Origin of the sequence: Candidatus Weimeria sp. HCP3S3_B5, assembly GCF_052064335.1 — a bacterium.
In the GTDB taxonomy this organism is placed as follows: Bacteria; Bacillota; Clostridia; order Lachnospirales; family Lachnospiraceae; genus Weimeria.
On record NZ_JBQHVU010000003.1, the window covers coordinates 57,672 to 142,450 of the forward strand.

An 84,779-nucleotide genomic window follows, 5' to 3' on the forward strand; every position below is an offset into this window, starting at 1 on the left:
CAGAACGCAGACAATATTTAGGAGGAAAACATATCATGACAATGACAGATCCTATCGCAGATATGCTTACGAGAATCCGTAACGCCAACACTGCGAAACATGATACAGTAGATATCCCTGCTTCCAAGATCAAGGTCGCAATAGCTGACATCCTTGTAGATGAGGGATATATAGAGAAGTACGAGCTTGTAGACAACGGAACCTTCAAGGATATCCGTATTTCCATGAAGTATACAGGAAGCAAGAAGGATCGTATCATCACAGGTCTCAGAAGGATCAGTAAGCCTGGTCTTAGAATCTACGCTGGAAAGGATGACATCCCTCAGGTCCTCGGTGGACTCGGAATCGCTATCCTTTCAACAAATAAAGGAATCATCACCGACAAGCAGGCTCGTAAGGAGCAGGTTGGCGGAGAAGTATTAGCGTTCGTTTGGTAAGATTGAGTTTACGGTCAGAGGTTTTGGGAAAGAGGTAAATAATGATTTATCTATACCCTTTTCCCTCGCACCTCGCACCTCAATTACCTGATAACAAATCACTAACCCATTTATAGGAGGTACGGGCATGTCACGTATAGGAAGAATGCCAATCGCAATACCTGCAGGAGTTACTGTAGATGTTGCAGAAAATAATCATGTGACGGTAAAAGGTCCAAAGGGTACACTTGAGAAGACTCTTCCGCAGGAGATGACAATCAAGGTAGAGGACTCTTGCGTTACCGTTTCAAGACCAAATGATCTGAAAAAGATGAAGTCTCTTCACGGACTTACAAGAAGCCTTATCCAGAATATGGTACTTGGAGTTACTGAGGGCTTTGAGAAGAAGCTTGAGATCAACGGAGTTGGTTTCAGAGCAGAGAAGAAGGGTAAGAACCTTACACTTCATCTCGGATTTTCACATCCGGTAGAGATGACAGATCCTGAAGGGGTTGAGTCAGTTCTTGACGGAAACAATATTACGATCAAGGGTATCGATAAAGAAAAGGTCGGACAGTACGCAGCTGAAATCAGAGACAAGAAGAGACCTGAGCCATATAAGGGTAAGGGAATCAAGTACGCTGATGAGGTTATCCGTCGTAAGGTTGGAAAGACCGGTAAGAAATAACTAAGGAGGCAAGATCATGGTAAGCAAGAAATCAAGAGCATTAGTTCGTGAAACCAAGCACAGAAGACTTCGCCACACTCTTTCCGGTACAGCAGAAAGACCGCGTATGTCTGTGTTCCGCAGCAACAATCATATGTATGTACAGATCATCGATGATGAGGTGGGCAAGACCTTAGTATCAGCTTCCACACTTGACAAGGAAGTAAATGCTGATCTCAAGAAGACAAATGATGTATCAGCAGCTGAGAAGCTTGGTTCAGTGATCGGCAAGAGAGCCGTAGATGCCGGCATCAAGCAGGTAGTCTTCGACAGAGGCGGATATATTTACGCCGGCAAGGTAAAGGCTTTAGCTGACGCAGCCAGAGAAGCCGGACTGGATTTTTAAGGAGGAAGCATTAGATGAGACGTAATAATGATGAGCGCGCTGAAAATGAATTCGACGATAATGTAGTCTCAATCAAGCGAGTTACCAAGGTTGTAAAAGGCGGACGTAACATGCGTTTCACTGCTCTCGTGGTAGTAGGCGATCATAACGGACGTGTTGGTGCTGGCCTTGGAAAAGCAGCAGAGATTCCTGAAGCCATCAGAAAGGGTAAGGAAGCTGCTGAGAAGGCTATGGTAACTGTAGCTTTAGACGAGAATCACAGTATATCTCATGATATAATCGGAAAGCACACAGGTGCATCAATTCTCTTAAAGAAGGCTCCGGAAGGTACTGGAATTATCGCAGGTGGTCCGGCACGTAGTGTATGCGAGCTTGCAGGAATCACAAATATCCGTACCAAGTCACTTGGTTCTTCAAACAAGCAGAATGTTGTACTTGCAACAATAGATGCATTAAGAGAGCTTAAGTCCCCAGAAGAGGTTGCAAAGCTTCGCGGCAAGACTGTTGAGGAAGTTCTGGCATAAGTTAGGAGGATAAAATGGCAGATAAGGTAAAGGTAACACTCGTTAAATCCCCTATCGGAGCTGTACCAAAGAACAAGAAGGTTGTGGAGGCTCTTGGCCTTCATAAAGTAGGGCAGTCAAATGAGCTTCCTAATACTGCAGCCACTCTTGGCGCAGTTCGCAAGGTTGCTCATCTTGTAAAGGTAGAAAAAATCTAATATAGAATAAGGAGGTGCCAGAATGGATTTATCCAGCTTAAGACCAGCTGAAGGATCAAAGCAGAGCAATAACTTCAGAAAAGGACGCGGACACGGTTCAGGAAATGGCAAGACTGCCGGTAAGGGGCAGAAGGGTCAGAAGGCTCGTTCAGGCGGCGGTGTAAGACTCGGATTTGAAGGTGGACAGATGCCTTTATTCCGTCGTCTTCCAAAGCGCGGCTTTAAGAATATCAATACAAAGGAAATCGTAGCGATCAATGTTTCTGCTCTTGAAGACAAGTTCAATGACGGAGACGAGGTCACAGTAGAAAAGCTCCTTGAGAACGGCGTTATCAGCAAGGCAGCTGACGGAGTAAAGATCCTTGGCAATGGTGAGCTTACAAAGAAGCTTGATGTCAAGGTAAACGCATTTTCAAAGAGCGCTAAGGAAAAGATTGAAGCCTTAGGTGGAAAAGCAGAGGTGATCTGATGTTTCGCACTATTCGTAATGCATTCAAGATCAAGGAGATCAGAACGAGACTCTTCTTCACATTCCTGATGCTTATCGTTGTACGAATCGGATCACAGCTCCCGGTTCCGGGTGTAAGTGAGAATGCGTTCAACCAGCTGTTTGGAAATGTGGGAGATTCACTGAACTTCTTCAATGCGATCACAGGTGGATCATTCGAGCAGATGTCTGTGTTTGCTCTTAGCATCACGCCATACATTACGTCTTCCATTATTATTCAGCTACTGACGATTTCGTTCCCGAAGCTTGAGGAAATGCAGAGAGACGGTGAGGATGGAAGAAAGAAATTAAACCGTATAACCAGATATGTGACGATCGGCCTTTCAGTAATGGAGGCCGTTGCGCTGGCAGTTGGATTCGGACGCAGCGGATACCTGTCACACTTTACATTCTGGTATGTGCTGATGCTTGTAGTAGCACTGACAGCAGGAGCAACAGCACTTATGTGGATTGGTGAAGAAATCACGAGAAAGGGTGTCGGAAACGGTATCTCAATAGTACTTGTGATCAACATAGTATCAAGACTTCCTCAGGATGTGACAACTCTGTTCAATCAGTTCATAAAGGGACAGACGATTGCCAGAGGTATCCTTATCGGAGTGATAATTGCTGCAATAATAGTCGGTATCGTCGTACTTGTCGTTATCCTTCAGTGCGCAGAGAGACGAATTCCTGTACAGTATTCAAGAAAGCTTTCATCAAACGGCAGGGCTTCATTTTCTAACGCAAGCAGCTCGTACATTCCTCTTAAGGTAAATACAGGCGGAGTTATTCCTGTCATCTTTGCACAGTCTCTGATGCAGACACCAGTTATAATTGCTGCTCTTGCAGGAAAGTCAAACGGTAAGGGAGCCGGATATACGATCCTTAACATGCTTTCTGAGAGCCACTGGTTTACACCGTCCAACTGGTTCTATACTATCGGTGCTGCGGTATATGTCCTGCTACTTATAGCATTCGCATATTTCTACACCTCGATAACCTTTAATCCGCTTGAGATTGCGGACAATATGAAGAAAAGCGGCGGGTTCGTTCCAGGTATCAGACCAGGAAAGCCTACTAGCGACTATCTCCAGTCTGTACTCAATAGCGTGATATTCATTGGAGCTATCGGTCTTACAATAGTATCACTGCTTCCGATAATCCTTAATGGTCTCACAAATGCCAACGTATCATTCGGAGGCACATCGATCATCATCGTTGTGGGTGTAGTAGTCGAGACGCTCAAGCAGATCGAGGGTGCTATGATGGTTAGAAACTACAAGGGCTTCTTAAGTGACTAAGGATATAGGATATAGGGTATAGGGTATAGTAATTAACTAACCCCTAACCCCTATCCCCTAACCCCTAAAACAGGAGGATTATAAACTATGAAAATAATCATGCTTGGCGCTCCGGGTGCCGGAAAGGGAACTCAGGCTATTAAGATAGCTGAGAAATATGGCATCCCGCACATAAGCACGGGAGATATTTTCCGTGCAAATATCAAGAACGGGACAGAGCTTGGAAAGAAAGCAAAGGAGTTCATGGACAAGGGAGCACTTGTACCTGATGAACTGACCTGCGATCTCGTTGTTGACAGGATCCATCAGGATGACTGCAAAAACGGCTTTGTCCTCGATGGTTTTCCGCGTACAATACCTCAGGCCAAGGCTCTTGACGCAGCTCTGGATAAGGACGGAGAAAGCATCGATCATGCGATCGACATAGAGGTTCCTGACCAGAATATCGTTAAGAGAATGGGAGGCAGACGCGCCTGCCTTAACTGCGGTGCGACCTATCATATTATAAGTGCTCCTCCGAAGACAGAGGGGATCTGCGATAATTGCGGTGGAAAGCTTACGATAAGAGAAGATGACAAGCCACAGACAGTTCAGGAACGCCTTAGTGTTTATCATCAGAAGACTCAGCCGCTTATTGATTATTATAAAAAGGCAGGGATTCTCGACCAGGTTGATGGAACCCAGCCTCTTGACCAGGTCTTTTCAATGATTGAAGAGGTACTTGACTGATATGACACTGCTGATGGGACGCTCTCTGGCAGGTCACGACAAGGGGCAGCTATATGTGATAGTCCGTTCTGAAAAGGAATTCTCTTTTCTTGCAAATGGAGTTACAAAGACAATAGCAAGACCCAAAAAGAAGAAAAATATACATCTTCAGCTGATCAGAAAAATTCCTGCGGAAGTAGATGAAGTACTTGACGGAGAAAATGATCTGACTGATCTGCTGATCAAGAGAGTGATAAAGATATACGAAGGCCTGATTACAAAACAGGCTAAGGAGTAATGAATGTCAAAAGCAGATGTTATTGAAGTAGAAGGCAGAGTTATCGAGAAGCTTCCAAATGCTATGTTTTCTGTTGAGCTCGAGAATGGACATCAGATTCTTGCTCATATAAGCGGAAAGCTTCGCATGAATTATATCCGTATCCTTCCGGGGGACAAGGTGACGATAGAGATGAGTCCCTATGATCTGTCCAAGGGAAGGATAATCTGGAGAGACAAGTAATGGATGGCCCGGGGTTCAGGGTCTGGTGTGTAAATCAGATTTACACACTAACCCCTGCCCCTTAGGTTTAACCACTTTCTCTGACAAATTGTTCTAGTAAAAAAACATGAAACATATTGCATCTTTTCAAACGTCCGAGTATAATATTACACGGACGTTTTTTGCGCCCAAAAATCAGATGGTGTATTGTGAGCTGGTGATGGATGAATCATATACTCATACCCCACACCTCTAACCTACAAATCAAAGAAAGGAGTCGTTCATATGAAGGTCAGATCCTCAGTTAAGCCTATGTGCGAGAAGTGCAAGGTCATCAAGAGGAAGGGTAAGATCCGCATTATCTGCGAGAACCCTAAGCACAAACAGAGACAGGGCTGATGCGCCCCTGTCGCATTGTGATGTATTATATGGCGGCTGATAGATGAGAAGTGAGAGCACTTCTCATCAGTACATAAATACATTCAAATGGTTCCGCAATGCGGGACACAAGCATCGCTCCCATACATACCGGGGAGCTTGATCCTTCATATCATATACGGAAGGGTCGATGTCATTTGAAGGCTGACACACATTTCAGGCCGGGACACCGGAGCTGTCAGCTTTATATCATTAGAAACAGGCTCCGGAGATGTCCGGAGGGATTATACAGATAAGGAGTAAATACACATGGCTCGAATCGCAGGTGTAGATTTACCGAGAGAAAAGAGAATAGAGATCGGACTTACCTATATCTATGGTATTGGCAGAGTCACAGCTACGGATCTTCTTACTAAGGCAGGAGTTGATCCTGACATCAGAGTAAAGGACCTTACAGATGATGACGTGAAGAAGATTTCTGACGTTATCGACCAGGAGGGACTTCTTGTCGAAGGAGATCTTCGCCGTGATACAGCGCTTAATATCAAGCGTCTTCAGGAGATTGGCTGCTACAGAGGTATCCGTCACAGAAAGGGACTTCCTGTGAGAGGACAGAAGACAAAGACCAATGCGCGCACACGCAAGGGACCTAAGAGAACTGTAGCAAATAAGAAGAAGTAATGATAGAAAGGTAAATATAATGGCTAAAGCAGTAAAGAAGTCTCCAAAGAGACGTGAGAGAAAAAACGTTGAGCATGGCCAGGTACATATTCAGGCATCATTCAATAACACTATTGTTACAATAACAGATGCTCAGGGCAATGCATTAAGCTGGGCTTCAGCAGGTGGACTTGGCTTCAGAGGCTCAAGAAAGTCTACTCCATACGCGGCTCAGGTTGCAGCAGAGACTGCAGCAAAGGCAGCCCTTCCTCATGGCCTTAAGAATGTAGATGTGTTCGTAAAAGGACCAGGATCAGGCAGAGAAGCAGCTATCCGTGCTATCGCAGCATGTGGTATTGATGTGGTATCAATTCGTGACGTTACACCGGTTCCTCATAATGGATGCCGTCCACCAAAGCGCAGAAGAGTCTGATTGAAAGGAAGGTACAGTACAGATGGCAGTTAATAAGACACCAGTTCTGAAGAGATGCAGATCATTAGGATTAGAGCCGGAGAATCTTGGCGTTCATAAGAAGAGCAATCGTAAGCCTCTTCATCAGGGACGTAAGCCGACCGAGTACAAGCTGCAGCTTAGAGAGAAGCAGAAGGCAAAGTTTATCTACGGCGTACTTGAGAAGCCGTTCAGAAATTACTACGAGAAGGCAGCCAACATGAAGGGCATGACAGGTGATAACCTTATGCGTATGCTCGAGAGCCGTCTTGACAATGTCGTTTTTAGAATGGGACTTGCACGTACCCGTCGTGAGGCCCGTCAGGTGGTTGGCCATAAGTTCATCCTTGTAAATGGCAAGAAGGTAAATATCCCTTCATACCAGGTTAAGGCAGGAGATGTCATCTCTCTTCGCGAGGGTGCAGCTTCCATGCAGAGATTCAAGGATATCGCTGATGCTACAGGCGGGATCGCAGTTCCAGAATGGATCGATTTCGATGCTGATAAGAGCACAGGCACGATAAAGGAGCTTCCAAACAGGGATCAGATTGATGTTCCTGTAAACGAGATGCTTATCGTCGAGCTGTATTCTAAGTAATAAGGTCTAAGGGATCAGGGATCAGTCTTTAGGGGCGGGATCCCTGAACCCTAGGCCCAGTTACCTGACCCCTAAATAATACGGAGGAATAAAATTGTTCGAATTTGAAACACCTAATATCAGGGTTGAAGAGATCAGTGAAGACAATAAGTATGGCAGATTCGTTGCGGAGCCTCTTGAGCGTGGATATGGGATCACTCTTGGCAATTCATTAAGAAGGATTATGCTTTCATCCCTTCCTGGAACCGCATTCAGTCAGGTCAAGATCGATGATGTGCTCCATGAATTCTCAGTTCTACCTGGAGTCAAGGAGGATGTCACAGAGATCATCCTGAATATCAAGCAGATAGCGTTAAAGGCAGAGGAGCTTACAGATGAGCCTCGTATGGCTACACTTGAGTTTGAGGGCGAAGGAACAGTTCATGCATCGGATATCAATTTCGGAGACAATGATATCGAGGTTGTAAATCCTGATCTTGAGATAGCACATCTGAATGGAGGACCTGGGTGCAGACTTGGAATGACACTTACGGTTACCTCCGGAAGAGGATGGGTAAGCGCTGATAAGAATAAGAGAGATGATACTCCTATTGGTGTTATCGCAGTCGACTCCATCTATACTCCGATTGAGCGAGTGAATATGAAGGTGGAGAATACCCGTGTAGGACAGGTTACAGACTTTGATAAGCTTACTCTTGAGGTCTGGACAAACGGTACGATAAGACCGGATGATGCAGTATCTCTTGCAGCAAAGGTATTATCCGAGCATCTGGCTCTTTTCATCAATCTCTCAGAGAAAGGAAAAGAAGTCAGTGTAATGGGCGAGGATAAGACAACTGTAGGCCCTACAATAGGACCGGATATGCCGATAGAGGATCTTGAGCTTACAGTTCGTTCGTTCAATTGTCTTAAGAGAGCGAACATCTCCACTGTCAAGCAGCTTCAGGATATGACTCCGGATCAGCTTCAGAAGGTAAGGAATCTCGGACGCAAGTCTCTGGATGAGATTACAGCAAAGCTCAATGAGCTTCATCTGACTCTTCGTCAGTCTGAAGAAGTATAATAAATGGTGTCCTGCATAATTCCATAATGGCAGCGGGACGCTTCCCTTTCGTTACGGATCCCATAAGACCACAAGGGCAGGGATTTGCAAGCCACAGGAGGTTAGAAGATGGCAACAAGATATCGTAAATTAAGCAGAACCAGTTCACAGAGAAAGGCACTTCTCCGTAACCAGGTAACACAGCTTATCTGGCGCGGAAAGATCGTTACTACTGAGGCAAAGGCCAAGGAAGTAGCAAAGATCGCCGAGGGACTTATCGCTCTTGCAGTCAAGGAAAAGGATAACTTCGAAGAGGTTACAGTACAGGCTAAGGTTCCTAAGAAGGATGCCGAGGGCCACAGAGTAAAGACTGTTAAGGACGGAAAGAAGGTAACAGAGTACGTTACCGAGGAGAAGAAGATCAAGAAGGATAACCCTTCACGTCTTCATGCACGTCGTCAGATGCTTAAGGTTCTCTATGATGTAACTGAGAAGGGCGAGAAGAAGTCTCAGACAAAGAAGATTGACCTTGTCGCTAAGCTTTTCGATGAGTATGCTCCTAAGTATGCCGGAAAGAACGGCGGATATACACGTATCATCAAGATTGGACAGCGTAAGGGTGATGGCGCTCTTGAGGTTGTTCTGGAGCTTGTATAATAAATACAATAGATATATGATACAGATAGGCTGCAGGTGCTTGCACTTGCAGCCTATTATTCTAATATGGAGAAGCAGTTATGGATGAAAACATTCTTGAGCTCAGATCAGTTACTAAAAGCTATGTTCCTGGTATCAATGTGATCGAGGATATGAACCTGTCTATCAGAAAGGGAGAGCTTGTGACCTTTCTCGGACCATCAGGCTGTGGAAAGACCACAACGCTTCGAATGATAGGAGGCTTTGATCTGCCGGATTCAGGTGAGATCCTTCTGCATGGCCAGGATATAGGTCAGCTTCCCCCGGATAAGCGTCCGATAAATACAGTCTTCCAGAAGTACGCGCTTTTTCCATTTCTTAATATATATGATAATATAGCCTTCGGACTTAAGCAGAGGAGGATGGATAAGGAGCTGATCAGGCAGAAGGTCCGTCATGCCCTTTCTGTCGTAGATCTGGAGGGCTTTGAAAAAAGAAGTGTAGATTCATTATCAGGAGGCCAGCAGCAGAGAGTAGCAGTAGCAAGGGCTATAGTGAATGAGCCGGAGATCCTGCTCTTAGACGAACCTCTTTCAGCACTTGATCATAAGATGAGACTGGAGATGCAGGCGGAGATCCGTGATATGCATGATAATCTTGGTATGACCTTTATCTATGTGACACATGATCAGGAGGAGGCAATGAACCTTTCTGACCGTATAGTCGTAATGGCAAACGGAGTCATACAGCAGGAGGGTGCGCCAGAGGACATATATGACCGTCCGGCAAATATATTTGTCGCGGATTTCATAGGGACCAGTAACATCTTCGCGGGTGTAGTTACTGAGAAGAGAAGAGCCAGGTTTGCCGGATCGGTTTTCAAGACAGATACAGAATTACCGCCAGGAACCAGGGTCGAAGCAATGATCCGTCCGGAAAATGTATCTATCACAGGCCCGGATCAGGCAGCCCTTAAGGCTACGGTTACAAACGATATTTACAAGGGTGCCTATCATGAGATAACCGCTGAGTCAGGAAACTACGAGGTCTGCGCCCACTACAGGAAAAAGCTTATGCCTGGAAGCCAGATCGGTATAGATTTTCCTAGGGAATCGATACATCTTATGCCGCATGATATGGATATGAATGTATTCGAGGGAATAATGAATGATGACGGAAGCGTAGATTTCTCATATTTTTCTCTTGCTCCGTCTCAGGGAAGTCTTCCATATGCAAAACCCGGCATGAAGGTGGCAGTTTCCTTCGAGCCATCAGATGCAGACCTGAGTGACGACCAGGAGGCAGGCTTTGCAAGAGGTAATATAGATACTATCATTTATATAGGTGATCATTATACCTATATAGTAAGAGGAGACAATGATGAGGAATATTACGTGGATGATGACTGGCTCTGGAATATGGGTGACAGGGTTAGCATAGAGATCGATCCAATGAAATTCAGATGGAAGATAATAGAGTGAGGAAACAGTATGAGGTTTAAAAGAAGCTTTCTTTCAATACCATATGTGATCTTTCTTCTGATCTTTGTAATGGCGCCGCTGGCAGTGGTCCTGGTCTTTGCATTCACGAACGGAAGCGGGAGGCCGACGCTTTCGAATTTCATCGGCTTCTTTAGAAGCTCAAGGACTATAGCGACCCTGGTATATAGTCTTTTTGTGGCATTTATCACGACTCTCGTCTGCATGTTTATAGCCTATCCAACAGCGCTTGCACTGGCAGGAAGCGGCTTTAGGAGAAAGCATATCCTTCTTCTGTTGGCAGTAGTTCCTATGTGGATAAATTTCACCCTGCGTATCACAGCCTTAAAGGAGGTCCTCGATGCGATAGAGGGTAATCTTGCATTTTATCCATTTCTTAATACAATAATCGGACAGGTCTATGATTTCCTGCCCTTCATGATACTTCCGCTGTATAATGTGCTTGATGAGATAGATCCATCACTGCTCGAGGCTGGAAGGGATCTTGGGGCTGGTAAGGCCGGTCTTTTCTTTTCAGTCATGCTGCCGCTTTCAAAGCCTGGCATAATGAGCGGGATAACAATGGTCTTTCTGCCGGCAATGACAAACTATGTGGTACTTGATATGCTTTACAACTCGACCTTTATAATAGGAAGTCTTATCGGCAGCTACTTCAATGCCTATGACTGGCATAACGGGTCGATGATATCGGCAATTTTATTACTTCTGATCGCATTGTTCAGTGGGATCGAGAGGAAGGGAGAAGGACGATGAAGAAAATAAGCAGGATCCCTGCCATATGGCTTGCCATAGTATACTGCTTTCTATATCTGCCAATAGTGCTGCTTGCAGTATACAGCTTTACAGATGCGACTATGATAGGGAAAGCAGGACATTTTTCATTGAAAAACTATCGCACGCTTTTCCTTACACCTGATCTGAGGTCGATGATAGCGGGCACTCTTATACTAGCGCTTGTAGTAGGTGTCCTGTCTACAATACTTGGTACATTCGGGGCAATAGGAGCCTTTTACAGCAGGAGAAAAGGAAGAAGGGCGATAGAGCTGATGAATCAGGTGCCGGTCGTAAATGCAGATGTCGTAACCGGATTCTCAGTATGCATACTTCTGGTAGTGGTGCTCGGGGTAAGCAAGGATACATATATACCACTTGTGGCCGGTCAGATGGCGCTCTGCACACCGTTCGTATATCTGCAGGTAATGCCGGCACTGACCCAGATGGATCCGAATATGTATGAGGCTGCCCTGGATCTCTACTGCAGACCAGGAGATGCGATCATAAAGGTGGTTCTTCGCAAGCTGTCTCCTTCTATAGTGTCAGGTTTTTTTACCGCGGTAACTCTTTCTATGGATGATTATTTTGTCACCACCTATACGAAGCCGGCGGTGTTTGATACGATCTCGACATATACGGTAAATGCAACAAAAGGTGCCCGTACCCAGATCAAGACAGCTCTCTGGGCTTTGTCGGCACTGATATTTTTTATAGCAATAGCAGCAGTTGTTATCGCAAACATCAGGAATAAGGAGGAAGGCGAATGAAGAAACTGATCCTTATAACGACGGTCATTGCACTTTTACTGACGGGCTGTCAGGGGACAAAAAGCGCCACTCCTGTTTCGGATGATATCGTCACTCTAAGGATAGCGAACTGCGAGGAGTATATAGACGAGGGCGGATGGGACGCCGATGAGACGATAAAGCTTTCTGACGGGCAAAGGATTCGCGGAGTGGATTCCCTTATAAGCGACTATGAGAAATGGTATCGTGAGAAATATGGAAAACGGGTAAAGGTCTTGTATTCAACCTACGGCACAAATGAGGATCTTTACAATCAGATGACACTGGGAAATACATTTGATCTGGTTTGCCCCTCTGAATATATGATCATGAAGCTGATGAGGGAGAAACGTCTGGAGCCTTTGTCTCGGAATTTCTATAAAAGAAATGAGCTATACAATTACTATGTAAAGGGAATATCGCCATATCTGTATAAAAGAATGCATTCTCTGACTGAGGGAGGAAGACCACTTACAGATTATGCAGCCGGATATATGTGGGGGACTCTGGGTACTGTCTATGATCCGAAAAAGGTGGACAAGGCGGATGCCTCATCATTTGAGATCTATCTGGATCCGAAATATAAAAAGAGGATCACTATAAAGGATTCGGTAAGGGATACCTATTTCGCAGGGCTTGCAATAGATAAGGAAAAGGAGCTTGCCATGCCCTCACCTGATTACAGCAGGCTCCTAAATGATACCTCAGCCAGGACCGTTTCTATGGTAGAGGATATTATCACAGATATGCGGGAAAATGCATATTCAATGGAGACCGATACTGCCAAGCAGGATCTGGTGACAAGGAAGGTTGATGCATCACTGCAGTGGTCAGGAGACGGTGTATATTCGATCGACCAGGCTTGGGAGGCAGGGAGGAGACTCTGCTACGCTGTACCAGAGGAGGGCAGCAATCTGTGGTTTGACGGCTGGGTGATGCTAAAGGACGGTATCTCAGGAAGCAGTGACAGGAAGCAGGCTGCCGAGGCCTTCTTAAACTTTATATCAAGACCTGATTCTGTAGTCAGAAATATGTATTATATAGGGTATACCTCGGTGATAACAGGTGGAAGAGATGCGACGATCCTTGACTATATAAAATATATGTATGGCTCAGATAAGAAAAATGCTGTCGAATATGATATAAGTTATCTTTTTGATGATAAGAAAGGGTCACATATTATCAGGACAGATAAGGACCAGCTCGACAGACAGCTGTATGCTGCCTATCCGACAGAGGATGTGCTTGCCCGATGTGCAGTCATGAAATGCTTTTCGGATCCGGCAAACAGGAGAATTTCCAGGATGTGGACAAATGTAAGGTGCTACAGGTTCCCGTGGGAGAGCTGACCTCAAGGCTCCTTTCTTACCACCTCAAGCGAGACCGTGATATTCCTTTTCTCACCAAGGAAATCGATTGATAGGACAGCGGTGCGCTTGTGGCGGTTTATCCTTACAACCTGCCCCTCACGGCCCTTAAGAGGTCCATCTGTGACGCAGAGCTTATCACCCTTTATATATCCAAGGGATGCTTTGAGAACATGGTTTTCATCTGAGAGCTCAGTGATCAGCTGCTCGTCCTTTGAGGAAAGGGGTATGATATAATCATCGTCTCGAATAAGCTTAACATACCTGAAGATGGTTTTCCCAAGATTCGTTCTAAGTCTCTGGAAAAGCTCATCAGGATCATCGGAGCTGGCAAAGAGGTATCCCGGAAACATAGGGACAAGGACCTTCTGCCAGCTTCCGTTTATTTTCTTCATCCTTTCAGTGACAGGCATGAAGATATCCTCATGGTCTGTCAGTATCTTCTCGCTTATTATGGTTTTTAGCTTCTCTGTATATCGGGTATCGGTCTGTATGCAAAACATTTCTATATTATAACGTAAAAGTGTCATGTTTACAACGCGCTGCAGATGAAATATAATCTACCTATGAATAAAAATGATGTTTTTGAACTGGATATAACTGGCCTTGGTAAGGGCGGAGAGGGGATTGGTCATTTCAATGGAATGACCTTTTTTGTAAGTGGAGCTCTGCCTGGAGACAGGGTCTTAGCCCATGCCACCAAGCTGAAGAAGACCTATGGCTACGCAAGGGTTGAAAAGCTGATAAAGGGGTCTGCTGACAGAGTGGAGTCGCCATGCCCTGTTTCCGGACGGTGCGGAGGCTGCGCTCTGATGGAGCTTTCCTACAAGGCTCAGCTGGCTGTGAAGCAGACCATAGTCGAGGATGATCTGGTAAGGATAGGTGGCTTTGACAGAGCATTCATTGAAGGTATAAAGGAACCGATCATCGGAATGACAGACCCGCTTCACTACCGTAACAAGGCACTGATCCCGGTTGGAGAGCTTGAAGATGGCAGGATCGTCACAGGATTCTATGCCAGGCATTCTCACAGGATAGTGGAGGCTGATGTCAGAAAGGGCTGCCTTATTGGCTCACCGGATAACGGCGAGATATGCCATGCGATCAGATCCTGGATGTATGAGAATAAGGTCCACGCCTATGATGAGAGGTCAGAAAAGGGCCTGGTAAGGCATATACTGATCCGTCACGGGAAGAGCACAGGACAGGTAATGGTCTGTCTTATCATAAACGGAAGGAGGATTCCGGCTTCTGATAATCTGGTTAAGAGACTTCTGTCTGCCTGCCCTGATATCAAAAGTATCTGTATAAATATCAACAGGCAGAAGGGTAATACTGTGCTTGGAGAGCATAGTGAGTGCATCTGGGGAGAGCCAGCCATAACCGACCGGGTGGGAGGGATCTCGTTTGATATCTCTGCTAATTCCTTCTTTCAGGTAAATCCTGACCAGATGGAAAGGCTTTACACGAGGGCTCTTGACTATGCTTCTCTTGAGGGCTCTGAAAATGTATATGATCTCTACTGCGGGATCGGTACGATCTCCCTCTTTCTTGCAAGGTCGGCCGGATATGTAACAGGTGTCGAGGTAGTGCCTGATGCTATAAAGGATGCGGTAAGAAACGCCCGTCTGAACGGCTTTACCAATACCTCATTCTATACCGGCCGGACCGAGGACGTGCTTCCCAAGCTTATCTCTCAGGGCAGAAAGGCTGATGTGATCGTTTTAGATCCACCGAGAAAGGGTGCAGAGCCAGAGGTAATAGATACGATAAAAAAGAGCGCACCATCACGGATAGTCTACGTTTCCTGCGATCCCGCAACACTTGCCAGAGATCTCGCCCTCCTCTGCGAGGATGGCACCTACCAGCTGGTAAACTACACTCCGGTTGACCAGTTTCCGGAGAGTATGCACGTCGAGACGGTAGTATTGATGTCAAAGGTCAAAGAATAATAGCCGTGAAAGCCCAGTAATACTGCGGTTTTCGGGCAATTGGGAAAATTTGGCATCGGGCAAAGCGAACGCTTCTCGGTAACTTATCCAAAGGCAGATCGGGTCAAAAAGTGTGAGAGTTGAGTTGCCACGATAGATGTTACTATGTTGAGTTGCCGAGTTAGATGTTGGGGTAGTTGTGGCTGTGAGATAGATGTTACTTGTTGAGTGATGAGCGAAAAATTATTAAGGGAGGAGAGACTATAATTGACAGAAATTGAATATAGAAAACTACTCATTGATTCAGTGCGTGCCGGAGATTACCCTGAAAAAGATGGGCTGCTTGAATTGTTGAATATTTGCTCATTAAGGTTTGAAAAGACTAATGTTTTTACCAGAAACTTATGGAATCATTTCCAAGAGTATATTCATATTTGTATCGTTCCGGAGAAGATGATTGAGTTAAAGAAACACGCCGATTATCTTAAAAAAATGATATATGAGATCTATCCTCCAAACGATGATTATGAGCTGTGGGGAGTGGAGATTAAACCGGGAGCTATGCCTGACACTGAAGATATTAGTCAAGAAATACTATTTGAAAATATCAGGAATCAGATTATTGAGGAGATCCGTGCTGCAAAATATATGATCTGGATTTCTGTGGCTTGGTTTACAGATCCGGTTTTATATCAAGAATTACTCAAGAAAAAACAGCAAGGACTGGTTATAGAAATTGCTCTCGATGATTGTGATAGAAATCATAATGCGGAATTTTCATTAGAAGATGACTTCCCGGTTTACTGGATAACGGTTCAATCTTACTATCAGAATATTATGCATGAGAAATTCTGCGTGATAGACTTAGGTCAGTTTACAAGGAACTACACGCAGACCGTGAAACGGGCTGCTGACAACAAACGGCGCTATGCTCCCGGCTGGGTGCATAGCACCTGTTTGTTGCGGGGGTTTCCAAAGGGGGCAGCGCCCCATTTGGCACACGACTTTGCGGAGCAAAGTGTAGTGTGTTATACGCTCTGTCGGCGTTGCCCTGAAAATACCGTTGCCGCCGGGGAGGGCAAGGGCATTTGACGCGGCAGGAAAGCAGGGCTTTGTTTGGGGCTGGTAAGCCGGAAACAAAGGGCTGATTTCAGCAGCAGACAGGGCGTATTATGAAAGCCCCCGTCCCTCGTCCTCCGCCCCCGGCCTATGGGACAAAAAGTCCCAAAGCTCTGGACACCGTGACCAGATGTGTGGCCACACTCCGGGAAAAGTAGCAGGACGGCAGGAAACCGTCAAGGCTGAAATGAATGGGCTGACGCCCGGCCTTGACCGTTCCCCGCCGCCCCGCTGGATGGGTGGACAAGGTGGCCAATCCCTAAAAGTGTTTGGCCGCACTCGTTCATTTTGGGGCCTTTCTTCTCCCAAAATTGAAATGGGCGGGAAAGCCCTAAAATGGCTTTCCCGCCTTGATTACCCATTAGCAAAGACGGGCGAGACTGTCAACGGCGGCGCTGAAAGCGCCGTTCATCTTGACCGTTGACTGGCTCGCCTGGCTTTGCTACTGCCCGTAAGAGATGGAAAAACAAGATGGAAAACAAGGTTAAAAATGGTTGACAAGTCTATCGGATGTGTGTTATACTGTGCGACAGTTTGAGATTGGAAGGAGGCTTACGTGTGTTAATTTGTGTACGCTAATAAGCAATAAAAAGTAGAAGTACCTTTCCACATGATGGTGGGCTTTTTTTGCGTGCGTATGCAAAGGAACACGTAGGTTTGACACGAGCAGTCTTTGAACTGTATCGTGGTGTTTTTTCGTGCTTTGTTGTTATGCAGGCGTCTGCCCTCTCTGTGGGACAACGCCTGCTTTTTATTGCAGAAACAAAGGAACAATGCAATAAAAAAGGAGGTTCGCATTATGACCCAAAACAACAATTCATGGAGAAAAACTTATTTTACACTTCTTGCCGGACAAGCAATATCCTTTATTAGCAGCGGTATTTTGCAAATGGCCATTATCTTTTATTTGGTTGCGAAAACTAATTCTGCAATCATATTGACGGCGGCAACACTGATTGGATTTTTGCCGCAAGCCTGTTTAGGCCCGTTTGCAGGTGCTTTTGTTGACCGGCACAGCCGTAAAAGCGTAATGATTGGTGCGGATTTGATAATTGCCGCCGCTGGCGGTATTCTGGCGCTGGTGGCGTTTTACATGGAATTGCCCGTATGGTCTATTATGGTTGTCCTGTTAATCCGAAGTGCGGGAACTGCTTTTCATTCTCCAGCATTCAGCGCAGCAACACCTATGATTGTGCCAAAAGAGGAACTTACAAAATGCGCTGGTTACACGCAGACCATGCAAGCAGTAAGTGCGATTATCAGTCCAGCTGCCGCAGCGTTTTTATATGCTGTTTGGCCTCTTAATGCAATTATATTGTTAGATATTGTGGGTGCAATCCTTGCCTGTGTGACTGTTGCGATTTCGTCCATACCAACGCCTGAACTATGTCCAGAAACGAAAAGACAACAGTTTTTACAGGATATGAAAGAGGGGTATGTGGTATTAAAGCAAAACAGGGGCCTCTTTGCTCTGCTCTGGATTGGTGTAATTTATATGTTCTTTTATATGCCAATCAGTACGCTTTTTCCTCTCATCTGTATGTCATACTTCAAAGGAACACCGGCCCATGCCTCTGCCGCTGAAATTGCTTTTGCGGTTGGTATGCTGCTTGGCGGAGTCATTCTGAGCATTTGGGGCGGTTTTAAGAAACGGCGGTACACCATCGGTCTTTCCGTTCTCCTGATGGGCGTTAGCATTATGCTCTCCGGGCTTTTGCCGCCAGACGCATTTCTTGTCTTTGTTGTGTGCTGTACTGTTATGGGAATTTCCGCTCCATTTTACGGTGTGCAAAATGCGATTTTTCAAGAAACGGTCAAACCAGAATATCTGGGGAGAGTTTTTTCTCTACTGACAAGCGCCGCTTCCCTCGCCATGCCGTTTGGCCTTGTCATTTCCGGGCCTCTGGCGGAGCGGCTGGGAGTTGAGAAATGGTTTGTCATTTGCGGAATTGGCATTATCATCGTTGCGCTTGCCGTATTTTTACTACCCGGTTTGAGAGAGATTGACAATACGCAATAATCAACTGCACCTTTTTCTATTAAGGAAACGTAAAAGAAGTTATGGAAATAAGACTTAGAAGCAAACTTAAGAGTGTGTTGATAGTGCATTATCTTAAAATTTTGTATAATAGGAATTGAAGTTAAATTAGATGCTAAAAATTTGTAATTAAGAAGGAGGGATTCGTCATGTTGGTATTCCAAATGCGTAATGTAGATAAAACATCTACTGTTTTGAAACAGACTAAAAACAGTGATTACGCAGATAAATAAATACGTTAGATTAATTCCTACCAGTGACTAATCTTATGACTTTTTAAACAGATAACTAAAATTACAAACAAATCGTTTAACTTCTGTATTTGTTTATAGATGTAATCACTTCAGGAGAGATTACATGAACAAAAATATAAAATATTCTCAAAACTTTTTAACGAGTGAAAAAGTACTCAACCAAATAATAAAACAATTGAATTTAAAAGAAACCGATACCGTTTACGAAATTGGAACAGGTAAAGGGCATTTAACGACGAAACTGGCTAAAATAAGTAAACAGGTAACGTCTATTGAATTAGACAGTCATCTATTCAACTTATCGTCAGAAAAATTAAAACTGAATACTCGTGTCACTTTAATTCACCAAGATATTCTACAGTTTCAATTCCCTAACAAACAGAGGTATAAAATTGTTGGGAATATTCCTTACCATTTAAGCACACAAATTATTAAAAAAGTGGTTTTTGAAAGCCGTGCGTCTGACATCTATCTGATTGTTGAAGAAGGATTCTACAAGCGTACCTTGGATATTCACCGAACACTAGGGTTGCTCTTGCACACTCAAGTCTCGATTCAGCAATTGCTTAAGCTGCCAGCGGAATGCTTTCATCCTAAACCAAAAGTAAACAGTGTCTTAATAAAACTTACCCGCCATACCACAGATGTTCCAGATAAATATTGGAAGCTATATACGTACTTTGTTTCAAAATGGGTCAATCGAGAATATCGTCAACTGTTTACTAAAAATCAGTTTCATCAAGCAATGAAACACGCCAAAGTAAACAATTTAAGTACCATTACTTATGAGCAAGTATTGTCTATTTTTAATAGTTATCTATTATTTAACGGGAGGAAATAATTCTATGAGTCGCTTTTTTAAATTTGGAAAGTTACACGTTACTAAAGGGAATGGAGATAAATTATTAGATATACTACTGACAGCTTCCTAAAATTCAGCTTGAGCCGTTTGCAGATAAACGCCAAGTACGCTTGTTCCGTGTCGCTGTCCTGGCTGACGATTTCACCAGCAGTTTCCAGCATTTCTTTTAGCGGGTTATCCTCTGGGACGCTGAAAAAATCGTCCTTGTGTGTTTCCCGCAGAGCAAGGGCAATCCCGTTTATGTCCCGTTGTATCACATAGCGGCAAAACTCGTCCTCATCAATATGGGCGGTGATAAGCTGTCTTAACTGCGTATCACTCATGCCAGGATTATGCTTTTTTATAACAGTTGCGCTCATCGTGTCCACTATGGCGTTTGCACCCTGCGCCTGTTTCAGTGCCGTTCCGTTCACATAGATTTCAAGGTCAGCCATCAGCCGGGGGAAATCCGGGTGCGCCGCCAGCTCACACAGCAGGGTATTGTCTATCCTCCCGCTTTTCAGCAGGTCAATCATTTCATCACTCAAACGCAGGTCTGCAAGATCGGCGTTTGGGTGATTTTTCATTTCAGACAGCCCCAGCAGATAATCAGCGGTCACACCGTAAAACTTCGCCAGCCGGATAAGGGCATAGTGGCTGATGTCCTTGAAGTCTTCCGTTTCGTAACTGCCCAGCGCAGACTTGGAAAGCCCGGTCTGCTCCGCAAGCTGCCCCAGCGTCAAGCCACGCTCCACACGTAGGTCTTTTAATCGCTCTTGTATGGATAAAGACATATTCACCCTCCTTGCTAGCTCAACGAAAGAGAAGCCGTTATGCTATGTACTATGCTCATAGCATAACGGCATAGGCATTTACAGTTTTATTTTATATACATCAATACATGGGACTTTTAACTGGACGAAAGCTGCAAATTATAACAAAGAGCATATCAGTATTGATAAGAATCATTCAACAGCAACTGCTTTTGCAGATGAATTTATGAAATTAAAGAATAAAAAAGTTTGGAATTCATAAGAAATAGCTCCCCATCACTGGAAATCCAGTGGCGAGGAGCCTTTTTATGCTTCGATTTCGATTGCAAGCCCAGATTTGAATTCCACGGTGAAGTGGTCGTTGAAGACGGTAATCTTCTCGATGAGTTTTTTGACCAGAGCCTCATCAAACTCTGTTATGTCGGTTTCCTGCTCGGAGATGAAGTCCTGCAGCTCCTTGATCCGGTTCATGGTCTCTTCCCGGTGGTGGCTGTCAACTTCGGACTGTTCCCTCTGCTCCCGGAGGCGGAAAATCTCATCGGCGATGGCGTCGTAGTCCTGCTTGTTATTTGCCTTCTTGATAAGCTCTTTTTGCAGTTCTTCCAGCCGAGCTTGGATGCCATCCGGCGAGAGGGTGTCGGCGCTGACCACGGCCTTGGCGATATTGGCCTGCAACTGTTTCAGGAAGGTGCCGCGCTCTGTCAGAATCTGATTGATGGCATTGATCGTGACATCCTGCAGCAGGAGCTCGTTTACCGTCCGATTGGTGCAGTTTGTATCTGCGGAGCCCGGTTCCAATCGGCTGATGCAGCGCCAGACGATGGACTTGCAACCGTGGTTGTTCCAGTGGACACGCCGGTAAAGCTCGCCGCAGTCTCCGCAGAAAACCATCTGTGCAAAACAGTGATTGCATGAGAAGCTGCGTTTCTTGCCTGTCGGGCTGACATGCACCACACGCCTACGGACAAGCTCCGCCTGCACCTGCATGAAGATGTCTTTTGGAATGATCGCTTCGTGATCGCCTTCGACGTAGTATTGAGGGACGGTGCCGTTGTTCTTGATCCGTTTCTTTGTCAGAAAGTCGGTGGTGTAGGTTTTCTGTAGAAGGGCGTCACCCATATACTTCTCGTTCCGGAGAATTTTGTTGATGGTGCTGGTGTGCCATTTTTCTTTTCCTGCTCCGGTTAAAATGCCGTCAGCCATAAGACCGGCGGCAATCTTGTCCATGCTGGAGCCTTCGAGGTATTCCCGGTAGATGCGTTTTACGATTTCTGCCTGTTCCGGATCGATGACGAGGTTGCCGTTTTCATCCTTGGTGTATCCGAGGAAGCGGTTGTGGTTAACCTGAACCTTGCCCTGCTGGTAGCGGTATTGAAGGCCGAGCTTGATGTTCTCGCTCATGGATTGGCTTTCCTGCTGGGCAAGGCTCGCCATGATCGTAAGGAGCACCTCGCCTTTGGCATCCAGCGTGTTTATGGACTCCTTCTCAAAATAGACTGGAATGTTCTTGTCCTTGAGCTGCCGGATATATTGGAGGCAGTCGAGGGTGTTTCGGGCAAATCGGCTGATGGATTTGGTGATGATCATGTCGATGTTTCCGGCCATGCACTCCTCGATCATGCGGTTGAACTCGTCACGCTTTTTGGTGTTGGTACCGGAGATGCCATCGTCCGCAAATATGCCTGCCAGCTCCCAGTCAGGATTTTTCTGGATGTACTCCGTGTAGTGCGTGACCTGCGCCTCGTAGCTTGTTTCCTGTTCTTCAGAATCCGTACTGACGCGGCAGTAGGCTGCAACACGGAGCTTTTTCTGTTCAGATTGCTTTACTGTGTTCCCGACCTGCCTTTTGGCCGGGATGACCATAACATTTCCCATTAGATCGCCTCGCTCTCAATGAGGCTGTACAGGTATTCTGCCTGTAGCCTCGGATCTTCATATTCCTCATCCGCCTCTGCAAACCGAAAGTGTGTCGGAACCTCTATAGGCTTTGAACTTTTTAGAAGGTTTAGTCTACCAAGCTTACCGGCACGTTCCAGACGAATCGATTCTGCTTTGTCGAAGGTCTCCTGATCAATGATTGCCGGGTAGAAGTCATCGCCGAGGTAGTGCCTGTTTTGCATCAGACGCTTTGCCGAGCTGTGGTAGGTTTCGATGCCTGCCTCAATAGCAGCTTTTGACTGTGCCATTCCGGCGAGGTAATTCTCGTATAGCTTTCTGATTTTAGCGGCTTCATCTTCGTTAATCACAGCGCAGCCGTTTTCAATTCTGTATCCGTATGGTGTATGTCCCATGCCCTCACTTCCTTTCCCTGAGCGTAAGACCGCATTTCAGTTCAAACCGGATATCGTTTCTGGAATGAACGATGATGCGCTTTACATATCTGTCAAATAAGTCTTTGTCGAACTCCTGAAGCATGGCACTCTTTTCTGTGAAATGAATCAGTGCTGTGGTTTCGGTGACTTTGTTTACATCTCCGGAGACTTCATTCTTCAGGGCTTCAATCTCGTCCCGGAAGCTGTCCGCCTGAGAAAGCAGTTCGTTTGTTTCCTGACTGTAGAGCACCGGATCAATGATTCCCTGCGTCATGAGCATTGTAAGAGTCTCGCGCTTTTCGGTATTCTGTGTCAGAAGGGTTTGAATCTGTTGAATACGATGAAGAGAATCATCTGAAGATGATGTTTTCAACGATTCTAAGTAGGGCTTCAGGATTTGTCGGTGTGAAAAAATCAGCTTGTTCAACATCGTGGTGAATGCCTGCTTCAGCGCATCGTCTTTTACAAAAAGCATGTGGCACCTATCCTTGTCTTTGATATGGGTGTTGCAGCACCATGCGACATATTTGTGATCGGTGCAGCTATGAATCCGGCGCTTGAAGGTGTCGCCGCACTCACCGCAGATGATCTTGCCGGAGAAAGCGTATCGGTTTTGGTATTTATCGGTACCTTTTGTCACGCCTTTTTCGGAAGCCCGCTGACTTATAAAAATCCTTGCAGCCTCAAAATCCTCCCGACTGATGATCGGTTCGTGATGATCTGTGACCATGTATTGCGTCTGCTCGCCGTGGTTGCTGTGTCGGACAAATTGTGAATCAGAATAAGTTTTCTGGAAAAGGCAGTCGCCGACGTATTTTTCATTTGAAAGCATGCCTCGTATGGTTGTGGCCGTCCAGCGTCCGCCTCGCTTGGAAGAAACGCCGCGCCGGTTCAGGTCATCCGCGATGGCGTGGGTGCCTTTGCCGGAGAGTAGCGACGCGAAGATTTCTTTTACCACAGCCGCCTGCTCAGGGTTGATTACCATCTGTTCGCCGTCCCAATCATATCCGTAGGGTGGGTAGCTGCATTTGAAGGTTCCGTTTTCGAAGCGCTTCTGAATTGACCACTTGCTGTTTTCTGATATGGAAACAGATTCACTTTCGGCCATGCCGGAGAGGATTGCCAGAAAAAGCTCGCTCTCCATCGAACCGGTGTTGATGTTCTCCTTCTCGAAGAAGATCGGAATGTTCAGATCAAGCAGCTTTCTGACCAACTCTAAGCAGTCCGTTGTATTTCTGCTAAAGCGGCTGATAGACTTCGTAACAATGAAATCTATCTTACCGGCTTTGCAGTCACCGATGAGCCGCATGAGCTCTGGACGCTTATCTTTCTTGGTGCCGGTGATACCCTCGTCGTAGTAGAGGCCTGCGAACTCCCAGTCATCACGGGAAGTGATGTAGTTTTCGTAGTGAGTCTTCTGTGCCTCAAGGCTTTCAAGCTGTGCATCGGAATCTGTGGAGACGCGGCAGTAGGCGGCTACCCTGATCTTTTTGAGCTTGACCTTCGAGCTCGCTGTTTCCGCAATTTTCGTTACTTTTTTCAAGGGAAGTCCCTCCTTTCCGTACGTCTATACATCACTCTAAAGCGACTACATATCAAGGTATTATTGGCATTATTTCCGCGAACAAGGGAGAGAAAGTTTCCCGATTGATGGCGGTTAATTTGTTGAATTCAGCCACAGAAATCAGGCCGTCATCGAGCATCTTTTTAGTGATGTCCTGCGCCCGGCGATAGTCGAGATCGCCCTGAATCCGCTCATGTGTAAAATATCCAGATTGAACATTTGTGTTTTCGTTTGGCATAACATATCCACCTCCAGTTTCCACTGGAGATTGCAGGCTGTTTTGAGCGGAGGAAAATAAAAAAACCTGCGGGCATTCCGAAGAACACTCGCAGGCATGCAGATTGGGTATTCAGTTATTTCACTCTGATCTTCCAGCCGGTCAGGATCAGGTTTACGTTTTTGATGAGCGTTGGATTGAGTTTTTGAATCGCAGAAACACTGGTGTCATACTTTTGGGCGATGGAAGAGAGGGTATCGCCGCTTTTCACGGTATAGAAAACAGCAGATTCACTCTTTGCTTTCACCAGAGCGTTGACTTTGGCCTGCACGGCAGAATAGTCATATCTGGCAGCAGTGAGGCGGTTTTTGCGGTCGGTACCGTTTCCCCATTTGCCGTCCAGCACTTCCTTGGCGATCTCGTCCACGGTCTTTCCCGGAGCGACCGGATCAGGAGTGACGGAGCCGGTATTGTACTTCGGTACGCCATAGCCACGGATGTTCTTTCCATCAACCTGCAGAGAGCGTCTGCTGACAGAATCGCTCTTATTTCCTTCAATGATGGTGAGGGTCTTGCCTGAAACAGCCTCGACGATACCGACGTGATCCGGCCAGCCGGTGTTGTCTCCGGAACCAGAATCCTGCCAGTCATAGAAGATGACATCGCCGGGAGAAGGGAGATAGGCATCATTCTCCACCCACTCACCGAGTTTCTGGAAAAGGGTGACCATCTGGCCGCAGCCGCATTCGTTCGGAATGATATCGGTCAGGTCGCACTTGATGGCGAGGGCTGAGACAAAGGTAGCACACCATGCGTCCGTGTATTTCACGGCATATCCTCTGGCGAGGGGCTTGTGGCTGTTATAGACATCAATAATTTCTCTATGGCTGCCGTCGGATTCCTTCTTTCCAAGCCATGCTCTTGCTTGTGCGATGATCTGGTCACGCTGGGAGTTTGTCGCTGGAGCAGGGGTGTTGTCGTCAAAGGCATCCTTCGTATAGCCGTTGAAGCCGCCGCTCTTGATGATGGCGGGATAATCCACATAGCCATAGTCCAGATCTACGTTGCCGCTGATGCCATCGACAGAGCCTTTGGAAGAATACTGCCAGATGCCGTAGTTGCCCTTATAGGAACACTTGCTGGCATATTGTGCTACCCAGTGAGCGTAAGGCGTGAGCTTCGTGTCGTCCATGCGCTCTTTGAAGCCAGAAACAGCGGAGCCGTAAATGCCGACGAAGTATCCGGCGGATTCCATTGTCTCGCAGAAAGCAATGGTGGCCTCCGTGATACCGACCTTGGCAGAAGCAGGTTGTGCTTCATTATCCATGTAGACCGGGTATTCAAGCTGTTTTCCCTTCAGGATTTTCAGAAAGCGCTCTGCATCAGCTTTTCCGGCGGCAGCGGTCACGCAGTCCTTACCGACAAAATAATATGCGCCGATAGGAATACCGGCTGCTTTCGCACCTTTGTAATTTGCTTCCCACTTACTATCCGTATAAAAACCGGCATCGGAGCCGCCAGCTTTGATGATGGCAAACTCGATACCGGCCTTTTTGACCTTGTTCCAGTCAATGTTTCCCTGCCAATGGGATACGTCAATTCCTTTATTCATCATGCTTGTGTTCCTCCTCACTGTCGCGGTCGTGGAGCTGCTCTAAAACCGCTTTCAATTTCTCAGGGATAGGTAGTCCGAGATGAGCGGAGTTTTCTGTCAGAGACAGACCCTCATTGGACAAATAGAAAAAGATGATCGCCGTTCTGAGCACTCCCGGCTGGCCGAGCACCTGAACATCAACGACGTTTCCAATGCCGACAAGCACGAAGATGAGCACTTTGCGGCAGATGCCTTTGAAGCCCACTTCGCTGGACAGCTTCTTATCGACGATGGCGCACATAACACCAGTGATATAGTCGCAGACAGCAAAGATAATCAGGGCAATCAGCAGCCCGTCACATCCTCCAAGGAAGTAGCCCAGCCATCCTCCGACAGCGGCAAAAGCTAATTGAATAGAGTTCCAGAATTCTTTCATGTTGTGATTCCTCCTTTTTCTTGGCATGAAAAAAGCAGCTGCCGCCTTGGCGCTGCCTAATTCCGAGTTACAGGTTATAGTATTCTTTTGGCTTCCCGCCGCTACCGATGCGTGCGGAGTAGGAATACAAAGTGTTGAAAATGGTGTCCGTGTCATCATAGCGGTCAACCAGCTTATAGCACGAGACATACGGGTCAAAGTATCTCAGGTCTTCTGGCTCGATATATGCTGACTGCTGTTTCCCTTTTGACAGAAGCGCTGTGCAGCTTGAACAGACGTGTTCAGATTCCTTGGCGTAGTTTTCCGGTGTATCGCCTTTAAGGAACCAGTGCTCGTCATGCCATTTGCAGTCATGGTAGCAGGCGCTGTTTGCAATCATGGTGTACTGATAGCCGGTCGGAAGCTGTTGCAGAGCTTCCAGATGCCGGGCAAACCAGTGGAACAATACAATCCGGTCATACATGGAATAATCACCGGTTTGAAGCTCGGATAGGGTCAGCGCCCGCGTGATGGATAACGTAAGCCGCACTTCCGGATATTCCTGCTTGATCCTTGCCGCCAGCTTGTCATCATTCAGAATAAACTGGTGGATGCCAAGGGCGCGGTATTTTCGGATCATGGTGATGGTTGTCTTCTTCTGGGCGAGTATGCAGACAGGGATGCCGAGGGCGAGAAGGCTTTTGATGCGCTCGACATATTCCTCGTAGGTTTTCGGATAGTCGCTCCGGAAGGTAATGTCAAAGCGGGTATTATCGCAGTCATCCTTCCACGCAGCGGCATAGATGCAATCAATGTACGGAATCAGAGCAGGCCTCTGCAGGAGCTTTTCCGGATAGGCCGGATCAAGGTTATATGGGATTTCAAACTTTATCATGCTTCCTCCGTTTCTGTCAGCGTATAGGTGACTTTCATAGTTTTATCCGCCGTCTTGATAACGGGTGTGGAGAGATTGTTGATGGTGGCGAGGTACGGCGTATACAAATACAGCTCCTTACGGAAATGATATCCGTAGTAGCTGTAGAAAAATTCCTGATAGGCGTAGGTCTTATACATAGAGACCATACGATGTCCCCACTGCTCACCGTCCGTATAAGTGTCCTTATTTCTTACGTAGAGGGCAGGTCTGCCGTCGTAGTAGTACCAGCCATTGATGACAACTTCATCATCGATACAGAAGGTGTACTGCTGGTTATTGTTATAGCTGGCGTTTGCCACGACCTCTATGTTTGCCACATTCGTCGTATCGAGGCGATAGACGGTGCTTCCGATAGCAAACATCAGCCATTTGCCGCTCATGCCGATATTGGAAATGTCAGTAGTGTCGGAAGGCAGGATGATCCTTTGGGTCGTGCATCTGTCACCACTGATCTTATCCATATACCACTCAAAGCCGGTGCGGTCGTATACTTCAGAACCGTATCGCACGCCAGTGTAGGTGCGGATTTCTTTTCGGGCAATGCCGTACCAGTTGCCATCCGAAGCGTGGAAAAGATAATCCATTCGGTTTTCATCATTCCAGTAAGGAGCGTCGGTATCGTCTTTGCTCCCGCCTCCGGTGTAGTGCGTCCAATAAGGGTAGTGGTTCATTTCGATGTTTGTTTCCTCGATGGCCTCTGTCGCCATCTGAGTATAAGTTCTGACCATCAGGCGTGCGTGGATGTAGTCCTCCGGAACCTTTCTAAGATTCACAGAAGTGCTGTTGCGGACAGCAATCATCTCCAGTCGGTATCCATCAGCAATAAAAGTCCGATGGTTATGCCGATAGCTGTTATTATCAATCTCTCCGCTGATAGGGGTGTCGCCTTTCAGACGAACAAAATAGTTTGCACCATACTTGCAGCCGCGTCCGGCGAGAACATTTGTTAGGCAAATGCAGGAGATGGTGCCATTGGCCTGCGAAGTGGCAAAGTCCCATACATATTTGAAGCCGCCGTCCACAGCCTTGCTCTCTGTCAGGTTGCGGCTGCCGCGCTGGATATCCTCCGTATTGTTAGCATCATTTGAGGCATACCCGATCAGTGGATTATTGAGGGGAGCGTATATAACGGATGGATCTTCCTCAATCTCGTCCTGATAAAGAAGAATGCCGCCAGTGAGCCGCTGATATATAGGTAGAAGCCATGCTTCACCGCTCTGGCTGTCAAAGCTGGGACTGTTATACATCGCGCCTTGAATATTTGTGTTGAGAATATCAAAGATGGCTTCCGTTACAAGGTTTTCATCTTCATAGATTTCCTTTTTACCGGTATGGACATCTGTGAGCTCTATAATACTTTTTCCTTTGAGCATAGTTATTCCTCCGTGTTCAGATAGTCTGTGGTGATTGAACGTACATATCCGTTCTCGCCGCTAATCACAAAGCGGTACATCAGCTGGCCGGTGATGGCTTTCTCTGCCCATGCATTTGTAGAGATAGCTTCCAGTGCGGCTTTCGACATACCGGATGCTTCCTCCGATAACCTTGCCCACGAGGAGCCGGTATAAGTCCACCAGCTTTCTCCGGCATCAAAGGAAACGGCAAAGAGCGCTGAATCATCGCAGTCTACTGTGACCTTCTCAATGCCAATAATAGATGAATCGGACATGTCGATATTTTCCGAGTAGATTACCTGCGGTTTCGGCACGCCGGTATAACTCGCCGTGAAGGGCGGGAACCTGTTCTGGGAATTGTGCCAGTAGAGGATGGTCGGATCTACGAGCGTAAGAAGCAGGGCTCCGTCCGGGATATCCTGCACGCCGTAAGTTTCAAACACTTCTGCGGTCAGCTCGGTTTCACTGAGCTTTAAAAGGCTTCCTTCCTCTACGGTATAAAGGGCTCCTGTGGCGTCTGTTATCAGATAGCGTCGGTTGTATGGATCGAGAAGCACCGGAAGCTCATCTGAACGGACGAAGGCTGTCCCACTGTCATTCTGGTGCAAAAAAGTCACACATCCTCCTGCAACAGGCGTGAAGGAAATATTCCCGGTACCGGTTACAAGGGTGCACTCGCCAAGGTAGGAAGGGTTTGTGGGTATCGTTTCAAAATGAAGAACGATATCGCCGGTATCCAAAAGCAGCAGATCCCAGACCAGCTTTACATCAGCACTCGTCATGCTGTACTGTGAGTATCCCTCCCAGCGGACGCGCAAAAACCTATAGTAGTTGTAGATCGTCCCTTCCTCTCGACGGATTGTCCAGCTCATTGCGTCGCGCCGATGGACTTTTACCTGTTCTGCGTTTGCTCCAATCCCTATCCACGAGTTTCCATTTACATAGATATTCGCAGCGGTTACGGAGTTGTAGGTAAACCAGCTGATACCGGGAACGGTGTCCGTGCCACTGTCATTTCCGACGTTATTACGTATATAGGTCATATTATCCGTGCTTTGAAAAAGCTCTTGGATAGAAAAATAATCAGCCACTTTGCACCTCCAGTTCTGTTATCGTTTCAAATGCGGTAAGTCCAAGTGGATAAACCGCAAGTCTGCCTCGGTCGATTTCTGCGGCCTCGCCCTCGATGATTTCCGCATACTCGGTCTTCAGCTTCATACTGCCATTTTCATGAATAGTATAGGCGGTATCTGTGAGTACACGTGCAGGGAGGATTCTTCCATTAATGAATGGTTCCGTAACAAATGGATTGATGACAATGCTCGTCAGCGAATCAAAGTCTGCTGTTGAAATAGTCAGCGAGTCCATACGGCCACGGTTCAGGTTCCGCTCGGTACCGCCAGAAATCGTGTAAGACTTCCGGAGAGAAAACTGTGTATCATCTTCGACATATTCCTGCCTGTATGACATCTTCCGTTTATCGCTTACGTCCACGATGTCATGAACAATCGGAGCAAAGGTGCGCACGTTATCGGAAAGGGCATAAAGCGTCATGCCGGATAAGAGCACTGGCGACACAGCGTCGGAAGCTCCGGTCGGTTCCGGTGTATGGAGAATGGTCTCCACGGCTTCTTCAAAGGGAAGATGCTGAAGGCTGGAAAGCACAAGCGGAATATAGTCGTCACTGGCATCAATGCGGCCATTCCATCTGTCCTGAGCACCCAAGCCCTGACCTGTGATGGAAGCAATGATGTTCTGCGCATTTATCGTTGCGCTGCCGGGAGCGATAGTGATCCATACGGCAAAGGTGTGCAGTGTCTTTTCTGTCATATCCAGAAGCGGATAAAACAGGTTCAGGATATGAGCACCGGTGTGCCAAGTCTCCATCGGATGGAATTCCTCCACCTCATGGCCGTCAACAACATACCCGACTCTGATGACAGACTGGCCGTCCTCCTGCCATTCCACAGGAACGGTAACAGTGGTTTCAAGCTCTCTGTCACTGGTGACGGGATTATCGTTCTCATCCGTGGTCTCTTCGGGAAAAATAGTGGTTCCTGTGCCTTCGGCTGTAACAGAGCGATCCACTGGCTCTGCCGTCACATTTATAAGGACAGCAGCTTTAAACTCGCAGTCTGTTTCTTCTTGCGTGGCAAATTCCAGACTGACGATGAATACCGGTTCTTCGCCAAGAGTGTATGGCATGGCATTCATATAGGAGTAGGTCGCCATCTTTGTGCTCTCGACAGAATTGATAAGCCCGGTGATATCTTTATCATTTTTGCTTTTTGCTTCCGCGAGGCGAGGATTCTTACCGACGCATTTTAAGGAGCATTTTCCATTGATCTTTGTTGTGATGGAGGTGATCGCAGCCATCTGGGAGGCATCTGCCTGCCCGCCGGTAAAGGTGAGGACATCACCGGGTTCCAGCGCAGGATCGCCTATGGTCTCGGAATCAAACGGAACATACCGAATGACTGAGATTGCATTCAGGATATTGTTGAGAATGCGGCTTCTGGTCTCATCAAGTCCGAATTGCAAAAGAGGGTTTGTCTCAAGATTCATGGTGAGGCCGTCGTCGGGATCGAGAGAATAATATTCTGCGGTATTAGTACGCCGGTTTGTGGAGCTGATTGCCGTATAGCGTGTTACAAAATCAGAAAAGCTGCTGGAGTAGCGGTGGGTATTATTTATCGTGCAAACCGGGCTTTCTCCGTACTGAACCAGCTGCAGCTTTCCTTCACGGTTGATAAAGGCAAACGAGCAGAGCGCCTGCGCGAGATAATGCAGAAAGTCACGCCAAGTTTCGATATCATTATCCGGATATATGCCAAGGAGCTCAGAGCCATTTGGCAGGGCTTCGATTTCTTCTTGTGTATGAGCAAGCTCCACATGGCAAGTCGTACACATTGCGCTGAGAAAATCATAAGGATACCCGCTGGATTGCGCTTCGCTATAGGCCTTATCAAAATTTAGCATCGCGTCATAGGCTTTTATCTCAAGCGTTTTTATTTTTCGGTTTGCCTCAGCAACATAGAAGATGCCCATCGGGACGTCCTCAACGGTGTCATCAGAGAGGTTCATATGAAAGATGAGCTCCACCTCTGCATTTTCCAAGGAATATCGGTCAATATCGGAAAACAGAGAAATCCCAAGCTCTGCTGCATAAACGGAGCCGAGTTCTATCTCGGAGGAGCCTGAGCACTGTCTCGAAACGTAACCGGAGCCTTTTACAATATCCTTATTCTCGAAGGGATAGACCTTCCCGGATGTGGTAGTAATTGTTCCCGACCATGAAAAGGAGCGGGTGTTGTCCTGTATCGCTGTTTTATATGAATCAGATACGCTGTACATTGCGCCGCTCCTTTCCGTTAGTATTCATTCAAATCAAAGCTGACCTTCCACAAGCCTTTTTTACTGGTGTCATGTGCAAGGGAAGTCTTGAAACTGTCAATATACATTTCCCGTGTTTCACGAATCATCGTATCCGTATTAAAGAAAGCGACTGTGAGCTTCGGCTTTGCCCGCATGAGAGACAGCTTCTTAAGCCATGCAGGAGAAACCTGAAAGGACACGGAGATTTTCACCACGCCGGAGCGGACGATATCCCGCTGGGTGGTTCCGGCCTCCGTCTCTCCGGAGCTGTCTGCCTCTACATCAGAAAGGGACAGGTCATAGGAGGCTGGAAGCGGCATCTCTACGCCGTCAATATTCAAATAGTGTGAAAAAGCCATCATCTGCCTCCTGACCGGAGCGCCATTCGCTGCTGGGCTGTGACGATGGTCTCGTCAAGCAGCGTGCCTCCAAGATAAACCGGGATGGTGATATCGCCTCCGCCGCCGACTCCGGAAAGAGCAGTAACGATAGCCGAGGTCTGTCCGGCAACGGCATCCTGAATCATGCCGCGTAGGGAGTCGACACCGACAATGGCCTCCGCACCGGCTTCTCCTGCGCCAAGTAGCGTATTCCCGCTCATGCCGAAGATGGTCGGTGAGTCAAGGATCATGCCGTTGCCCATCGCCTTTTTGTACCATTCCACAGAGAAATGCGGGATGGACGGCGGGTTTAGAGAGAAGCTCCCGGAAATGGAGAAGTGCGGCAGCTTAATCTTTGGCAGCTCCCAGTGGAAGTTGAATACGTTCTTCAGCTTGTTCACGATGCCGGAGATAAAATTCCAGATCCCGTTGAACACATTAGAGACCGTATTCTTGATGCCGTTTAGGACATTCGATATCGTATTTTTTATGGCGTTGAAGGCTGTGGTGATACCATTTTTCACGGTATTTACCACAGTCGTGATGGTGGTCTTTATCCCGTTCCAGACCGTAGATACCACAGTTTTTAGGGCATTCATCACGGTAGTGACCGCTGTCTTTATGGCATTCCAAGCCGTGGTGATGAAAGTCTGGATTGCCGTGACGACTGTTGTGACCACGGTTTTTATTGCGTTCCATACCGTCGTGACCACTGTCTTTATCACATTCAGGACGGTCTCGATGATCGTCTTGTAGATATTGAAGTAGGTGGTGACGATGGTTTTTATCACATTGAACACGGTCTCAAACACAGTCTTTATGGCGTTCCAGATCGTTTCAAAGAAAGTCTTTATGGCATTAAAGACCGTCTGCACCGTGGTCGTGATCGCCGTCCATGCATTTGTGAGGAAGGTGCTGATGCCGTTCACAGCCGCCTCGAAGATTCCCTTGATGGTCTCCCAGACAGTGGAGAAGAAGCTCTTGATCGCCTCCCATGCCGTAACGACCGCCTGCTTGATGTTTTCCCACAGGTCGATCCAGAACTGCCTAAAGCCCTCGTTCGTATTCCAAAGATAGATGAAGGCTGCCACCAGCGCTGCAATCGCAGCGATGATTAGGACGATAGGATTGGCCAGCATGGTCGCGTTCAGTGCAGCCATCGCACCTTTTACCACGCCGATTGCAGCAGAAACCTGCGGGATGATCGTCATAATTGTACCGACCGCCGAGATGATCTTTCCGACCACCACCAGAATCGGGCCGATAGCTGCCGCCACAAGAGCGATCTTTACAATCGTCTGTTGCACTGGAGCCGGAATCTTGCTCCACATTTCAGCAAAACCTTTTAGTGCTGCGGAGATGTCCTTTAAGACAGGAGCAAGAACGGTAGCGAGGGTGTTTCCGATTTCTGCACCTGTCTCCTTCAGGGAGTTCATTGTCATCTTGAACTGGTCAATCGGATCGAGAGTCTCGTTGAAGGTGTTCTCGACACTTCCCTCAAAATCACCGAGGGAACCGGCAAGGTCATCAAGACTCAGCTTCCCGCTTTGGACAGCGTTATAGATGGCCGCGCCAGCCTTGCTTCCGAAAAGGTCATAGGCTGCTTGCAGCTTTTCTGTTTCAGAACCGTTTCCCTTCATGGTCTCGGAGAATCCGGCCAGCGCCTGATCCAGTGTCTTTCCGTCCTTCGTCGCATTTTTCATGGCGGTCTTAAGACCCATCATGGCAGACGAAGTATCAAGACCGGACATTTCCACCATTCCCATGAAACCCGCAGCCTGCTGGGCGGTCAGTCCCATTTCCTTTAGCTGGATGGCGTTGGAGGAAAGAGCACCAGCAAGGGTATCCATGTCGATGCCGGTGGCCTGTCCGGTTGCGTTTAAAGCATCAAGAAGGGAGTCCGCCTCGGAGGCATCCATACCGAAGGCGTTCATGACGGATGACACATTGTCGATGGATGTCGAGACATCGGTATTGTTGAGCTGGGCGAACTTTATGAATTTTGCGGAGAGATCATCAAGTGCCTGCCCGGTTAATCCAAAGCGGGTGTTGACCTCGCCGACAGCGGCACCGGCGGTTTCGAAGTCCGTCGGTATCTCTGTGGCGAGGTCTTTGACGATATGGTTCATATCTTCCAGAGCTTTTCCTGTCGCACCGGTTTTTTGAGCAACGATATCAAGCCCTGCGTCCACTTCATTGAAGGCTGCAAGGGAGGCCGCGCCGATAGCCATAATAGGAGCTGTGACGTGAGTAGTAAGTCCTGTCCCTACGCTGGATATCTTGCCGCCGACCTCCTGCAGCTTGCTTCCGGCCTGCTTTAATGTGGCAGATATATGAGAGTCGGTTTCCCGGCACTGCTGTTCGAGGTTTTTGAGCTCGTTTTCTGTCTCTATAATCTCACGCTGCCATGCATCGTATTGCTGCTGGGTGACGGTACCGTTTTTGAGTCCAGCATCCATCTGGTCTTGCACGGACTTCAGCTGAGTGAGCTTGTCCTTCGTTTCGGAGACAGCCTGTTTTAAGAGCTTCTGTTTTTGCTCAAGCAGCGTAGTGTTCGTCGGGTCGAGCTTTAAGAGCTTGTTTACGTCTTTCAGCTGCGCCTGCGTATTCTTGATTTCTTTGTTGACTCCAGAGAGTGCCTTGGAAAGGCCGGTCGTATCGCCGCCGATTTCCACGGTTATGCCTTTTATTCTGTCGGCCATGCGGTGACCTCCTTCCAGTTAAAATCGATCCATCTGTGCCTGCGTAGCGACCTCGGCGAACGGATAATCGTCCATGTCCATTTCTGAATACATATCGTTGACAGTCCCGATAGTGAGCAAATCGAGCTCCGAGATATGAAGCCCGATCTGCACACACCGGAGTAAAAAGAGCGGGGTTGTCATTTCCCGCTCAGTCTGGTGATGTTTTTTTTAGAGGTGACCTGCTGTTCCACATTCAGTCCCCAGAGCTCGATGATCTGAGGGAGAATCTCGTAGATCGAGAAGGTATTGAACTGGTCAAGCCAGTCCTCCGGAGTATCCGGGACATCCGGATTCTGGTGTTTTGCCATGAGCCACGCGATGTTCTCGAAAAGCTCAAGAGAGAAGGTGTCCAGATTGGAATTATCCGGATCGTTTTCATCGATGCCTTTCTGCAGCTCATTTAAGTCCTTGTAGATATCCCGGTGGAACTTGTTTCTGTATAAACGAGGGATGGCGGCAGAGGCACGGAAGGTGACCTCCTTGCCGTCAATCTCAACGGATTTCGTAACAGCCATATTGCGCCTCCTTATTCAACCGTATCTTCCGCAGGCGTCTCAGGAACACTGGCAGAGGCCTGCGGCTGATAAACTGCGTTGTACCAGTTGTTGTAGGTCTCCTCGCTGGTATTGGTGCCGGTCTTGACCTTTACGAGACCGGAAGGAAGAGGAGTTGCCGTGATGGAGAGCGTTTCCGTCTGAACCTCGGTGGAATCTTCCTTCGTACTGCCGGATACAGAGGGACGGGTTGCGCTGCAATAATACATGCAGTGACGGATCTTTCTCTGGTCGCCGGAGAACTCAAAGAGCAGTGCAAAGTGCTCAGGCTCCACATCCTTGTTCTCGGCAATGACGCCATTGGCATCTTCGGTTTCGTGCATGACGTCCGTAAGAAAGCTCTCAGGAATCAGCGCCAGCTCAAAGTCGCCGGAATAGCCGTTGTTGTTTGAGACCATGTAATATACGGAATCATCCGCATAGAACGGGTCGTTTTCTCCCTCCGCGTCAAGCGAAAGGGATACAGCACCGGGCATCGCAACAGGCGTGCCGAATGAAACGGTACCGTCCTCAGCCAGCGTTGCGATAGCGTAGTGGCAGTTTTTAAGGCCAAACTTGACCTTGTTTTTCTTATTAGCCATAGTGGTTTAACCTCCTATCATCTGTGTTTGGTAAAGAACCTCGTACATCTTTTCCGATTCGATCCAGACCTCTGACTTCTCATAAGGAAGCTCATGGGAGATAAGGATGTCCTCGATTGTGTTTTCTGTCTCCGGGTCTTTCTTGTCCGTATAAAGCTCGATATTCAGCTCGTCTATCTTCTGGTAGACCGCGTCATCAGCGAACACGTTATCCGTTCCGGGAAACAGAAAAATGAGGAAGGGCGGCTCTGGCGACTCACCTTCGGCAAAGTGGTCGTAGGCGAGTGGGAGTCCGGCTTCCTCCAGCATTTCAATTACATTTTCGTATGTCATATCAGCCGCCTTTCAGTTTCTGCTCAATGGTAGTTACCAGTTTTTCGTTCCCGCGCTGTTCGGCTGCTGCGATATGTGGTTTGGCAGCGACACGTCCGCCGCCGCGCTTGGCGTGCCCATGCTCTAAGAGGTGGGCAATCTGATAGCGATTCCTCGAATGCACCACCAGATCGATGCTCTCGGAGTCTTCATGGACATTTTTGACCGACCAGCTTTTCTTGTACTTTCCGGTATCCACGGGAGCACCAGCCTGTATATCTTTCCGGACGGACGCAGCCGTTTCCTTGACAGCAGCCTTTAAGTCATCAGAGGCAAGCTCCGCATATTTCTCCAGCTCCTCCATGATGGCGGAGTCCATTTCATCGATTGATACGGTTCTGTTCATGACTTCTTCTCCAGCTTGCAGTTGAATTTAATGCTGTTTCGCTTATAGCCCATCGGATTGACATAGGTGATGTTGTAGGTCTTGCCTTCAGTGATGATCCGGTACTTTGTGGATTCCACAGCGGCAAGCTCTGAGCAGTAGCGGCAGGTAAAATCCAGCGACTCCTCCGGATTTATTACGACACCGGAAGATTCCGAACCGGAGCTCGTGCCGACAGTCGCCCAGCAGGAGAAATAATCCACCCAGCCGGTTTTGTGATTTCCGTACTTGTCGACCGTGACTGTGTTCTTCTGAAAAGTGACTCGCACCCGCATCGCAGCTATGTTCATCAGAAGCCCTCCTTCCGGGTACCGAAGAGGAGATCACGGAGCGTCAGGTTCAGCGCGTGGTGGTCTGCTTCCTCACGGTGTTCATACAGATAAGCTACGGTGAAAAGAATGGCTATCCGGATGCGGATCAGGGCGCGTTCTTCATTTGCCATAAACTCCTCATCAGACTGCCTTGTAATGTCCTGAACCTGCTCTGTCGCGGCAGCAATCAGGCTTTCAATCAAGGCGTCCTCATCAGAAGATGTGACGCGAAGATATGATTTTGCTTCTTCAAGTGTTATTTCCATGTCCGCCTCCTTAAAAGAAACCGCCCACAGAGAGGTTGCTCCCTGCGGACGGCTGGTTAAATTGTGTTATCAGGACTTCGATCCGGCAGCCTTAACTGCGAGACCCTTTACAGCCTCCGGCAGGATGAGCTTGCCATCCACACGCTCGGATGCAAGGAAACCGATCTGGCCGTTTGCCGCATAGAGCTCAGAGAGACGCTTGAAGGAACGTCCCTGACGGTCAGCAATCCAGTAGTAGCTGAAGTCGCCGAAGAGGATAGGCACGTTGCCTGCCGCAAGCTCCGGTGCATAAATGCTGGTCTTGTAAGGGCGGTTCAGGATCGTATCGGGCTGACCGGCCACTACGGAAGGCTGCCAGATATAATTGCCGTTGTTGTCCTTGAGCTTTCTGAGCGCTTTGATAGTGGTATCGTTCAAGATCCAGATAGCCTTGCTTCTGTAGACCGAGCGAAGGGAGTGGAACACGTCCATGATGTCATCGAAGGAAACCGTGGTTCCGGTGATCTCTGTGGTTGCACCAGTGGTGGCAGCGACCTTGGTGAACACGCCTTCGGGCTTCTTATTGCCGTCGCCGGTAAGGAAAGCCTCTTCCTCGGCAGCACCGATCCTGCGGGCAAACTCTGCGGAGATATACTTTTCAAGGTCGAAAACGGAATCGTTCATGAGCTCCTCGGAAACCTTGATCGCCGTTCCCAGTTTGTAAGCGGAGAGGCTGATCTGGTCGAAGGTGTCGTCGGATTCCGGATAGAGACCGTTCTCGTCCATCCAAGCAGCCGTACCATGAGAAGCTACGACCGGAATGGTATGAGTGCCGGACTGGGTCTGGATGACAGTGGCAAGGGAACGGAAGAAATTCTCGTCCTGAAGGGCATCAATCAGCTGCTTCTCGTATTCATCAGGCACAAGGTAGCCGCCGTTGGCATCGGTGCCGACCTCCAGCACGTTCTTCACGTCATAGTAGTTGCGCTTGCGGATGTTGTTCCAGAAAGCAGCCTTGTACGCCTTGGAGGCGATGCCGGGCTTGTCCTCCGGATCATCCTTTGCACCGGGCTTTCCGGTGAGCGGAGCAGAAGTGGGAGCGCTCATCATCTTGTCGATCTGCTCCTGACGCTGCAGGCGCTCGATATCATGCGTGAGGTCTGTGACTTCCTTCTCCATTTTGTCGTAGGTTGCGGCATCCTCAGCAGAGACCATGCCGCCGTTCTGGGAGTGAGAGTTGAGAAAAGCCTTAGCGGCCTCCCATGCCTTCGCTCTCTTTTCCATGAGTTCCATAATCTGAGTCATAATAAAAATCCTCCTTTAATGTGCGAGAAGCGAAAGGCGCTTCTCAAGATCGGTTACTGGTACCATGTGTGTATTTGCCTCCGGCTTTTTCTTGGGAATCAGCCGTGAAAGCAGTGAATCAGTGACGGCCTTGCGGGAGAAAAGCATCTCCGTATCAGCCGTATCCTCCGGAACGGGCTCCTCGCCGTCGCGGAACAGAACCTCGTCAGCGAAGCCGAGCTTCATGGCTTCCTTGGCGTTCATCCATGTCTCGGCATCCATGAGCTGTGAAATCTTGTGGCGGGAAAGCCCGGACTTGATTTCGTAGGCGTTCATGATGGATTCCTTGACTTCATTCAGCATGTCGATGGCTTTCTGCATCTCCTCGGTATCACCGATAGCGACGGTTGCCGGATTGTGGATCATCATCATTGCCACAGGGCTCATGCAGACCTTTGTCCCGGCCATAGCGATGACGGATGCCGCCGAAGCAGCAAGGGCGTCGATCTTGACTGTGACGTCGTGCGGGTAGTCCATCAGCATGTTGTAGATCTGAGCGGCAGCAAAAACGTCACCTCCCGGACTGTTGATCCAGAGGGTGACGTTCCCGTCTCCTGCATTCAGTTCTTCTTTGAATAGCTTGGGTGTGACCTCATCGCCGAACCACGTCTCATCGGAAATTTCTCCGTCGAGGTAGAGCGTTCGGTCGGAGCCAAAGCTGTCGGGCTCCTTGTTGCGCACCCAATTCCAAAACTTTCTGGTCATAGTGCCTCCTTCTTTCTGATCCGGGTACGCCCGTTTTCGGGTTCCGGTTCTGTTTGTGATTCTTCTTCTGTTTCATCAGCTTCCTCCTGCGCTGGTGCCGAGGCCGCAAAAATACCTGCATCCTTGAGCTTTGTCATGTTTCCGTTGATGAGATACAGGTCGCCGCCATCCTCCTCCGGAATACGGTCGAGGTTTTCCAGTTCTCTAATATCGTTCGCGGACATCCATCCGTTCTGGCGTCCGACCGCATAACCGTTCATGCGGCTTTGGTAGTCGCCACGTAGAAGCCCGTCCACATTGAACTTGAAGAAGTAATCCTTCTTTTCATCTGGCGAGAGCAGAGCTCTTTGCATGGACTGTTCCCATCGGCAGACCCACGGGTCGAGCGTGTATTTTACGAATTCCAGTGACTGTTGTTCAATATTTGAGAAGCTCGATTTCTCAAGATCGCCGATCATGTGGGGCGGAATACGGAAGATACGAGCGATTTCATTGATCTGAAACTTTCGCGTCTCCAAGAACTGTGCCTCGTTCGGACTGATGGAGATGGGCGTGTACTTCATGCCTTCTTCAAGAACAGCGACTTTATTGGAATTTGCGCTGCCGCCGAAAGCTGAGTTCCAGCTTTCGCGCACACGCTCAGGGTCTTTTACCACGCCGGGGTGCTCCAAGATGCCGCCGGGTGTCGCTCCGTTGGAGAAGAATTTCGCACCGTACTCCTCACAGGCAATCGCCATGCCGATGGCGTTCTTTGCCATTGCAATCGGGCTGTATCCGACAAGGCCGTCAAAGCCGAGGCCGGGAACGTGCAGCACATCCAAGGGCGAGAGTCGGACACGGCTGCCGTCCATCGTATGCACTTCATCCTGTGAAGTCTGGTATTCGTAATAAAGATGGCCGTTTTCATCACGATTGACGGACATGCGGTTTGGCATCAAAGGATAGAGTGCCACCACCTCGCCTTTGCCGTTTCTAATGATCTGCGCATAGGCATTTCCCCACAGCAAAAGATGCGTCATGAGTGTCTCCCGGAAAACGAAAGAAGTCATTTCCGGGTTGGGTTCATCGTGGAGAAGGAAGTAAAGCGGATGGCTGATTGCTTTTTCCTTGCTGCCGCCTTCGCCGTATCGGTACAAATGAATCGGCAGGCCTGCAATCGCCTCGGAAAGAATCCGGACGCAGGAGTAGACTGCCGTCATCTGCATGGCGGAGCGTTCCGTTACATTTTTCCCGGAGGTCGTGCCGCCGAAGAAGAAGCGGTAGGAGCTGCCGGTTGTCGAATCAGTAGGCTTATCCCTGCTCCGAAAGAGTCCAGAAAATATGCTCATAGCATTCACCTCCATTTCTCAAATGAACAAGATGCCTCTGTTGTCGTAAACAGAAGCACCGTTATCGTTGCCGCAGCGGATCGCACGGTCGAGCGCCATAATGGTGGCGATGGCACCGTCGATTTTCTCCGTGGACTTTTCCTTATCTGCTTTGATATTCCCGGCTGGGTCTGTGCGGATGAGGATGTTGTCCATCATCCAGCGGAGTACCGGGTGGCCGCCGTGTGCGATCCTCTTTTCCAGAGTCAGCTTCATGAGTTCCTTGGTAGGAGGGCTCATATCCTTAAAGCCCTGACCGAAAGGAACAACCGTGAAGCCCATGCCCTCAAGGTTCTGTACCATCTGGACAGCTCCCCAGCGGTCAAATGCGATTTCACGGATATTGAAACGGTTGCCGAGACGTTCTATGAATTTCTCAATGTATCCGTAGTGGATGACGTTTCCTTCGGTGGTCTGCAAAAAGCCTTCTTTCTCCCAAGTGTCGTATGGCACATGGTCGCGCCGGACACGCAGGTCAAGAGTATCCTCCGGTACCCAGAAGTATGGGAGAACGATGTATTTGTCCTCATCGTCCAGCGGCGGGAAAACGAGTACGAAGGCTGTAATATCCGTTGTGGATGATAGGTCGAGGCCGCCGTAGCAGACACGGCCTTCGAGGTCTTCCTCGCAGACCGGGAAAGCACATGCATCCCATTTCTCCATAGGCATCCAGCGGACGGCCTGCTTCACCCACTGGTTTAAACGTAGCTGTCGGAAGGCGTTCTCCTCGCCGGGATTCTGCTTGGCAGACTCACAGGCGGCTTCCACCTTGTCGATGCCGACGGTGATGCCCAGCGACGGATTTGCCTTCATCCAGACCTTCGGGTCTGTCCAATCCTCGGATGATTCGGCTCCGTAAATGACCGGATAGAAGGTGGGATCGACCTTTCTGCCGTCAATGATGTCCTGTGCCTTCTGGTGGACTTCGTAGCAGATGGTGTTTGTATCGTTCCCAGCAGTGGTGATCAGGAAATACAGCGGCTGCATTCTGGCATCACCGGAGCCCTTGGTCATAACATCAAAGAGCTTACGGTTCGGCTGGGTATGTAGCTCGTCAAATACTACGCCGTGGATATTGAAGCCGTGTTTGGAATATGCTTCTGCGGAAAGTACCTGATAAAAGCTGTTCGTCGGTTCATAGATGATCCGCTTCTGAGAGGCCAGTATCTTTACCCGCCGGTTTAAGGCCGGGCACATTCTGACCATGTCAGCAGCGACATCAAAAACGATAGTGGCTTGCTGGCGGTCGGCTGCGCAGCCATAGACTTCGGCACGTTCCTCACCGTCGCCGCAGCAGAGCAGTAGCGCGACTGCAGCGGCCAGCTCCGATTTTCCCATCTTCTTCGGAATTTCAATGTAGGCCGTGTTAAATTGCCGGTAGCCATTTGGCTTTAGGACGCCGAATAGGTCGCGGATGATCCGTTCCTGCCAGTCTATGAGTTCGAAGGGCTTTCCTGCCCATGTTCCTTTGGTATGGCAGAGCTGCTCGATAAACATTACCGCGAAGTCTGCCATCTCTTTGCTGTAATGGGAGGTCTCTGCCATGAAGTGGGTCGGCTTGTAATTCTTCAGTTTTCGCATTGGCATGAAAGCCGCCTCCTTTCAGGGCAAAATAAAAGACCGCCGAAGCGATCTGGTATCAGAACGAGAGAAAGAGCCCTGCGGCTCAGTCTCCCGGAATATTCGTATTCAGGGTTGTTTCTTAGTTGTAGTTTTCAAGAAGGATGCAAAGCGCCAGCTCCGCTTCCTTGCAGGTGGGGTGGATGTCCCAGCCTCTGTCATAGTTGCAAACGGTCTCGTCGTTGATTTTAATCATCAGCTTGCTGATCTTGCCGCCGTTGATCCCGTACTCTTCGCTGGGTTCTTCGTAATGCTTTACCCAGTAGTGGCACTTTGTGTATTTTTTCTTATCCTTGGCATCCGGGATGCCGATGACTCCTTCGCTCCACATGGTTCATGCCTCCTTTACCGTCATCTTGAAAGCCGGGATGAGGGCGTGCTCATCGCTTCCGAAGTGGGTGTAGCGCTCCTTGACCTTTACGATCCCGTCCAGCGTGCAGCCGAGCTCCTCGAACTTGGCGATGGTCTCGATCAGGCTTGAGAAGGTGGAGCTTATCGTAAACTCCCTGATTCCGAGCTTCCTGCAATCCGCGAGGATGTTCTCAATGTCGTAGTCCCAGATGACCTCGGCGAAGTTCGGCAGGTCGTTTCCGGCTTCCTTGCTGTAAAGGTAGGCCTGTCCAAGTGTCCAGTGGCATCCGATCTCTTCCCAGCGCATTCCGGGCTTCGCGTTTTCAATGGCTTCAATTGTGTACTTCATGGTGGTTTCCTCCTTGTGTTGTGTTCCTTTTGGTATGTACATATATCACTCTGAACGCCTGTAATAGCAAGTTAATTCTCGGAATATATGTGACAATCCTGCGGGAACATCCGAGGCATACATTGTGTAGTTTATTCCTCGCCGGTCAGAATAAAATTCGCGTATTCCTTCCGATGATCCTCAAGGTATAAAACCAGCTCGTAGAAGTCACGTTCGTAGGCCAGCCGTTGCACCGTATTTATGTCAAACATGTTTGTAAGGCCAGTGTCCCGGATGGCGAGGATCTGCTCTTTTATCTTTTCCTCCATATCAGTCCACCACCTTCCGCACGCGGTCTATGCCGTAGACCACATTCAGGCCAGAGCCGTTATCCCAGTCCACCATCAGGGAGCCGGTATCATCGACTCCCGTAACGGTTCCTTTGGTACCGATGGGCGGCGCCTGAACATCGTCCATCTCAAGGAGTTCAACGCGGGTTCCCGCCGGGTAGCGGGAGCGGAGCGATTCAAGCTGCTCTTTCGTAATCATTCGCATGCTGCCACCTCCTTTTCCGGAGCGCCGTTCTTCCAGCTGGAGTTGCCGGAGAGGTTCTTGAGGAGAATCTTGCGTTCTGCCTTGTACTCGTTCCCGATGAAGCCGAGCCGCAGCAGGAAGCAGCGGAATGCGTACTTCTCATTGTCTACATCCTTTTCTGTGGCGCTGGCTCGCTTTAAGTCCCTGCTCATCTTGCATAGGGCTGCAATGAAGTGAGTGTAGGCCTTGACCGCGTCCGGTTCCGGCATTTCCGAGAACCAAGGGAAGCTGATCACATCCTCCGTTACCTCGATGCCAAGGTCGTCAATGCCGAGAGCCTTTTTGATGAGGCTTTCCTTGGCGGTGAGCAGGTTTGTTAGGTTCCCGACCGCAGCCTTGTCCAGCGGGACGCTGACCGTAAGGCCAGTGCCGTTCTTATCCGCTTCTTCAGCAGTGGCTTCTTCCTCAGTGCTTTCGATTTCCTCGGCATCTTCCGGTGTGAAGCCATCGGCGATCAGGTTGTGAATGATCCGCTCCAGCTTGTCAGCATCCTCGCAGGTGACGCCGCCTTCCTTGTCGACCGTGATGTCTCCGATCTCGTAGGCGCAGGTAGGCATGAACTTGTAGATTGCCTTTTCTCCAGTGAGCTCCGAAATGGCTGCTACCAGTACTTTTCTTTCGTTCCCGGTTACGTTGTAGTTTGCTTTCATGGCTTTTCCTCCTAAGTGAAATGGTTTCCCGAAGGCTTCCTTCTGTGCCTTTCGGTACGTACATATATCACTCTAAAAGCCTTATATAGCAAGCGATATTGGCACTTTTCTGTGGTAGAAAAACGACAAATTATACGGACAGAATTTGTGTATTATACAGTATCAAAATCGACCTGTTTCACGAGAGCTGAGTAGTCGATGCGCTCGCCGTTTCTTACCACATACACATTTTCCGCATCGTCCGTGTCCCCCACATAGCGCCGGAGAATAACGGATGCGTATTTCGGATCAAGCTCCATCATGTAGCAGACACGGTTCAGTTGCTCGCAGGCCATCAGTGTGGAACCGGAGCCGCCGAAGGTGTCGATCACCACGGCATTCTCCTGAGAGGAGTTCTGGATGGGATAGCCCAGCAGATCCAGCGGCTTGCTGGTCGGGTGATCCTTATTGCGCTTCGGTTTATCATAATTCCAGATGGTGGTCTGCTTCCTGTCGGAATACCACGGGTGCTTGCCGTTTTGCAGGAAGCCATAGAGCACAGGCTCATGCTGCCACTGGTAATCAGAACGACCAAGTACGAGGGAGTTCTTTACCCAGATACACACTCCGGCAAGGTGAAAGCCAGCGTCAATGAATGCCTTTCGGAAGGTGAGACCTTCAGTATCCGCGTGGAAGCAGTAGGCCGCACCGCCTTTTTCGAGGTGGTCGGCCATGTTCTTAAATGCGGAGAGTAGAAAGTTGTAAAATTCCTCGCCCTTGAGAGAGTCGTTCTGGATTGTGAGACCGTCTGAGGCTTTGAAGGAAACGCCGTAGGGCGGGTCGGTCAGGATCAGGTTGGCTTTCTTATCTTCCATAAGCGCGTTCACATCATCTGTGGAAGTGGCGTCTCCGCACATGAGGCGGTGGCGTCCGACCGTCCAGATGTCTCCGGGCTCTACAAAGGAAGCCTTCTCCAGCGCAGTAGACAGGTCGAAGTCATCATCCTTGATGTCCTTGTCCTCACTGCCGCCGAGGAGCTTCTCCAGCTCATCCGCGCCGAATCCCAAGAGGGACAGGTCAAAAGCCGAATCCTGCAGGTCGGACAATTCCACGGAGAGCATTTCCTCATCCCATCCGGCATTGAGCGCCAGCTGATTGTCTGCGAGGATATAGGCACGCTTTTGTGCTTCCGTAAGGTTCTCGGCAAAGACGCAGGGCACGGTTTCATAGCCTTCTGCGCGGGCAGCCTCAATACGACCGTGGCCGACGAGTATGTTGTAGTCCGCATCAATGACCGCAGGGCTGACAAATCCGAATTCCCTAAGGGAAGCTCTGAGCTGCGCGATCTGTTCCTTGCTATGTGTCCGGGCATTCCGGGCGTAAGGCACCAGCTTATCAATTGGTACCTGTTCTAATTTCTGTGTGTTCATTTACATTCCCTTTCTGGCTCGAAGGAGCCGCTCCATTACATCGTCCTGCGGGTTCATGCCGCCGTATTCAGCGGAGCAGTTCTCCTTGACGATCTGGAAGATTTCATTCCACAGGCGGTTGGCCTGATTCATATAGTTGATGCCGATGTTAATAAATGGAGAAGGGATCGGCTTCCCAGTCGTCGGATGCTTACTGAGGTATCCGAGCCGAGTGGTCATCTCTTCACACTGAATCCATCGGGCTGAGCACATCGCATATCGCTCCAAGAGCTGAGGAGATATCGCTTTGGCCACACCGAGCTTATCCAGCCATTCCCATGTTTCCCTGTATATTTCACCGGCCTCCAGCGTGGTGCCGTCATGCTGTTTTGCTGAGAGAAAGTCATGCGGAGTAGGCATGTCCTCGCCTTCAACATCCGGTATGTCCAGCACGGTCAGCTTCCTGCCGCCGGGATTGCCATTTTCATATTTTTCCTTGATGGCGCTTTTTTTGCGCCCAGCACCGGGACGTTTGCCGCCACGGCCTCCGGTGTTATTCGATTTTGTGGGCATTTCAATCACCGCCTCCCTTATTACCCTTTTGATTTCGCTTTTTTTGTGAAGAAGAGGGGGCGCCGTTTTCCGGGGAAAAGGGTCGTAGAGATTTTGACCGCCCTACCGGTCGCCGCGCTCGTGGTGAATCTTCTCGTGACACGAACGGCAAAGACTCATAAGGTTGGACTCGTCATTCGAGCCTCCCTCAGCAAGCGGCACGATGTGGTGGACTTCCTCGACCGCGACGTAGCGTCCTTCCTTTAAGCACTGCTCACAAAGCGGGTGCTTATGAACGTAGCGGTCACGGATTCGTTTCCATGCTCTGCCGTAGCGTTTGCCGGGAGAGTAGCCGCGCTGGAACTTCTCGTAGTGCTGTTCCATGACCTTGGCGTGCTCCTCACAATAAACACCGTCCGTTAGGTGTGGGCAGCCGGGATAGCGGCACGGTCGTTGTGGTTTTCTTGGCATAAGCCGTGCCTCCTTTCAGGGCATAAAGAAAGCCCTGCAGGGTGTTCCCGCAAGGCTTGTGTGCTGCGCGTGCAGCTGTTTCTTTATTCTTTTCGCTGATTATATACTATCATAAAGGACGGGTGGACATCTTAGGACAAAGCAGGACATTTCGGGCGCATTTCAAATGATAATTGGATCATCCGGAAGCGTCACATGAAGGAGCGCCTTACCGTGCCAGCGACGAATGGTGCGGGCATCTGCACAGAGCTCCATCCCGATCTGCTCCCATGTATAGTTATGGATGTAGCGGTACTTGAGTACCATGCGCTCGTCGGTATCAGGGACTGCCTCAATGACCTCCCGTATCTGTTTCTTAAGGTCTGATAGCATTTCCAGCTCACCGGCGATTTTCTTTTCCAGTGTCCACAGCTTCTCAAGCGTCCGGACAAATGGTGCTTCGGTATTACGCGATGTCTGCACGCGGTCTTTATCATATTGGATAGCCGACACGCTGCCTGCCATCTCACGCAGGTTTTGTGCTTCCATCGTGTCGGACTTGATTCTCTGATCAAGGCGGTAGGCCTGATGGAGATATTCTTTTACTGTCATAAGGACTTCGCCTCCTCTCGTAGTTTTTGTATGAGATACTCGCCGTCCACACTCGTTAAGGCCTTGTACCAGCCGGAGCGGAAGAACCGTTCACACTCCATTACATCCGACATAGCAGCTTGATTACCGGGCTTCTTTTTCAGGCGCTTCAGGGCATCCCGGTAATCCTTCACTGCCTGCAGCACGATGGCATTGGCGAGATTTTCATAAGGATCGGTCATCACACCACCTCAAGATCAGCCTTGACCGCGTCAATCAGTGCGGTCTGCGTCATCTCTTTCTTGGATAGCGCCTTTACAATCCTTTCGTCGATGGTGCCCTTGGTAATAATGTGCTGGATCACCACAGTGCCGGATTCTTGACCTTGCCGCCAGAGACGGGCGTTGGTCTGTTGATATAATTCCAGCGACCATGTAAGACCGAACCACACAAGGATGGAGCCTCCGGCCTGAAGGTTCAAACCATGACCGGCAGAGGCTGGATGGATGACTGCTACAGGAATCTTTCCCGCATTCCAGTCAGCAATATCTCGGCTGGTCTTGATCTCCCGAACATTGAAGCGGTTCTTGATGCGGCTTAGGTCATGCCGGAACCAGTAGGCCACAAGAAGCGGTTTTTCATTGGCGGCCTCGATAATATCCTCCAAAGCGTCCAGCTTCCTATCGTGGAACTCGATAACCTCACCGGTATCGGCATATATGGCACCATTTGCGAGCTGTGAGAGCTTGCCTGTAAGCGATGCGGCATTGGCAGCAGTCACCTCACCATCAGGGAGCTGCAATATGAGCTCCTGTTTCAAATCTTCATAACGACTGCGCTCAGAGTCAGAAAGCTGCACTTCATATTCTGTTGAAACCAGCTCCGGCATCTTCAGATGGTCGGTAGATTTCATGGAAATCGTGATATCCGAGATCCTCCGATAGATGGCGTCCTCCGCATAGGGCAGTGGCTTGTAGGAGTAGATGATCTCGCCGTTTCTCTTGTCCGGCATGAAGTAATTTGTCCGATACTGCGTGATAAAGCGTCCAAGGCGCTCGCCCATATCCAGCACTTTGAACTCTGCCCACAGATCCATGAGACCGTTGGAAGAAGGAGTGCCGGTCAGGCCGATAATCCGGTGAATCCGTGGCCGTACCTTCATCAGAGACTTGAAGCGCTTGGATTTATGATTTTTGAAGGATGACAGCTCATCGATAATCACCATATCGAAGTCAAAGTGAAAGCCGGACTCGTCAATGAGCCACTGCAGGTTCTCGCGGTTGATGATTGTGATGTCTGCTCCCTGCATGAGGGCGGCTTTTCGCTCTTTCGGTGTCCCGACTGCGACCGCATAGGTAAGACCTCTTAGGTGCTCCCATTTCTGGATTTCCGCTGGCCATGTATCGCGGGCGACTCTTAAGGGAGCCACCACTAAAACGCGATGTACTTCGAAGCTGTCAAACAACAGGTCACATACTGCCGTCAGACTGATGATCGTTTTGCCAAGTCCCATATCTAAAAGGACTGCGGCCACAGGGTGCTTTTCAATATAGCGGATGGCATAGTCCTGATAATCATGTGGATTGAAGTTCATCGATTATCCCTCCAATCTGCTCCGGATCGTCAATGACATATACCCGGTAGCCAAGCTCCCGTAGCAGCCTGTGGCGCGAGAGCTGGAGTGGGCGTGGCTTTTTGCCGGGTGCCTTCAGCTCTGCGAAACCGATATGGCCGTCAGGGAGTAAGATCAGGCGGTCGGGCATTCCTGCGAAAGAGGGACACACCAGCTTAAGCGCAATACCGCCGTTCTTTTTCACCGCCGTTGTTAACTTGTTTTCTATCTGTTTTTCTATCATTGCAAACCTCCGTCAGGCGTTAATTTCAGGGGGTGTGCAAGGTGTATCAATGGTATTTACCAAACTTTTTCTTAGAGCTATTTTTTAAGGCCTAAGAGAGTTTTTATATAAGACCTTGATACACCTTGTCATAGTCCCGGATTACTGCAGAAAATCTTCCTCTGCGCCGCTGTCCTCATGAATCTTTAAGCCCTTGAAATAGCGCTTCCGATTCAGTGTCAGCCGCTCAAATCCGGCTTTCTCCAGCGCAAAGTAAAAATCTGCCGTGCTGCGCACATACTCATTGCAGTCAAGCGAGTAGTTGCGATATGCCTGATAGAGCGCCGAGGAGCTTTCCTTAAAGGACTCATCCACATCGCACTTCTCATCCAGAAAATGTCCGAACCAGTCGTTCTGGCTGCGATATTTATCGATGGCCTTTGTCACACAGTCCGGTACCGGAATCTGGTAGTCCAGCGCGATGACCTTTTTAGCACCTTCGATGATCCATGCCAGTATGCTTTCACCGGCATTCTCATACAGGTACTCACCGTAATTTTTGATGTCGGCCTTGCCCTCGATCTTGGCATTGAACGGAATCACGATAAGCCTGCGCCAGATACCGTCGTCGGAAGCGGAGACGCGAGGCAGATGGTTTGTATACAGCACCAGCGTATGGCAGGGCTTGAAGGAAAATGGGTCTTTATACTTTTTCTCCGCAAACACATCATCCGTAGAGCAGAGCTGCTTGACGGTAGAGTCGTTGAGCCTTGCGCCTTCCTGCATTTCCGCAGCGATCAGCAGGCGTTTGCCTTTGACCTCAGCCATTTCCGGCTTGATGTTCCTGCGGCAGCCGACGGTCAGGGTATCTGCGGATATATTTCCGCTGTAGAGTCCCAGCACGCGGGAGATGGCATTCCAGAAGGTGGATTTGCCGTTGCGTCCATCGCCGTATGCGATGATGAGCGCCTCCACAAAAACTTTCCCGATAGCAGCAAGGCCGCAGATCATCTGTACATAGTCGATAAGCTGCTGATCCTTCTGAAAAATCAGATCCAGATTATCCTGCCAGAGCTGCGCTCCTTTACTGCCGGGTGACACGGACGTGATTTTCGTAATAAAGTCATCTGCAGAATGTTCGCGGGCACCGGCCATACCTTTGCGAAGGTCGTAGGTCGCCTCCGGTGTGCAGAGCAGGAAGCAGTCTGCGTCCAAGTCTCTCGGCGAGATTTCCAGCATCGGGTGCGTCTCTTTGAGGGTAGATGTAATGTTCTTGGAGTCGCGTCTGCGAACGGCAAAGCTCTGGTAGGCCTTGGCGGCAAGGAACTCCTGATAGGCCTCCATCTGCTCGTCGCTCATCAGCTGTTCAGCTTTGGCCTTGGATGTGTTATCAAGTATTTCCTGTGCACCACAGTTTTTGAGCTTTTGCAGAGCCTCCATCATATTTCGATTGGCTTCTGCGAGCTGCCTGCGGGTGAGTTCATGAGCGACGGCCTGAGCGCCGGGCTCTGTTTCCTGCCAGTAGTGGTCACTGTATCGGATAAAGTGGGTGGCCGGTGAATAGCGCAGCTCGTTTGCAAAATACTTTGAGAGCACCTCGGCCTGTCCTACATCAGAAAAGTCCTCCGGCTTATAGCTGTTCTCGTCGTTATAAACTTCCGGAGGGACATATCCGTCCTCACGGCTGATCTTGGAATAAAAGCGCTGTGCGCTGTGCCAGATTGTATTAAGCTCGCTGCTATCCAGAGGCGGCACGCAGGTTGCGGCCTTTTCCAGAAAACTTTGGTAGGCTTTTTCCGTATCGCCGTATTTCTTAATGACGATACCGGCAAAGCGGGACATGGTAGCATTACGGCTTCCTTCCGGGATCACGACATCTTTCTCGTGGCCGCCGGGCAGGTCTGCATCGAACTCGTCGTCATTAAAAAATTCCGTGAGGTTCATGCGACCGGGATAGATCTCCACATTCGGCTCCTGTGTTCCGAAGAAGAAGCGAGCAGCATCCAGCGCCTTCGTATCGAAATACGGAAATATGGAATTGACCAGCTTCTTCATATCGCTATAGAGGGCAGCATCCGTTACCCGGTCGATGGGAAAGAGCACATGGAACTTTGGCCTTGCCGGTTTGCCATTTTTCTCGCGCTGATTAAAGCGGCTGTAATGGATGGCGAGGCTTACTCCCGGAAATGCCTCCAGCACGTCTGCCGGTGTGATCCAGTCTTTCGAATCTTCTGAATGGTCGTTATCACAGTCCACGGGAAGACAGTCAGCGGAGAGGAAGTTGTCGCTGTTGCGGTAGTGATTTTTGTACTCCGCACACACATAGTCGTGACCGACTGCGGCTTTCATGCTGTCCGTATCCATGACAACTGTTTTATGCGGATAGGAGCAGTTTCCGGGATTGCCGATAAAATCGGCACTATACAGGGTAAACATCAGTCGTACACCTCCTCCGATTCTTCTTCCAGCACCTTCGTGATAAATTTCAGGGCGCGGATCATAGTTTCCAGTTCGCAGTCGCCGCCGAGGGTAACTTCAAAACCGTTGCAGCCGAATCTGTCCATGAAAGGCGTGACATGGATATCTGTGCTGGCTTCATCGGAAATGCGGAAATAGGTGCGTCCGCCGTGGCCGGTGTCGCCACCTTTGTAACCGGTTGTTCCGGCTTCGACCTGCAGGATATTGGCACTTACCACATCGCGGGTGTAGGTAGTGATCTCAGTGCCATCAAAAAGCTCTCTGCGACTTTCTTTAATTTCATACATAGCGTTAAACCTCCTGACATTCTTCTGTGAAATAGCGCAAGTGATAGCCTTTCCACTTGGCGCGTTTGATTTCTGCTTCCATACCGGATGAGATGCGGCTGCCGAATACCCAGATCTCAGTGCACTTGCTCATGAGGGCATTTCCGAAGAAAAGACCAAGCTCACGTTCTTCCGGATTGTCATCATCAAGGAACTGCGGAAATAGCAGATGCGGTGCGATAGGGATATATCCCTTGTCCACGGCATAGCGGCTGTAGCGTCTGGCGTTGGCTACGTTTGTCTCCACATCTCCGGAAAACGGAGAGCAGATGTAGATGATAGGCCGGAAAGCACGAAGGGACTGCTTTTCATTTGCAGCAATCCGGGATAGTGCTTCACCTGCAGTTGGGTCAGGATAGCCTTCGCTGTTGCGATAATCGTTGCTCACTCAAAAGTCCTCCTTTCCGGGCAGACTTAAAGGCGTCCACCTCTAATTTCCACTGGAGATGAACGCCTGATTTGAGCGGACGATTTTTAATCTTTTTTGTAGAAGGGAGTGGTGTAACCGTCTGCACGGAGCTTCAGGCCTTTTGCCCACGGTGGAGTCCTGCCCATCTGTTCACAGAGAACGTCAAGTGACATGTGAGGGTCTGCTTCAATGACCAGTTCGTCGTGAATATGCATGACGATGGAGCAGCAGCGCAGCGTCTTCATGGCATAGCAGAGAATGTCGCGGGAGGTTGCCTGCACGATATTTTCCACGAATTTCGGCCCGTATGAATCGAGCCGTTCCCATTTTTTCGTGCTGCCGATGCCCTCATAGGTAATACACTCGCCTCCGAATTTATTCGTACCGACCTTTGGCTTCACATAGGCGAGGTTCCGTCCGGAGGGCAGCGTAATAAAGAGCATCCCGGAGCGGCAGGAGAAGGTAAGCCCGTAGCTGCTGGTTGTGTGTTTATACTTCACAGCCTCCATGACAGCGCGGTCGACATCCCACCAGAATTTTACGATGTTGGGATTTGTCTGCCGCCATGCGTCCACCAGAGGAGGAAGCTCATTCTCGGAAAGTCCCATCTCTATAGCGCCCATTGCCTTTAAGGCTCCGACCGAGCCGCCGTATCCGAGCGCGAGTTCCGCGATTTTGCCTTTTTGACGCAGATGGCCGTTAATGCCATGCTTCTCAACCGGAACATGGAACATCTGACTGGCACTGGCGCAGTAGATGTCACCTCCGGTTTCAAAGACTTTTTGACGCCACGTCTCACCGGCATACCACGCGATGACTCTTGCTTCGATGGCGCTGAAGTCGGAAACATAAAACTGCGTACCGTCTTTCGGGATGAATGCTGTACGGATCAGCTGAGAGAGGGTGTCCGGGACGTCTTCATATAAGAGTTTAACGGCATCGAAGTCGCCGGATTTCACAAGAGCGCGTGCGTCGGCCAGATCCGGGAGATGATTTTGCGGAAGGTTCTGTAATTGTATAAGCCTGCCTGCCCAGCGTCCGGTACGATTGGCTCCGTAAAATGCAAACATGCCGCGAGCCCTGCCGTCATCACAGACTGCACGCTCCATCGTCTGATATTTCTTGACGGAGGATTTGGCAAGCTGCTGTCGGAGCTCCAGAACGGTCTGAAGTTCGGGTGGAGCGGTTTTGATAAGCTCTGCCACTACCTTCTTTCCAAGGCTGTCAGTTTCGAGCCCGTTGTCGGAGAGCCACTGTTTCATTTGCTGGACGGAGTTTGGATTATCAAGTGCTGTCATATCTTTCATGGCAGCAGTCAGTTCTGACCGGGAGCGGGAGTCCATTTCGATGGCTTCTTTCACAAGATCCATGTCAAGCCGGACACCTCTGTCGTTGATTTCCTGATCGATGTGGTATTCATCCCAGACCTCCTCCGGCACAGGGAATTTTGCAAGACGATCCTTAATGCCAATCTCGGTCTCTACATCTCTGATATTATATTTTTTGAAGGCCTCCCACTTGTCCGGTGCATGGAAAGGGTGGTTCTTTGTGCGACCGCCGTTTGTTTTCGTCGGAGCACAGGGCACGGAGAAGTATTTGATCAGGTCTTTGCCTTCCGTGAGCTTCTGCTTTTCGAGGCCAAGGACGGCACCGACACCTTCCAGAGAAAGCGGTAGTCCCATTGTTGCCGCCCAGACCATAGAGCAGCGCCAGCTTTCGGGATTTAAGAAGCGTGCACATTCGGTCGAGAGAGGGTGTTTATCATGGAAGGGATCAAGGCTTACTCCAAGATCACGGAGATATCGGGATAAGCAGACCCGTTCAAAATTTGCATTGAAAGCCCATTTGATGACAGTATCATCAGTCAGAGCATCTATAATTTCCTGCGGCAGGCGCTCTCCCTGTGCAAGGTCGATGACCGTCACCTCGGAGCCGTCGGCGCTGTAGCCGAACAGCAGTATCTCAAAATCCGGTGACTCGGCATATTTATATACGCCGCACTTGGATAGGTTCACGTCGCTGTAGGTTTCGATATCAATACTGAGTGTTTGCATAGATTTTCACCTCAATTCAAACAAGCGGCTTAAGATCACTCCTAAGCCGCCTGCCGGTACTGGATTATTTCAGGGATTCCATACGCTTGATATGGTATTCGTCGTCCTGCGCGGCTTTTTTCTCCTCGCGCTTCTCACGCTTGAAGTCATTGATCACCGTCTGGATGGCGACCACTGCCCAAGACAGCACTACGATGCAGAAGCATCCGATCAGGATGTTGCAGAGAAGGGATGAAATCATAACTGTGCTTTCCATTGTTTTGCGCTCCTTTCCTTAGTTGAGAAAATCTTCATCGTCGTCAGTAGCAAAGTCGGACTCAGCGCTTGCCTTGCCGCCGAGAGGCTCGCCGTCGCGGATCTTCTGCAGGTTGTTGAGCCCGCAGGCGATTCCTTTGTTGCCGGAAGAGTTGAAAGCATAAAACGTGATGCTGGCTCTGCCGTACACGCCGCTGTACACTTCGGAGCGGGTGAGAATCGGATTAAGGTCTGCGTCCACGATGCCGGGTGCAGAGGTTGCATTGGCGTTGACGAAGTAGGCGTTCTTGTAGGCCTCGTCGTCCGGACGTTCTGCATCGCCGTCGCGCAGAGGAGTCTTCAAAACAGAGAGCGCCGGTACGGACTTGCCGTTGCCCTTGAGCTTGGCCTCTCCCTCCTTGTAGGCAGCTTCGATAGCAGCCTGAATCTTGGCGATGGTCTTGGTGTCGGACTTCGGGATGATGAGGCTCACGCTGTACTTGGGTGTGCCGCCGTTGATAGACTTCGGCTCCCAGACGTTCGCATAGCTCCAGCGAGTGTTAACACCGGTGATAACCTTCATGGGATTGTTGATTTTTACATTTTTATTCATTGTTGTTTTCCTCCATAAAATCATTTTTGGCTGTATTCATGGCCGGGCGCTTGTCGCTATCCGGCACAAGTGTGGGTTTGCCCTGTGGCTTTTCGATGTAAGCCGTCAGGAGTTCATCAAAGCGGGACTTGCCGAGGAGCTTCTGCATGGCGGTGATGCCGAGCAGCTTTTTCTCATACGGGTCAAAGCCTGCTTTCTCGACCGCGTCAATGACGGCGGCCTCATTGCTGTATCTGCGGTTGCTGCGTCCTTCGACAATCTTGAAACCTGTCCATTCCTTACCGGAGAGAGCCTGCTGCAGAGCGTATTCCTTAATATCGGAAGCCCAGCTAACCAGTTCATCTACCTTGCTGAGAATAACCTCGATCTCGGTATCCGTAAGCAGTGGTGGGAGCTCGAAATCATGCTGCGCGAGCCTCAGATTTGCCTCGGCTCTGGCGCGGCACTCGTTCTTAGCCTTGCAGAAGCCGCACCATTCACCGCACAGGAAGTTCCCGTCACCGGCAAAAGCCAGATCTGCGGTAGGCTTTAGGACTTCATCCGCCCAGCGGTACAAGTCGTCCTTGCTGATTTCGTAGGTGCTGACGTTCTGGCGTCTCGGTTGGTATATGGTCATGGAAACCTGATCGATGTCGTAAATGTCATCGAAAAGCTCTAAAGCGCCGAGGGCATAACACTGCATCTGCGGATTCTCCTCTGCGGAGACCAAGACGCCTAAGCCGTGCTTGTAGTCGATCACTCGGAGCGTACCGTCCGCAATGATGATGCAGTCGGCGGTTCCGAAGCCTTGTTCTACCCAGCGGGAGAAGTCCACACGCTGCTCGATAAGAACTACCGGGTCGGTGCAGGTTTCCTTGGCGGCTTCGACCTGTTCCAGCACATATTCGGCATAGCCGCTGGTGCAGTCCTCCATCTCCTCGGAATACCACTTGAGGCTGTCGGTCGGATCGTCGACAGGCATACCGAGTGCGGTCTTGAGTTTGTACTCGCCAAGCGCATGTGCATCGGTGCCTTCTGCAGCGTAGTCTGATCCTTTGTCCTCATAGGTTTCGCAGAGCCTCGCCGACGGCGGGCAGTGTAGCCACCTGTCGGAGCTGGATGCGGACAGGATCGCGTGTGCTTTAGTTGCCATTGCCGATCACCTCCGCGTCCTTCATCAGGGCTTCGTAGTTTGCCGGATCGATCTCCGAGAGCTTTGCAGCACCGTACTTTTTAAGCAGGGCACGTACTTCTGCGGTATGACCGGTACGGGACTTCTCGGCGAGGACGGCTCTTACGTCCTCCAGCATGAGCTCAGGCTTCGCTTCCTTCTTGGCGGGAACTTTAGTGGCCTGCGTAGAATTGTCGTCTCCGGAAAACTGCTGGTAGAGCCAGTCGGCTGCGGCATTAATAGAAGCAGCAGCGGTGCGGAGCTCTTCGAGGGTCTGTGCCATTTCTGCCATCTTTGACATTTTCTTTTCCTCCTTCCTCTGATTGGCTTGCGGCAAGGAGTGAGAGGTTCCTTGCCAGTCTGGCGGATACGTGGCTGATGGAATTCAGGAGTTTGATCTCCTCGTTCACGTTGCCGCCGGTGTCTGCGTAACTGCGGTACATCATGTTCACCTCGCTTTCTGAAGGCCTGTGTTCTCTTGCCTTCACCTTCCACTGGAGATGAACTGCCGATTTGAGCGGAGGATTTTATAAAAAAATTCCGACCATCATCCCAAGGTGGGACAATGGCCGGAAAGGGTGTGGTTCGTGGTCTTGGTATTACTTATCGCCGGTAATCCTGCGCAGGTCGGTGCGATACTTCTTCATCTGATTCGCGAAGGTCTTCTGCGGGCGACCGAGTTCTCTTGCAATAGCACGGTCGGAGATGCCCTCCGGGTGATCCTTCCAAAGCTGGATGATGGTATCGGCCTCTGGATCAAGCTCACGCAGTCTGGTAAAGAGCTGCTCCAGCAGCATGCGGTCGGCGATGACTTCTTCCATCGGCTTACTGCGGTCAGGAATATAGTCGCCGAGGGTGCCGTTGCCATCAGGGAGTGGCTGATCCAGAGAAGTAATGTCACCTGCCGCGTGGTATTCGCAGCCGATGCAGTCACCGTCGCATTTCCAGATAAAGCGGTAAGGACACATACACCTGCCGTGATCCTGCTCTTTGTGGCGAATACGGTCAGCTTCCTTATAGAAGGAGTCGTGCTGTTCCTTGGTGACCGGCACCTTCTCGCCGGTGCTGCGAACGTAGATAAAGTAAGTCTTCTGATTTTCATTGTTTTGCATGATAAAACCTCCGATTTTCGTGTGGTTCCCGAACCGGAGGTCTCATGAAAAAAGAGCGTGGAAGGCCGACCGGAACGGGAAATAAATCCGTTTCAGTTGCCAACCACGCTCGTAGGTTGGTGTTTATTTACTTGTGACCGCTATGACCGTTCGAGCCACTCTGCATGCCGGGTGAGCGTTCATAGCGGTGAGCCTTTTTATGCCTTACTCAGGGCATTGACCGTTATCTGAGATCCGCTTCGATGGCGTATAAATCGCTGAATACGTCCGGCAGATCACACGGATTCAGGTCTTCGACGCTGTGAGCGCCGTATCGCTGGAATACTCCGTCAACTACAGCTGATCCCAATTGGGAGCTGATCGTAGATGCGGTGTTCTCGATATTGATAATCCAATTCTCGCGTTCGTCTTTAGTCACGTTTTTCATCTCCTTCCTGCTCAGCCTTCCGTTCAGAAGTCAGCTGCGTTATTTGCACCACCCTTGAAAACTGAACTCATCCTTGATCAGGGGATGTATCCAAGGGAATTGGTGAGGAGGAACAATGAAGTGGTTCTTTGTCGGTTTGTGTGAGTTTATAACCAATTACTATTGACAGAGACCGTGTTTCTGTGTATAATTAAATAGTTAAGGTCTCGCATTGTTGGCTTTCCGCTTTCTTTGCCCTGCCTATTATTAGTTTCGCACGGCAAAATGAGACGGCCTGACCGGTAACGTGAGACACATAGGACAAAACATAGGACAAGATTTGAGGGGAGGTATTCGATTGGAATTAAGTGAATACTTCAGCCGGATATTTCCGAGCACGGCATCACAGATGTATTTTCCGAGCCGGAAGAACAACGGGATCTTTGTCTCCTTCTGCTTTATTGAAGCAGGGAGTAATTATTTCTCGCACAAGCAAGGCGATAGATTAAAGTCAGACGATGTACCCTTGGAACGCAAGCTCTATGACGGGTCGAGAAAGATGTCTCCAGACCTGAAGGCTTCTTTTAAGACTTTTAATGAGGATAGCCTGTGCGCATATTTTGAAAAGATCATCGACAAGAATAAGTACGGTGATGTAATGCTTGCTTTTGGAATACCTCCCACGGCAGAAAAAAATCCGCAAGCACTCCGAAGAGCACTTGCGGTTCAGTTCAAAGCCTTTATAGATAGCGACAAGGAAGATGCTGCGGATATTGTGGCAATGACCTATCAGCAGCTTTTGGAGGAACCGGAACAGGAGCCCAGCTCCTTTCACCACATATCGTCTCTGTACCCGGACGACACGGTGTACATCAAGCCGGATCACAAGAGAAGCTATTCCGGTTTCATGTATGAGAAGCTGACGATAACGTGGAAATTCTCTAATCTGGGCACGCAAACATGGCATGGCCGAAAGCTGTATCTTTCCAATCATGATGAGATAAGGCCACGGGTAGAAAGCAACTACATTGAAATACCGGAGACGCCACCGAAAACCGGTGTGGAAATCTCCGCAGTCATTGAGCTCAGGCCATTTGAAGGGCACACGACTTGCCATTGGATCATGGTAGATAGCGATGACAATGACTGTTATCCCGGTAGTCGAATGTTCGATATAGATATAGATGTAAAGTTCAAAAGGAAGAACTCTTAAAGATGGAGGTAATAAAGTGAGCGATCAGCTGCAAGTTGAAAAATGGGTAACATTAAAAGATGTACAGGCATATCTCGGTGTTGGACGAGAGACTATTTTGCAGTGGATTTCAAAACGGAATATGCCTGCGTATAAAGTCGGCAGACTCTGGAAATTCAAACTATCCGAAGTCGATGATTGGATTCGCTCCGGCGGAGCATCCGATGATAACGCACCTGAAAAAGAAGAACAGGATGCCGAGTAAGTCCGGTTTATGGGACATCAGATTTTATAGAATGAAAATATAGAGTGGCAAACTATGCCATGGACAAACGGAGGAAAATTGTAATGGACAATCAGGTTCACAATCAGATAGTGAGTTTTATATGGGGAATCGCAGACGACTGCCTGCGCGACGTGTATGTGCGCGGTAAGTATCGTGACGTCATTCTCCCGATGACGGTAATCCGTCGTCTGGATGCCATGCTGGAAGAAACGAAACCGGCAGTGTTGGCAATGAAGAAACAGCTGGACGCTGCAAAAATCGATAACCAGTGGCCTGCGCTGTGCAATGCGGCGGGACAGGCTTTCTGCAATGCGTCTCCCTTCCTTCTGAAGGACTTGACCAGCCGCTCCAAAGCACAGACTTTGAAGGCAGACTTTAAAGCTTATCTTGACGGCTTCTCTCCAAATGTTCAGGTGATTCTGGATAAATTTAAGTTCCGCAATCAGATCGACACGATGGTGGATGCGGATATTCTTGGTGCGGTCATTGAGAAGTTCACATCGTCTGATATCAACCTGAGCCCGAATCCGATTTATAAAGATGAAGCGAAGACGATCCTCAAACATCCCGGCCTCGATAATCATGGTATGGGTACCATCTTTGAGGAACTGATTCGTAAGTTTAATGAAGAGAACAACGAGGAAGCCGGAGAACACTGGACACCTCGTGATGTTGTCGAACTCATGGCAGACCTTGTGTTCATGCCGATTGCCGACAAGATTAAAGATGCTTCCTATTCCTGCTATGACGGAGCCTGCGGTACGGGAGGTATGCTCACCGTCGCTCAGGACAGACTTCTGACGCTGGCCAAGAGGCGCGGCAAGGAAGTCGCCATCCATCTTTTCGGACAGGAAATCAATCCGGAAACTTATGCGATCTGTACTGCGGATATGTTGCTGAAAGGTGACGGCGAGGAGGCCGAGCACATTATGTACGGTTCCACGCTTTCTGATGATCAGCATGCATCCCGCCAGTTTGATTTCATGCTATCAAATCCGCCTTACGGAAAGAGCTGGAAGACCGATGCCGAGAAGATGGGCGGCAAGAAGGAAATCCTCGATACACGTTTTAACACTTATCTTGAAAACGGCGACACTATGACGATGATCCCGCGCACCAGTGACGGGCAGCTTCTGTTCCTTCTTAATAATGTTGCAAAGATGAAAAAAGACACTGAGCTCGGCAGCCGTATTGCGGAGGTACATAATGGCTCGTCAATTTTTACAGGCGATGCTGGAAGTGGTGAGAGCAATGCACGTCGCTATCTGATTGAAAACGATCTGGTAGAGGCCATAATCGCTGTGCCTGAGAATATGTTCTACAACACGGGCATAGGTACATTCATTTGGATTCTTTCAAACAAGAAGGAAGAGCGTCGCAAGGGTAAGATCCAGCTGATTGACGCCACGGCAATGAAATCACCGCTTCGCAAGAACATGGGTAAAAAGAACTGCGAGTTTACACCTGAAATCCGTAAAGAGATCGTTCGCCTTTTCCTTGAAATGGAAGAGAATGATGTCAGTATGATCTTTGACAATGATGAGTTTGCTTATTGGACAATCACAGTTGAGAGACCGCTTCGATTGCGCGTATATCCTGAAAGAGAGATTCCGGCTGATACATTTAAAAAGGCTGATGAACTCGCGACGGTCAAAAAGGCAATTGCATCTGTTCCGGCAGGCACTCCGCTTGATGACTGGACAGCCTTTGCCGCTGCAACAAAACTGAAGAAGGGACAACTAAATAAGATCCGCCCGCTTATCACAGAGAAAGATCCGACAGCTCAACCTATTGAAGGTGAAGCAGATGCCGATCTGCGCGATACGGAAAACGTGCCATTCACATATGAAGGTGGAATCGATGCATTCATGAAGAATGAAGTGTTGACATATGCACCAGATGCCTTCGTAGACGAAAAGAAAACCATCGAGGGATATGAGATTAGCTTTACTAAGTATTTTTATAAGCCGGTAGAACTGCGTGAAATGAGTGATATTTTGGAGAGCTTATCTGCTCTTGAGAAAGACGCTGATGGCGTTCTGGCAGAGATAATGGGAGGGCAAATGTGATGCAAGAATATGCTGATTACACTTCCGTTCCAACTGCTTGGCTGACAGAATTGCCTTCACATTGGGACTGCAAAAAAATAGGTTCTCTATTTTCGGAAAGAAAAACAAAAGTATCAGACAAAGATTTTCAACCTTTATCGGTAGCAAAAATAGGTGTTGTTCCACAGCTCGAAACAGCGGTTAAGACAGACGCCGGAGATAATCGAAAGCTGGTACGTGCAGGAGATTTTGTAATTAACAGTCGCTCTGACCGAAAAGGTTCATGTGGCGTGTCTGAATTAGACGGATCAGTTTCGCTTATAAATATTGTTCTGACACCAAGAAGCCAGTGGAATGCGAAATATGTTCATTACTTAATGAGAAGCCAGCCTTTTTCCGAAGAATATTATAGGTACGGTCGAGGAATAGTATCGGATCTTTGGACAACGCGGTTTAGCGAGATGAAAAACATTCTTTTGCCAATCCCGTCTCGTTCTGAACAAGACCAAATTGTCCGCTTCCTTGATTGGAAAGTTTCGATGATTAATCGCCTAATCAATACAAAGCGGAAAGAAATAAAAGCTGTCGATGCAATGAAACGCTCGATGGTTAGTAGTGCGGTTACCCGTGGACTTAATCCGGGAACACCAATGAAATTCAGTGGTGTTAAGTGGTTGGGAGACATTCCTGAACACTGGGAAACAATTAAACTTAGGCAGCTTCTTCATCCGGTGAGTATAAAGAACCATCCTGAATTGCCGTTGCTGTCCGTTGTGCGTGAACAGGGTGTCATTGTTCGTGACGTTACAGACAAAGAGGCGAATCATAACTATATTCCGGAAGACCTCAGTGGCTACAAGATGGTGAAAAAAGGTCAGTTTGCTATGAATAAAATGAAGGCATGGCAAGGCTCTTATGGAATTTCAGATTACACAGGCATTGTAAGCCCGGCCTATTTCATCTTTGATGTTTCATTTGACAACTTGGAGTATTTTCATTATGCCATCAGGAGCAAGGTCTATGTAAATTTCTTCGCGCAGGCATCAGATGGTATTCGAGTCGGGCAGTGGGATCTGCAAATGGATAAGATGAAGGAAATCCCTTTCATCGTTCCTCCTGCAGACGAACAGGTAGCCATCGTCGAATACATCAAACAAACATTACCTCGGTATGATGTTGCCATTGAAAAACTCACTGCTGAGGTAGAAACACTTGAAGAATACAAAGCAAAACTAATCGCCGATGTTGTCACCGGTAAGATAGATGTTCGTGATATAGAAATACCGGATTATGAGTTCGTGGATGAGGATGCTGATTCCGATTCGGATAGCGAGGAAGACGTAGAGGAAACCGAAGAACAGGAGGATTGACAATGGCTTTTACCAACACAAAGGAAAGCGGCCTTGAATCCTTAATCGTGAAGTGGCTGGTTGAGCAGAACGGGTACGAAGAAGGAACAAACGCTGACTATAACAAAGAATATGCTGTCGACGAGACGCGCCTGTTCCGGTTCCTGCAGGATACGCAGCCAAAGGAAATGGACAAGCTGGGTGTGTTCACTTCTGATACAAAGAAGCGGCAGTTTCTGAACCGCCTGTCCGGAGAGATCGCTAAACGAGGCATCATTGATGTACTGCGCAATGGTGTGAAGGTTTATCCGGCAGATCTCATCATGTTCTATCTGACGCCGACTGAAAATAACGAGCAGGCCAGAATCATGTATGAGAAGAACATCTTCAGTGCGACACGGCAACTGCGCTATTCACAGGATGCCGGGAAGCTGGCTCTGGATGTCTGCTTGTTTATCAATGGCCTCCCGGTTATCACAATGGAACTGAAGAACCAGCTGACAAAGCAGAATACCGAAAATGCTGTGCGCCAGTATAAGGAAGATAGGGATTTTCATGATCTGCTGTTCTCCTTTAAGCGCTGCATGGTTCATTTTGCTGTGGATGATGCTACGATTCAGTTCTGTACAAAGCTCGCTGGGAAGGATAGCTGGTTCCTGCCGTTCAATAAAGGCTACAACGATGGCGCAGGAAATCCGCCGAATCCAGACGGCCTTATGACAGACTACCTTTGGAAGGACATCCTTACCAAGAGAAAACTGTCTCGCATTATAGAAAACTACGCGCAGGTCATCGAAGAGGTGGACGAGGATACCAAGAAGAAGTCCATCAAACAGATCTGGCCTCGTTACCATCAGCTCGACTGTGTGGAGAAGCTACTGGCCGATGTGCAGGAGAACGGTGTCGGCAAACGTTATCTGATCCAGCATAGCGCCGGAAGCGGTAAATCAAACTCCATTGCATGGTTGGCACATCAGCTAATAGGACTTGAAAAAGACGGACATCCGATGATTGATTCCGTCCTTGTGGTTACTGACCGCCGTATTCTGGATAAACAGATCCGCAATACGATCAAGCAGTTCATGCAGGTCAAAAACACCGTAACATGGGCAGAACATTCCGGTGATTTGCGCAAGGCCATACAGGATGGCAAGCGCATCATTATATCTACAATAGAAAAGTTCCCGTACATCATATCTGAGATCGGGCAGGAACATAAGAACAACAAGTTCGCCATCATCATCGACGAGGCGCATTCCGGCCAGAGTGGACGAAACTCCGCGAATATGAATCTGGCGCTTTCCGGCCTTGCCACAGATGATGATGCGGACAACGAGGATAAGATCAATGCCATGATGGAGGGGCGCAAGCTCGTCTCCTCTGCCAGCTACTTTGCTTTCACAGCTACTCCGAAGAACAAGACCGAGGAGATGTTCGGTGTTGCTTATGAGGAGGACGGTGAAATTAAGCATCGCCCGTTCCATGTCTATACGATGAAGCAGGCCATTCAGGAGGGCTTCATTCTTGATGTGCTTCGGAACTATACAACCATCGACAGCTGGTACAAGATCATGAAAACTGTCGAGGACGATCCAATGTTTGACAAGAAGCGTGCGCAGAAGAAGCTGCGTGCCTTTGTCGAGGGTAATCCGGACGTTATCGCTAAAAAGGCAGCTATGATGGTGGAGCATTTCCATGAGCAGGTAGTCGCTAAGAAGAAGATCGGCGGCAAAGCGCGTGCAATGGTGGTTACCGCCAGCATTCCGAGATGTATCGAATACTACTACGCTATTAACAAGTGCCTCGCAGACAGGCATAGTCCTTATAAGACAATCGTGGCCTTTTCCGGCGAACATAAATATAACGGTCAGGAACCGGCATTGACGTCGGCTGCCATGAATGGATTCCCGGATGCCAAGATTCCGAAGGAGTTCAAAAAAGATCCGTATAGGATACTTATCGTTGCTGACATGTTCCAGACCGGCTTCGACGAGCCGCTGCTGCAGACAATGTATGTGGACAAGCCACTCTATGATATTGCTGCGGTACAGACACTTTCCCGCTTGAACAGAGCATATCCCGGCAAGGATGAAGTATATGTTTTGGACTTTGCCAACAAGACCTCTGTGATTGAGGAGGCGTTCTCGAAGTTCTACAGAACAACGATTCTTTCCGGGGAAACCGATCCCAACAAGCTGTACGATTTGATCACCATTATGGAGGAGTATCAGGTCTACGATGACAGCGATGTTGAAAAGCTGGTAGACCTATTCCTGAGTGGAGCGGAGCGTGATCGCCTCGATCCGATTCTGGATGCTTGCACAGCTGTATATAAACAGCTCGAACTTGACGATCAGATTAAGTTTAAGAGCGCTGCTAAATCGTTCGTGCGAACATATGGCTTCCTTGGTGCAATTCTTCCTTATGGAAATGTTGACTGGGAGAAGCTGTCGATTTTCCTGAACTTGCTGATACCGAAACTTCCGTCGCCTCGTGACGATGATCTTTCGGAAGGTATCCTTCAGACGATAGACCTGAGCAGCTACAGGAATGAAGCGCAAGAGGCCATTGCTATTAAGCTGGAGGATGCTGATGCAGAAATTGCGCCGGTACCTGCAGGCAAGGTAGGCCATATCGTTGAGCCGGAAATGGATCTGCTTTCCAAGATCATCATGGACTTCAACGACATGTTTGGAAATATAAACTGGAACGATGCAGATAATGTGCAGCGTCAGATTCTGGCCATCCCGGAGATGGTGTCAAAGGATAAGAAATATCAGAATGCCATGAAGAACTCTGATGCGCAGGAGGCGCGTACCGAAAGCGAGCGTGCTCTGCAGGCGGTTATCTTCTCTATCATGGCGGACAACATGGAGCTCTTCAAGCAGTTTCAAGACAATCCGTCGTTCAAGAAATGGCTTTCTGATTTGGTGTTTAACCTTACCTACAATCCGGAGGGCAAGGAGTACGTGATGCCGGGTGCGGAGCGGAAGTCTGTTACTTACGATTTTAATCCGCAGCAGGATTTGATGATGGTAGCTGAAGATCCGGCACCCTATGGTGAAAAGAAAGATGACGACTAATTACAGGGAGGTGTATGGGCATTGGAACTCACAAAAACTGTAAAGGATAAAACTTTTGATGATTACTTTACAGAGGTCGATCACAGCGAAAGCATCAGTGAAGATCGACCGGGTTCAATGCGCCTTTTTTACCTCAATGTCAGAAGCGGCAAAATCAAGATAGCTGATCTTGAGAAATTCACAATGCTGAACATTGGCCGCTATGTATTTTCGCGGGCAAAGCAGGAACAGTATGAAAAGGCCGGAAATCTTGATGCAGTCATGCAGCAGGCTCTTCGTATTATGCGTAAACGAGGTGCAGCTGATGCCAAGGGCACTGGAAATGAGCTCGGCGAGATTATGATTTATGCTTTCCTTGAGGAGAAGTTAAAAGCATATAAGCTACTCAGCAAAATCGAGCTAAGTACGGATGCCGCGCAATATTTGAGTGAGGCTGATGGTATCCATTTCCTGTGTTCTGATGGTACCAGCGGATCGTATAACCAGATGGTATTCGGTGCTTCAAATATCGTCGGAGAGATTAAGGATGCCATAGATCAGGCTTTTGAGATCATCAAGAAGATCAGTGCCCATGAGGATGACGAGGTTTATATGATTGAAAAGACCGTCCTCGACCGTTTTTATGATGAAGATGATCTGGCAGTCTTGAAAGAGTATGTTGTACCAGAGGAAGGAAAGAAGGCCAAGTACGCAATATCTTATGGCGTATTCTTGGGATACAATTTCGGCATTCTTCCTTCAGGCCGTAGCGATGATGAATTGCTGGATATTATGCAGGAGAAGCTGGAACAGGACGCACAGCAACACGCTGCATACATCTCGCAGAAAATAAAGGACTGCGGGCTGGAAAACCATGCGTTCTATTTTTACCTGCTTCCGCTGAATGATGCGGAGGCTGAAAAGAAAACGATAATGCAGCACGTATTGGATGGAGATGTTGACCTATGAGCGGTGAAAAGAGAACACTCGGTGCCGCCATATTTGCCGACATCGAAGATAACGAATACTTGAATAAGATTCATGAGAAGGTGCTGTATAACTATGCCCTGCGACTGCTTCAACTTACCAAGAAGGAACCACTGCCTTTCGACCAGAAGGAGAAGCGTGATGCGTTGCGTTTCGCTGATCTGCTATCGAAGTCCAATGATCCTGAAAAGGCAAATGCTCATAAAATCTGGGCGCAGGAAATTGTAATCCTCTTGAATGAGCTTTACCCGGAGGACACGCTGATTAAGCTTTATGCCGGAGATGTCTTTTCAAGCATAGGAAACCACAAAGGTATAGAACACATTAATTCCGAATATCAGGACATTACTGCGCTGGAGAGGTTCTTCTCTGAATTTAGGAATGACTATCTTACGATTCCCGCCGAACCGGATGAGAAGTTTTTTGCTGCTCAGAAAACAGCCTATGATCATTTGACCGATGATTGTTTCAGCTATTCTGCTCCAACTTCTATGGGAAAGTCCTTCATCATGCGGATGTTTATCAAGAATGAGGTCATCCACGGCGCACAGAAAAACTATGCTCTGATTGTGCCGACAAAGGCACTCATAAACGAAGTCCGTGGCAAAGTTATTGATGACCTTGGTGAAAACGGAAACCTTGAGAAAATCAATTACCTCGACCGCTGCAATTATCGTGTGGTAACTGCGGCCAGTGATATTGCATTGGAGGAGGAGCACAATTATATCTTCGTTCTTACACCGGAACGTTTGCTGTATCTGTTGATCAGTCAGCCGAAGGTACAGATAGACTACCTGTTTATCGATGAGGCACATAAATTGTCCGGCAAGAACAGCCGTGCTCCGTTTTACTACAAGGTTGTGGATATGCTTTTGAAACGAGAGCCTAAGCCACACTTTATCTTTGCCTCTCCGAACATTCCGAATCCGCAGGTTTATCTCCGGATGATGACAGATATAGAGGCTGGTGATGATAGCAAACTGGCAATTACATACTCACCAGTCGTTCAGGTAAAGTTCCTTGTAGATCTGAAGAATCACGAAATTCAGGTTTATAACGAGCATAACGGAAAACGTATTCACGTTGCGAATATACGCGACCGTGGCGGCAGAAATGCTAACCTTACAGATATTCTGCTGAAATTTGAAAAAATGAATAAAGGCCTGCCGGAAGATATGCGAAAGCAGACAATCGTCTACTTCAACGGCAGAAATAAGGCAATCGATGCTGCTCGGAGATTTTCTGACGCACTTGGGTATGACGGCATTAAGAATGATCCTTTGCTGGAAACGCTGTCTAAGGACATCCGTCAGGAAGTTCATGGGGACTATTTCCTTGCCGATATGATTCGCAAGGGCATCGCTTACCATATAGGCTATCTTCCTGCTTCGATTCGGGCAAGGATAGAAACGCTGTTTCAGGAAGGGCATATAACGATTATGTTCTGCACCAGCACTTTGCTGGAGGGCGTTAATTTGCCTGCAGACAATCTTTTCATTACAGACAATAAGATATTCCGCAGTGAGATGGAGCCGGTCGATTTCAGAAACCTGATAGGCCGTGTCGGCAGAATCAGTTTCAATCTTTTCGGGAATGTATATTTTGTTACCGATGAAGAAGAAACAGTAAAGGCCGATGACTATGTCAGGATGCTGCAGGAGAAGGTGCCGGAACAGGTGCTTTCCATCGCTACGAATCCGAAGGTTCTCAAGAAGGTTGAGAAGAAGTATGTAGCTGACATTCTTAAAAGTGGTAGCTCTGTAATCCCACAGCGTGTTAATGAGAATGGCGATCCTCTTCAGTCAGAAGAGTCCTATATCATGATGCGTAAGTTTGGCCTTATTCTGCTCAGAGATATTGTTGAAGATAAGGATACGCTTGTGCGTCGAGAGTTCAAGCCATTCCTGACAGACGAGGATGAAAAGAAAATCCGCGATAAATTCAAGAATACAGAGACAATCCCGGACGACGACATAAACACATCTGTTGACCAGACAAAACGTCTCATTATGGCTATAAAAAATAATGATCTGCGTTATCCGGATGTGAAGGATGGATATTTCAGACACGACGTGGTTTTGGAGTTTTTGAAGAAACTGAGCAATGTTTTCCAGTGGAAAATATATGAATCAAGCACACTTGGCAAGGATAGTCTTCTGAGCTGGTACGCGGTTATCCTCTGTGAATGGATGGAAGGAAACGGCCTGAACTACATCATGCGGGCAGCCTTGAAGCACCATCGTGAGAAACCGGATGACTTCTGGATCAACAGATATACCAAGGGCGTGTATGACGATACCTCATTAATCCATCGCAATATTGTTTTTGCTGATACGTTGGAAGTGATCGAAAATGTCATCTTGTTTAGCATATCGAACTACTTCCTGCGATTTTCAAATGAGTTCCGGCGCATAAAGGGCGATGATGAGCTGGACGCCAATAACTGGTATGAATACGTGGAATATGGCACCACAAATCCGCTGACGATCCTTTTGCAGAGAAATGGATTCTCTCGTGAGTCTGCGCGATTTATCAAGGAAAATCCGGAGTATGTCGTGAAGGACGGCAGCACCGGGAAGTTAAAACTGAAGGCCTCGTTATCAAAGTGTGGTCGAACCAGCGTGGAGAACGAAGTCGAATATATCCGGCAGAATGTTCCGGGAATCTTTGTGGGCGAGGAGGACTAAGACACATGGGAAAAGAATTATTTGATAACATTCCGAGCAAGGTCGGCGATCTGCTCAGTGATGTAAAGAACGGCAAGGTTGGCCTTCCGGATCTTCAGAGACCATTTGTTTGGAAGGATAGCAAGGCACGAGATTTGTTGGATTCAATGCTGAAAGGATATCCGATAGGATACATCATGCTTTGGCAGTCGCCTGATGGGTATGAAACCGTAAACCATATCGGTACCAATGACAAGACATACATCCAGCCGGATTATCTTGTGATCGATGGACAGCAGCGTTTGACAGCTCTTTTAGCTGCTATATCCGGGATTAAGGTTAAGGACAAGAACTATTCTGAGCGGCAGATTCGTATTGCCTTCAATCCTCTTACTCGCGAGTTTGCAGTTTGGACAGAAGCCTATGAGCGCAATCCAGAATGGATCAGTGGAATCAGTGCCGTGTTTGAAGCAGATGCAAACCACGACGTTCCGAAGTTTCGGAGACAATTCATCAAGGACTGTAATGCCGGAAGAGAGAAAAACGGGAAAGACCTCCTGACTGATGAAGAAGAGGAAGCAATCGAAACAAATCTGAATGACCTGCTCAATCTTTCCATATATACATTACCGACGCTCCGCATTAATGCAAAGGCGACTGAGGAGGATGTGGCAGAGGTCTTTGTGCGTGTTAACTCAGGTGGACAGAAACTGACGGAGAAGAACTTCATAGAAACGCTTCTCGCAGTTTATGATAACGATGTACATGACAAGATTGATAAGTTCTGCGCCGAGTCGCGTATACCGAAAGATGGCACATCCTACAACTTTATACTGAAGGCAGACCCATCCCATCTGATACGTATGGCGGTTGCAGTAGGCTTCCGTCGTGCGCGACTTCGTTATGCATACATGCTCATGAGAGGTAAAAACCTCGAAACTGGTGTTGTAACAAAAGAAGAGATGGACGCAAATCTCACTAAGTTTAAGAACGCACTGGATGAGGTTACAAACCTGAATAACTGGCATGCATTCATGGGGTTGTTTGCTGATGCTGGATATGTGAACGGTAGCATTGTTGCATCTACAAACGCAGTTGTGTTCTGCTATGTCCTTTATCTAATAGGAAAATACGATTATAAGGTTCAGCCGATTGCGCTTCAGAAGGTCATCAAAAAGTGGATATTCATGTCAACAATAACTTACTTCTATACCGGTTCCACAGAGTCTGAGGTTGAAAAACAGTTTGCTGATTTGAGAAATGTACATACGGCTGATGAGTTCGTTTCTTATCTGGACGGAGTGATTTCCACAAGATTTTCCGATGATTATTTCAACCTTACACTTCCTTCCGACCTCATGAGTGCAGCGGCAACATCACCTGCATGGTTCGGGTACATTGCTGCTCTTAATGTTTTAGGAACTCCTATGCTGTTTAGCACTACTACACTCGCAGCAAAACTCCTGCCGGGAGCCAGCGGAGATAAGAAAGCAATCGATAAGCACCATATATTCCCGAAGAATTACCTGACCGGAATCGGATATACAAGTGACCGTGACCGAAACCAGATAGCGAACTTCACATATCTGGATTACAACACAAACATCGACATTTCTGATGATCCGCCAGCTGAGTATGTTGACAGATATCGTCAGAAACTTGGTGAGGAAGGGTACAAAAAGACCTGTGCTGATAATGCACTGCCTGTTGATTTTGAGAAGATGTCGTACCCGGATTTCCTTGAGCAGCGTAGAAAGCTTATGGCCGGTATTGTGAAGAAAGCCTATCAGAAACTCTGCGAGTGATCAGTAACATAAAGGAGTTAGTGTATGATTTCAGAAGAATTAAAAGCTATCATTGATAAGCTGAATGAACAAGGCAAAATGATTTTTCTTGAAGGAGCAACTGAAGAACAGATTACTCAGTTCGAGAAAGACCATGAAATTGAATTCCCTGAAAAGTATAAAGAATGGTTGCAGTATTCCGATGGTGGCGAGTTGTTTCTTCCCGCTGGAGTGCAGTTTTATGGTGTAGCGCATAAGCCAATAATCGATGTAGATGAAAATGATAGGCCTGATGAAAAATATATTGTTATTGGTGCTTTAGCTTCAGGAGATCCAGTATTATGTGAGAAGTCAGGCGAGAAAATTTCAATATATGATCACGAAACTGGAAGTGTCGATGATGAGTTGATCTATGATGATTTTTATGCTTTCTTGAATGACCTTTATGACTTGCTTGGTATAGGAGAGTGAGCCTATGTCAAAAACGAGTATAAAGGAAAGAAACAAGGCAATAAGGCTTGCTTGGGAAAGAGAGCAAAAATTAGTCGCTGAAGGCAAAGGAACACGGGACTGGTCGCAGGAACAGCAAAAGGACATCCTTGATCCCAATATAGGAAAAGCCAAGGACGACAATGGACGCTCCTATGAAGGTCAGCACATGAAGAGTGCTGCTGAGTATCCGGAATACCAAGGTGATCCGGATAACATACAGTTTCTTACAAGGGATGAACATCTGGCGGCTCATAAAGGTAGTTGGCAAAATTCGACAAATTGGTACTATAATCCGGATACTAAAGAGTTCATTGATTTTGGAGAGAATAAACCTATTCCTTGCGAAGCTATTTATCTTAGTGAGCCGGTGCGCAGTCCTGTTATTGACAGTCAAAATAAAGGTGACGATTTAAAAAAACAGTCCAAAGCGGAGGCAGAGTCTACAGAGAGCGTGAAGCCTTCACGGCGGGAGGATACAGGGCATCACTCAGAAACCAAATCCCAAAGCAAAACTACGGTACCTCCACCAGAAGTATACGAAAGCTTTGGAGATAAGGTTCTCCGCGCAGTTGATGCTGTTAAAGGATTTAGTGAAAGGCATCCTATTTTGACTGGAATAGTGAAATGGGGCGGGATTGCTGCGGCAGCAATCACAACAGCGGCTGTAGCGAACAACAGCTCAGGTGGAGGCGGATCTTCTGGAGATAGCGGATCTGATACTTCATCTTCAGATTTGTTTGATGATTACAGCGGACAAGCAGATGATAGTGATGATTACAGTGATTCATCTGGTTCAAGAGATTATCCGGATGAACGTTCATCACCACGGGAACATGATGTGTCTGGATACGATCGTCAACAGAATGGAAAGACTGTGCATGTAAATCCATATAAACGTGGTGGAAGACACGATGATGATTAGAGTTGAGGCGATGGGATTTCAGACCTGTTCCCTCAGAGCGAAGTCTTGAAGCGGTCGGCAAATCTGTGCGTTTGCATATTATAGGTATGAGCAAGGTCTTTGACCTGTTTCCGAGAACGTACAAGGGTAAAAATCGGTGTGCTTTAAGGGAAAAACACGCTTTGATAAATTCCCGCGAACGACCGCTAAAATCTGACATCAATCTGGAGCAATCGAGCCACGTGGAGACGGTAGTATTGATGTCTCGCGTATTAAATGAGCGGTGCTGAAATAGTGTATCGGTGACGGCGACCGCTTGAGGACGCAAAGTCATCCGATACGCTATTTCAATAGCGCGAACGCGCGGATGAGCATGGAGCGAAGCGGAATGCGAATCGGCACCGCTCATGAAAAATAAGACGAGGCCGGAACCTGCTGAAATAGTGTATCGGTGACGGCGGCCGCTTGAGGACGCAAAGTCATCCGATACGCTATTTCAATAGCGCGAACGCGCGGATGAGCATGGAGCGAAGCGGAATGCGAATCGGCACCGCTCATGAAAAATAAGATGAGGCCGTAACGGCAATATCATTCCTGCCCGGAATTATTCAGCAGACACTATTTATGATTCATTAACCAGCTTCCCTGTCATATGCTCAGGAATGAGTTCAAGGCACTGTACTCTCGGCAGAGCATTTTTCAATTCCTTTTGTAAATACTCTTCATCATCCGTGAACTTTTTTGTGAGATTAGTACAGATTTTTATTGCAGTATCCTCATCCTCAACAAGCTTGATTCTGCCAAATACAATTACGCTGTTAATATTTAAAGCCCAATCGTCGTCTTTCCGATAGCCTTCATCCCATGTACAGAAGCTTACTTTATCACAAGCCTTAATTGCATCAATCTTGTGACCTTCCTTAGCCCCATGAAAATAGATTTTCCCATCCTCTTCACAATACCACTGGTTAATGGGCAAACCATACGGATAACCATCCTCACCAATAAGGGATAGTACACCGCGCTTTGCATTTTTCAGCACCTCAATGCACTGTTCATCTGTAATCTGTTGCTTAAATCTTCTCATCTTTCTAAACATAGTTCACCTTAATCCTTTGTTAATATTTTTAATCCGACAATTCCAACTACAATTAAAATAACACATATAACCTGTGGAACTGACAATTTTTCATTAAAAAGAAAAATCCCAAGCAGCGTAGTCCCCACGATTCCCATGCCTGTCCACATAGCATAAGCTGTTCCCAAAGGAAGCTGCCTAAGTGCGATCGACAAAAACACAGCACTGGCTATATACCCCACACAGGTAATAATTGATGGGATCAGCACAGTAAATCCGTTAGACATTTTCATTGTTACCGCCCATGTTATTTCAAGAGCTCCTGCAATTAACAGATAGATCCATTTCATTAGAGAACCTCCATATAATAAAATACGCCATTCCCCTACCTGCTAAGACCTAACGGTAAAGGAATGACGTTAATCCCACTACCCGGTAGCAATGGGCGCCTTCTATAATCAACTGTCCTGATATTACTTAATAATATCGGATAATATCGGTTCTGTCAATCTGCAGCTCTACCATGCCAGTGCTTTACATTGGCACCTTTTTTTCAGCTTCGATAAGATTATAAGGTGTCTGAAAGCCCTCAGATAGTAAGTTATAATTAAAAATGTCCGCATCCCCAGGGGAAGAGTTTTATTCATCCCCGAACGAGATGGGGGTAAGCATTAAAATTCGTATCCGACAGATTAAAATGGCAGTTTGAACGGATTTTCAACCAGAATCCCGATCTGTGGACACAAAGGATTTGTTGCAGATAAAGTGACGGATGATGACAACTATATGCTTACTATGGCGGCTGTTGTTTTGGCTGATAATGAGCCGGAGGATAACGAGTTTCTTGATTTTTCTTTTGGAATGTAAGAATCCCAGAAAAAGAGATTGATAATTTCTGGAAAACTGCATATAATTAAATTGTAAGGAAAGTAAGGAATGTATTACCGATTGAAGGAGGTTTTTATATGGAATTAGCAAAAGTAACATCAAAAGGACAGGTAACGATACCTATTGAAATTCGTAAAAAGCTTGGAATTAAGAATGGTGACAAGGTTTTATTTATGGAGGATTCCGGAAGAATTTATATGATGAATTCATCTATGGATGCACTGCGTGAAGCACAGAGAGCATTTGCCGGAGAGGCAGAAAAAGCCGGTCTAAAAAATGATGATGATGTAATGGCAATGATAAAAGAGCTCAGAGAAGAAAGTGTGGTGAAGTAGATGAGGATTATATTAGAGCATAGGTGAAGCAGAAACATGGAATCATAGAGCGTGAAAACTATAATAAGCCTAAATTAGAGAACAGTAGACAACCGGGATTTCCGGAGGAAAAGGTTAAGGCTATTGAGGAAGCTTTGAAACACTTTAAGATGAAATAGAAGATGATACAGTGTGATTGACACAACAACAGATGTCAGAGTTATTTCAAACTTCGCGAACAAATATAGTAGGACATATTAAGCATATTTATGAGGAGGGTGAATTAGACGAAATTTCAACCTGTCGGAATTTCCGACAGGTTTGAAAAGAAGGAAATTGTGAGGTGACAAGGCAGATTCCTTAATATAATCTTGATATGATAATATCTCTTGGATACCGTATCAAATCAGTGATTGCAACAAGATTCAGGCAGTGGGCAACAAAGCGGATAAAAGAATATATGATTAAGGGATTTACGATAGATGACGAGCGTTTGAAAGGAAATAGAGAAAGTGAAAGGACGCTGCCGATTGGCTGTGTCCTTTCTTTGGAACAAAACAGATTCTCTTTGCGAACAATGTCTAAATCTGGAAATTGCTGATATTTTGTGCGAGCATATCGGCGGTATTCCGAAGGTTTTCCGTAGAATTTTCGATATTGCGGAAACTGTCTGCCATCTCTGACATAGCCGTATTGGTCTGGCTTGTGCCATCCGCATTCTGCTGGGCGATGTCGGACAGCGTTTCGATAATGGCGATGATCTCGTTTCGCGCCTTCTCAAGTTCCGTTGTCTTTTGCTCAATGCTTCGAATGCGCTCCACAGAAGCATCGAGTTCGGTGATCACACCGCTTACGGCAGAGGAAGTGTTTTCAATATACTGATTCTGCTGGTCGATAACGGTACGTGTGCGTTCCATGGTTTCAACCACTTTCTCGGAATTGGCAATCAGTGTATTGACAATTTCCGCAATATTGCCACTGGCGGTATCCGATTGTTCCGCAAGCTTCTGGATTTCTGTCGCGACAACGGCAAACCCACGTCCGGCTTCACCGGCGCGGGCGGCTTCGATACTGGCATTTAATGATAACAGATTCGTTTGTGCCGCAATCTCTGAGATAAATTGGGTCGCGGACTGAATATTCTGTGCAGAAGTGTTTGTCTGGTTGGTCTGGTCAGCGATAACAGAGATTGCATTTTTTACTTCTTCACTGATCTGTTTTAATTCTTTAATTGTGACAGATGCTTTGTCGCTGGCTTCTTTCATGGTGTCGGCACTCTCGTTTAACTCATCTGCGGCAAGTCCCGTTTCGGTAATCAGATTTCCCATGATCTGCACATTGGCAGAGGCGTTCTGTGCATCCGTTGCCTGCTGGGTTGCACCGTCTGTAATGTTGGCCACCGTTGTCTGCATTGTATGGATGCCGGTATAGGTTTCATGGGAGGTCTGCTCAAGCATGTCGGACGAATCCACAAGCAGAGAAGTACTTTCCTTGATGCCGCCGATAATTTTTAAAAGTTCCGTCTGCAGATTTTCAACTGCGCGGGAGAGATCACCGATTTCATCGGATCGCTTCAAAGCCTTGCGGTCGATGGCTGCATGCAGATTACCGGAAGATACTTCCTGAACACTCTGAATGCTTCGGCGAAGTGCGCGCGTAATAGAGGTTGTGCACTTCTGTACGATAATAATGCAGACGACCATGGCTACAATCACGATTGCAATGATTGTGTTGAGAATCCGCATAATACTGTCGTGCGTCGGCTTCTTCCTGGCACCGGCAAATATCATGCCGATCGGTGCCGAAGCATCGTCTTTCTGGTAGACCGGTGTGTAGTATCCGTAGTAGATGGTTCCATTGATGGATACGTTGGAACTGAAGAAATCTTCACCGTTTTTCAGTACGATTTCTGTGATTTTTTTCCCGGCAGGGCTTCCAAGAATACGCTTTCCATCGGAGTCCAAGGCGGAGGTCATGATTCGTTTGTCTCCGTAAAAGAAGGTGACGTCCATTCCGGATTTTGCTTTAATTGTATCGACAAGATTTTCAGACTGCGAGATGTTGTAGCTTCCCTTCCAGATGTCACCGTTGGTTGACTCTAAGTAGGAGCCGGCATTCTGATCATAGGCGGCTAAGGTTGCAACCGCAGTACCTTTCAGTGAGTTCTCTACCTGCCCGAGGATCGCATTCTGTACAAGTGTTGCTGCCAGTGTGATAATGATCCCGCCGAGAAGAAGTAAGGGAATGAGGGAACAAAACAGGATTTTTTTTCGTATGGTTAATTTCATATGCGCCTCCTCTACTCAACGACAACAACGTTGCGGTAATACCAGTTGATTCCACCGGTAATCGTAGCGTCATCGAGTGTCGAGCCTTCTGAACCGATTGTATCTCCGGTGTTGGTTTCCAGAACACCATCAAAGACATTGTTTTCTCCGCTTAAGATTGCAGCAGTGGCTTCGTCAACCTTTTCCTGCGTACCTTCAGCGGCAAAACCGGCAAGGTTTGTGATTCCGACAAGTCCTTCTGCCATACCGCCGTAATAGTTGCTTCCATCCCAGGTTCCGTTCATAACGCTTTTGACTGCGGAAGTATAGTATGCGCTCCAATTCCAGATAACGCTGGTAAGGCAGGAGTCAGGGGTCTCTTTACTCATATCTGAGTTATAGCCGATACCATATACACCGCGATCCTGTGCGAGTGTCTGTGGATAAGGGGTATCACAGTGTTGTGCCATCACATCACATCCCATATCAAGAAGCTGCTCGGAAGCCGCTTTTTCCTTATCCGGATCGTACCAGCTGTTCGTGACAGCAACATAGATTCTGGCATCCGGATTGACCGATTCCACACCAATGGCAAAAGCATCGATGCCTCCGGTTACTTCGGAGTTGGAAGAATCCTGAGCTGCGACATAGCCGATCTTATTACTTTTGGTATTCATTCCGGCAATAATACCACTAAGGTAACGCGCCTGATAGATGCGGCCAAAATAGTTGTTAAAATTCTTTCCATTGGACAGATTGCCGGTTCCATGGGAAAAATATATGTCCGGATATTGTTCCGCCATCTCGGAGGTTGCTTCCATGTATCCCCAGCTCGTGGTAAAGATGATCTTGCATCCGTCGTCGATACATTCCTTTATGGCTTTTTCTGTTGCGGCAGCGTCGCCGTCATCTACGATCTTGCGTTCAATCTGGTCGGAATGCAGACCAAGATTTTCCTGCATCCCCTGAATTCCGAGATCGTGGGTATAGGAATAGCCACTTCCCTCGGATGGATCCGAGATATAGAGAACTCCTACTTTCATATCGTCTTTGGAAATCTTGGTCTGTTTGGAATCCGATGCCTTGGCAGACGCTTCGGTAGAAGTATAGCCTTTATTGGTAGCATAGTCATCGGGGGTCTTGGTTGAGCTGCCTGCGCAGCCGGTCAATACCGCAGCGATTAAGAGAAATGCGGTACAGTTACAAAGTATCTTTTGCCTCATTCTGCCTACCTCCTACAAGTATGTCTTAAGAATATTTTAGCAAAATGTCATAAGAAATCAATAAAATAAGACAAAAAAATAGCAAAATTGTGAAAAAACAGACAGCCTTTCGACCACAAACCTGGTACATAGATTCATTGGAAATAATTGTTGTTACATCGAAATACTTTGAAGTGTCGATACTAGGTGCTCCGGATCCGGAAAATGCTAAAAGGCATTGTAGACCATGCAGCAGTCAGATTTCTGCTGCAATGGTCCATTGACATTATGCTGTAGAAACAATTTCCCCGATATATGGTTTCTTTATTCCCAGAAGAGATCATTCAAAGTCTTATCCAGTGCCTTGCAGATACTGATGCAGAGTTGAATGGTAGGATTATAATCTCCCTTTTCAATCGCATTGATGGTCTGGCGGCTAACCCCAACCAGATCCGCGAGCTGCTGCTGGGACAGGTCCTTGGCTGCTCGAGCTGATTTTAGATTTAGATTCTTCATACTGATTTTCCTTTCTCTCGCAGCTTATTCTGCGTCTCTCTTATCGATGATAAGCTTAAGGCCCTGCATGCAGAGGAAAACTAGGAAGAAGGCTGCCAATACAAAAGGAAGTCCACCATCGAAACTAATTCTACCATTTTCGATCACTTTTCCATCCATGATCTTACTGATTGCCTGGGCAAGGAAGAAAACAACCAGCGCTCCCCAGCAGACGATCATGCTCTTATGTCCATGCTGCTTATATCCCCAGTATGCATCCTTGAAGATGCAGTAGCCTGAAAGTACAAGCCCGGATAGGAAGAAGATCGCTACCAGAACCAGCCCCGGCTCGATAAAGCGTTCTGCAATACCTTCAAAGCAGATTGCATATACAAATGTAAGTAAGCCTGCTGTAACATATGCGTATTTGTAACCACGTCCTCTGATGGCTGCCTGGCGCTCATCATAAGCAGTATCGCCCTCTCTCTTTCTCTTCAGCAACATCACGACTACCAGTAATACAAGTACTCCCAGGAAACCACTCATAAATCCTATTCTGTATGCATCCATAACGATTACCTCCATCTTTTCTTTCTATAAAACTTTCACTTAATATTGTTTACTGCTTTTCTCTCTTGTTCAGGCTAGTTCTCTTTATTGTCCTTTCTCTTCTAAGTATTTCTCAATGCCTACAATAATTACGATTCCAGGTCCTGCAACCAGCCCGGTACCAAGCTGATCACTTTGTGTCGTTTACTATTTACAAAATGTCATATATATTTGACATCGTTATAATATCATGCTCATTACTTTTTGTCAACTATATTTTACATAAAATCTATAATGTGGTGCGGACATTTTTTTAGACTGCGACACCTGAAGTGGTAAACTTATTTTAGACACGGAGGGGTTAATTTTTGGACACGGATCTTATATAATAAAGATAGAAAAGATCCATTTCTAAAACGCTTGTTCTCCTCTACTTGAACAGAGAGACAAAACGACTGGAAACAGGGCAACGGCATTAGAACGGGCGATACTGTATATATGTATGTGGCGTCTCCCGTCTCTGCCATCCTTTATAAGTGCAAGGTCACTAAAACGGATATTCCCTATGATTACCGTGACGATAACCTGACAATCACGGCTCTGATGAGGATAAGGCTGTTGAAACGCTATAAGCCGGGTAAATTTACCTTCGACAAACTGAAGAACGAGTATGGAATTTTTGAACTGCGATGCAAATTTGGAAGTGATATTACACGTACACTTTATTTTTTCTATGAAGGTGCTACGATTGTATTAACCAACGGGTTTGTAAAAAAGACGCAGAAAACGCCACTGGCTGAGATTCAGCTGGCAAAAGACAGAAGAAAAGATTATCTACGTAGGAAGGAGAATACCAAATGACACTTCAGGAATATAAAGCCGAGAAAATGAAGGATCCGGAATTTGCAAAAGCATATGAGGAAGTTCAGCCGGAAATGAATGTCATCCGGGCAATTATTGAGGCCAGAACCTCACAGCATCTTACACAGAAGGAATTATCGATAAAGACTGGAATAGACCAGGCAGAAATCAGCAAACTGGAGAATGGGACTAGAAACCCATCAATAAAGTTGCTGCAGAGATTAGCTGATGGCCTTGGAATGGTTCTGGATATTTCCTTCCGACCGAAGGAAGATGTAAAGAAAGCGTAATGCAAGGACGACATATGATGAAGAAAAACAAGATGAGTTAAGAGAGATTGTGAAAGCCAGAAAGTAGATATGAGGTGTCTATGGCTAAAAAATTTAATCCCGGATTTGGCGAGGAGAGATTACATATGAGATACGATTTGACTATCGATAAGGAATTGTTCAGTGTCTATCCGGAGATCCGACTGGGGCTTTTACGATTTTCTGCAGATGTGAAAGCGCCAGATGATCATTTCTGGGAGTATATGAATGCGGAAGTCCTGCCGCAGGTGAGAAGCGGCGTGGAAGGAAAGGCATGGAGTGAGATTCCTGGTATAAAGGGTAGTCGGGCTGCTTACAAGGCTTTTGGTAGAAACCCCGGCAGGTACAGAGTTTCATCCGAAGCGTTAATTCGCAGAGTTCGCCGTGGGGATGAACTGTACCATATCAATTCAGTTGTCGATGTAAATAACCTGATTTCTGTTAAAAGCGGTTTGTCTGTTGGGTCATATGATCTCGGACAGGTTCATGGAGCAATCAAGTTGCGTAAAGCGGACCATAGCGAAGGCTATACGGGCATTGGCAAGGATTTTCTTGATATGGAGAACATGATTGTATTAGCTGATGATGTTGGAATCTTCGGCTCATCCATGTCAGATTCTACGCGGGCGATGGTTACAGATTCTGCAACAGACATTCTTGTAGTCATCTATTGTTTTGAGGATGACATTGACCTTGACGCACTGCTTCGTGAAGCAGTAAGTGCATTTGGAAGGTTTGCTGGAGCAGAGGATGTAGAGCATTGGATTGTATAAATTCCAGTTTGCCGAGATGTAAAGGAATAATCGATGAAGCAGATACCAAACAAGGAGTATGAGGAATTTCAGAAGTTTCCTGGTACGGAATTTCACTTAAGGGCGGCGGAAACCAGCACGTTTGTGTCAATGACAGCGTAATATTTCACAGGCACCTCACTTTCTGGCTTCCGCTATTTCCGCATCAATTTCTTCAAGCGAATAGCATAAATATAAGCAGATGAAAACAAATGATTACAAAGCTACTATTCCTTTTATCGGGAATTCCCAGAGATTTTTCAGACAGTGTCTGGAAAATCTGAAAGGTTGCTTTCCTGGTCACATTATACCGTTCTTCTGCAGGTTAAAGATCATCAGGCTAGAGACTGGTATGAAAATGAAGCGCATCAGGAAGGCTGGAGTGTCCGGACGCTTCAGCGGAATGTATCTTCTCAGTATTATTATCGGATGCTGAAGACGCAGCGGCCGGAAGCAGTGAAACAGGAAATGCAGATGCTGACATCTTGTAGATTTATGTATGTTTGACGCATCTGAAATTCGATACTGTTGATTTGTTTATAAAGAATTCGTATAATTAATTCTAGAGATCTGTCTTTTGTTGTCTTCAGGGCCCGTTCGATCAACTGACCTTATTGTCGGGGATGCGTTAGGTACCAGGGAACAGAAAAACGGCACGAATCGGGTACCGCAAGTACAGAATCAGATACCGGACGGGTATCAGGGAGGTGAGCACTATCAGGAGCAACGAGTTTCTCAAGAATCTGTACAGGTATCTGGATAATCAGAGGAATCAGGGAACCTACGTCATATAGTTCTTAAATGCAGCGGGAAGCCGCTACTTCAAGATGCCTCTCTCATATGCAAATTCTCGTATCTACAGAAGGCGGTCTAGAACGGATGATCAAGAAACGATATGGGTTCTTAAATGATGTGAAGTAATAAGCATGGATAGCTTTATAGAAGGGTGAAAGTTAAGGCGGCAACGTGAACACTGACGTTCTCTTCTCTGAATATGTGTAGCCCTCAACTTCGAGGTCTCTGACATTTTGGAGACAGTTGAGGATGAAGAGCCGGCAGTGAAAGCAATAAAGAAAACGGGAAACGAGGAGTAATAACAAATGGCGGAAAAGACGAATGCCAATATTGGCTTTGAGAAACAGATATGGGATGCGGCATGCGTCCTGTGGGGACATATCCCGGCGGCAGAATACAGGAAGGTTATCATAGGCCTTATCTTCCTGCGCTACATTTCGGCGGCGTTCGAGGCGCAGTACAAAAAGCTGGTCGAGGATGGCGACGGGTTTGAGGATGATCCGGACGCCTATCTGATGGACAACATCTTCTTCGTTCCGAAGGAGGCTCGCTGGGAGACGATCGCCGCTGCAGCGCACACGCCGGAGATCGGAACAGTCATCGATAAGGCGATGCGCGCTATCGAAGACGACAACAAGAGCCTGAAGGGCGTGCTTCCGAAGAACTACGCTTCGCCGGATCTGGACAAGAAGGTTCTCGGCGATGTCGTGGACATCTTCACGAACAACATCGACATGTCGGATAGGCAGGCGAGCGAGGATCTGCTTGGGCGCACGTATGAGTACTGCATCGCACAGTTTGCGGAGAAGGAAGGCGTCGGCGGCGGTGAATTCTATACGCCGTCCAGTATCGTCAAAACCCTTGTGGCAATTTTGAAACCGGAACCAAACTCCCGGGTATACGATTGCTGTTGCGGAAGCGGCGGAATGTTTGTACAGAGTGAGCGATTCGCAGAGGGCCACAGCCATAATCGCGGCGTTATCTCCGTGTACGGGCAGGAGGCGAATCCGGACACTTGGAAGATGGCGAAGATGAACATGGCCATTCGTGGAATCGACGCGGACCTCGGGCCATACAATGCGGATACGTTTACGAACGACCTGCATCCGACCTTGAAGGCGGATTACATTCTCGCGAATCCTCCATTTAACTATCATCCGTGGGGACAGGAGGAACTGAAGGAAGACAAGCGCTGGAAGTACGGACTTCCGCCTGCGGGGAACGCCAACTATGCGTGGATTCAGCACATGATTTTTCATCTTGCGCCGAACGGAAAGATCGGTCTGGTGCTGGCGAACGGCGCACTCTCAACTCAATCCAGCGGTGAAGGGAAAATCCGTAAGAATATTATCAATGATGATCTGATTGAAGGCATTGTTGCTATGCCGACGCAGCTTTTCTATAGCGTCACGATTCCGGTCACACTCTGGTTCATCACGAAGAACAAAAAGCAGAAAGGCAAGACAGTTTTCATCGACGCCCGCAAGATGGGCCACATGGTCGATCGCAAGCACCGCGACTTCACCGACGAGGACATCCAAAAGCTGGCGGACACCTTCTCGGCTTTCCAGAACGGAACGCTCGAGGACGTGAAGGGCTTCTGTGCTGTTGCGACCACGCAGGACATTGCGAAGCAGGACTATATTCTGACTCCGGGACGGTATGTCGGTATCGAGGAGCAGGAGGACGACGGCGAGCCGTTCGAGGAGAAAATGAACCGCCTGACTTCAGAGCTTTCTGATATGTTCAAGAAGTCACATGAACTCGAGAATGAAATTAGGAAGAAGCTGGAGGCGATTGGGTATGAAATCTGAGTGGACAACAAGAAACATTTCTGACATCGCTGAGATCAATCCTCGTGAGTCTATAAGTAAGGGCTCGATTGCAAAGAAAACCCCTATGGATGCGCTCCAGCCTTTTACAAGAGATGTTCCTGGCTATCAGATGGAGAAATTCAAAGGTGGGACAAAGTTCAGGAACATGGATACGATCATGGCGAGAATTGCACCTTGCCTTGAGAATGGGAAAACCGCTCAGGTCAGATGTCTTGATAATGGAGAAGTGGTGCTAGAATATAAATAGTACAAGTTAAAGTGAGTTATTCCAAGGAATAAGACTATAATAGAGATAGTCCCAGGAGGAACTCACAATGGCTAGTAAACAACCTCAACAC

Annotated in this window: 95 protein-coding genes and 3 pseudogenes; 45 read left to right on the forward strand and 53 right to left on the reverse strand. The window is 47.9% G+C overall.

What is annotated here, in order from left to right:
- Window positions 1-35 precede the first annotated feature (35 nt).
- The 20 genes from rpsH (at window position 36) to ACTNCK_RS02650 (ending at window position 13,380) form a co-directional block, all read left to right on the forward strand.
- Window positions 36-437 carry a 30S ribosomal protein S8 gene (gene rpsH, locus ACTNCK_RS02555; protein WP_441080802.1) on the forward strand — a complete coding sequence of 134 codons (402 nt, stop codon included), beginning with the start codon at window positions 36-38 and terminating at the stop codon, window positions 435-437.
- A gap of 127 nt (window positions 438-564) precedes the next feature.
- Window positions 565-1,104 (forward strand): 50S ribosomal protein L6, encoded by a 540-nt coding sequence (rplF, locus tag ACTNCK_RS02560; RefSeq protein ID WP_441080803.1) that lies wholly within the window; start codon window positions 565-567, stop codon window positions 1,102-1,104.
- Window positions 1,105-1,120: 16 nt separating this feature from the next.
- Window positions 1,121-1,489 carry a 50S ribosomal protein L18 gene (gene rplR, locus ACTNCK_RS02565; RefSeq protein ID WP_441080804.1) on the forward strand — a complete coding sequence of 123 codons (369 nt, stop codon included), beginning with the start codon at window positions 1,121-1,123 and terminating at the stop codon, window positions 1,487-1,489.
- A 14-nt stretch (window positions 1,490-1,503) separates the two neighbouring features.
- Entirely contained in the window at window positions 1,504-2,013 is a 510-nt protein-coding gene (gene rpsE / locus ACTNCK_RS02570; protein ID WP_441080805.1) for a 30S ribosomal protein S5, read from the forward strand.
- 14 nt (window positions 2,014-2,027) lie between these two features.
- Window positions 2,028-2,210: a 50S ribosomal protein L30 gene (gene rpmD / locus ACTNCK_RS02575; RefSeq protein WP_441080807.1), complete on the forward strand. Its 183-nt coding sequence runs from the start codon at window positions 2,028-2,030 to the stop codon at window positions 2,208-2,210.
- Between the two features lie 22 nt (window positions 2,211-2,232).
- Window positions 2,233-2,679 (forward strand): 50S ribosomal protein L15, encoded by a 447-nt coding sequence (gene rplO, locus ACTNCK_RS02580; protein ID WP_441080808.1) that lies wholly within the window; start codon window positions 2,233-2,235, stop codon window positions 2,677-2,679.
- Complete coding sequence (secY, locus tag ACTNCK_RS02585; protein ID WP_441080810.1) at window positions 2,679-4,001, forward strand: preprotein translocase subunit SecY; 1,323 nt, start codon at window positions 2,679-2,681, stop codon at window positions 3,999-4,001. The genes rplO and secY overlap by 1 nt, the downstream gene beginning before the upstream one ends.
- Before the next feature lie 87 nt (window positions 4,002-4,088).
- Window positions 4,089-4,730, forward strand: a complete 642-nt coding sequence (locus tag ACTNCK_RS02590) for an adenylate kinase (RefSeq protein WP_441080811.1) — start codon at window positions 4,089-4,091, stop codon at window positions 4,728-4,730.
- Between the two features lies 1 nt (window position 4,731).
- Window positions 4,732-5,007 (forward strand): KOW domain-containing RNA-binding protein, encoded by a 276-nt coding sequence (locus tag ACTNCK_RS02595; RefSeq protein WP_441080812.1) that lies wholly within the window; start codon window positions 4,732-4,734, stop codon window positions 5,005-5,007.
- A gap of 3 nt (window positions 5,008-5,010) precedes the next feature.
- Window positions 5,011-5,229 (forward strand): translation initiation factor IF-1, encoded by a 219-nt coding sequence (gene infA / locus ACTNCK_RS02600; RefSeq protein ID WP_441080813.1) that lies wholly within the window; start codon window positions 5,011-5,013, stop codon window positions 5,227-5,229.
- 264 nt (window positions 5,230-5,493) lie between these two features.
- A complete protein-coding gene (gene rpmJ, locus ACTNCK_RS02605; protein ID WP_089903634.1) occupies window positions 5,494-5,607 on the forward strand; it encodes a 50S ribosomal protein L36 in 114 nt (37 codons plus the stop codon).
- Window positions 5,608-5,895: 288 nt separating this feature from the next.
- Entirely contained in the window at window positions 5,896-6,267 is a 372-nt protein-coding gene (gene rpsM / locus ACTNCK_RS02610) for a 30S ribosomal protein S13 (protein WP_441080814.1), read from the forward strand.
- A 19-nt stretch (window positions 6,268-6,286) separates the two neighbouring features.
- Window positions 6,287-6,679: a 30S ribosomal protein S11 gene (rpsK, locus tag ACTNCK_RS02615; RefSeq protein WP_441080815.1), complete on the forward strand. Its 393-nt coding sequence runs from the start codon at window positions 6,287-6,289 to the stop codon at window positions 6,677-6,679.
- Window positions 6,680-6,701: 22 nt separating this feature from the next.
- Entirely contained in the window at window positions 6,702-7,295 is a 594-nt protein-coding gene (rpsD, locus tag ACTNCK_RS02620) for a 30S ribosomal protein S4 (RefSeq protein WP_441080816.1), read from the forward strand.
- 94 nt (window positions 7,296-7,389) lie between these two features.
- Window positions 7,390-8,358, forward strand: coding sequence for a DNA-directed RNA polymerase subunit alpha (locus ACTNCK_RS02625; RefSeq protein ID WP_441080817.1), 969 nt, complete (start codon window positions 7,390-7,392; stop codon window positions 8,356-8,358).
- 108 nt (window positions 8,359-8,466) lie between these two features.
- Window positions 8,467-8,994 carry a bL17 family ribosomal protein gene (locus ACTNCK_RS02630; RefSeq protein ID WP_441080818.1) on the forward strand — a complete coding sequence of 176 codons (528 nt, stop codon included), beginning with the start codon at window positions 8,467-8,469 and terminating at the stop codon, window positions 8,992-8,994.
- A gap of 80 nt (window positions 8,995-9,074) precedes the next feature.
- Window positions 9,075-10,454 carry an ABC transporter ATP-binding protein gene (locus tag ACTNCK_RS02635; RefSeq protein ID WP_441080819.1) on the forward strand — a complete coding sequence of 460 codons (1,380 nt, stop codon included), beginning with the start codon at window positions 9,075-9,077 and terminating at the stop codon, window positions 10,452-10,454.
- A 9-nt stretch (window positions 10,455-10,463) separates the two neighbouring features.
- Complete coding sequence (locus tag ACTNCK_RS02640) at window positions 10,464-11,225, forward strand: ABC transporter permease (protein ID WP_441080820.1); 762 nt, start codon at window positions 10,464-10,466, stop codon at window positions 11,223-11,225.
- Entirely contained in the window at window positions 11,222-12,013 is a 792-nt protein-coding gene (locus ACTNCK_RS02645; protein WP_441080821.1) for an ABC transporter permease, read from the forward strand. Before ACTNCK_RS02640 ends, ACTNCK_RS02645 begins: the two co-directional genes overlap by 4 nt.
- Entirely contained in the window at window positions 12,010-13,380 is a 1,371-nt protein-coding gene (locus ACTNCK_RS02650) for an extracellular solute-binding protein (protein WP_441080822.1), read from the forward strand. The genes ACTNCK_RS02645 and ACTNCK_RS02650 overlap by 4 nt, the downstream gene beginning before the upstream one ends.
- 2 nt (window positions 13,381-13,382) lie before the next feature.
- Here ACTNCK_RS02650 and loaP read toward each other — a convergent pair whose 3' ends face one another.
- Window positions 13,383-13,901, reverse strand: coding sequence for an antiterminator LoaP (gene loaP / locus ACTNCK_RS02655; protein ID WP_441080823.1), 519 nt, complete (start codon window positions 13,899-13,901; stop codon window positions 13,383-13,385).
- A gap of 63 nt (window positions 13,902-13,964) precedes the next feature.
- Here loaP and rlmD point away from each other — a divergent pair, with 63 nt between their 5' ends.
- The 6 genes and pseudogenes from rlmD to erm(B) all read left to right on the forward strand — a co-directional run bounded on the left by rlmD (window position 13,965) and on the right by erm(B) (window position 19,581).
- On the forward strand, window positions 13,965-15,350 hold the full coding sequence (gene rlmD, locus ACTNCK_RS02660; protein WP_441080824.1) for a 23S rRNA (uracil(1939)-C(5))-methyltransferase RlmD: 1,386 nt from the start codon (window positions 13,965-13,967) through the stop codon (window positions 15,348-15,350).
- 246 nt (window positions 15,351-15,596) lie between these two features.
- The gene (locus ACTNCK_RS02665) at window positions 15,597-16,421 is read left to right on the forward strand and encodes a phospholipase D-like domain-containing protein (protein ID WP_441080825.1); all 825 of its coding nucleotides are present in this window, start codon (window positions 15,597-15,599) and stop codon (window positions 16,419-16,421) included.
- 826 nt (window positions 16,422-17,247) lie between these two features.
- The gene (locus ACTNCK_RS02670) at window positions 17,248-18,468 is read left to right on the forward strand and encodes an MFS transporter (RefSeq protein ID WP_075680193.1); all 1,221 of its coding nucleotides are present in this window, start codon (window positions 17,248-17,250) and stop codon (window positions 18,466-18,468) included.
- A gap of 23 nt (window positions 18,469-18,491) precedes the next feature.
- Window positions 18,492-18,587 (forward strand): annotated as a pseudogene (locus ACTNCK_RS02675) (MLS leader peptide); the annotation flags it as partial.
- A 48-nt stretch (window positions 18,588-18,635) separates the two neighbouring features.
- The gene (locus tag ACTNCK_RS02680) at window positions 18,636-18,719 is read left to right on the forward strand and encodes a 23S rRNA methyltransferase attenuation leader peptide (RefSeq protein WP_001814874.1); all 84 of its coding nucleotides are present in this window, start codon (window positions 18,636-18,638) and stop codon (window positions 18,717-18,719) included.
- 124 nt (window positions 18,720-18,843) lie between these two features.
- Window positions 18,844-19,581 (forward strand): 23S rRNA (adenine(2058)-N(6))-methyltransferase Erm(B), encoded by a 738-nt coding sequence (erm(B), locus tag ACTNCK_RS02685; protein WP_001038795.1) that lies wholly within the window; start codon window positions 18,844-18,846, stop codon window positions 19,579-19,581.
- 41 nt (window positions 19,582-19,622) lie between these two features.
- On the opposite strand, the gene ACTNCK_RS02690 is transcribed toward erm(B), so the two are convergent.
- The 46 genes from ACTNCK_RS02690 to ACTNCK_RS02915 all read right to left on the reverse strand — a co-directional run bounded on the left by ACTNCK_RS02690 (window position 19,623) and on the right by ACTNCK_RS02915 (window position 58,303).
- A complete protein-coding gene (locus ACTNCK_RS02690; protein ID WP_441080826.1) occupies window positions 19,623-20,375 on the reverse strand; it encodes a helix-turn-helix domain-containing protein in 753 nt (250 codons plus the stop codon).
- A 285-nt stretch (window positions 20,376-20,660) separates the two neighbouring features.
- On the reverse strand, window positions 20,661-22,229 hold the full coding sequence (locus ACTNCK_RS02695; protein ID WP_441080827.1) for a recombinase family protein: 1,569 nt from the start codon (window positions 22,227-22,229) through the stop codon (window positions 20,661-20,663).
- Entirely contained in the window at window positions 22,229-22,645 is a 417-nt protein-coding gene (locus tag ACTNCK_RS02700; protein ID WP_441080828.1) for an integrase, read from the reverse strand. Before ACTNCK_RS02700 ends, ACTNCK_RS02695 begins: the two co-directional genes overlap by 1 nt.
- A 4-nt stretch (window positions 22,646-22,649) precedes the next feature.
- A complete protein-coding gene (locus ACTNCK_RS02705; RefSeq protein ID WP_441080829.1) occupies window positions 22,650-24,209 on the reverse strand; it encodes a recombinase family protein in 1,560 nt (519 codons plus the stop codon).
- 52 nt (window positions 24,210-24,261) lie between these two features.
- Entirely contained in the window at window positions 24,262-24,468 is a 207-nt protein-coding gene (locus tag ACTNCK_RS02710; RefSeq protein WP_441080830.1) for an SHOCT domain-containing protein, read from the reverse strand.
- Between the two features lie 115 nt (window positions 24,469-24,583).
- On the reverse strand, window positions 24,584-26,062 hold the full coding sequence (locus ACTNCK_RS02715; protein ID WP_441080831.1) for a GH25 family lysozyme: 1,479 nt from the start codon (window positions 26,060-26,062) through the stop codon (window positions 24,584-24,586).
- Window positions 26,052-26,477: a phage holin family protein gene (locus ACTNCK_RS02720; RefSeq protein WP_010936765.1), complete on the reverse strand. Its 426-nt coding sequence runs from the start codon at window positions 26,475-26,477 to the stop codon at window positions 26,052-26,054. The genes ACTNCK_RS02715 and ACTNCK_RS02720 overlap by 11 nt, the downstream gene beginning before the upstream one ends.
- A 67-nt stretch (window positions 26,478-26,544) precedes the next feature.
- A complete protein-coding gene (locus ACTNCK_RS02725) occupies window positions 26,545-27,351 on the reverse strand; it encodes a hypothetical protein (protein ID WP_441080832.1) in 807 nt (268 codons plus the stop codon).
- A complete protein-coding gene (locus ACTNCK_RS02730; protein WP_010936768.1) occupies window positions 27,348-28,766 on the reverse strand; it encodes a hypothetical protein in 1,419 nt (472 codons plus the stop codon). Before ACTNCK_RS02730 ends, ACTNCK_RS02725 begins: the two co-directional genes overlap by 4 nt.
- 2 nt (window positions 28,767-28,768) lie before the next feature.
- Window positions 28,769-29,878 carry a hypothetical protein gene (locus ACTNCK_RS02735; RefSeq protein WP_441080833.1) on the reverse strand — a complete coding sequence of 370 codons (1,110 nt, stop codon included), beginning with the start codon at window positions 29,876-29,878 and terminating at the stop codon, window positions 28,769-28,771.
- On the reverse strand, window positions 29,871-32,141 hold the full coding sequence (locus ACTNCK_RS02740; protein WP_441080834.1) for a hypothetical protein: 2,271 nt from the start codon (window positions 32,139-32,141) through the stop codon (window positions 29,871-29,873). Before ACTNCK_RS02740 ends, ACTNCK_RS02735 begins: the two co-directional genes overlap by 8 nt.
- Window positions 32,142-32,158: 17 nt before the next feature.
- Entirely contained in the window at window positions 32,159-32,521 is a 363-nt protein-coding gene (locus ACTNCK_RS02745) for a hypothetical protein (RefSeq protein ID WP_441080892.1), read from the reverse strand.
- Window positions 32,521-35,244 carry a phage tail tape measure protein gene (locus tag ACTNCK_RS02750; protein ID WP_441080835.1) on the reverse strand — a complete coding sequence of 908 codons (2,724 nt, stop codon included), beginning with the start codon at window positions 35,242-35,244 and terminating at the stop codon, window positions 32,521-32,523. The genes ACTNCK_RS02745 and ACTNCK_RS02750 overlap by 1 nt, the downstream gene beginning before the upstream one ends.
- 18 nt (window positions 35,245-35,262) lie before the next feature.
- On the reverse strand, window positions 35,263-35,397 hold the full coding sequence (locus tag ACTNCK_RS02755; RefSeq protein ID WP_441080894.1) for a hypothetical protein: 135 nt from the start codon (window positions 35,395-35,397) through the stop codon (window positions 35,263-35,265).
- A gap of 26 nt (window positions 35,398-35,423) precedes the next feature.
- Window positions 35,424-35,801 carry a hypothetical protein gene (locus ACTNCK_RS02760; protein ID WP_441080836.1) on the reverse strand — a complete coding sequence of 126 codons (378 nt, stop codon included), beginning with the start codon at window positions 35,799-35,801 and terminating at the stop codon, window positions 35,424-35,426.
- An 11-nt stretch (window positions 35,802-35,812) separates the two neighbouring features.
- Window positions 35,813-36,421, reverse strand: coding sequence for a major tail protein (locus ACTNCK_RS02765; RefSeq protein ID WP_441080838.1), 609 nt, complete (start codon window positions 36,419-36,421; stop codon window positions 35,813-35,815).
- A 6-nt stretch (window positions 36,422-36,427) separates the two neighbouring features.
- Window positions 36,428-36,754, reverse strand: coding sequence for a hypothetical protein (locus ACTNCK_RS02770; RefSeq protein WP_441080839.1), 327 nt, complete (start codon window positions 36,752-36,754; stop codon window positions 36,428-36,430).
- Window position 36,755: 1 nt separating this feature from the next.
- On the reverse strand, window positions 36,756-37,139 hold the full coding sequence (locus ACTNCK_RS02775) for an HK97 gp10 family phage protein (protein ID WP_441080840.1): 384 nt from the start codon (window positions 37,137-37,139) through the stop codon (window positions 36,756-36,758).
- The gene (locus ACTNCK_RS02780; protein WP_441080841.1) at window positions 37,136-37,468 is read right to left on the reverse strand and encodes a phage head closure protein; all 333 of its coding nucleotides are present in this window, start codon (window positions 37,466-37,468) and stop codon (window positions 37,136-37,138) included. The genes ACTNCK_RS02775 and ACTNCK_RS02780 overlap by 4 nt, the downstream gene beginning before the upstream one ends.
- A complete protein-coding gene (locus tag ACTNCK_RS02785) occupies window positions 37,468-37,755 on the reverse strand; it encodes a head-tail connector protein (protein ID WP_441080842.1) in 288 nt (95 codons plus the stop codon). The genes ACTNCK_RS02780 and ACTNCK_RS02785 overlap by 1 nt, the downstream gene beginning before the upstream one ends.
- A 69-nt stretch (window positions 37,756-37,824) precedes the next feature.
- Window positions 37,825-39,039 carry a phage major capsid protein gene (locus tag ACTNCK_RS02790; RefSeq protein ID WP_441080843.1) on the reverse strand — a complete coding sequence of 405 codons (1,215 nt, stop codon included), beginning with the start codon at window positions 39,037-39,039 and terminating at the stop codon, window positions 37,825-37,827.
- 15 nt (window positions 39,040-39,054) lie between these two features.
- On the reverse strand, window positions 39,055-39,783 hold the full coding sequence (locus tag ACTNCK_RS02795; protein WP_441080844.1) for a head maturation protease, ClpP-related: 729 nt from the start codon (window positions 39,781-39,783) through the stop codon (window positions 39,055-39,057).
- A complete protein-coding gene (locus tag ACTNCK_RS02800) occupies window positions 39,780-41,111 on the reverse strand; it encodes a phage portal protein (protein ID WP_441080845.1) in 1,332 nt (443 codons plus the stop codon). The genes ACTNCK_RS02795 and ACTNCK_RS02800 overlap by 4 nt, the downstream gene beginning before the upstream one ends.
- An 18-nt stretch (window positions 41,112-41,129) precedes the next feature.
- Window positions 41,130-42,737: a terminase large subunit gene (locus ACTNCK_RS02805; RefSeq protein WP_441080846.1), complete on the reverse strand. Its 1,608-nt coding sequence runs from the start codon at window positions 42,735-42,737 to the stop codon at window positions 41,130-41,132.
- Window positions 42,738-42,852: 115 nt separating this feature from the next.
- Window positions 42,853-43,101 (reverse strand): DUF7678 domain-containing protein, encoded by a 249-nt coding sequence (locus ACTNCK_RS02810; protein ID WP_441080847.1) that lies wholly within the window; start codon window positions 43,099-43,101, stop codon window positions 42,853-42,855.
- 3 nt (window positions 43,102-43,104) lie between these two features.
- On the reverse strand, window positions 43,105-43,470 hold the full coding sequence (locus ACTNCK_RS02815; RefSeq protein WP_441080848.1) for a DUF7698 family protein: 366 nt from the start codon (window positions 43,468-43,470) through the stop codon (window positions 43,105-43,107).
- 131 nt (window positions 43,471-43,601) lie between these two features.
- Window positions 43,602-43,778 (reverse strand): DUF5049 domain-containing protein, encoded by a 177-nt coding sequence (locus ACTNCK_RS02820; RefSeq protein WP_441080849.1) that lies wholly within the window; start codon window positions 43,776-43,778, stop codon window positions 43,602-43,604.
- 1 nt (window position 43,779) lies between these two features.
- On the reverse strand, window positions 43,780-44,004 hold the full coding sequence (locus ACTNCK_RS02825) for a DUF4314 domain-containing protein (RefSeq protein WP_441080851.1): 225 nt from the start codon (window positions 44,002-44,004) through the stop codon (window positions 43,780-43,782).
- Window positions 43,995-44,693: a virulence protein gene (locus ACTNCK_RS02830; protein ID WP_441080852.1), complete on the reverse strand. Its 699-nt coding sequence runs from the start codon at window positions 44,691-44,693 to the stop codon at window positions 43,995-43,997. Before ACTNCK_RS02830 ends, ACTNCK_RS02825 begins: the two co-directional genes overlap by 10 nt.
- Window positions 44,694-44,845: 152 nt before the next feature.
- A complete protein-coding gene (locus ACTNCK_RS02835; RefSeq protein WP_441080853.1) occupies window positions 44,846-46,102 on the reverse strand; it encodes a site-specific DNA-methyltransferase in 1,257 nt (418 codons plus the stop codon).
- Entirely contained in the window at window positions 46,103-46,654 is a 552-nt protein-coding gene (locus ACTNCK_RS02840) for a P27 family phage terminase small subunit (protein ID WP_441080854.1), read from the reverse strand.
- Between the two features lie 102 nt (window positions 46,655-46,756).
- A complete protein-coding gene (locus ACTNCK_RS02845) occupies window positions 46,757-47,104 on the reverse strand; it encodes an HNH endonuclease (RefSeq protein ID WP_022117873.1) in 348 nt (115 codons plus the stop codon).
- 162 nt (window positions 47,105-47,266) lie between these two features.
- Window positions 47,267-47,695 carry a hypothetical protein gene (locus ACTNCK_RS02850; RefSeq protein ID WP_009242859.1) on the reverse strand — a complete coding sequence of 143 codons (429 nt, stop codon included), beginning with the start codon at window positions 47,693-47,695 and terminating at the stop codon, window positions 47,267-47,269.
- The gene (locus tag ACTNCK_RS02855; protein ID WP_441080855.1) at window positions 47,692-47,916 is read right to left on the reverse strand and encodes a hypothetical protein; all 225 of its coding nucleotides are present in this window, start codon (window positions 47,914-47,916) and stop codon (window positions 47,692-47,694) included. Before ACTNCK_RS02855 ends, ACTNCK_RS02850 begins: the two co-directional genes overlap by 4 nt.
- Window positions 47,916-49,268, reverse strand: coding sequence for an SNF2-related protein (locus tag ACTNCK_RS02860; RefSeq protein WP_441080856.1), 1,353 nt, complete (start codon window positions 49,266-49,268; stop codon window positions 47,916-47,918). Before ACTNCK_RS02860 ends, ACTNCK_RS02855 begins: the two co-directional genes overlap by 1 nt.
- Window positions 49,249-49,530 carry a VRR-NUC domain-containing protein gene (locus ACTNCK_RS02865; RefSeq protein ID WP_441080857.1) on the reverse strand — a complete coding sequence of 94 codons (282 nt, stop codon included), beginning with the start codon at window positions 49,528-49,530 and terminating at the stop codon, window positions 49,249-49,251. The genes ACTNCK_RS02860 and ACTNCK_RS02865 overlap by 20 nt, the downstream gene beginning before the upstream one ends.
- A gap of 141 nt (window positions 49,531-49,671) precedes the next feature.
- The gene (locus ACTNCK_RS02870) at window positions 49,672-51,945 is read right to left on the reverse strand and encodes a phage/plasmid primase, P4 family (protein WP_441080858.1); all 2,274 of its coding nucleotides are present in this window, start codon (window positions 51,943-51,945) and stop codon (window positions 49,672-49,674) included.
- Window positions 51,945-52,274 carry a hypothetical protein gene (locus ACTNCK_RS02875; protein ID WP_022117879.1) on the reverse strand — a complete coding sequence of 110 codons (330 nt, stop codon included), beginning with the start codon at window positions 52,272-52,274 and terminating at the stop codon, window positions 51,945-51,947. Before ACTNCK_RS02875 ends, ACTNCK_RS02870 begins: the two co-directional genes overlap by 1 nt.
- A gap of 4 nt (window positions 52,275-52,278) precedes the next feature.
- Complete coding sequence (locus tag ACTNCK_RS02880) at window positions 52,279-52,701, reverse strand: DUF7768 domain-containing protein (protein WP_441080859.1); 423 nt, start codon at window positions 52,699-52,701, stop codon at window positions 52,279-52,281.
- Window positions 52,702-52,787: 86 nt separating this feature from the next.
- Window positions 52,788-54,776: a DNA polymerase gene (locus tag ACTNCK_RS02885; RefSeq protein WP_441080860.1), complete on the reverse strand. Its 1,989-nt coding sequence runs from the start codon at window positions 54,774-54,776 to the stop codon at window positions 52,788-52,790.
- Between the two features lie 64 nt (window positions 54,777-54,840).
- Entirely contained in the window at window positions 54,841-55,032 is a 192-nt protein-coding gene (locus ACTNCK_RS02890; protein WP_009242850.1) for a hypothetical protein, read from the reverse strand.
- 18 nt (window positions 55,033-55,050) lie between these two features.
- Entirely contained in the window at window positions 55,051-55,623 is a 573-nt protein-coding gene (locus ACTNCK_RS02895; RefSeq protein ID WP_441080861.1) for a DUF2815 family protein, read from the reverse strand.
- Complete coding sequence (locus ACTNCK_RS02900; RefSeq protein WP_441080862.1) at window positions 55,616-56,755, reverse strand: DUF2800 domain-containing protein; 1,140 nt, start codon at window positions 56,753-56,755, stop codon at window positions 55,616-55,618. Before ACTNCK_RS02900 ends, ACTNCK_RS02895 begins: the two co-directional genes overlap by 8 nt.
- A complete protein-coding gene (locus ACTNCK_RS02905; RefSeq protein ID WP_441080893.1) occupies window positions 56,745-57,074 on the reverse strand; it encodes a DNA ligase in 330 nt (109 codons plus the stop codon). The genes ACTNCK_RS02900 and ACTNCK_RS02905 overlap by 11 nt, the downstream gene beginning before the upstream one ends.
- 298 nt (window positions 57,075-57,372) lie before the next feature.
- Entirely contained in the window at window positions 57,373-57,885 is a 513-nt protein-coding gene (locus ACTNCK_RS02910) for a sigma-70 family RNA polymerase sigma factor (protein ID WP_441080863.1), read from the reverse strand.
- A 223-nt stretch (window positions 57,886-58,108) separates the two neighbouring features.
- Complete coding sequence (locus ACTNCK_RS02915) at window positions 58,109-58,303, reverse strand: hypothetical protein (RefSeq protein WP_441080864.1); 195 nt, start codon at window positions 58,301-58,303, stop codon at window positions 58,109-58,111.
- Between the two features lie 346 nt (window positions 58,304-58,649).
- Between ACTNCK_RS02915 and ACTNCK_RS02920 the strand changes: the two genes are divergently transcribed.
- The 10 genes from ACTNCK_RS02920 (at window position 58,650) to ACTNCK_RS02965 (ending at window position 73,079) form a co-directional block, all read left to right on the forward strand.
- Window positions 58,650-59,504 carry a hypothetical protein gene (locus tag ACTNCK_RS02920; protein WP_441080865.1) on the forward strand — a complete coding sequence of 285 codons (855 nt, stop codon included), beginning with the start codon at window positions 58,650-58,652 and terminating at the stop codon, window positions 59,502-59,504.
- Between the two features lie 16 nt (window positions 59,505-59,520).
- Window positions 59,521-59,748 (forward strand): helix-turn-helix domain-containing protein, encoded by a 228-nt coding sequence (locus tag ACTNCK_RS02925; protein ID WP_195539150.1) that lies wholly within the window; start codon window positions 59,521-59,523, stop codon window positions 59,746-59,748.
- Between the two features lie 83 nt (window positions 59,749-59,831).
- Window positions 59,832-61,838: a type I restriction-modification system subunit M gene (locus tag ACTNCK_RS02930; RefSeq protein ID WP_441080866.1), complete on the forward strand. Its 2,007-nt coding sequence runs from the start codon at window positions 59,832-59,834 to the stop codon at window positions 61,836-61,838.
- Window positions 61,838-63,187: a restriction endonuclease subunit S gene (locus ACTNCK_RS02935; RefSeq protein WP_441080867.1), complete on the forward strand. Its 1,350-nt coding sequence runs from the start codon at window positions 61,838-61,840 to the stop codon at window positions 63,185-63,187. Before ACTNCK_RS02930 ends, ACTNCK_RS02935 begins: the two co-directional genes overlap by 1 nt.
- 2 nt (window positions 63,188-63,189) lie before the next feature.
- Entirely contained in the window at window positions 63,190-66,249 is a 3,060-nt protein-coding gene (locus ACTNCK_RS02940) for a type I restriction endonuclease subunit R (protein ID WP_441080868.1), read from the forward strand.
- Between the two features lie 21 nt (window positions 66,250-66,270).
- Entirely contained in the window at window positions 66,271-67,197 is a 927-nt protein-coding gene (locus ACTNCK_RS02945) for a HamA C-terminal domain-containing protein (protein ID WP_441080869.1), read from the forward strand.
- A complete protein-coding gene (locus ACTNCK_RS02950; protein ID WP_441080870.1) occupies window positions 67,194-69,902 on the forward strand; it encodes a DEAD/DEAH box helicase in 2,709 nt (902 codons plus the stop codon). The genes ACTNCK_RS02945 and ACTNCK_RS02950 overlap by 4 nt, the downstream gene beginning before the upstream one ends.
- A 5-nt stretch (window positions 69,903-69,907) precedes the next feature.
- Window positions 69,908-71,686: a GmrSD restriction endonuclease domain-containing protein gene (locus tag ACTNCK_RS02955; protein WP_441080871.1), complete on the forward strand. Its 1,779-nt coding sequence runs from the start codon at window positions 69,908-69,910 to the stop codon at window positions 71,684-71,686.
- Window positions 71,687-71,710: 24 nt separating this feature from the next.
- Entirely contained in the window at window positions 71,711-72,136 is a 426-nt protein-coding gene (locus ACTNCK_RS02960) for an SMI1/KNR4 family protein (RefSeq protein WP_441080873.1), read from the forward strand.
- A gap of 4 nt (window positions 72,137-72,140) precedes the next feature.
- Entirely contained in the window at window positions 72,141-73,079 is a 939-nt protein-coding gene (locus ACTNCK_RS02965) for a teneurin-3 (RefSeq protein WP_441080874.1), read from the forward strand.
- Window positions 73,080-73,680: 601 nt separating this feature from the next.
- Here ACTNCK_RS02965 and ACTNCK_RS02970 read toward each other — a convergent pair.
- Both ACTNCK_RS02970 and ACTNCK_RS02975 read right to left on the reverse strand, forming a co-directional pair.
- Window positions 73,681-74,157, reverse strand: coding sequence for a pyridoxamine 5'-phosphate oxidase family protein (locus ACTNCK_RS02970; RefSeq protein ID WP_320807686.1), 477 nt, complete (start codon window positions 74,155-74,157; stop codon window positions 73,681-73,683).
- Window positions 74,158-74,165: 8 nt separating this feature from the next.
- Window positions 74,166-74,486 (reverse strand): DMT family transporter, encoded by a 321-nt coding sequence (locus ACTNCK_RS02975; RefSeq protein ID WP_441080875.1) that lies wholly within the window; start codon window positions 74,484-74,486, stop codon window positions 74,166-74,168.
- Window positions 74,487-74,841: 355 nt separating this feature from the next.
- Here ACTNCK_RS02975 and ACTNCK_RS02980 point away from each other — a divergent pair, with 355 nt between their 5' ends.
- From ACTNCK_RS02980 to ACTNCK_RS02990, 3 genes and pseudogenes are all read left to right on the forward strand, one after another.
- On the forward strand, window positions 74,842-75,003 hold the full coding sequence (locus ACTNCK_RS02980) for a hypothetical protein (RefSeq protein WP_441080877.1): 162 nt from the start codon (window positions 74,842-74,844) through the stop codon (window positions 75,001-75,003).
- 98 nt (window positions 75,004-75,101) lie between these two features.
- A complete protein-coding gene (locus ACTNCK_RS02985; RefSeq protein WP_441080879.1) occupies window positions 75,102-75,359 on the forward strand; it encodes an AbrB/MazE/SpoVT family DNA-binding domain-containing protein in 258 nt (85 codons plus the stop codon).
- Between the two features lie 154 nt (window positions 75,360-75,513).
- Window positions 75,514-75,843: pseudogene (locus ACTNCK_RS02990) on the forward strand (virulence RhuM family protein); the annotation flags it as partial.
- 76 nt (window positions 75,844-75,919) lie between these two features.
- On the opposite strand, the gene ACTNCK_RS02995 reads toward ACTNCK_RS02990, so the two are convergent.
- From ACTNCK_RS02995 to ACTNCK_RS03010, 4 genes are all read right to left on the reverse strand, one after another.
- Window positions 75,920-77,626: a methyl-accepting chemotaxis protein gene (locus tag ACTNCK_RS02995; RefSeq protein ID WP_441080881.1), complete on the reverse strand. Its 1,707-nt coding sequence runs from the start codon at window positions 77,624-77,626 to the stop codon at window positions 75,920-75,922.
- 11 nt (window positions 77,627-77,637) lie between these two features.
- A complete protein-coding gene (locus ACTNCK_RS03000) occupies window positions 77,638-78,828 on the reverse strand; it encodes a BMP family ABC transporter substrate-binding protein (RefSeq protein ID WP_441080882.1) in 1,191 nt (396 codons plus the stop codon).
- 303 nt (window positions 78,829-79,131) lie between these two features.
- Window positions 79,132-79,323 carry a helix-turn-helix transcriptional regulator gene (locus tag ACTNCK_RS03005; RefSeq protein ID WP_441080883.1) on the reverse strand — a complete coding sequence of 64 codons (192 nt, stop codon included), beginning with the start codon at window positions 79,321-79,323 and terminating at the stop codon, window positions 79,132-79,134.
- 24 nt (window positions 79,324-79,347) lie between these two features.
- Complete coding sequence (locus ACTNCK_RS03010; RefSeq protein WP_441080884.1) at window positions 79,348-79,872, reverse strand: hypothetical protein; 525 nt, start codon at window positions 79,870-79,872, stop codon at window positions 79,348-79,350.
- Between the two features lie 582 nt (window positions 79,873-80,454).
- Here ACTNCK_RS03010 and ACTNCK_RS03015 point away from each other — a divergent pair.
- From ACTNCK_RS03015 to ACTNCK_RS03040, 6 genes and pseudogenes are all read left to right on the forward strand, one after another.
- Entirely contained in the window at window positions 80,455-80,712 is a 258-nt protein-coding gene (locus ACTNCK_RS03015; protein ID WP_441080885.1) for a type II toxin-antitoxin system RelE/ParE family toxin, read from the forward strand.
- Window positions 80,709-81,002, forward strand: a complete 294-nt coding sequence (locus ACTNCK_RS03020) for a helix-turn-helix domain-containing protein (protein WP_441080886.1) — start codon at window positions 80,709-80,711, stop codon at window positions 81,000-81,002. The genes ACTNCK_RS03015 and ACTNCK_RS03020 overlap by 4 nt, the downstream gene beginning before the upstream one ends.
- 80 nt (window positions 81,003-81,082) lie before the next feature.
- Entirely contained in the window at window positions 81,083-81,793 is a 711-nt protein-coding gene (locus ACTNCK_RS03025) for a B3/B4 domain-containing protein (RefSeq protein ID WP_441080887.1), read from the forward strand.
- Window positions 81,794-82,042: 249 nt separating this feature from the next.
- Window positions 82,043-82,318: pseudogene (locus ACTNCK_RS03030) on the forward strand (DUF1016 N-terminal domain-containing protein); the annotation flags it as partial.
- Between the two features lie 593 nt (window positions 82,319-82,911).
- Window positions 82,912-84,420, forward strand: a complete 1,509-nt coding sequence (locus tag ACTNCK_RS03035) for an N-6 DNA methylase (protein WP_441080888.1) — start codon at window positions 82,912-82,914, stop codon at window positions 84,418-84,420.
- Entirely contained in the window at window positions 84,410-84,688 is a 279-nt protein-coding gene (locus ACTNCK_RS03040) for a hypothetical protein (RefSeq protein ID WP_441080889.1), read from the forward strand. Before ACTNCK_RS03035 ends, ACTNCK_RS03040 begins: the two co-directional genes overlap by 11 nt.
- Window positions 84,689-84,779: the final 91 nt, after the last annotated feature.

Bases quoted from the DNA above. Each gene is read 5' to 3' on its own strand.
- ACTNCK_RS02810 (WP_441080847.1), bottom strand. From the start codon at position 43,101: ATGTGGAGCGAAGGAGTCATCGGCATCCCGGATGCCAAGGATAAGAAA.
- ACTNCK_RS02720 (WP_010936765.1), bottom strand. From the start codon at position 26,477: ATGAAAGAATTCTGGAACTCTATTCAATTAGCTTTTGCCGCTGTCGGA.
- ACTNCK_RS02985 (WP_441080879.1), top strand. From the start codon at position 75,102: ATGGAATTAGCAAAAGTAACATCAAAAGGACAGGTAACGATACCTATT.
- rpmJ (WP_089903634.1), top strand. From the start codon at position 5,494: ATGAAGGTCAGATCCTCAGTTAAGCCTATGTGCGAGAAGTGCAAGGTC.
- ACTNCK_RS02630 (WP_441080818.1), top strand. From the start codon at position 8,467: ATGGCAACAAGATATCGTAAATTAAGCAGAACCAGTTCACAGAGAAAG.
- ACTNCK_RS02935 (WP_441080867.1), top strand. From the start codon at position 61,838: ATGCAAGAATATGCTGATTACACTTCCGTTCCAACTGCTTGGCTGACA.
- ACTNCK_RS02725 (WP_441080832.1), bottom strand. From the start codon at position 27,351: ATGATAAAGTTTGAAATCCCATATAACCTTGATCCGGCCTATCCGGAA.
- rpsD (WP_441080816.1), top strand. From the start codon at position 6,702: ATGGCAGTTAATAAGACACCAGTTCTGAAGAGATGCAGATCATTAGGA.
- ACTNCK_RS02780 (WP_441080841.1), bottom strand. From the start codon at position 37,468: ATGAACATAGCTGCGATGCGGGTGCGAGTCACTTTTCAGAAGAACACA.
- ACTNCK_RS02650 (WP_441080822.1), top strand. From the start codon at position 12,010: ATGAAGAAACTGATCCTTATAACGACGGTCATTGCACTTTTACTGACG.
- ACTNCK_RS02875 (WP_022117879.1), bottom strand. From the start codon at position 52,274: ATGTATGAAATTAAAGAAAGTCGCAGAGAGCTTTTTGATGGCACTGAG.
- ACTNCK_RS02740 (WP_441080834.1), bottom strand. From the start codon at position 32,141: ATGTACAGCGTATCTGATTCATATAAAACAGCGATACAGGACAACACC.
- ACTNCK_RS03035 (WP_441080888.1), top strand. From the start codon at position 82,912: ATGGCGGAAAAGACGAATGCCAATATTGGCTTTGAGAAACAGATATGG.
- ACTNCK_RS02815 (WP_441080848.1), bottom strand. From the start codon at position 43,470: ATGAAGTACACAATTGAAGCCATTGAAAACGCGAAGCCCGGAATGCGC.
- ACTNCK_RS02830 (WP_441080852.1), bottom strand. From the start codon at position 44,693: ATGAAAGCAAACTACAACGTAACCGGGAACGAAAGAAAAGTACTGGTA.
- rplF (WP_441080803.1), top strand. From the start codon at position 565: ATGTCACGTATAGGAAGAATGCCAATCGCAATACCTGCAGGAGTTACT.
- ACTNCK_RS03025 (WP_441080887.1), top strand. From the start codon at position 81,083: ATGGCTAAAAAATTTAATCCCGGATTTGGCGAGGAGAGATTACATATG.
- ACTNCK_RS02845 (WP_022117873.1), bottom strand. From the start codon at position 47,104: ATGCCAAGAAAACCACAACGACCGTGCCGCTATCCCGGCTGCCCACAC.
- ACTNCK_RS02635 (WP_441080819.1), top strand. From the start codon at position 9,075: ATGGATGAAAACATTCTTGAGCTCAGATCAGTTACTAAAAGCTATGTT.
- ACTNCK_RS02895 (WP_441080861.1), bottom strand. From the start codon at position 55,623: ATGAATAAAAATGTAAAAATCAACAATCCCATGAAGGTTATCACCGGT.
- ACTNCK_RS02825 (WP_441080851.1), bottom strand. From the start codon at position 44,004: ATGCGAATGATTACGAAAGAGCAGCTTGAATCGCTCCGCTCCCGCTAC.
- ACTNCK_RS02965 (WP_441080874.1), top strand. From the start codon at position 72,141: ATGTCAAAAACGAGTATAAAGGAAAGAAACAAGGCAATAAGGCTTGCT.
- rplO (WP_441080808.1), top strand. From the start codon at position 2,233: ATGGATTTATCCAGCTTAAGACCAGCTGAAGGATCAAAGCAGAGCAAT.
- ACTNCK_RS02820 (WP_441080849.1), bottom strand. From the start codon at position 43,778: ATGGAGGAAAAGATAAAAGAGCAGATCCTCGCCATCCGGGACACTGGC.
- ACTNCK_RS02645 (WP_441080821.1), top strand. From the start codon at position 11,222: ATGAAGAAAATAAGCAGGATCCCTGCCATATGGCTTGCCATAGTATAC.
- ACTNCK_RS02765 (WP_441080838.1), bottom strand. From the start codon at position 36,421: ATGGCTAATAAGAAAAACAAGGTCAAGTTTGGCCTTAAAAACTGCCAC.
- ACTNCK_RS02940 (WP_441080868.1), top strand. From the start codon at position 63,190: ATGGCTTTTACCAACACAAAGGAAAGCGGCCTTGAATCCTTAATCGTG.
- ACTNCK_RS02590 (WP_441080811.1), top strand. From the start codon at position 4,089: ATGAAAATAATCATGCTTGGCGCTCCGGGTGCCGGAAAGGGAACTCAG.
- ACTNCK_RS03015 (WP_441080885.1), top strand. From the start codon at position 80,455: ATGAGGATAAGGCTGTTGAAACGCTATAAGCCGGGTAAATTTACCTTC.
- ACTNCK_RS03040 (WP_441080889.1), top strand. From the start codon at position 84,410: ATGAAATCTGAGTGGACAACAAGAAACATTTCTGACATCGCTGAGATC.
- ACTNCK_RS02795 (WP_441080844.1), bottom strand. From the start codon at position 39,783: ATGACCAGAAAGTTTTGGAATTGGGTGCGCAACAAGGAGCCCGACAGC.
- ACTNCK_RS02715 (WP_441080831.1), bottom strand. From the start codon at position 26,062: ATGATGAATAAAGGAATTGACGTATCCCATTGGCAGGGAAACATTGAC.
- ACTNCK_RS02760 (WP_441080836.1), bottom strand. From the start codon at position 35,801: ATGGCTGTTACGAAATCCGTTGAGATTGACGGCAAGGAGGTCACCTTC.
- secY (WP_441080810.1), top strand. From the start codon at position 2,679: ATGTTTCGCACTATTCGTAATGCATTCAAGATCAAGGAGATCAGAACG.
- ACTNCK_RS02790 (WP_441080843.1), bottom strand. From the start codon at position 39,039: ATGACTCAGATTATGGAACTCATGGAAAAGAGAGCGAAGGCATGGGAG.
- ACTNCK_RS02870 (WP_441080858.1), bottom strand. From the start codon at position 51,945: ATGTTTACCCTGTATAGTGCCGATTTTATCGGCAATCCCGGAAACTGC.
- ACTNCK_RS02900 (WP_441080862.1), bottom strand. From the start codon at position 56,755: ATGGCAACTAAAGCACACGCGATCCTGTCCGCATCCAGCTCCGACAGG.
- ACTNCK_RS02775 (WP_441080840.1), bottom strand. From the start codon at position 37,139: ATGAACAGAACCGTATCAATCGATGAAATGGACTCCGCCATCATGGAG.
- ACTNCK_RS03005 (WP_441080883.1), bottom strand. From the start codon at position 79,323: ATGAAGAATCTAAATCTAAAATCAGCTCGAGCAGCCAAGGACCTGTCC.
- ACTNCK_RS02885 (WP_441080860.1), bottom strand. From the start codon at position 54,776: ATGCAAACACTCAGTATTGATATCGAAACCTACAGCGACGTGAACCTA.
- ACTNCK_RS02800 (WP_441080845.1), bottom strand. From the start codon at position 41,111: ATGAGCATATTTTCTGGACTCTTTCGGAGCAGGGATAAGCCTACTGAT.
- loaP (WP_441080823.1), bottom strand. From the start codon at position 13,901: ATGTTTTGCATACAGACCGATACCCGATATACAGAGAAGCTAAAAACC.
- ACTNCK_RS02695 (WP_441080827.1), bottom strand. From the start codon at position 22,229: ATGGGAAATGTTATGGTCATCCCGGCCAAAAGGCAGGTCGGGAACACA.
- ACTNCK_RS03020 (WP_441080886.1), top strand. From the start codon at position 80,709: ATGACACTTCAGGAATATAAAGCCGAGAAAATGAAGGATCCGGAATTT.
- ACTNCK_RS02840 (WP_441080854.1), bottom strand. From the start codon at position 46,654: ATGCCCACAAAATCGAATAACACCGGAGGCCGTGGCGGCAAACGTCCC.
- infA (WP_441080813.1), top strand. From the start codon at position 5,011: ATGTCAAAAGCAGATGTTATTGAAGTAGAAGGCAGAGTTATCGAGAAG.
- ACTNCK_RS02750 (WP_441080835.1), bottom strand. From the start codon at position 35,244: ATGGCCGACAGAATAAAAGGCATAACCGTGGAAATCGGCGGCGATACG.
- ACTNCK_RS02955 (WP_441080871.1), top strand. From the start codon at position 69,908: ATGGGAAAAGAATTATTTGATAACATTCCGAGCAAGGTCGGCGATCTG.
- ACTNCK_RS02905 (WP_441080893.1), bottom strand. From the start codon at position 57,074: ATGTCAAAGATGGCAGAAATGGCACAGACCCTCGAAGAGCTCCGCACC.
- ACTNCK_RS02910 (WP_441080863.1), bottom strand. From the start codon at position 57,885: ATGCAAAACAATGAAAATCAGAAGACTTACTTTATCTACGTTCGCAGC.
- ACTNCK_RS02975 (WP_441080875.1), bottom strand. From the start codon at position 74,486: ATGAAATGGATCTATCTGTTAATTGCAGGAGCTCTTGAAATAACATGG.
- ACTNCK_RS02730 (WP_010936768.1), bottom strand. From the start codon at position 28,766: ATGCTCAAAGGAAAAAGTATTATAGAGCTCACAGATGTCCATACCGGT.
- ACTNCK_RS02970 (WP_320807686.1), bottom strand. From the start codon at position 74,157: ATGTTTAGAAAGATGAGAAGATTTAAGCAACAGATTACAGATGAACAG.
- rpmD (WP_441080807.1), top strand. From the start codon at position 2,028: ATGGCAGATAAGGTAAAGGTAACACTCGTTAAATCCCCTATCGGAGCT.
- ACTNCK_RS02865 (WP_441080857.1), bottom strand. From the start codon at position 49,530: ATGATAGAAAAACAGATAGAAAACAAGTTAACAACGGCGGTGAAAAAG.
- ACTNCK_RS02710 (WP_441080830.1), bottom strand. From the start codon at position 24,468: ATGCCAAACGAAAACACAAATGTTCAATCTGGATATTTTACACATGAG.
- ACTNCK_RS02745 (WP_441080892.1), bottom strand. From the start codon at position 32,521: ATGGCTTTTTCACACTATTTGAATATTGACGGCGTAGAGATGCCGCTT.
- ACTNCK_RS02930 (WP_441080866.1), top strand. From the start codon at position 59,832: ATGGACAATCAGGTTCACAATCAGATAGTGAGTTTTATATGGGGAATC.
- ACTNCK_RS02770 (WP_441080839.1), bottom strand. From the start codon at position 36,754: ATGACATACGAAAATGTAATTGAAATGCTGGAGGAAGCCGGACTCCCA.
- ACTNCK_RS02690 (WP_441080826.1), bottom strand. From the start codon at position 20,375: ATGTCTTTATCCATACAAGAGCGATTAAAAGACCTACGTGTGGAGCGT.
- ACTNCK_RS02805 (WP_441080846.1), bottom strand. From the start codon at position 42,737: ATGCCAATGCGAAAACTGAAGAATTACAAGCCGACCCACTTCATGGCA.
- rlmD (WP_441080824.1), top strand. From the start codon at position 13,965: ATGAATAAAAATGATGTTTTTGAACTGGATATAACTGGCCTTGGTAAG.
- ACTNCK_RS02835 (WP_441080853.1), bottom strand. From the start codon at position 46,102: ATGAACACACAGAAATTAGAACAGGTACCAATTGATAAGCTGGTGCCT.
- ACTNCK_RS02855 (WP_441080855.1), bottom strand. From the start codon at position 47,916: ATGACCGATCCTTATGAAAATCTCGCCAATGCCATCGTGCTGCAGGCA.
- ACTNCK_RS03010 (WP_441080884.1), bottom strand. From the start codon at position 79,872: ATGGATGCATACAGAATAGGATTTATGAGTGGTTTCCTGGGAGTACTT.
- ACTNCK_RS02960 (WP_441080873.1), top strand. From the start codon at position 71,711: ATGATTTCAGAAGAATTAAAAGCTATCATTGATAAGCTGAATGAACAA.
- ACTNCK_RS02640 (WP_441080820.1), top strand. From the start codon at position 10,464: ATGAGGTTTAAAAGAAGCTTTCTTTCAATACCATATGTGATCTTTCTT.
- ACTNCK_RS02700 (WP_441080828.1), bottom strand. From the start codon at position 22,645: ATGGGACATACACCATACGGATACAGAATTGAAAACGGCTGCGCTGTG.
- ACTNCK_RS03000 (WP_441080882.1), bottom strand. From the start codon at position 78,828: ATGAGGCAAAAGATACTTTGTAACTGTACCGCATTTCTCTTAATCGCT.
- ACTNCK_RS02995 (WP_441080881.1), bottom strand. From the start codon at position 77,626: ATGAAATTAACCATACGAAAAAAAATCCTGTTTTGTTCCCTCATTCCC.
- rpsK (WP_441080815.1), top strand. From the start codon at position 6,287: ATGGCTAAAGCAGTAAAGAAGTCTCCAAAGAGACGTGAGAGAAAAAAC.
- ACTNCK_RS02595 (WP_441080812.1), top strand. From the start codon at position 4,732: ATGACACTGCTGATGGGACGCTCTCTGGCAGGTCACGACAAGGGGCAG.
- rplR (WP_441080804.1), top strand. From the start codon at position 1,121: ATGGTAAGCAAGAAATCAAGAGCATTAGTTCGTGAAACCAAGCACAGA.
- ACTNCK_RS02680 (WP_001814874.1), top strand. From the start codon at position 18,636: ATGTTGGTATTCCAAATGCGTAATGTAGATAAAACATCTACTGTTTTG.
- rpsM (WP_441080814.1), top strand. From the start codon at position 5,896: ATGGCTCGAATCGCAGGTGTAGATTTACCGAGAGAAAAGAGAATAGAG.
- rpsH (WP_441080802.1), top strand. From the start codon at position 36: ATGACAATGACAGATCCTATCGCAGATATGCTTACGAGAATCCGTAAC.
- ACTNCK_RS02860 (WP_441080856.1), bottom strand. From the start codon at position 49,268: ATGAACTTCAATCCACATGATTATCAGGACTATGCCATCCGCTATATT.
- ACTNCK_RS02670 (WP_075680193.1), top strand. From the start codon at position 17,248: ATGACCCAAAACAACAATTCATGGAGAAAAACTTATTTTACACTTCTT.
- rpsE (WP_441080805.1), top strand. From the start codon at position 1,504: ATGAGACGTAATAATGATGAGCGCGCTGAAAATGAATTCGACGATAAT.
- ACTNCK_RS02950 (WP_441080870.1), top strand. From the start codon at position 67,194: ATGAGCGGTGAAAAGAGAACACTCGGTGCCGCCATATTTGCCGACATC.
- ACTNCK_RS02890 (WP_009242850.1), bottom strand. From the start codon at position 55,032: ATGGAAAGCACAGTTATGATTTCATCCCTTCTCTGCAACATCCTGATC.
- ACTNCK_RS02850 (WP_009242859.1), bottom strand. From the start codon at position 47,695: ATGACAGTAAAAGAATATCTCCATCAGGCCTACCGCCTTGATCAGAGA.
- ACTNCK_RS02785 (WP_441080842.1), bottom strand. From the start codon at position 37,755: ATGGAAATAACACTTGAAGAAGCAAAATCATATCTTCGCGTCACATCT.